Annotated in this window: 106 protein-coding genes, 2 pseudogenes and 1 riboswitch (2 of these 109 cut by a window edge); of the genes and pseudogenes, 43 read left to right on the forward strand and 65 right to left on the reverse strand. The window is 71.7% G+C overall.

Annotated features, from left to right (window positions below):
• The 3 genes from rsgA to ACYVLJ_RS01470 all read left to right on the forward strand — a co-directional run.
• Positions 1 to 727 carry the 3' portion of a ribosome small subunit-dependent GTPase A gene (gene rsgA / locus ACYVLJ_RS01460; RefSeq protein WP_460437495.1) on the forward strand. It extends 296 nt beyond the left edge of the window, so only the last 727 of its 1023 coding nucleotides appear in the window; its start codon lies off the left edge, out of view; the stop codon is at positions 725 to 727.
• 101 nt (positions 728 to 828) lie between these two features.
• Complete coding sequence (locus ACYVLJ_RS01465) at positions 829 to 1713, forward strand: LolA-like protein (RefSeq protein WP_460437496.1); 885 nt, start codon at positions 829 to 831, stop codon at positions 1711 to 1713.
• Between the two features lie 70 nt (positions 1714 to 1783).
• Positions 1784 to 2533 (forward strand): hypothetical protein, encoded by a 750-nt coding sequence (locus ACYVLJ_RS01470; RefSeq protein WP_451968028.1) that lies wholly within the window; start codon positions 1784 to 1786, stop codon positions 2531 to 2533.
• 218 nt (positions 2534 to 2751) lie between these two features.
• Here ACYVLJ_RS01470 and ACYVLJ_RS01475 read toward each other — a convergent pair whose 3' ends face one another.
• Entirely contained in the window at positions 2752 to 3243 is a 492-nt protein-coding gene (locus ACYVLJ_RS01475; protein WP_451968030.1) for a DUF6912 family protein, read from the reverse strand.
• Positions 3240 to 4646 carry a WS/DGAT/MGAT family O-acyltransferase gene (locus ACYVLJ_RS01480; RefSeq protein WP_460437497.1) on the reverse strand — a complete coding sequence of 469 codons (1407 nt, stop codon included), beginning with the start codon at positions 4644 to 4646 and terminating at the stop codon, positions 3240 to 3242. The genes ACYVLJ_RS01475 and ACYVLJ_RS01480 overlap by 4 nt, the downstream gene beginning before the upstream one ends.
• A gap of 34 nt (positions 4647 to 4680) precedes the next feature.
• Between ACYVLJ_RS01480 and ACYVLJ_RS01485 the strand changes: the two genes are divergently transcribed.
• The gene (locus tag ACYVLJ_RS01485; protein WP_451968034.1) at positions 4681 to 5442 is read left to right on the forward strand and encodes a TrmH family RNA methyltransferase; all 762 of its coding nucleotides are present in this window, start codon (positions 4681 to 4683) and stop codon (positions 5440 to 5442) included.
• Positions 5443 to 5445: 3 nt separating this feature from the next.
• Here the strand turns inward: ACYVLJ_RS01485 and ACYVLJ_RS01490 are convergent, their stop codons facing one another.
• Positions 5446 to 5820, reverse strand: coding sequence for an HAD-IA family hydrolase (locus ACYVLJ_RS01490; RefSeq protein ID WP_451969803.1), 375 nt, complete (start codon positions 5818 to 5820; stop codon positions 5446 to 5448).
• Positions 5821 to 6051: 231 nt separating this feature from the next.
• Between ACYVLJ_RS01490 and ACYVLJ_RS01495 the strand changes: the two genes are divergently transcribed.
• The gene (locus ACYVLJ_RS01495; protein WP_451968036.1) at positions 6052 to 6498 is read left to right on the forward strand and encodes an Rv3235 family protein; all 447 of its coding nucleotides are present in this window, start codon (positions 6052 to 6054) and stop codon (positions 6496 to 6498) included.
• Positions 6499 to 6995: 497 nt separating this feature from the next.
• On the opposite strand, the pseudogene secA reads toward ACYVLJ_RS01495, so the two are convergent.
• The 7 genes and pseudogenes from secA to ACYVLJ_RS01530 form a co-directional block, all read right to left on the reverse strand.
• A pseudogene (secA, locus tag ACYVLJ_RS01500) lies at positions 6996 to 9548 on the reverse strand (preprotein translocase subunit SecA); the annotation flags it as partial.
• A 205-nt stretch (positions 9549 to 9753) separates the two neighbouring features.
• A complete protein-coding gene (gene hpf, locus ACYVLJ_RS01505) occupies positions 9754 to 10440 on the reverse strand; it encodes a ribosome hibernation-promoting factor, HPF/YfiA family (RefSeq protein WP_451968040.1) in 687 nt (228 codons plus the stop codon).
• 767 nt (positions 10441 to 11207) lie between these two features.
• Complete coding sequence (locus ACYVLJ_RS01510) at positions 11208 to 11453, reverse strand: hypothetical protein (protein WP_460437498.1); 246 nt, start codon at positions 11451 to 11453, stop codon at positions 11208 to 11210.
• Positions 11454 to 12108: 655 nt separating this feature from the next.
• On the reverse strand, positions 12109 to 13830 hold the full coding sequence (locus ACYVLJ_RS01515) for an LpqB family beta-propeller domain-containing protein (protein ID WP_460437499.1): 1722 nt from the start codon (positions 13828 to 13830) through the stop codon (positions 12109 to 12111).
• Positions 13827 to 15551 carry an MtrAB system histidine kinase MtrB gene (gene mtrB / locus ACYVLJ_RS01520; RefSeq protein ID WP_451968047.1) on the reverse strand — a complete coding sequence of 575 codons (1725 nt, stop codon included), beginning with the start codon at positions 15549 to 15551 and terminating at the stop codon, positions 13827 to 13829. The genes ACYVLJ_RS01515 and mtrB overlap by 4 nt, the downstream gene beginning before the upstream one ends.
• A gap of 7 nt (positions 15552 to 15558) precedes the next feature.
• A complete protein-coding gene (gene mtrA, locus ACYVLJ_RS01525) occupies positions 15559 to 16236 on the reverse strand; it encodes an MtrAB system response regulator MtrA (protein ID WP_005150760.1) in 678 nt (225 codons plus the stop codon).
• Between the two features lie 157 nt (positions 16237 to 16393).
• Positions 16394 to 16708, reverse strand: coding sequence for a bifunctional 3-phenylpropionate/cinnamic acid dioxygenase ferredoxin subunit (locus ACYVLJ_RS01530; protein WP_460437500.1), 315 nt, complete (start codon positions 16706 to 16708; stop codon positions 16394 to 16396).
• A gap of 165 nt (positions 16709 to 16873) precedes the next feature.
• Here ACYVLJ_RS01530 and ACYVLJ_RS01535 point away from each other — a divergent pair, with 165 nt between their 5' ends.
• Positions 16874 to 17698 (forward strand): IclR family transcriptional regulator, encoded by an 825-nt coding sequence (locus ACYVLJ_RS01535; protein ID WP_460437501.1) that lies wholly within the window; start codon positions 16874 to 16876, stop codon positions 17696 to 17698.
• On the opposite strand, the gene ACYVLJ_RS01540 is transcribed toward ACYVLJ_RS01535, so the two are convergent.
• Entirely contained in the window at positions 17695 to 18663 is a 969-nt protein-coding gene (locus ACYVLJ_RS01540) for a helix-turn-helix transcriptional regulator (protein ID WP_460437994.1), read from the reverse strand. The genes ACYVLJ_RS01535 and ACYVLJ_RS01540 overlap by 4 nt on opposite strands.
• 64 nt (positions 18664 to 18727) lie before the next feature.
• Between ACYVLJ_RS01540 and ACYVLJ_RS01545 the strand changes: the two genes are divergently transcribed.
• The 3 genes from ACYVLJ_RS01545 to solA all read left to right on the forward strand — a co-directional run bounded on the left by ACYVLJ_RS01545 (position 18728) and on the right by solA (position 22432).
• A complete protein-coding gene (locus ACYVLJ_RS01545; protein ID WP_460437502.1) occupies positions 18728 to 19177 on the forward strand; it encodes a hypothetical protein in 450 nt (149 codons plus the stop codon).
• An 88-nt stretch (positions 19178 to 19265) separates the two neighbouring features.
• Entirely contained in the window at positions 19266 to 21302 is a 2037-nt protein-coding gene (locus tag ACYVLJ_RS01550; protein WP_460437503.1) for an FAD-dependent oxidoreductase, read from the forward strand.
• Positions 21299 to 22432: an N-methyl-L-tryptophan oxidase gene (gene solA, locus ACYVLJ_RS01555; protein ID WP_460437504.1), complete on the forward strand. Its 1134-nt coding sequence runs from the start codon at positions 21299 to 21301 to the stop codon at positions 22430 to 22432. The genes ACYVLJ_RS01550 and solA overlap by 4 nt, the downstream gene beginning before the upstream one ends.
• On the opposite strand, the gene ACYVLJ_RS01560 is transcribed toward solA, so the two are convergent.
• From ACYVLJ_RS01560 to ACYVLJ_RS01570, 3 genes are all read right to left on the reverse strand, one after another.
• The gene (locus tag ACYVLJ_RS01560) at positions 22418 to 23050 is read right to left on the reverse strand and encodes a dTMP kinase (protein WP_451969804.1); all 633 of its coding nucleotides are present in this window, start codon (positions 23048 to 23050) and stop codon (positions 22418 to 22420) included. The genes solA and ACYVLJ_RS01560 overlap by 15 nt on opposite strands.
• Before the next feature lie 79 nt (positions 23051 to 23129).
• On the reverse strand, positions 23130 to 23888 hold the full coding sequence (locus ACYVLJ_RS01565; protein WP_460437505.1) for a hypothetical protein: 759 nt from the start codon (positions 23886 to 23888) through the stop codon (positions 23130 to 23132).
• Complete coding sequence (locus ACYVLJ_RS01570) at positions 23885 to 24460, reverse strand: papain-like cysteine protease family protein (RefSeq protein WP_451968059.1); 576 nt, start codon at positions 24458 to 24460, stop codon at positions 23885 to 23887. Before ACYVLJ_RS01570 ends, ACYVLJ_RS01565 begins: the two co-directional genes overlap by 4 nt.
• Before the next feature lie 247 nt (positions 24461 to 24707).
• Here ACYVLJ_RS01570 and ACYVLJ_RS01575 point away from each other — a divergent pair, with 247 nt between their 5' ends.
• The gene (locus tag ACYVLJ_RS01575) at positions 24708 to 25706 is read left to right on the forward strand and encodes a hypothetical protein (RefSeq protein ID WP_003085563.1); all 999 of its coding nucleotides are present in this window, start codon (positions 24708 to 24710) and stop codon (positions 25704 to 25706) included.
• A gap of 132 nt (positions 25707 to 25838) precedes the next feature.
• Here ACYVLJ_RS01575 and ACYVLJ_RS01580 read toward each other — a convergent pair whose 3' ends face one another.
• The 4 genes from ACYVLJ_RS01580 to ahcY form a co-directional block, all read right to left on the reverse strand.
• On the reverse strand, positions 25839 to 26180 hold the full coding sequence (locus ACYVLJ_RS01580; RefSeq protein WP_460437506.1) for a VOC family protein: 342 nt from the start codon (positions 26178 to 26180) through the stop codon (positions 25839 to 25841).
• Positions 26177 to 26626, reverse strand: coding sequence for a type II toxin-antitoxin system VapC family toxin (locus ACYVLJ_RS01585; protein WP_451968063.1), 450 nt, complete (start codon positions 26624 to 26626; stop codon positions 26177 to 26179). Before ACYVLJ_RS01585 ends, ACYVLJ_RS01580 begins: the two co-directional genes overlap by 4 nt.
• Positions 26620 to 26907, reverse strand: coding sequence for a FitA-like ribbon-helix-helix domain-containing protein (locus ACYVLJ_RS01590; protein ID WP_451968065.1), 288 nt, complete (start codon positions 26905 to 26907; stop codon positions 26620 to 26622). Before ACYVLJ_RS01590 ends, ACYVLJ_RS01585 begins: the two co-directional genes overlap by 7 nt.
• Positions 26908 to 27016: 109 nt before the next feature.
• Positions 27017 to 28489, reverse strand: coding sequence for an adenosylhomocysteinase (gene ahcY / locus ACYVLJ_RS01595; protein ID WP_451968067.1), 1473 nt, complete (start codon positions 28487 to 28489; stop codon positions 27017 to 27019).
• Positions 28490 to 28581: 92 nt separating this feature from the next.
• Between ahcY and ACYVLJ_RS01600 the strand changes: the two genes are divergently transcribed.
• Entirely contained in the window at positions 28582 to 30840 is a 2259-nt protein-coding gene (locus ACYVLJ_RS01600; protein ID WP_460437995.1) for a hypothetical protein, read from the forward strand.
• Positions 30841 to 30890: 50 nt separating this feature from the next.
• On the opposite strand, the gene ACYVLJ_RS01605 is transcribed toward ACYVLJ_RS01600, so the two are convergent.
• The 3 genes from ACYVLJ_RS01605 to ACYVLJ_RS01615 all read right to left on the reverse strand — a co-directional run bounded on the left by ACYVLJ_RS01605 (position 30891) and on the right by ACYVLJ_RS01615 (position 34378).
• Complete coding sequence (locus ACYVLJ_RS01605) at positions 30891 to 31583, reverse strand: LPXTG cell wall anchor domain-containing protein (protein WP_460437507.1); 693 nt, start codon at positions 31581 to 31583, stop codon at positions 30891 to 30893.
• A 251-nt stretch (positions 31584 to 31834) separates the two neighbouring features.
• Positions 31835 to 33361: an amino acid permease gene (locus ACYVLJ_RS01610; RefSeq protein WP_460437508.1), complete on the reverse strand. Its 1527-nt coding sequence runs from the start codon at positions 33359 to 33361 to the stop codon at positions 31835 to 31837.
• Between the two features lie 99 nt (positions 33362 to 33460).
• A complete protein-coding gene (locus tag ACYVLJ_RS01615; protein WP_451968073.1) occupies positions 33461 to 34378 on the reverse strand; it encodes a cation diffusion facilitator family transporter in 918 nt (305 codons plus the stop codon).
• Between the two features lie 203 nt (positions 34379 to 34581).
• Here ACYVLJ_RS01615 and ACYVLJ_RS01620 point away from each other — a divergent pair, with 203 nt between their 5' ends.
• The gene (locus ACYVLJ_RS01620; protein WP_460437509.1) at positions 34582 to 37503 is read left to right on the forward strand and encodes an AfsR/SARP family transcriptional regulator; all 2922 of its coding nucleotides are present in this window, start codon (positions 34582 to 34584) and stop codon (positions 37501 to 37503) included.
• Between the two features lie 104 nt (positions 37504 to 37607).
• Here ACYVLJ_RS01620 and ACYVLJ_RS01625 read toward each other — a convergent pair whose 3' ends face one another.
• The 6 genes from ACYVLJ_RS01625 to ACYVLJ_RS01650 all read right to left on the reverse strand — a co-directional run bounded on the left by ACYVLJ_RS01625 (position 37608) and on the right by ACYVLJ_RS01650 (position 42725).
• Positions 37608 to 38162, reverse strand: a complete 555-nt coding sequence (locus ACYVLJ_RS01625) for a hypothetical protein (RefSeq protein WP_460437510.1) — start codon at positions 38160 to 38162, stop codon at positions 37608 to 37610.
• A 104-nt stretch (positions 38163 to 38266) separates the two neighbouring features.
• Positions 38267 to 39496 (reverse strand): mannose-6-phosphate isomerase, class I, encoded by a 1230-nt coding sequence (gene manA / locus ACYVLJ_RS01630; protein WP_451969807.1) that lies wholly within the window; start codon positions 39494 to 39496, stop codon positions 38267 to 38269.
• A 55-nt stretch (positions 39497 to 39551) separates the two neighbouring features.
• Positions 39552 to 40646, reverse strand: coding sequence for a hypothetical protein (locus ACYVLJ_RS01635; protein WP_451968079.1), 1095 nt, complete (start codon positions 40644 to 40646; stop codon positions 39552 to 39554).
• The gene (locus ACYVLJ_RS01640; protein ID WP_451968081.1) at positions 40630 to 40851 is read right to left on the reverse strand and encodes a Trm112 family protein; all 222 of its coding nucleotides are present in this window, start codon (positions 40849 to 40851) and stop codon (positions 40630 to 40632) included. Before ACYVLJ_RS01640 ends, ACYVLJ_RS01635 begins: the two co-directional genes overlap by 17 nt.
• A gap of 84 nt (positions 40852 to 40935) precedes the next feature.
• Positions 40936 to 42291: a phosphomannomutase/phosphoglucomutase gene (locus ACYVLJ_RS01645; RefSeq protein ID WP_451968083.1), complete on the reverse strand. Its 1356-nt coding sequence runs from the start codon at positions 42289 to 42291 to the stop codon at positions 40936 to 40938.
• Between the two features lie 80 nt (positions 42292 to 42371).
• Positions 42372 to 42725 carry a DUF3499 domain-containing protein gene (locus ACYVLJ_RS01650; RefSeq protein WP_072476464.1) on the reverse strand — a complete coding sequence of 118 codons (354 nt, stop codon included), beginning with the start codon at positions 42723 to 42725 and terminating at the stop codon, positions 42372 to 42374.
• A gap of 79 nt (positions 42726 to 42804) precedes the next feature.
• Between ACYVLJ_RS01650 and ACYVLJ_RS01655 the strand changes: the two genes are divergently transcribed.
• The gene (locus ACYVLJ_RS01655) at positions 42805 to 43269 is read left to right on the forward strand and encodes a metallopeptidase family protein (protein WP_257918203.1); all 465 of its coding nucleotides are present in this window, start codon (positions 42805 to 42807) and stop codon (positions 43267 to 43269) included.
• Here the strand turns inward: ACYVLJ_RS01655 and ACYVLJ_RS01660 are convergent.
• Positions 43230 to 46529 (reverse strand): glycosyltransferase, encoded by a 3300-nt coding sequence (locus ACYVLJ_RS01660; protein WP_460437511.1) that lies wholly within the window; start codon positions 46527 to 46529, stop codon positions 43230 to 43232. The genes ACYVLJ_RS01655 and ACYVLJ_RS01660 overlap by 40 nt on opposite strands.
• Positions 46530 to 46801: 272 nt before the next feature.
• Positions 46802 to 47089 (reverse strand): WhiB family transcriptional regulator, encoded by a 288-nt coding sequence (locus tag ACYVLJ_RS01665; RefSeq protein ID WP_257918562.1) that lies wholly within the window; start codon positions 47087 to 47089, stop codon positions 46802 to 46804.
• Between the two features lie 263 nt (positions 47090 to 47352).
• Between ACYVLJ_RS01665 and ACYVLJ_RS01670 the strand changes: the two genes are divergently transcribed.
• Positions 47353 to 48114 carry a site-2 protease family protein gene (locus ACYVLJ_RS01670; RefSeq protein WP_451969809.1) on the forward strand — a complete coding sequence of 254 codons (762 nt, stop codon included), beginning with the start codon at positions 47353 to 47355 and terminating at the stop codon, positions 48112 to 48114.
• A gap of 22 nt (positions 48115 to 48136) precedes the next feature.
• Here ACYVLJ_RS01670 and ACYVLJ_RS01675 read toward each other — a convergent pair whose 3' ends face one another.
• The 3 genes from ACYVLJ_RS01675 to mshB are packed head-to-tail and all read right to left on the reverse strand — an operon-like array spanning position 48137 to position 50140.
• Positions 48137 to 48916, reverse strand: a complete 780-nt coding sequence (locus ACYVLJ_RS01675) for a hypothetical protein (RefSeq protein ID WP_451968087.1) — start codon at positions 48914 to 48916, stop codon at positions 48137 to 48139.
• Positions 48909 to 49301 carry a hypothetical protein gene (locus ACYVLJ_RS01680; RefSeq protein WP_451968089.1) on the reverse strand — a complete coding sequence of 131 codons (393 nt, stop codon included), beginning with the start codon at positions 49299 to 49301 and terminating at the stop codon, positions 48909 to 48911. The genes ACYVLJ_RS01675 and ACYVLJ_RS01680 overlap by 8 nt, the downstream gene beginning before the upstream one ends.
• Positions 49298 to 50140 carry a PIG-L family deacetylase gene (mshB, locus tag ACYVLJ_RS01685; RefSeq protein ID WP_460437512.1) on the reverse strand — a complete coding sequence of 281 codons (843 nt, stop codon included), beginning with the start codon at positions 50138 to 50140 and terminating at the stop codon, positions 49298 to 49300. Before mshB ends, ACYVLJ_RS01680 begins: the two co-directional genes overlap by 4 nt.
• Positions 50141 to 50252: 112 nt before the next feature.
• Here mshB and ACYVLJ_RS01690 point away from each other — a divergent pair, with 112 nt between their 5' ends.
• Positions 50253 to 52034, forward strand: coding sequence for an ABC transporter ATP-binding protein (locus ACYVLJ_RS01690; protein ID WP_451968093.1), 1782 nt, complete (start codon positions 50253 to 50255; stop codon positions 52032 to 52034).
• Positions 52035 to 52099: 65 nt separating this feature from the next.
• Here the strand turns inward: ACYVLJ_RS01690 and ACYVLJ_RS01695 are convergent, their stop codons facing one another.
• The 6 genes from ACYVLJ_RS01695 to typA form a co-directional block, all read right to left on the reverse strand.
• On the reverse strand, positions 52100 to 53116 hold the full coding sequence (locus tag ACYVLJ_RS01695; protein ID WP_451968094.1) for an ABC transporter permease: 1017 nt from the start codon (positions 53114 to 53116) through the stop codon (positions 52100 to 52102).
• 79 nt (positions 53117 to 53195) lie between these two features.
• Entirely contained in the window at positions 53196 to 54125 is a 930-nt protein-coding gene (locus ACYVLJ_RS01700) for an ABC transporter permease (RefSeq protein WP_451968095.1), read from the reverse strand.
• Complete coding sequence (locus ACYVLJ_RS01705) at positions 54118 to 55134, reverse strand: ABC transporter permease (RefSeq protein ID WP_451968097.1); 1017 nt, start codon at positions 55132 to 55134, stop codon at positions 54118 to 54120. Before ACYVLJ_RS01705 ends, ACYVLJ_RS01700 begins: the two co-directional genes overlap by 8 nt.
• 186 nt (positions 55135 to 55320) lie before the next feature.
• A complete protein-coding gene (locus ACYVLJ_RS01710) occupies positions 55321 to 57132 on the reverse strand; it encodes an ABC transporter family substrate-binding protein (RefSeq protein WP_460437513.1) in 1812 nt (603 codons plus the stop codon).
• A gap of 285 nt (positions 57133 to 57417) precedes the next feature.
• Entirely contained in the window at positions 57418 to 59154 is a 1737-nt protein-coding gene (locus tag ACYVLJ_RS01715) for an ABC transporter family substrate-binding protein (RefSeq protein WP_451968102.1), read from the reverse strand.
• A 381-nt stretch (positions 59155 to 59535) separates the two neighbouring features.
• On the reverse strand, positions 59536 to 61461 hold the full coding sequence (typA, locus tag ACYVLJ_RS01720) for a translational GTPase TypA (protein WP_451968103.1): 1926 nt from the start codon (positions 61459 to 61461) through the stop codon (positions 59536 to 59538).
• A gap of 194 nt (positions 61462 to 61655) precedes the next feature.
• Here typA and ACYVLJ_RS01725 point away from each other — a divergent pair, with 194 nt between their 5' ends.
• Positions 61656 to 61805 (forward strand): hypothetical protein, encoded by a 150-nt coding sequence (locus ACYVLJ_RS01725; RefSeq protein WP_166641800.1) that lies wholly within the window; start codon positions 61656 to 61658, stop codon positions 61803 to 61805.
• Between the two features lies 1 nt (position 61806).
• Here the strand turns inward: ACYVLJ_RS01725 and ACYVLJ_RS01730 are convergent.
• Positions 61807 to 62105: pseudogene (locus ACYVLJ_RS01730) on the reverse strand (YciI family protein).
• A gap of 212 nt (positions 62106 to 62317) precedes the next feature.
• Here ACYVLJ_RS01730 and trpS point away from each other — a divergent pair.
• Positions 62318 to 63283 (forward strand): tryptophan--tRNA ligase, encoded by a 966-nt coding sequence (gene trpS, locus ACYVLJ_RS01735; protein ID WP_460437514.1) that lies wholly within the window; start codon positions 62318 to 62320, stop codon positions 63281 to 63283.
• Positions 63284 to 63321: 38 nt separating this feature from the next.
• Here the strand turns inward: trpS and ACYVLJ_RS01740 are convergent, their stop codons facing one another.
• The 3 genes from ACYVLJ_RS01740 to ACYVLJ_RS01750 all read right to left on the reverse strand — a co-directional run bounded on the left by ACYVLJ_RS01740 (position 63322) and on the right by ACYVLJ_RS01750 (position 65855).
• Positions 63322 to 63717: a (deoxy)nucleoside triphosphate pyrophosphohydrolase gene (locus ACYVLJ_RS01740; protein WP_451968109.1), complete on the reverse strand. Its 396-nt coding sequence runs from the start codon at positions 63715 to 63717 to the stop codon at positions 63322 to 63324.
• Positions 63718 to 63828: 111 nt separating this feature from the next.
• Positions 63829 to 65142, reverse strand: coding sequence for a sensor histidine kinase (locus ACYVLJ_RS01745; RefSeq protein ID WP_460437515.1), 1314 nt, complete (start codon positions 65140 to 65142; stop codon positions 63829 to 63831).
• Positions 65139 to 65855: a response regulator transcription factor gene (locus ACYVLJ_RS01750; RefSeq protein ID WP_460437516.1), complete on the reverse strand. Its 717-nt coding sequence runs from the start codon at positions 65853 to 65855 to the stop codon at positions 65139 to 65141. The genes ACYVLJ_RS01745 and ACYVLJ_RS01750 overlap by 4 nt, the downstream gene beginning before the upstream one ends.
• Positions 65856 to 66002: 147 nt before the next feature.
• Here ACYVLJ_RS01750 and ACYVLJ_RS01755 point away from each other — a divergent pair, with 147 nt between their 5' ends.
• Genes ACYVLJ_RS01755 through ACYVLJ_RS01765 form a run of 3 tightly spaced genes read left to right on the forward strand, consistent with a single transcriptional unit; the run spans position 66003 to position 68943 of the window.
• Positions 66003 to 67097, forward strand: coding sequence for a LolA family protein (locus tag ACYVLJ_RS01755; protein WP_451968115.1), 1095 nt, complete (start codon positions 66003 to 66005; stop codon positions 67095 to 67097).
• Positions 67094 to 68068 (forward strand): ABC transporter ATP-binding protein, encoded by a 975-nt coding sequence (locus ACYVLJ_RS01760; RefSeq protein ID WP_460437517.1) that lies wholly within the window; start codon positions 67094 to 67096, stop codon positions 68066 to 68068. Before ACYVLJ_RS01755 ends, ACYVLJ_RS01760 begins: the two co-directional genes overlap by 4 nt.
• Positions 68065 to 68943 carry an ABC transporter permease gene (locus ACYVLJ_RS01765; protein ID WP_460437518.1) on the forward strand — a complete coding sequence of 293 codons (879 nt, stop codon included), beginning with the start codon at positions 68065 to 68067 and terminating at the stop codon, positions 68941 to 68943. Before ACYVLJ_RS01760 ends, ACYVLJ_RS01765 begins: the two co-directional genes overlap by 4 nt.
• Here the strand turns inward: ACYVLJ_RS01765 and ACYVLJ_RS01770 are convergent.
• Positions 68913 to 69644, reverse strand: coding sequence for a dienelactone hydrolase family protein (locus tag ACYVLJ_RS01770; protein ID WP_460437519.1), 732 nt, complete (start codon positions 69642 to 69644; stop codon positions 68913 to 68915). The two genes, ACYVLJ_RS01765 and ACYVLJ_RS01770, sit on opposite strands and share 31 nt — an antisense overlap.
• A 135-nt stretch (positions 69645 to 69779) precedes the next feature.
• On the opposite strand from ACYVLJ_RS01770, the gene ACYVLJ_RS01775 reads away from it, so the two are divergent.
• A complete protein-coding gene (locus ACYVLJ_RS01775) occupies positions 69780 to 70589 on the forward strand; it encodes a helix-turn-helix transcriptional regulator (RefSeq protein ID WP_460437520.1) in 810 nt (269 codons plus the stop codon).
• A gap of 1 nt (position 70590) precedes the next feature.
• On the opposite strand, the gene ACYVLJ_RS01780 is transcribed toward ACYVLJ_RS01775, so the two are convergent.
• The 3 genes from ACYVLJ_RS01780 to ACYVLJ_RS01790 form a co-directional block, all read right to left on the reverse strand.
• Complete coding sequence (locus ACYVLJ_RS01780) at positions 70591 to 71598, reverse strand: ABC transporter ATP-binding protein (protein WP_460437521.1); 1008 nt, start codon at positions 71596 to 71598, stop codon at positions 70591 to 70593.
• A complete protein-coding gene (locus ACYVLJ_RS01785) occupies positions 71598 to 73154 on the reverse strand; it encodes an ABC transporter permease (RefSeq protein ID WP_460437996.1) in 1557 nt (518 codons plus the stop codon). The genes ACYVLJ_RS01780 and ACYVLJ_RS01785 overlap by 1 nt, the downstream gene beginning before the upstream one ends.
• Positions 73155 to 73264: 110 nt before the next feature.
• On the reverse strand, positions 73265 to 74314 hold the full coding sequence (locus tag ACYVLJ_RS01790; RefSeq protein ID WP_460437522.1) for a thiamine ABC transporter substrate-binding protein: 1050 nt from the start codon (positions 74312 to 74314) through the stop codon (positions 73265 to 73267).
• Between the two features lie 24 nt (positions 74315 to 74338).
• A riboswitch (TPP riboswitch) is annotated at positions 74339 to 74446 on the reverse strand.
• Positions 74447 to 74478: 32 nt separating this feature from the next.
• Between ACYVLJ_RS01790 and ACYVLJ_RS01795 the strand changes: the two genes are divergently transcribed.
• Positions 74479 to 74763, forward strand: a complete 285-nt coding sequence (locus ACYVLJ_RS01795; protein ID WP_460437523.1) for a 4a-hydroxytetrahydrobiopterin dehydratase — start codon at positions 74479 to 74481, stop codon at positions 74761 to 74763.
• 76 nt (positions 74764 to 74839) lie between these two features.
• Complete coding sequence (locus ACYVLJ_RS01800; protein WP_451968128.1) at positions 74840 to 74968, forward strand: hypothetical protein; 129 nt, start codon at positions 74840 to 74842, stop codon at positions 74966 to 74968.
• Between the two features lie 239 nt (positions 74969 to 75207).
• On the opposite strand, the gene ACYVLJ_RS01805 is transcribed toward ACYVLJ_RS01800, so the two are convergent.
• Together ACYVLJ_RS01805 and ychF are read right to left on the reverse strand one after the other, a co-directional pair.
• Positions 75208 to 75540, reverse strand: coding sequence for a hypothetical protein (locus ACYVLJ_RS01805; protein WP_460437524.1), 333 nt, complete (start codon positions 75538 to 75540; stop codon positions 75208 to 75210).
• Positions 75537 to 76619: a redox-regulated ATPase YchF gene (ychF, locus tag ACYVLJ_RS01810; RefSeq protein WP_451968132.1), complete on the reverse strand. Its 1083-nt coding sequence runs from the start codon at positions 76617 to 76619 to the stop codon at positions 75537 to 75539. Before ychF ends, ACYVLJ_RS01805 begins: the two co-directional genes overlap by 4 nt.
• Positions 76620 to 76722: 103 nt before the next feature.
• Between ychF and ACYVLJ_RS01815 the strand changes: the two genes are divergently transcribed.
• Positions 76723 to 78114 (forward strand): DNA-3-methyladenine glycosylase 2 family protein, encoded by a 1392-nt coding sequence (locus ACYVLJ_RS01815; protein ID WP_460437525.1) that lies wholly within the window; start codon positions 76723 to 76725, stop codon positions 78112 to 78114.
• Between the two features lie 87 nt (positions 78115 to 78201).
• On the opposite strand, the gene ACYVLJ_RS01820 is transcribed toward ACYVLJ_RS01815, so the two are convergent.
• The 4 genes from ACYVLJ_RS01820 to ACYVLJ_RS01835 all read right to left on the reverse strand — a co-directional run bounded on the left by ACYVLJ_RS01820 (position 78202) and on the right by ACYVLJ_RS01835 (position 83109).
• A complete protein-coding gene (locus ACYVLJ_RS01820) occupies positions 78202 to 78393 on the reverse strand; it encodes a DUF1737 domain-containing protein (RefSeq protein ID WP_451968136.1) in 192 nt (63 codons plus the stop codon).
• Positions 78394 to 78414: 21 nt separating this feature from the next.
• Positions 78415 to 81366, reverse strand: coding sequence for a sbcc family protein (locus tag ACYVLJ_RS01825; RefSeq protein WP_460437526.1), 2952 nt, complete (start codon positions 81364 to 81366; stop codon positions 78415 to 78417).
• Entirely contained in the window at positions 81363 to 82514 is a 1152-nt protein-coding gene (locus ACYVLJ_RS01830) for an exonuclease SbcCD subunit D (RefSeq protein ID WP_460437527.1), read from the reverse strand. The genes ACYVLJ_RS01825 and ACYVLJ_RS01830 overlap by 4 nt, the downstream gene beginning before the upstream one ends.
• Positions 82515 to 82584: 70 nt before the next feature.
• Positions 82585 to 83109, reverse strand: a complete 525-nt coding sequence (locus tag ACYVLJ_RS01835; RefSeq protein WP_460437528.1) for a hypothetical protein — start codon at positions 83107 to 83109, stop codon at positions 82585 to 82587.
• 179 nt (positions 83110 to 83288) lie between these two features.
• Here ACYVLJ_RS01835 and ACYVLJ_RS01840 point away from each other — a divergent pair, with 179 nt between their 5' ends.
• Complete coding sequence (locus tag ACYVLJ_RS01840) at positions 83289 to 84203, forward strand: DNA recombination protein RmuC (RefSeq protein WP_451968144.1); 915 nt, start codon at positions 83289 to 83291, stop codon at positions 84201 to 84203.
• A 311-nt stretch (positions 84204 to 84514) separates the two neighbouring features.
• Positions 84515 to 85438: a DUF6542 domain-containing protein gene (locus tag ACYVLJ_RS01845; RefSeq protein WP_460437529.1), complete on the forward strand. Its 924-nt coding sequence runs from the start codon at positions 84515 to 84517 to the stop codon at positions 85436 to 85438.
• A gap of 61 nt (positions 85439 to 85499) precedes the next feature.
• Here ACYVLJ_RS01845 and ACYVLJ_RS01850 read toward each other — a convergent pair whose 3' ends face one another.
• Complete coding sequence (locus ACYVLJ_RS01850) at positions 85500 to 86495, reverse strand: 4-hydroxy-3-methylbut-2-enyl diphosphate reductase (RefSeq protein WP_460437530.1); 996 nt, start codon at positions 86493 to 86495, stop codon at positions 85500 to 85502.
• A gap of 231 nt (positions 86496 to 86726) precedes the next feature.
• On the opposite strand from ACYVLJ_RS01850, the gene ACYVLJ_RS01855 reads away from it, so the two are divergent.
• From ACYVLJ_RS01855 to ACYVLJ_RS01880, 6 genes are all read left to right on the forward strand, one after another.
• Positions 86727 to 87386, forward strand: coding sequence for a lipid droplet-associated protein (locus tag ACYVLJ_RS01855; protein WP_451968150.1), 660 nt, complete (start codon positions 86727 to 86729; stop codon positions 87384 to 87386).
• On the forward strand, positions 87383 to 88618 hold the full coding sequence (xseA, locus tag ACYVLJ_RS01860; protein WP_460437531.1) for an exodeoxyribonuclease VII large subunit: 1236 nt from the start codon (positions 87383 to 87385) through the stop codon (positions 88616 to 88618). Before ACYVLJ_RS01855 ends, xseA begins: the two co-directional genes overlap by 4 nt.
• Positions 88615 to 89013: a hypothetical protein gene (locus tag ACYVLJ_RS01865; RefSeq protein ID WP_451968154.1), complete on the forward strand. Its 399-nt coding sequence runs from the start codon at positions 88615 to 88617 to the stop codon at positions 89011 to 89013. The genes xseA and ACYVLJ_RS01865 overlap by 4 nt, the downstream gene beginning before the upstream one ends.
• Entirely contained in the window at positions 89010 to 89231 is a 222-nt protein-coding gene (locus tag ACYVLJ_RS01870; protein WP_451968156.1) for an exodeoxyribonuclease VII small subunit, read from the forward strand. The genes ACYVLJ_RS01865 and ACYVLJ_RS01870 overlap by 4 nt, the downstream gene beginning before the upstream one ends.
• An 82-nt stretch (positions 89232 to 89313) precedes the next feature.
• Positions 89314 to 90366: a class II fructose-bisphosphatase gene (gene glpX, locus ACYVLJ_RS01875; RefSeq protein WP_451968158.1), complete on the forward strand. Its 1053-nt coding sequence runs from the start codon at positions 89314 to 89316 to the stop codon at positions 90364 to 90366.
• 9 nt (positions 90367 to 90375) lie between these two features.
• Positions 90376 to 91125, forward strand: a complete 750-nt coding sequence (locus ACYVLJ_RS01880) for a S1 family peptidase (protein WP_460437532.1) — start codon at positions 90376 to 90378, stop codon at positions 91123 to 91125.
• Position 91126: 1 nt separating this feature from the next.
• Here the strand turns inward: ACYVLJ_RS01880 and ACYVLJ_RS01885 are convergent, their stop codons facing one another.
• Positions 91127 to 92116 carry an NAD(P)/FAD-dependent oxidoreductase gene (locus tag ACYVLJ_RS01885; RefSeq protein WP_451968162.1) on the reverse strand — a complete coding sequence of 330 codons (990 nt, stop codon included), beginning with the start codon at positions 92114 to 92116 and terminating at the stop codon, positions 91127 to 91129.
• A 131-nt stretch (positions 92117 to 92247) separates the two neighbouring features.
• On the opposite strand from ACYVLJ_RS01885, the gene ACYVLJ_RS01890 reads away from it, so the two are divergent.
• Positions 92248 to 92817, forward strand: a complete 570-nt coding sequence (locus ACYVLJ_RS01890) for a hypothetical protein (protein ID WP_460437533.1) — start codon at positions 92248 to 92250, stop codon at positions 92815 to 92817.
• 27 nt (positions 92818 to 92844) lie between these two features.
• Positions 92845 to 94242, forward strand: coding sequence for a class II fumarate hydratase (locus ACYVLJ_RS01895; RefSeq protein WP_460437534.1), 1398 nt, complete (start codon positions 92845 to 92847; stop codon positions 94240 to 94242).
• Positions 94243 to 94246: 4 nt separating this feature from the next.
• Here the strand turns inward: ACYVLJ_RS01895 and ACYVLJ_RS01900 are convergent, their stop codons facing one another.
• Complete coding sequence (locus ACYVLJ_RS01900) at positions 94247 to 95272, reverse strand: aldo-keto reductase family protein (protein ID WP_460437535.1); 1026 nt, start codon at positions 95270 to 95272, stop codon at positions 94247 to 94249.
• Between the two features lie 100 nt (positions 95273 to 95372).
• Here ACYVLJ_RS01900 and ACYVLJ_RS01905 point away from each other — a divergent pair, with 100 nt between their 5' ends.
• The 4 genes from ACYVLJ_RS01905 (at position 95373) to ACYVLJ_RS01920 (ending at position 100970) form a co-directional block, all read left to right on the forward strand.
• The gene (locus tag ACYVLJ_RS01905) at positions 95373 to 96236 is read left to right on the forward strand and encodes a helix-turn-helix domain-containing protein (RefSeq protein ID WP_460437536.1); all 864 of its coding nucleotides are present in this window, start codon (positions 95373 to 95375) and stop codon (positions 96234 to 96236) included.
• Between the two features lie 51 nt (positions 96237 to 96287).
• Complete coding sequence (locus ACYVLJ_RS01910) at positions 96288 to 97967, forward strand: PstS family phosphate ABC transporter substrate-binding protein (RefSeq protein WP_460437537.1); 1680 nt, start codon at positions 96288 to 96290, stop codon at positions 97965 to 97967.
• Positions 97968 to 98007: 40 nt separating this feature from the next.
• Positions 98008 to 99540 (forward strand): ATP-dependent DNA ligase, encoded by a 1533-nt coding sequence (locus tag ACYVLJ_RS01915; RefSeq protein ID WP_460437538.1) that lies wholly within the window; start codon positions 98008 to 98010, stop codon positions 99538 to 99540.
• Positions 99541 to 99677: 137 nt separating this feature from the next.
• Positions 99678 to 100970, forward strand: coding sequence for a S53 family peptidase (locus ACYVLJ_RS01920; protein WP_451968175.1), 1293 nt, complete (start codon positions 99678 to 99680; stop codon positions 100968 to 100970).
• 67 nt (positions 100971 to 101037) lie between these two features.
• Here ACYVLJ_RS01920 and ACYVLJ_RS01925 read toward each other — a convergent pair whose 3' ends face one another.
• The 3 genes from ACYVLJ_RS01925 to ACYVLJ_RS01935 form a co-directional block, all read right to left on the reverse strand.
• On the reverse strand, positions 101038 to 101415 hold the full coding sequence (locus ACYVLJ_RS01925) for a hypothetical protein (RefSeq protein ID WP_451968177.1): 378 nt from the start codon (positions 101413 to 101415) through the stop codon (positions 101038 to 101040).
• Positions 101412 to 101759: a hypothetical protein gene (locus ACYVLJ_RS01930; protein ID WP_451968179.1), complete on the reverse strand. Its 348-nt coding sequence runs from the start codon at positions 101757 to 101759 to the stop codon at positions 101412 to 101414. The genes ACYVLJ_RS01925 and ACYVLJ_RS01930 overlap by 4 nt, the downstream gene beginning before the upstream one ends.
• Positions 101760 to 101930: 171 nt before the next feature.
• Positions 101931 to 102770, reverse strand: coding sequence for an NBR1-Ig-like domain-containing protein (locus ACYVLJ_RS01935; RefSeq protein ID WP_460437539.1), 840 nt, complete (start codon positions 102768 to 102770; stop codon positions 101931 to 101933).
• A gap of 88 nt (positions 102771 to 102858) precedes the next feature.
• Here ACYVLJ_RS01935 and ACYVLJ_RS01940 point away from each other — a divergent pair, with 88 nt between their 5' ends.
• Positions 102859 to 103500 carry a Pr6Pr family membrane protein gene (locus ACYVLJ_RS01940; protein ID WP_460437540.1) on the forward strand — a complete coding sequence of 214 codons (642 nt, stop codon included), beginning with the start codon at positions 102859 to 102861 and terminating at the stop codon, positions 103498 to 103500.
• Here ACYVLJ_RS01940 and ACYVLJ_RS01945 read toward each other — a convergent pair.
• The gene (locus tag ACYVLJ_RS01945) at positions 103472 to 104692 is read right to left on the reverse strand and encodes an NADH:flavin oxidoreductase/NADH oxidase family protein (protein WP_460437541.1); all 1221 of its coding nucleotides are present in this window, start codon (positions 104690 to 104692) and stop codon (positions 103472 to 103474) included. The two genes, ACYVLJ_RS01940 and ACYVLJ_RS01945, sit on opposite strands and share 29 nt — an antisense overlap.
• Before the next feature lie 97 nt (positions 104693 to 104789).
• Between ACYVLJ_RS01945 and ACYVLJ_RS01950 the strand changes: the two genes are divergently transcribed.
• The gene (locus tag ACYVLJ_RS01950) at positions 104790 to 105413 is read left to right on the forward strand and encodes an MBL fold metallo-hydrolase (RefSeq protein WP_451968187.1); all 624 of its coding nucleotides are present in this window, start codon (positions 104790 to 104792) and stop codon (positions 105411 to 105413) included.
• A 58-nt stretch (positions 105414 to 105471) separates the two neighbouring features.
• Here ACYVLJ_RS01950 and ACYVLJ_RS01955 read toward each other — a convergent pair whose 3' ends face one another.
• Entirely contained in the window at positions 105472 to 105939 is a 468-nt protein-coding gene (locus ACYVLJ_RS01955; protein WP_460437542.1) for a DUF309 domain-containing protein, read from the reverse strand.
• 67 nt (positions 105940 to 106006) lie between these two features.
• Here ACYVLJ_RS01955 and guaB1 point away from each other — a divergent pair, with 67 nt between their 5' ends.
• Positions 106007 to 107446 (forward strand): GuaB1 family IMP dehydrogenase-related protein, encoded by a 1440-nt coding sequence (gene guaB1, locus ACYVLJ_RS01960; protein ID WP_460437543.1) that lies wholly within the window; start codon positions 106007 to 106009, stop codon positions 107444 to 107446.
• A 37-nt stretch (positions 107447 to 107483) separates the two neighbouring features.
• Here the strand turns inward: guaB1 and ACYVLJ_RS01965 are convergent, their stop codons facing one another.
• On the reverse strand, positions 107484 to 108776 hold the full coding sequence (locus tag ACYVLJ_RS01965) for a PhoH family protein (protein ID WP_451968193.1): 1293 nt from the start codon (positions 108774 to 108776) through the stop codon (positions 107484 to 107486).
• Between the two features lie 724 nt (positions 108777 to 109500).
• Between ACYVLJ_RS01965 and ACYVLJ_RS01970 the strand changes: the two genes are divergently transcribed.
• Positions 109501 to 109746 carry a hypothetical protein gene (locus ACYVLJ_RS01970; RefSeq protein WP_451968195.1) on the forward strand — a complete coding sequence of 82 codons (246 nt, stop codon included), beginning with the start codon at positions 109501 to 109503 and terminating at the stop codon, positions 109744 to 109746.
• A gap of 53 nt (positions 109747 to 109799) precedes the next feature.
• Here ACYVLJ_RS01970 and ACYVLJ_RS01975 read toward each other — a convergent pair whose 3' ends face one another.
• A complete protein-coding gene (locus ACYVLJ_RS01975; RefSeq protein WP_451968197.1) occupies positions 109800 to 110576 on the reverse strand; it encodes an isoprenyl transferase in 777 nt (258 codons plus the stop codon).
• 113 nt (positions 110577 to 110689) lie between these two features.
• Between ACYVLJ_RS01975 and trhA the strand changes: the two genes are divergently transcribed.
• The gene (gene trhA, locus ACYVLJ_RS01980; RefSeq protein WP_451969813.1) at positions 110690 to 111331 is read left to right on the forward strand and encodes a PAQR family membrane homeostasis protein TrhA; all 642 of its coding nucleotides are present in this window, start codon (positions 110690 to 110692) and stop codon (positions 111329 to 111331) included.
• Here the strand turns inward: trhA and ACYVLJ_RS01985 are convergent.
• The 3 genes from ACYVLJ_RS01985 to ACYVLJ_RS01995 form a co-directional block, all read right to left on the reverse strand.
• Positions 111328 to 111744: a DUF6069 family protein gene (locus ACYVLJ_RS01985; RefSeq protein ID WP_460437544.1), complete on the reverse strand. Its 417-nt coding sequence runs from the start codon at positions 111742 to 111744 to the stop codon at positions 111328 to 111330. The genes trhA and ACYVLJ_RS01985 overlap by 4 nt on opposite strands.
• A 103-nt stretch (positions 111745 to 111847) precedes the next feature.
• Entirely contained in the window at positions 111848 to 113188 is a 1341-nt protein-coding gene (locus tag ACYVLJ_RS01990; protein ID WP_460437545.1) for a M20/M25/M40 family metallo-hydrolase, read from the reverse strand.
• On the reverse strand, positions 113185 to 113505 hold the 3' portion of the coding sequence (locus ACYVLJ_RS01995) for a hypothetical protein (RefSeq protein ID WP_460437546.1). It continues 105 nt past the right edge of the window; the window shows 321 of its 426 coding nt (coding positions 106-426); the start codon falls outside the window, past its right edge; it ends in the stop codon at positions 113185 to 113187. The genes ACYVLJ_RS01990 and ACYVLJ_RS01995 overlap by 4 nt, the downstream gene beginning before the upstream one ends.

Raw genomic sequence — 113505 nt, forward strand, 5'->3', positions numbered from 1 at the left:
CGAACGCACCAGCTCCCTGCTGCGCACGGCCGACGACACCGACCCGTACGAACGGCTGGTCGTCGCCAACGCCGAGCGCCTGCTGATCGTCACCGCGCTCGCCGACCCGCCGCCGCGCACCGGCTTCATCGACCGCTGCCTGGTCGCCTGCTACGCGGGCGGCGTCGAGCCCGTGCTCTGCCTGACGAAAGCCGACTTGGCCAGCCCGGACGAGCTCCTGGCGGGCTACGCGGGCCTCGACATCCCGGCCATCGTGACGCGGTACGACGAGGAGCCCGAAGGCCTCGCCGAGATGCTGAAAGACCGCGTGACGGCCTTGGTCGGCCACTCCGGTGTCGGCAAGTCGACTTTGGTGAACCGCCTGGTTCCGGACGCCGACCTGGCCGTCGGCGTGGTGAGCGGGGTCGGGAAGGGGCGCCACACGTCCGTCGCCGCGGTCGCGCTGCCGCTGCCGGACGGCGGCTGGGTGATCGACACCCCGGGCGTCCGGTCGTTCGGGCTGGCCCACGTCACCGCGGACGACATCGTCGACGCCTTCGAGGAGTTCGCCGAAGCCGCCGAGGAGTGCCCGTCGGGTTGCGGGCACCTCGGGCCGCCCGAGGATCCGGACTGCGCGCTCGACGACGTCGTCACCGAGGGCCGCGCGAGTGCCGAGCGGCTCGCGTCGCTGCGGCGGCTGCTGGCGTCTCGCGGCGGCCACGATGTGACTCGCACCACAGAGCCTTGAGACAACCGGGAACCGACACCGGACCGTCACCGTCTCAGTGGTAACTATTCGCCCGTTCGGGCGATATGCCGAACGGAAGATCCGAATCTGAGGGGAACTACATGCGCAAGACCACCTTGGTCGCCGCGGGCGCCGTGCTGGTGCTGACGCTGACGGCGTGCAGCAACTCCGGCACCGCCCAGCCGGCCGCCGCGGGCAACCAGCAGCAGGCGAACGGCGGCAGCGGCCTCGCCTCGCCGTTCACGGACGCGATCCAGCTGGCATCGGCGTCCAAGCAGGGCACCGAGAAGTCCAAGTCGGCGAAGTTCACCATGGAGGGCTCGGCCGGCGGCCAGACCCTCAGCGCCAACGGCGCGATGGCCTTCGACGGCGCGAACACCAAGTTCTCGATGACCATGACCGCGGCCGGCGAGACGACCGAGATGCGCATGGTCGACAAGGTCATGTACATCAAGCTGCCCGCCGACCAGGCGAAGCAGATGGGCACGGACAAGTCGTGGGCCAAGATCTCGGCCGACGGCACCGACCCGATCTCGCAGGCGATGGGCGCCGCGATGTCGCAGTCGGCGGAGCAGAGCGACCCGAGCAAGATCCTCGACCAGGTGTCGAAGGCGGGCCGGATCATCTCGTCCGACCAGACCGAGCTGAACGGCCAGCAGGTCAACCACTACAAGGTCGAGCTGGACGTCGCCAAGGCCATCGACCAGTTCACCGGCCAGGTCCCGGCCGCGCAGCGCGACAAGCTCACCGAGATGCTCAAGGGCAAGGACCTCAAGATCCCGGCCGAGCTGTGGCTGGACAAGGACAACCTGCCGGTGCAGGTCACCATGGACCAGGGCCCGATGATGCAGGCGATGGGCGCGCCGGCCGGCGACGCGAAGTTCACCATGAAGTACAGCGACTGGGGCACCCAGGTCGACGTGACGGCCCCGCCGGCCGAGCAGGTCGTCGACCTCGGCGAGCTGATGAAGAAGGCCGGTCGCTGACCGGACGACGCTGAGTAGCAGCGGCTCCCCCGAACGGGTTCGGGGGAGCCGCTGTGTTTTTGTTGCGCCCATGCGCAGAACCGTCGTCGTGCTGCTGGCCCTGCTCGTCGGCGCGTGCTCCAGCCCGCCGCCACCGCCGTCGTTCACCGACGCGCGGACGCTGGCCGACGCCGCGACGGCGGCCACCACGAGCGGCGGCTCGGCGAAGTTCGCCACGGACGTCGCCGTCGGTTCGGTCCGGTCGAAGAGCCAGGGCCAGGCGAAGTTCGGCGCGGGCGGGACGGCGCAGGTGATGACGACGGACTTCGTCGGCGAGCCGATGGAACTGCGGCAGGTCGCCGGGAAGCTGTACGCGAAGGTCCCGGAGGGCTCGCGCGACGAAGTCGGCGCCGGCAAGCCGTGGGTGACGGTCGCGGCGGACGGCAGCGACCCGTTCTCGCAGGTGCTGGGCGGCAGCCTGGCGCAGCTGGCGGCGCAGAACGACCCGGCCCACACGCTGGGCGAGGTCCGGACGGCGGGCTCGATCGTCTCGGCCGAGCGCACCGACCTCGACGGGGTGGCCGCGGAGCACTACCGCGTCGACCTGGACCTGGCCCGGCTGGGCACCGACCTGCCGGCGGGCCTGTCGGCCGACTCGGCCGGTCAGCTCGGCGGCAAGTTCCCGCTGCAGCTGTGGCTCGACGGCACGCACCGGCCGTTGCAGATCGTCCTGGACCTTTCGCCGATCCTGCAGGGCTCCGAAGCGCGGATCACGACGCGCTACAGCGACTGGGGTGTCCCGGCGGACATCCAGCCGCCGCCCCCGGGCGAGGTGGGCTAGTCACGATTCGGCGGGACGCCTCGTCCGGCTCGGATGGTCGGGCGGCCGGTTCCGAGACCGGACTGGTTCACGGAGGACTGAGCCGGGTGGCCGCCGCCACCACCAAGACACCCCCGCCACTCCCAGGGGGGCGTGCCCTGGTCCAGTCTATCGGCCACCCCTGACGGAAAGCCTCGCTGTCCCCAGGTTGTCCACAGGCCTCTCCCCCTGTGGACAACTCAGAGCAGCTCCAGCAGGAACGGCAGTTCCTGCGGCGCGTACCAAGCCAGTTCGTGGTCCTCGGCATCGCCCAGGGTGAACTCCGCGTCCGGGTCGCCGAGGTCTGCCGCGTCGATCACCGCCGCTGCCGCCGCTACCGCGTCCGCTGCCTCGGCCGCGTCCACGTGGATCGCCGCCACCGCCTTCAGGGGGATCGGGCCGCCGATGCGGACCACCGGGGCGTCCAGGTCCGGGCGCAGCGTCACGCCCTCGACGTCCGCCGAGACCACCACCCGGCGCGGCTCGCCCTTCTCCTCCGCCGCGATCAAGCGCAGCGATGCGCGGGCCGCGTCCAGCAGGGCCGCGTACTCCAGCTCCTCGTCCGTGCCGCTCACGTACGCCTCGCGCAAGGCGGGCGTCAGCGCGAACGCCGTTCCGCTGCGGGCGCGGAACTCCCCCGACGATTCGAGGTCGCGAAGCATCGCGATGGTCGCAGGCAGATAGACCCTCACCAGTGCGCACCCTTCAGCTCTTCCAGGGACTCTTCGATCATCCCGGCCACGAGGTCGACGTCGAACGCGGCCTTGCGGTCGCCGTTGAGTCCGAAGTAGACGCCGCCGTGGTAGGACGTCACCCCGATCGCCAGCGCCTGGGTGCGCATCAGCGGCATGACCGGGAACATCTCGACCAGTCTGGCCTCTCCCGCGTACATCGGCACCTGCGGGCCCGGTGAGTTGGTCACCATGACGTTGAAGATGCGCCCGGACAGCGACCCCGCCGCTCGCGCGCCGAGCGAATGGAGCGTAGCCGGGGCGAACCCGCCGACCTTGAGCAGCCCGCGCGCCGCCACCGGGCGGCCGGAGTCCAGGTGCTCGGCCATCGCGTGCCCGACGTGCTGCAGCCGCAGCACCGGGTTGGGCTCGCCCACCGGCAGGTCCACCAGGTACGCGGCGACCTGGTTGCCGACCAGCGCCGGCGTCGAGTACTCGGCCGTCTCCGCGTCGCGGACCGCCAGCGGCACCAGCGCGCGGACCGTCGCGTTCGGGGTCAGGGGTTCCTCGCGCGAAAGCAGCCACTCGCGCAGCGCGCCGGTGATCGCGGCGAGGACGACGTCGTTGACCGTGCCGCCGTGCGCCGCGCGGATCTTGCGGAAGTCCTCCAGCCGGGTGCGCACCACCGAGAACACGCGGCCGCCGGACACCCGGACGTTCAGCGGCCCGGTCGGCGCCGGGTGCACCAGCGTGCGCAGCGTCGACGCCACCCCGCCGACGGTCTCGGCGAACTTGCCCGCCGCCGCGAACGCGTCATTCGCCGCCGAGCGGACGTTCTCCACCACCTCGCCCGGGCGCTGGACGCCTTCGCTGACCGCGTCCAGCACCAGCTGGGTCCGGCTGGGCTCGCGCCGCGGCGTCCAGATGTCCTCGAACGGCTCCGGCTCGGCCGGCGTCGGGTCGAGGATGAGCTGGCCGAGCTCGATCGTGCCGACACCGTCCACAACGGACTGGTGGGTCTTGGTCACCAGCGCGACGCGGTCGCCTGCCAGCCCTTCGATGAAGTACGCCTCCCAGAGCGGCCGCTCCGGCGCCAGCCGCCGCGACATCAGCCGCGCGACCAGGTCGAACAGCTGCTCGTCGCTGCCCGGCTGCGGCAGCGCCGAGCGCCGGACGTGGTAGTTCAGGTCGAAGTCGACGTCGTCCACCCACACCGGCCGCGCCAGGTGCCCCGGCACCTCGAGCACGCGCTGGCGGTAGCGCGGCAGGTACGCCAGCCGCGCCCCGACGAGGTCGAGCAGCTGCGCGTAGCTGAACCCGGACCGCGGCCGTTCGAAGATCGCCACCCCGCCGACGTGCATCGGGGTCGCGTGGTCCTCGACGTAGAGGAACGAGGCGTCCAGCGCGGAAAGGCGGTCGGGCATGAGCCGATCGTTGCACAGTGCGAGACTGCCCGGTGTGGGTGATGAGTCGACGATCTCGCCGAAAGACCGTTTTTTGACCGTCTACGGCCGGAAGCCGGTGCTGGAGGCGCTGGCCGACGACGGCCTGCGGGTGGACAAGGTCATCCTGGCCGACACCGCCCGCGGCCCCGGCGCGGCCGAGATCCAGCGCGCGGCGAAGGCCGCCGGCGTGCCGGTGCAGCGCGCCAGCGCCCACCGCGTCAAGGTCCTCGCCGGCAACGGCAAGCAGGACCAGGGCGTGCTCGCCGACGTCGTCGCGCCGCGGATGCGCGCGCTCGCCTCGGCGCTGGACGACCGGCGGCCGCCGTCCCGGGTGCTGCTGCTCGACGGCATCACCACGCCCGCGAACGTCGGCATGATCCTGCGCACGGCGACGGCCGCCGGGCTCGACGGCGTGATCGTGCCGCGCCGCGGCGTCGCGGCGCTGGACCCGCTCGTCGTCAAGGCGTCGGCCGGGGTCGCGTTCCGCGCGCCGGTGCTGCGCTGCGGCTCGGCCCGCGAGGCCGCCGAAATGCTCACCGAAGCGGGCTACGGCCTGTTCGCGCTGGGGGCCTCGGCGAAGGCGACGGTGTTCGACGTCGACCTGCCGCAGCGCGCCGCGTTCGTGCTCGGCGGTGAGACGGGCGGGGTCGGCGCGGACGTCGGCGAGCTCGTCACGGAATGGGTGTCGATTCCGATGCCGGGTGACGTCGAGTCGCTGAACGTCTCGGCAGCGGCGGCGGTCTTGTCGTTCGAATTGGTCCGCCGGGGCCGCTGACGTTCACGGTTCCGGGAACAGGGCGCCGAGCTCGGTGAGCGTTTCGTCGACCGACCGGTGGTGCACGCCGACCATGCCCGCCTCGACGGCGCCGCGGATGTTCGCGGCGGAGTCGTCGACGAACGCGCAGCGCGTGGCGGGCAGCCCGAGCCGCTCGGCCGCGATCAGGTAGACCGCCGGATCCGGTTTGGCGACCCCGACCTCCCCGGAAAACACGAGGGCGTCGAAATAGTCGAGCATCGTGTTCTTGACCTCGGCCGACGCCCCGGGGGCGTTCGACAGGAGGGCGGTGCGGACGCCTCGCTCGCGCGCGGTCAGCAGGTAGTCGTAGAAGCGGCCGGCGTCGGGATCCGTGAGAACTCCGGCGAAATCGACCAATAACCCCTTCAGCACCCGGCACACCATAGCCGGGGCGCCGACGCGTTGTCTCGCATGACGCAACAAAGAGCCGGGTGATTACCGCACGTGCGCACGCGAATCCACGGGTTCGGTGACTCTTTCCCGAATCGGGCGATTCCCGTGGCCTTTTGACCCGGTTCGGCCCTCTAAGCGGTGGAGGCGGCGAAATGCCGCGGCCGGGGAGGGGAGGAAATGATCGAGGAACACCGCGTGAGAACGCTGACGCAGTGCGAAGCGGCGCGTCGTGCCGAACGGCCGTCGACGGTGGTCCCGCAGGGCCACCGCCGGGGCGACGCCCGCTGGCCGGTGCCGAGGAAGCTCGAGGCGAGCGAGGTGAACCACCTGCTGAACATGCTGCTGGAGGCCTACGACGGCCGCCGCCCGCTGCCGCAGATCCGCGGGCTGGTGGGGCCGGAGGTCTACGCCGGGCTGGCCGGGCCACGCCCGATCCGGCGGCGGCACCGGCTGTGCCCGGTCCACACGTGCACGCCGGTGCCGGGGGTGGTGGAAGCGTGCGCCCGCGTGGAGGCGGACGGCCGGTCGTTCGCGCTGGCGGCCCGCTTCACCCGAACGCCGTCGGGCTGGCAGTGCGTGCGCTTCGCGCTGTTGAAGCCGCGGCGGACGGCCCAGCCACAGCGTCGGCGGGCGGCGGCGTGAGAAAGGCAGGCTCGACGCGCTCCCCGCCTCCTGAGCCGGGCGGCCCGACTGTGGCGTTAGGACACACCTGACGCCACAGTGGACGCGTCCGTCTCGTCGCCCGCGACCACAAAAGGAGGGGCGCGCACGGAAGCCCGTGCGCGCCCCTCCTCCGGGTCACGTCAGCGACGCGGGCCCTTCTTGCCCTTCTTCGACGCGTCGCGCTGGGCGGCACGGCGCTCACGCCGCGTGCCGCCGGCACCACCCGCGGACTGGTCGGCGCCGTCGCTGTGGGACTCGACCTCGCCGTCCTCACCCGGGCCGGACAGCGTCATGCCGGACTGCTGACCACCGCCGCCGAGGCCCTTGCCGCGCAGCGCGGCCGGGACGGACTCGGCGTCGGTCGTCGGCGGCTGCGGCGGTGCCGGACGCGCGTGGCGCCCTTCCGAAGCCTGGCCGTTGCCGTTGCCCGAAGCGACGCCCGTGGGCAGCGCGGCGGCCTCCTCGGCCGGCGGCGCCTCGGCCCGCTCGACCTGCAGGTTGAACAGGAAGCCGACGGCCTCCTCCTTCAGCGAGTCGAGCATCGCGCGGAACATGTCGAAGCCCTCGCGCTGGTACTCGATCAGCGGGTCGCGCTGCGCGAGCGCCCGCATGCCGATGCCCTGCTTGAGGTAGTCCATCTCGTAGAGGTGCTCGCGCCACTTGCGGTCGAGGACCGTCAGCATCACCTGGTGCTCCAGGGTCCGCATGCCCTCCGGGCCGACGAGCGCGTTGATCTCCTCTTCGCGCTTGTCGTAGGCGTTGCGCGCGTCCTGCAGCAGCGCCTCACGCAGGCCGTCCGCGTCGAGGTCGCCGTCCTCCACCAGGTCGTCCCAGTCGAGGCTGACCGGGTAGAGCTGCTTCAGCGCCGTCCAGAGCTTCTCGTGGTCCCAGTCCTCGGAGTAGCCGCTGGAGGTCGCACCGTCCACATAGGCGTTGACGACGTCCTCGAGCATGCCCTCGATCTGGTCGCGCAGGTTCTCGCCGGCGAGGACGCGGTGGCGCTCGGCGTAGATCACCTTGCGCTGCTCGTTCATGACCTCGTCGTACTTGAGGACGTCCTTGCGCTGCTCCATGTTGATCTGCTCGACCTGGGTCTGCGCGCTCTTGATGGCCTTGGAGACCATCTTGTGCTCGATCGGCACGTCGTCGGGCAGCCGCATGGTCGTCATGACGCGCTCGACCATGGTCGCGTTGAAGCGGCGCATGAGCTCGTCACCGAGCGAGAGGTAGAAGCGGGACTCACCCGGGTCGCCCTGGCGGCCGGACCGGCCGCGGAGCTGGTTGTCGATGCGGCGCGACTCGTGCCGCTCGGTGCCCAGCACGTAGAGGCCGCCGGCCTCGCGGACCTCCTCGGCCTCGGCCTTCGACTCGGCCTTGACCTGCTCCAGGACCTCGGGCCACGCGGCCTCGTACTCCTCGGAGTGCTCGACCGGGTCCAGGCCGCGCTCGCGCAGCACCTGGTCGGCGATGAGGTCCGGGTTGCCGCCGAGCACGATGTCGGTACCGCGGCCCGCCATGTTCGTGGCGACCGTGACGGCGCCCTTCTGGCCCGCGCGGGCGACGATCAGCGCCTCGCGGTCGTGGTGCTTCGCGTTCAGCACCTCGTGCGGCACGCTCAGCTTCACCAGCAGCTTCGACAGGTGCTCGGACTTCTCGACGCTCGTCGTGCCGACCAGGACCGGCTGGCCCTTCTCGTGCCGCTCGGCGATGTCCTCGGCGACGGCCTCGAACTTGGCCTGCTCGGTCTTGTAGATCAGGTCGGCCTGGTCGACGCGGATCATCGGCCGGTTCGTCGGGATCGGCACCACACCCAGCTTGTAGGTCTGGTGGAACTCGGCGGCCTCGGTCTCGGCCGTACCGGTCATGCCGGACAGCTTGTCGTACAGGCGGAAGTAGTTCTGCAGCGTGATCGTGGCGAGCGTCTGGTTCTCGGCCTTGATCTCGACCTTTTCCTTGGCCTCGATCGCCTGGTGCATGCCCTCGTTGTAGCGGCGGCCGACCAGGATGCGCCCGGTGAACTCGTCGACGATCATGACTTCGCCGTTGCGGACGATGTAGTCCTTGTCCTTGTGGAAGAGCTCCTGGACCTTCAGCGCGTTGTTCAGGTACCCGACCAGCGGGGTGTTCGCGGCCTCGTACAGGTTCTCGATGCCCAGCTGGTCCTCGACGAACCGGACGCCCTTCTCCGTGACGGCGACGGTGCGCTTCCGCTGGTCGACCTCGTAGTGGTACTTCGAATTGATCAGGTTCGTCTTCTCGGTGCGCTCGCGCGACCCCATCGTGGTGGTGTCGATGCCCTGCATCAGCGGGGCGAGGCGGGCGAACTCGACGTACCAGCGCGAGGACTGGTCGGCCGGGCCGGAGATGATCAGCGGCGTCCGGGCCTCGTCGATGAGGATCGAGTCCACCTCGTCGACGACGGCGAAGTTGTGCCCGCGCTGCACGCAGTCGTCGAGGCTCCACGCCATGTTGTCGCGCAGGTAGTCGAAGCCGAACTCGTTGTTCGTGCCGTAGGTGATGTCGGCGTTGTACTGGGCGCGCCGGACGTCCGGCTGCTGCTCCGACAGGATCACGCCGACCTCGAGGCCGAGGAAGCGGTGGATGCGGCCCATCCACTCCGAGTCGCGCTTGGCGAGGTAGTCGTTCGTCGTGACGACGTGCACGCCCTTGCCGGGGATGGCGTTCAGGTAGGCCGGCAGGACGCAGGTCAGCGTCTTGCCCTCACCGGTCTTCATCTCGGCGACCTGGCCGAGGTGCAGCGCGGCGCCGCCCATCAGCTGCACGTCGAAGTGGCGCTGGCCGAGCACCCGCTTGGCCGCCTCCCGGACGACCGCGAAGGCCTCCGGCAGCAGTTCGTCGAGGGACTCGCCCTCGCCGTTGCGCTTGCGGAACTCGTCGGTCTTGGCCCGCAGCTCGGCGTCGGTCAGGTCCTTGACGTCGTCTTCGAGGGTGTTGATGTGATCGGCGATGTTGCGCAGCCGCTTCACCATCTTGCCCTCACCCGCGCGGAGCAGGCGGTTCAGCACCATCCGGTCGACCTCACTAGCTGATCATGAGTGCGCCCAGGCCGGTCCCGGGCAGGTTTTCCCGTGGCGGCGGCCGTGGTCGGCGCCACCTTCCCACCCCATCGTAGGGAACGGTGGGCGTCGTGTGCACACGCCGTACGTCCTGACATGCGGAAGGCCCGCACGCGAGCCGCGTGCGGGCCTTCCGGCAGGCCTCCTTAAGACCGGCTCAGCCGAGCCGGATCACGCCGTAGTCGAAGCCTTTCCGCCGGTAGACCACGCTGGGCCGGCCCGCGTCGGAGTCGTTGAAGAGGTAGAAATCGTGGCCGACCAGCTCCATCTCGTAGAGAGCCTGGTCCACCGTCATGGGCTCCGCGGTGTGCTGCTTCTCGCGAACGACGCGACCGGGCTGGTGACCGAGGTCGTCGTCGGCCCAGCTCTGCTGCTGGGGCAGGTGTATCTCTTCGGCACTCGCGAAGCCGTTCGTCTGCGGTTCGGCTTCGGGTGCGTCCAACACCGCGGTCCGCGCGGCGGGACTGGCTGCGGCCGGGGATCCGCCACCCGGCAGCGCAGAGGTCGCTTCGGCGACCGATTCCGGGCGGCTGCGCCCGTAGTGCACGCGCCTCCGGTCGTGCGTCCTCCGCAGCCGGTTCTCCAGCTTGGTGACTGCGGAATCGAGCGCTGCGTAGAAGTCGGCGGCACACGCTTCTGCGCGTACGGCCGGGCCCCGCCCCTTTCCGGTGATTTCGACGCGCTGGCAGCTCTTGGCCTGGCGCCGGTTGGGTTCGTGGAACAGCTCCACGTCGTACCGGATGACTTTCCTGTCGTAGCGCTCGAGGCGGGCCAGCTTTTCGCTGACAAGCGCCCGGTAGTGGTCGGGCACCTCCACGTTGCGGCCCTTTACGACGATGTCCATACACGACCTCCCTCGCTTCGAAGACTGCGAGCTGTTGAGTTCACACACGGCGCCGGTATTGCGGGGACGGAAGCCCGGATCGCGGGCTGAGAAGGAACTCGGGGCGGACCACGACGTCTCGTGCCGGTGCCCGAACGCGGACTCAGCGCACCTCCGGCGCCAGGGACATGGGCTCGTCACCTCCCTGCCTGCGGGGATTGCTGATTGCGGAGCACGTTAGCTTCCTCACGCCCGTTACAACAGCCCCCGAGCCGGGGGATGTCGAGGAATGAGACTCCGTCACCCCGCGCAGTGAGCGGAGGGTGAACACCAGAAAACACCCGCTGGTCGGACGCGGCGCGAAGACCGCGCTTTCACACGGACGGCGCATCGCCGCCCCACGCTGGACGCCGAGGGTGACGGCCCCGCCCACCGCAGCCGCCACCCCGGTGGAGTGGCGCGGCGGCCGAGTGGTCTTGATCGACACCCTCATGCCCGGACAACGGGCGCGGGCGTTCTCGCGTTCCCGGCAGATGTCACTCGTGTAGGTGACGGGCGGGTCACCCGGGCGTTGGTGGAGTCAGGGGTTCGGGGGTGGCCGGGGTTCGTGTGGTGACGGAGTTGCGGTTGTGGCGTGTGGGTTTCGCGGGATTCGCGATGCGAGCCGTTGCGAGAAGCCCCTTCAAAGCCACATTGCATCGAGCGCAACGGAAGCCCCGACGGCGCGCAAGTGGTTGCCGCGAACCGGGTGCGGAGTCGGACGAGCGCGGTGGGGCGGTGGCCGTGGATCACCCCGCCGAGAGCAGGGTCAGGACCGCCGCCACCGTGATGCCCTCCGCCGCCAGCGCTCGGACGCAGGCAGCCGCCGTTGCTCCCGTGGTGATCACGTCGTCCAGGACCACCACCGTGCTTCCCGGTGGTGGGCGGCCTGCCTCGCGGAACCGGAGGCGGCCGGCGAGGTTCGCCGCTCGTTGGGCGCGGTCCAGGCCCACCGCGTCGCGGACTCCGCCGGCCAGTTCCAGCGCTGGGGCCACCGTCACCTCGAAGCCGCGCGCTGCCAAGGTTTTGGCCGCCGACTTGGCCAGGCGCTCCACGTGGGGGCCGCCGCGGGTGCGGGATGCCGGGCGGCGGCTCGGGGCCGGGACCAGGCACAGTGCGGGAACGGTTCCGGTACCGGTTTCCGCTCGCCACGACCGAGAGCCGCTTGACCCCGAGGGCCGACCAGCAGGAGCAGGGACATCCGGCGTAGTCCGCGCAACCGGCGCGGCCGACACAACAGACGCGGCCGGCGCAACTCGCGCAGCCGACGCGGCCGCCACAGCAGGCGCAACCCCCGCAGCCGACGCCGCGACCTGAGCCCTCAGCGGCAGAACGGCCAGCGCCTCCGCCAACGCCCACCCCAGCGAGGGCGCCAGATCCCGCCGCCCGCGTTCCTTGTACGCGATCAGCAACCTCCGGGCCACGCCTCGGTACCGGGCCAGCGAGAACACCCTCACCAGCCCCGCCGTCGGCACCCGGACGACCTCGGACACCGCGCCCCAAACTCCCGCGCACCGGGCGCAGCACGGGGACCCTCGGGCTCCGCAGGCCGCGCACCGGGCCGGGATCAGCATGTCGAGCAGCATGCGGACAGTGTCGCGGCCACCACCGACAGTTTCGAACGTCCGGACGTCACCCGATCAAGTGATCTCAGCCCGGGTAGAACGGATCCGCGTCCTTCATCGAATGGTCCTGCGGCCGCCACACCTCGCCCAGCACCGACGCCGTCCACAGGCCGCTTGCGTCCGCCACCACGATCGGGCGGCCCGCCGCCGCCGTCACGCCGTGGACCGTCGGGGTGAGGTTGGAGCTGTTGAACGCGTCCAGCCGCTGGCCGTCGACCGTCACGCGGACCACCGGCTGCGAGGGCGACTTCGTCACCGCCACCAGGGTGTCCTGGGCCAGCCAGTCGACGTCGAGCACTTCCTGCAGGTCGTGGGGCTGGAGGACCCGCGGCTCGCGCAGGGACACCGAATCGCCGGTGCCGACCACCGAGGCCACCCACAGCCGGCCGCCGACCACCGCTGCCACCCGGGCGCCGTCGCGGGAGAAGCGCAGCTCGGAAATGGCGCCCTGCTGGAGCAGGTCCGCCGCGTTGACCGTCAGCGCCGTCCACTGGCCGTTCGGGTTCAGCACCATCCGGCCCACCGTCAGCTGGTCCGCGACCGTCCACACTTCGCCGCCGCCCGGGCGCCACGTCGGGCGGCTCAGCGTGGTGCCGCCCAGGCTGACCGGCGGCAGGTCGTGCCCGACGTCGCCGATCCGCAGGCGGACCTTGTCGCCGTCGCGCTCCACCACCGCCAGGCGCTTGCCGTCGAGGGACTGGGCCGCGCTCACGATGTCGTAGCCGCCGTTGCCCGCCGGGCCCGGGACCGGCGCGCCGTCGCCCAGCGACCGCAGCCGGCCGCCGACCGTCATCATCCCCAGCTGCGTCAGGATCGGCGACAGCGAAGCGTTGTACGCGGGCAGATCGGTCGGCCGCCAGTCCGGGTGGTTCGCGACCAGCGGGGCGCCGTCGGCGAGGATCCGGATCCGCGCCGACGTGACGTACTGCAGCGTCAGGACGATCTGGGCGGCGATCAGGTTCCGGGTGTCGTCGGCGACGCCGGAGAGCCCGCTCAGCGATACCACCAGCGTCCCGTCGTCGAGGCTCTTGACGTTCGTGTCGATCTCGACCGGCTCGACGAGCAGGTTCTTCACCGACCCCGCCAGGCTCGTCGACGGCCCGCTGACCAGCAGGTTCAGCACCTTGCTCGGCAGCCCGGACTGCGGCTTCGCGACGACGTACCGCCGGTCGGGGACGAACGTGGCCGACTGCTCCGAGTAGAAGCTCACCGGCACCGGGGTGTAGTTCTCGCTGAAGTCGGACTCGGTCGCGTACAGGTCGGGCGGCGGGTCGACGATCCGCCACTGGCCGTTCGCCTGCTTGCGCACCTTCACCTGCAGCGCCGCCCCGGTGTAGTCCGACACGAACGCGCTGTTCTGGTCGAGCGTGCCGACGTCGATGCCGCGCACGTTCACGAGCACCGTGTTCGGGTCCGGCTGCGGGGCGGGGTCGAAGACCGTGCCGAAGGTGTTCTGGATGATCGTGAGGCTGCGGCTCGGGTGCCAGTTCGCCCGGCTCTGTTCGTCCAGGTAGGCGCGGGCGGCCGCGTTGTTCTGGCCCGGCTTGAGCGTCGCGCCGACGTAGTCGCGGACCAGCGTCAGCGCGTCGATGTTCGGCTTGGGCTCGGGCACCACGTCGCCCGAACCTTGTCCCTGGCGCTCCCCGGAGACGACGACCGGCTGCGACTCCAGCGGGACGTTCGCGCACCCGGCGACCAGCACCAGGCACAGCACCGCGAGTCCGAGCTCTTTCCACCGACGTGTCACTGACCGATTTCCTCACGTTCGGCGAAGATCGCCTCCGGCGCCGGCGTCACCTCGATGATCCCGAGCGGCACTTCGGCGGCGACGCGGTCGGGCGGCGGCAGGACCAGCGGCGGCCGGCCGGCGGGCACGTCCTGGCGGCGCGGCAGCAGCAGCCGGAAGCAGGCGCCGTCGCCGGGTTCGCCCCACGCGTCGAGCTCGCCGCCGTGCAGGCGCGCGTCCTCCTGGCTGATCGCCAGGCCGAGGCCGGTGCCGCCGGTGCGCCGGTTGCGCGACGGGTCGGCGCGCCAGAACCGGTTGAACACCAGGTCGGCCTCGCCGGGCCGCAGGCCGACGCCGTGGTCCCGGACCGTGACGGCGACCGCGGTCTCGTTGGCCCCGACCGTGAGCACCACCGGCTTGCCTTCGCTGTGGTCGACGGCGTTGCCGAGCAGGTTGCGCAGGATCCGCTCGACGCGCCGGGCGTCGACCTCGGCGATGACCTCTTCGTCGGGCAGCACCAGTTCCACCGAGCTGCCCGCGTTGCCGGCGATCACCCGCACCTGCTCGACCGCGCGGGTGGCGATCGGGCGGACATCGATGAACTCCGCGGAGAGCTCCTCGACGCCGGCGTCGAGGCGGCTGATCTCCAGCAGGTCGCCGAGCAGGGACTCGAACCGGTCGAGCTCGTCGACCAGCAGCTCGGTCGAGCGCGCGAGGCCGGCCGGGAACTGCTCGCGGGACGCGTGCAGCACGTCCGCGGCCATCCGGACGGTGGTCAGCGGCGTGCGCAGCTCGTGCGAGACGTCGGAGGTGAACCGCCGCTGCAGCCCGCCGAACTCCTCGAGCTGGCGGATCTGGCGCTGGATGCTGGCGGCCATCCCGTTGTAGGACACCGCGAGCTTGGCCAGGTCGTCTTCGCCGAGCACGGCGAGCCGCTGGTCGAGGTCGCCGCCGGCGAACTGCTCGGCCGCCGCGGCGGCCTGCCGGACCGGGCGCACCACCTGCCGCGTCACCAGGTTCGTGATGCCCGCCAGCAGGAGCAGCAGCACGAGCCCGCCGACGAGCAGGGTGTTCTGGACGGTGGCGACGGTGTTCTGCTCGGTCGTCAGGGGGAACAGCAAGTAGAGCTGCAGCGGGCTGGCGACGGTGTTGAGCGGCGTGCCGACGATCAGGTACGTCGTGCGGCCGCCGTCGGTGTCGGTGACCGTGTGCTCGAGCCAGCTCATCTCGTTGGCTTCGACGAACTGCCGCAGCCGGGGCGGCACGCTGTCGAACGGGCCGGCGGACGAGGGCGGGTCACCGGACTGGTCGCGGCCGCCGCTGGCGAGCACCGGGACGAACGTGCCCGCCGCCGAGCCGGCCGCGTCCTGGCTGGTCGGGGTGATCGCGATCTTCTTCAGCGCGTTCTGGAGGCGGTTGGTCATCGCCTCGTCCGTCTCGCCGCCGAGGCCGACCAGCTCACCCGCGGCGGTGTCCGCGGCCGCGCGGGTCTGCGCGATCGCGGCGTCGCGCTTGGTGTCCAGCAGCCGCTCGGTGATCTGGTTCTGCAGCACCATGCCCAGCACGAACACCACGGCCGAAGACAGCGCGAGCGTCGACACGGTGACGCGGAACTGCAGCGAGTGCTTCCACAGCTCGTTGAACGCGATCGCGCGGCGGCGCGCGAAAACGACGACACGCCGCACCAGGCGTGCCGTCGAACGCGCGAACGCGGGGAGCCGTCTGCCGGTCTCCGTCGTCATGGAGCGATCACGGCGGGCCGGCCTTGTACCCGACGCCGCGAACGGTCAACACCACCTCGGGGTGCTCCGGGTCCTTCTCCACCTTGGAACGCAGGCGCTGGACGTGCACGTTCACCAGCCGGGTGTCGGCCGCGTGCCGGTAACCCCACACCTGCTCGAGCAGCACCTCGCGGGTGAACACCTGGCGCGGCTTGCGGGCCAGCGCCACCAGCAGGTCGAACTCCAGCGGGGTCAGCGGGATGGCCTTGCCCTCGCGGGTGACCTCGTGCCCCGGCACGTCGATCGCCAGGTCGCCGATCGTGAGCGACTCCGCCGGTTCGGCCTCGGTGCGGCGCATGCGGGCCCGCACCCGCGCGACCAGCTCCTTCGGCTTGAACGGCTTCACCACGTAGTCGTCCGCGCCGGACTCCAGGCCGAGCACGATGTCGACCGTGTCGCTCTTGGCGGTGAGCATGACGATCGGCACCCCGGACTCGGCGCGGATCGCCTTGCAGACGTCGATCCCGTTCATCCCGGGCAGCATCAGGTCGAGCAGGACGAGGTCGGGCTTCAGCTCGCGCAGCGCGGGCAGCGCGCGGGAACCGTCGGCGACCACGGCCGTGTCGAACCCCTCCCCACGGAGCACGATGGTGAGCATCTCCGCGAGGGCGGGGTCGTCGTCGACCACGAGAACACGTGCCTTCATGTCCACATATTCGCACTAGTTGCGACGCCCGTACGCGCGACCCGCGTGTTTGACCACCAGAAAGATCAAGATCGCGACGGGTTCCTGCTCCATACGGGTGCCGCTGGACGGTCCGTGAAGGCCGGCACCCGGCCTTCACGGACCTGCGGAAAGGGGCTCAGGGAACGGCCGGGACGGGCGCGTCCACGAGGACGGCGTCACCGTCGACGACCACGCGGTACGTGCGTACCGGGTGCTTCGCGGGCAGGCACGTGGGCAGGCCGGTGCGCAGGTCGAACTGCGCGGCGTGCAGCGGGCACTCGACGAAGCAGCCCTCGAGCCAGCCGTCGGCGAGCGAGGCGTCCTGGTGGGTGCAGGTGTCGTCGACGGCGAAGAAGCCGTCTTCGGTGTGGAACACGGCGATGGGTACCGGGCCGTCGAGGCGCAGGGCCTCCCCCACGGGCAGGTCGGCGACGGCGCACGCTCGGATCATCGAGGCCTCCGGAGAACGTCTGACGGGATGCCGGGACGGTTCGTGAAAGTTGCGCATTGCGCGACGCTGCGCTTCCTGCGCAACAATCAGGCTCCGACGGCACCCACGTCAAGAGATTCGCCCACTCAGCCGATAGGAACGGCGCCGAGCGGATAGTGTTGCGCTATGCGGAACCAGGACTCTGCTGACGCAACCTCGGCGGGAAAGCACGCCTCGGGCGGCGGCAACGCAACTCAGAGCCAGGTGCAGTCGGTCGACCGGGCGATCAGCGTGCTGGAACTGCTCGCCCGCAACGGGGAAACCGGCATCACCGAGATCGCGGGCGAGCTGGGCGTCCACAAGTCGACGGCGTCGCGGCTGCTCAGCGTCCTGGAGTCCAGAGGCCTCGTCGAGCAGCTCGGCGAACGCGGGAAGTACGCGATCGGGTTCGGCATCGTGCGGCTGGCCGGGGCCGCCACCGGCCGGATGGACCTGGCGAAGCTCGGCCGCACCAGCTGCCTGTCGCTCGCCGAGGAGCTGGGCGAGACCGTGAACATCGCGATCGCCGACGACGGCGTCGCCATCAACATCAGCCAGGCCCGCGGCTCGGCGGCGATCACGACGCAGAACTGGACCGGCCAGCGGACGCCGCTGCACGCGACCTCCAGCGGCAAGATCCTCTTGGCGTACATGGGGGATTCCGAACGCAAGCGGGTGCTGAAGCGGAAGCTGGAGCAGTACACGCCGCGCACGACGGTCGAGCCGGAAGAGCTGATGACCGAGCTGGAGCGGGTGCTCGAAGACGGCTACGCGGCCTGCTACGAGGAGCTCGAACTCGGCATGCACGCGGTCGCCGTGCCGATCCACGGCCCGGGCGGCGACGTCGTCGCCGCGATGAGCGCTTCCGGGCCGTCGTACCGGCTTTCGAAGCAGCGCGTGAAGCAGATCGTGCGCCCGATGACCGAAGCCGCGGACGACCTTTCCGCGCAGCTGGGCTACTTCCGGGACTAGGGGTACAGCCGCGCCATCGCGCGGATCGTGTTTCCCAGGTACGCCACCAGTTCCGGGGGCGCGAGCGCCTGCGCGTCCACGCCGAGCCGCAGCAGTCCCGCGGCCGCGTGGGGCACGCTCTCCAGCGGCACGCGAGCGCGTTGCCACCCTTCGGCGTCCGGCGGTTCGAGGGTGCGCCGGGCGAGCCGGGCGGCACGCGGGCCGAGGATGTCCCGCAGGGCCGCGATTCCCGCCGCCGTCAGCCGCACGACGGCCGTCTCGCCGTCCGCGCCCTCCTCGTACTTTTCGACGTGCGTGCGCCAGAAACCAGCCAAGTCGAAGCCGTCGGGCCGGGTGAAGTGCTCGTCGAGCGCCACGAGCTCCTCGATGCCGCTCACCCGGTACGTGCGCGGGTCCGGTCCGGCGACGAGGTACCAGACGCCCGCCTTGAGGACGAGCCCGAGCGGGTGCAGCCGCCGTGTGACGACGCCCGGGGCCGGTGACCAGCGGCGGTACCGGACCTCGACGACCTGGTCCCGCCACAGCGCTTCGGCGGCCGCGAGCAGCTGCGGCACCGCGTCCGCCTCGCGGTACCAGCCGGGCGCGTCGAGGTGGAACCGCTGGCGGATCCGCACGGACGCGTCGCGGTACGGCGTCGGCAGCGCCGCCATCAGCTTCAGTTCGGCCGCGGCCACCTGCGCGCCCAGGCCGAGCTCGGCGGCCGGCTGCGGCAGGCCGGTGAGGAAGAGCGACCCGGCCTCACCGGCGGTGAGCCCGGTCAGCCGGGTCCGGTAGCCGTCCATCAGCTGGTAGCCGCCGTCCGGCCCGGTCTCGGCGTAGATCGGGACGCCCGCGGCCGCGAGCGCCTCGACGTCGCGGTACACGGTCCGCGGGGTGACGCCGAGCTCCGCCGCCAGCCGCGCGGCGCTCAGCCGCCCGCGGTTCTGCAGCAACAGCAGGAGGGAGACGAGCCGGCTCGCGCGCACCTCGCGGAGTCTGCCAGCCACCACTGACAGAAGATGTCAGTGGTGACGGCCCAAGATCGCCGTCATGAACGACTTCGACTTCTTCCACGGCTCCTGGACCGTCGTCAGCAAGCGGCTTCGCACCCTGTTTTCGGGCAGCGACGACTGGGACGTCTTCCCCGGCACCACCACCTGCACGCCGCTCTTCGACGGCGGCGGCAACACCGAGGAGATCCACTTCCCCGCCCGTGGCTTCCGCGGCTTCACGCTGCGCCTGTTCGACGTCGAGCGGAAGGAGTGGTCGATCTACTGGGCCAACGACCGCACGGGGGTGCTCCAGCCGCCGGTCGCCGGCACCTTCGACGGCGGCCGCGGCGACTTCTACGGCGACGACACCCACGACGGGAAGCCGATCCGGGCGCACTACATCTGGTCGGACATCACGGGCACCTCCGCGCGCTGGGAGCAGGAGTTCTCCCCCGACGGCGGCCGGACCTGGGAATCCAACTGGGTCATGGAGTTCACGCGCGCCTGAGCCGGCACCTTTTCGGGCGCTTGACAGCGCGTCTCGCATGACGCACTTTGTTGCCGAAGACGCAACCTCGTCGCCCGGAGGAAACGCGATGGCAGCACGGCCCCGGGTGGTCGTCGTCGGCGCCGGCCTGCTCGGCTGCGCGCTCGCCGACGAGCTGACCGAGCGCGGCTGGACCGACGTCACCGTGCTGGGCGACGGCGAGGCCGGCGACCACCCGGGCCTGGTGTTCCGGACCCACGCGGACCGCACGCTGACCGAGTTCGCGAAGTACACCGCCGAGAAGTGCGGCGGCCTCGACGGCCAGTGGTGCTTCAACCCGGTCGGCAGCCTCGAGGTCGCGACGACGCCGGAGCGTCTCGACGACCTGAAGCGGCGGCACGGCTGGGCGACGTCGTGGGGCGTGCGCGGTTACCTGCGCACGCCCGGCGAGTGCGCCGACCTGCACCCGCTCCTCGACGCGGACCGGGTGCTGGGCGGGTTCCACGTCCCCGGCGACGGCCTGCTGCACCCGCGGCGCGCGGCCGAAGCCCAGGCCCGGCGGGCGAAGGCCCGCGGTGCCCGGTTCACCGCCGGGGAGGTCGTGGCCGTCGACCGCGCGGGCGGGCGCGTGACCGGCGTCGTCACGTCGGTCGGGCGCCTGCGCGCCGACGTCGTCATCGCCTGCGACGGCTTCGGCGAGCCCGAGCCGCCACGGCTGCCCCACCGGTACGCGCGGACGTCGCCGCTGCCGGAGCTGGCCGGGCACAACGACGAACACGTCCAGGCCGGGTTGCCGGTGCTGCGCCACCTCGACAGCGGGATGTACGTCCGCGAGCACGTCGACCGGCTCGGCGTCGGCGCGGCGGAGGCGGACACGGCCGCCGCGCTGCTGCCCGCCCTGCGCGACGCCGGGTTCGAGGCCACCACGACGGTCCTGCGGCCCGGCACCCCGGACGGGATGCCGCTGCTGGGCGAGCACCCGGACCTCGACGGCTTCTGGCTGGCGAAAGCCGTCCTGGCCGAACACTCCGCCGGGGTCGCGCGCGAGCTGGCGCGCTGGCTCGTCGACGGGCAGCCCGCACTCGCCCTGCACGGCTGCGACCTCGCCCGGCGCACCGCCGGGCCGCCGCGGACGAGTCCCTTCCACGAACGGCAGATCGCCCTCGGCGCGTACTTCGACGAGACGTCGGGCTGGGCGCGACCGGCGCGGTACTCGGCCGAGGTCGCTGCCGAGGCGCTCGTCGCCCGCGAGCGCGTCGCGATGTTCGACCTGACGTCCGTACCGCGCCTGGCGGTCACCGGTCCCGGCGCGCTGCCGTTCCTGCAGGCGATGACGACCGCCGACCTGGCGAAACCGCCGGGCACAGTGACGGAAACGCTCCTGCTCGGCGAAGACGGTGGGGTGCGCGGCGTGCTGACCGTCGCCCGCCTCGGCGACGACCGGTTCCACGTCGGCGCCGGCGGACGGCTGGACTTCGCCTGGCTGAGGCGGCACCTGCCCGGCGACGGCACGGTGCAGGTGCACGACACCACACCCGGCACCTGCTGCGTCGGCGTGTGGGGGCCGCTCGCCGGCACCGTCCTCCCGGAACTGTCCACAACGGACTTCTCGGCCGAGGAGACCTTCGTCGGCGACGTCCCGGTCGTCGCGTTGCGACTGTCCACTGTGGGCGAACCGGGCTGGGAGCTGCACACGACGGCGGACCTGGGCCGCCCGTTGTGGGACGCGCTGCGGGAGCGCGGCATCGCCGTCGCCGGGCACCGGGCGTTCCTCGGCCTGCGACGGGAGGCCGGGGTGCGCACGCCCGGCGTCGACTTCACCGCCGAGCACGACCCGTACGAGGCCGGGCTCGGGCCCGCCGTCCGGATGGACAAGGGCTACTTCCTCGGGCGCGACGCCCTGGTGGGCCGCTCGGCGGCGACCGCGAGCCGGCGGCTCGTCCGCCTCACGACCGAAAACGTCCTCGAAGGCAAGGAACCGGTGTACGTCGACGGCCGCCCCGCCGGGTACGTCACGAGCGCCGGGTCCGGCCCCACCACCGGCAAGGCCGGCGCGTACGCCTGGCTACCCGCGGAGTACGGCCGGCTCGGGACGCCGGTGGAGATCGGGTACCTCGGCGGGCGCGTGCCGGGGAGGGTCGCGTGACGCACTACGACGTGATCGTGCTCGGGCTCGGCGGGATGGGCAGCGCCGCGGCGTACCGGCTGGCGCAGCGCGGGCAGCGCGTGCTCGGCATCGACCAGTTCGCGCCGGTGCACAACCGCGGGTCGAGCCACGGCGGTTCGCGGATCACGCGCCAGGCCTACCTCGAAGGCCCCGAGTACGTCCCGCTCCTGCTGCGCGCGCACGAACTGTGGGACGGCCTCGAGCGGGACAGCGGACGGCGGCTGTTCACCCGCTGCGGCGGGCTCATGGTCGGCACGGCGGGCTCGCGCACGATCACCGGCAGCGTCGCGTCGGCCCGCGCGTTCGGCATCCCGCACGAGCTGCTGGACGCCGGCGAGATCCGCCGCCGGTTCGCGACCATGGCACCGTCGGCGGACGAGGTCGCGCTGTACGAGCCGGGCGCCGGGCTGGTGTCGCCCGAAGGCAGCGTCTCCGCGCACCTGCAGCTCGCCGCGCGCTGCGGCGCCGAGCTGCACCACGAGGAGAAGGTGTTCACCTGGAGCACGATGTCCGGCGGGGTGCGCGTCGGGACGTCGCACAACTACTACACGGCCGACCGGCTGGTGCTGTGCCCCGGCGCGTGGGCCGGCGAGCTGCTGCGCGACCTCGGCGTCGCGTTCGGCGTGCGGCGGCAGGTGCAGTACTGGTTCGCGCCGTCCGGCGGGATTTCGCCGTTCGAGCGGCATCCCGTGTACATCTGGGAAGGCGACGGCTACACGTTCTACGGGTTCCCGGCGCACAACGCGGCCGCGGACGGCGTCAAGGTCGCGTTCCACAGCGGGGGCCGCGAGTGCACGCCCGACGGCATCGACCGGACGGTGTCGGCTGACGAGATCCACGAGATCGCCTCGGTCGTCAAACGGCACCTGCCGACGTTGCCGGGTGCGTTCCTCCGCGCGGCGACGTGCCTGTACACCGACACGGCCGACGAGAGCTTCGTCATCGCCCCGCACCCGGCCGAAGACCGGGTGGTGCTGGCGTGCGGGTTCTCCGGCCACGGCTTCAAGTTCGCGCCCGTGGTCGGGGAGATCATTGCGGACCTGGTGGTCGACGGCGCGACGGCGCACCCGATCGGCTGCTTCGACCCGGCTCGGCTACTCGGCCAGTAGCTCCGTGGCGAGGGCTTCGAGGTCGACGCCCGCGACGCCGTCCAGCACGTGCCACGGCGCCAGCCAGCCCGCCGCGGCCAGCTCGTCGTACACGGCCGCGCAGCGCTGCTGCAGGGCGTCGTCGGTTTCGAAGGCGTCGCGCTCCCGGTCGGTTTCGGCTTGTGCACGGCGTTCGGCGCGCTCGGCCGCGACGGCGGGCGCGACCCGCAGCAGCAGGTGCGCGTCCGGGCGGGGCAGGCCGAACCGGTCGACTTCCAGCTCCCACACCCACTTCACGACGTCGCCCGTCGCGTCCTGCTCCAGGCGCGCGGCCGCGTACGCGGCGTTGGACGCGACATAGCGGTCGAGGAGCACGACGTCGTGCGTGTCCCGCAGCGCGCGGATGTCGTCGGCCGCGCCGCTGCGGTCGAGCGCGTACAGCACGGCCATGCCGTACACCGAGTCGGCGAGGTCGCCGTGCCCGCGGTGCAGGGCCTCCTTGACGAGGTCGGCGTGCACGCTCTTGCCGTAGCGCGGGAACGCCAGCGACGCGATGCTCGCGCCCTTCGCCCGCAGTTGCGCTGTCAGCCCGTCGGCCAGCGTCCGCTTGCCCGCGCCGTCGAGCCCTTCGATGACCACCAGTCGACCCACGGCTCAATTATGTGGTGGACCGGCGGGCCCGGTGGAAGCGGATCGACACCGGGCCCGCCGGTACGGCTCACGCGGCGTGCCGCCGCAGGTGGAGGAGGTAGCCGGCGCCGCTGACGGCCAGCACCCCGACGAGGATCAGCAGCGGCACCCAGCCGGTGTCGTGGCCGGACGGCGCCGGGCCGCCGTCGCCGCGGGGCATCACCTGGGACGTCGCGTCGTAGCCGCCGGCCTCGCCCTTGCGGGCGTAGTCCGAACCGGGGAGCTTGTCCCCGTAGCGCGCCGCGACGGTGCGCTGGTAGTCGGCGACGGTGACCACCGCTGCGCCGTCCGAAAGCGGCGTCACGCGGCCGCCCTGGACCGCGTACCAGGCGTCGACCTGCGGCTCGTGGAGCAGCTGGGCGCCCGCGGGCAGCTTGCGCGCGTAACCGCTCTCGATGTCGCCCGAGGCGATGTTGCCGACCTGCCAGGCGCCGTCGGCCCCGCGGACCGACCAGAGCGTCGCCGTCCGGCCGTCCGAGGCCCGGGCGGGCACGGCGAAGTAGGCGAAGTCACCGGGCGACGCGCCCGGCTTGCCGACGACGAAGTCCGGCGAGAGCTCGTAGACGGGGTACGCGTCCGCGTCGACCTGCACCGAGACCGGCCCCCGCGCGTCCGGGGCCTGCGCGAAGAACCGGACCAGGACGTCCTGGAGCCCCGCGGCCGCGGTGTGCGCGGCCACGGCGTCGGCGCTGCTGATGCCGGCGGCCTGGGCCGCGCCTGACACCGGGGCCGTCATCAGCAGCGCCGCGCCGGTCAGCACGGCGAGCACCAGCGCCCGCCTGCTCATCGGGCGATCCCGGTGAGCGTGTGCGTCCAGGTGAAAGACGAGTTCTGCGCGTAGTACCCGTAGGTCGACCAGTTGTAGCGCTTGGCCGGCCCCGGATCACCCCAGTACACCCAGTCGCCGCTGGTGTCGTAGCCGTAGAGGACGTGCGTGTGACCGCCGCCCGAGCGGTACCCGACCCGCGTCTCGACCGGCCGGTTCGCCGAGGTCTGCTTCCGGACGTCGGCGAAGGAGATCTGCCGGTCGAGGTAGCGGCCGGGCGAGGCGAAGCCCAGCTTCGCGAACGCGCGCTGCGGGTCGGCGAGCGTGCCGGGCAGGTTCGCGCAGTCCGGACCGGACTCGCCGTGGGCGAGCTGGCAGAACCGCGTCTGGCCGACGGCGGCGCCGTGGTAGGCCGCGATGGTCGCGCCCGAACCGGCCCAGCACCACTGGTTCTTCTCCTGGGCCTGCAGCGTGATCCGGTTCCGGAAGGTCGACGGCACTCCGGGCGCGGCTCCGGCGGTGACCGGCGCGACCAGGCACAACAGCAGGCTCACGGCCACTGCGACGTGAACCCGGCTCGACTTCACCAGCACGGACGGCCTCCTGCTCGAACGTGGGCGAACCAGCGGTGGTCACAACGGTGAACAACGTGGTCACCCGGAGCAAGAACGCCATCCGGAGGAACGGACCGTTCCGGGGCACAGCCGGAACGCGGAACAGTCACCATTACGTGGCCAACCACCCTGAACGGGGGTCGGCCGGGGCACTCTACGCTGCTAACGTGAACGTTCCGCGGTGTTCACGCCCAGCGCACACACTGGTCGGGTGAAGGGACGAGCGGTGGCACAAGACGGGAACCTCCCACTGATCATCGATGGCGCCCGCACGACCCGGGCATCGGTCGCCGAGTTGCCGAAAGAGCTGACCGAGGCGCTCCGCACCGGCGAGTTCCACCACGCCCTGAGACTGGCGATCGCCTACCGCGGCCTCTCGTTGGCGCGCCTGCGCGCGCACCTCGCGCTGCGCGGGGTCCAAATCGGACAGTCCACGCTGAGCTACTGGCAGCGCGGCCTGCGGCAGCCCGAGGTACCCAAGGCGCTCCCGGCGGTCCGGGCCCTGGAATCGGTCCTCCAGCTGCCCGCGGACGCGCTGGTGGTGCTGATCGGGCCGCGCCTGGTCCGCCGCGGCCACCAGCCGGCGGCGTCGTTCCACGACCTGCGGTCCGGCGACATGGGGTCGATCGTCGAGGACCTGCTGGCCGAGCTCGGCGCGTACCCGTCGTCGAACCACTACAACGCCGACCTCGAGCTGCTGTCGGTCCACGACACGATCACGTTCGACGCCGAACACCGCCAAGTGAGCCTGCGCACGCGGCTGGTGACGCGGGCCCGGCGCCACGGCCCGGACCGGTACTTGACCGTCTACAACGGCGACCCGGGCTGCCGCATCGACGACGTCGAGCTGATCACCGACGAGGGCTGCCGCGTCGGGCGGATGCGGCGCAACCCGGACGCGGACACGATGGCGACGGAGCTGCTGTTCGACCGCAAGCTCGCCGAGGGCGACATCCACGTGTTCTGCTTCGAGGTCCGCGACGACTCGGGTTCGGCGTCGCCGGGGTACTACCGGATGCTGCGCGACCGCTGCGCGAGCTACCTGGTCCAGCTGCGCTTCGACCGCAACGCGCTGCCCGCGCGCTGCACGCGTCAGGTCCGGGCCCGCGACGACGCCCTGCCGGTGGTGGCGGAGGAGCTGGCGTGCGACATGGGCGGCGTGAGCAGCGCGTTCTTCAGCGACGCCGGCCCGGGTCTGGCCGGCGTCGCCGTCGAGTGGAACTAGCGCCCGCGACGCTTGGCCCGGGACTTCGCCTTCGCCAGGGCTCGCCACACGGCCCGGTGGGTAGTCCGGGCGGTCCGCAAGGGCTCGTTGTCCCGCACAGGGAAACCGGTGAAGCCAAGAACGGGCTCGAGGTTACGCAGGTCCGCCGCCGATGCCGAGCTCGTTTCCCTCGGGGTCGCGGTAGATGATCTTGCGCACGCCGTTGCCGTAGGTTTCCCGCTCGGCGGGCTCGATGCCGCGGGCGGAGATCCCGGCGACGCGCTCGTCGAGGTCGTCGACGAAGAGGGTGTGAAAGGCCTGCCCCGCCCGCTCGGGCCGCAGCTCGACGACGACCGACCCGTGCGAGGCGACTTGCCAGAGGGCTTCGGTATCGCTGACGACGTAGGTCGGCGGGGAGCCGAAGAGGCGTTCGTACCAGGCGAGGGCCGCGGGGTAGTCGCGGACGGCGATGCCGGCGAAGAGGTCGGCGGTCACAGGACCTCGAACCCGTTGGCCTTCGCGGCATCGGCCTGACGCTCGTCGCGGGTGACGAAGGTGACCGGCTCGCCGCCGGTGAGCTCGGCGGTGTCGTGCATCGCCACCGCGATGTGGATCGCGTCCAGGGTGCGCACCGGGTAGTTCTCCACGACCAGTCGCCGGGCGGCCATGATGACCCGGTTCGGGTTGAACGGGATCAGCATCAAGCCGCCGGCAGGCGACGCGAACTCATCAAGGTGCGCGAGCAGGATCGAGGCATCCGGGATCCGCCCGGTCCGCTTGGCGGCGGTCACCGCACCGGCGAACTCGATCCGGGTGAAGTCACTGCTCAGGATGAAGTCATCGCCGTCGAGCAGCAGCTCGCGGAACCTCGCGTGCTCCGGCTCGTCCGGGAGGTAGGCCGTGACCAGCGCGCTGGTGTCGGCGTAGAGCACGGTCACCATTCACCTCGCGTCCAGTCGAGAGCTTCGCTGACGGCGGTGCCCCAGCCCCGGGCGTGTTCCTCGATCTCATCGAGGGTCGGCACCCGAGCGGGCGGCTCGACGTGCACCACCTTGCCTTCCGCGATCATGCGTTGTTTCCACTCCGCGCGGGTTTCGGTCTTCGCGACCACGCCCCGCAGGGCCTCGGTGACCAGGTCGTTCATGCTGCGCCCCTCGGCTTCGGCTCTCGCCTTCAACCGAGCGTGCAGCTCGTCGTCGATCCGGGCGATCAATTGTTTCACCGGTTCATGATAACACTAACCCATTAGTGTTATCACTGTTCAATACGCACAACAAAGGGCCGCCCCGAACACTTTCGGGGCGGCCCTGACCTGCGGAAACGCTAAAACCTCAGTACCGGTAATGCTCCGGCTTGAACGGCCCTTCGACGTCGACGTCGATGTACTCGGCCTGTTCCTTGGTCAGCTTCGTCAGCTCGCCGCCCAGGGCGTCGAGGTGGATCTTCGCGACCTTCTCGTCCAGCTTCTTGGGGAGGCGGAAGACCTCCTTGTCGTACTCCTCGTGCTTGGTGAACAGCTCGATCTGCGCGATCACCTGGTTGGAGAAGCTGTTCGACATCACGAACGACGGGTGCCCGGTCGCGTTGCCCAGGTTCAGCAGGCGGCCCTCGGACAGCACGATGATCGTGTTGCCGTTCGGGAAGATCCACTCGTCGACCTGGGGCTTGATGTTGATGCGGCGGATGCCCGGGTAGCGGGCGAGCCCCGCCATGTCGAGCTCGTTGTCGAAGTGGCCGATGTTGCCCAGGATCGCCTGGTGCTTCATCTTCGCCATGTGCTCGACCAGCACGACGTCCTTGTTGCCGGTCGTCGTGATGACGATGTCGGCTTCCGGCAGCGCGTTCTCCAGGGTGCGGACCTGGTAGCCGTCCATCGCCGCCTGCAGCGCGCAGATCGGGTCGATCTCCGTGACGATCACGCGCGCGCCCTGGCCGCGCAGGGACTCCGCCGCGCCCTTGCCGACGTCGCCGTAGCCGCAGACCACCGCGACCTTGCCGCCGATCAGGACGTCGGTGCCGCGGTTGATGCCGTCGATCAGGGAGTGGCGGATGCCGTAGCGGTTGTCGAACTTCGACTTCGTCACCGCGTCGTTGACGTTGATCGCCGGGAACAGCAGCTCACCGGCCGCGGCCAGCTGGTACAGCCGCAGGACGCCGGTCGTGGTCTCTTCGGTGACGCCGCGGATGCCCTCGCCGATCTTCGTCCACTTGCCGGTGTCGGCCGCCACCGAGTCGCGCAGCAGTTCGAGGAACACCTTGAACTCGTCCGAGGTGTTCTCGTCCGGGGTCGGCACGACGCCGGACTTCTCGAACTCGGTGCCCTTGTGCACCAGCATCGTGGCGTCGCCGCCGTCGTCGAGGATCATGTTGGGACCCTCGCCGTCCCAGGTGAGCATCCGCTCGGTGCACCACCAGTACTCCTCGAGCGACTCGCCCTTCCAGGCGAAGACCGGGACGCCCTTGGGCTCCTCGGCCGTGCCGTGCGGGCCGACGACGACCGCGGCCGCCGCGTGGTCCTGCGTCGAGAAGATGTTGCAGGAGGCCCAGCGCACCTCCGCGCCCAGCGCGACCAGCGTCTCGATCAGGACGGCCGTCTGCACGGTCATGTGCAGCGAGCCGGAGACGCGCGCCCCGCGCAGCGGGTAGACCTCCGCGTACTCGCGCCGGAGGGCCATCAGGCCCGGCATCTCGTGCTCGGCGAGGCGGATCTCCTTGCGGCCGAACTCCGCGGCATCGAGGTCGGCGACGGCGAACTCGACGCCGTTGCGGGTCTCGTGCCGCTTCGCAACGCTTTCGGGGGGCATAGTGGCGATTCCTCCAAGACTCGATGACACCGGAACACTACCGTTGTCCGCTCGACCTTCCCTAGAACGGTTAGGAGACCCTTACCGTGCCCATGCCCGGCCCGGACACCCGCGTCGTCGAAATCCGCGTCGCCGGGCTCGTGGGCACCAGCGGCGAGACCCTGCTCGACGCGGTCTCGACCGTCGACGTCGCCGGCGACGGGCTGGGTCGCGTGATCCGCCCGGCGGACCGGCTGCGGCGGCCGGCGCCCGGACCCGTGCTGCCGGCGCTGGGCCGGTCGATCCCGCGGACCCTCGAAGGCTACCTGTGGCACGGGATGACCTCCGGTGGCGCCGCGAAGGCCACCTGGGCCCTGCTGTTCCCGTTCTCGCTCGCCAACGTCGCCTTCTGGATGCTGCCGCCGGCGGCGCCGGGCCGCCGTCTTCCGCGCGTGCTCGGCGGGATCTGCCGCGGCCTGCTGCGCGTCGGCGCGCTGCTGCTGACCATGCTGCTGATGGGCCAGCTCGCGACGATCGCGCTCGACCTGTTCGCCGCGCAGTGCCTCGCGCCCGCTTCGGGCTGCCTGCCGGTGGTCCCGGACGTCCTGCGCTCGGTCCCCGCGCGGATCGCGGTCGGCGTGCTGCCCCTGCTGGCCGTGATCTTCGTCCTGCACCGGATCTCGAGCGCGACCTGGGCGGTGCACGCCGACGGCGACCTGTCCGAGGGGCCGCTGCGGATGCGCGCCGACCCGGAGACGCCGGCGCTGCGCTGCCTCCACACCGTCGCGGCGCTGGACTCGATCGCCCTGCTGATGCTCGGCGGGCCGTTCCGCGTGCCGGGGAACGTCTTCGACCTGGTCGTCTGGATCGTGACGCTGGCCTTGGTGCTCGCGACGATCGCGGCCGCGGCGGTCGGCGCCGACACCGGGCGCTGGGCCCGCCCGGGCGTGATCGGACTGGCGGGCCTGCTGGTCGTCGTGGCCGCGGTCCGGATGCGGCCGGGGACCGGCCCGCTGCCGGGGACCAACGGCGTCGTCGAGGGGCTCGGCGCCGCCCTGGTCGCGGTCACCGTGCTGTTCGCGCTGTTCCTGCTCCCGGCCGCGCTGCTGGCCCGGCCCGGCTGGCAGCACAAGCCGCGGCGGCTGCGGCCGTGGCTGGGCGGCTGGGCCGCCGCTCCGGTGCTCGCGCTCGCCGGCCTGCTCGGCGGCGGGTTCGGCGCCGGCCTGGCCGAGGCCGTCCGGCGGCTCTCCGGTGCGGGCCTGTTGCGGGTGCCCGACACGTACCTGCTGGTCACGGTCCTGTGGGGGGCCGGGCTCGCGCTGGCCGCCGTGCTCGCGGTGCTGGGCTTCGCGGTCGCCGTCCCGATCCGGCGGCTGCGGCGGGGCATCCCCGAGATCGTCGAGCTGATGGAACACGACGAGCGGCAGGAAGCCCAGGCCGCGGCGGCGTGGGCGCGTTCGGCGTGGGAGCGGCGGCACCTGCACCACCTCGCGCTGGCGGTCGCGTCCGCGATGTCCGTGGGCGGCGCGGCGCTGCTGGTGCTGCGCTTCGGGTTCCGGGCGGTGCCCGGCTGGTTCGGTCCCCTGTCGGCGATCGGCGTGGTCGCGCTCGGCGCGCTGGCCGCGGGCCTGCTGCGCGTCGTCTACACGGCCGCGCGGACGCCGCAGCGCAGCCGTCACCTCGGGGCATTGGCCGACCTGGTCTGCTTCTGGCCGCGGGCCGCGCACCCGACCGTGCCGCCGTGTTACGCGCTGAAGGTCGTCCCGGAACTGGCCGCGCGGGCGCGCGAGCACCTCGCCGAGCCGGGGACGCGGGTGGTGCTCTCCGGCTACAACCTCGGCAGCCTGCTCACGGTCATGGCCGCGGCCCGGCTGGCGGCCGAGCTGCCGGAGGAGGACCTGGAACGCGTCGGCGTGCTCACCGCCGGGTCACCGCTGCAGTGGGGCTACCAGCGCGCCTTCCCGGCGTTGCTGCCGCAGGAAGCGCTCGAAACGCTCTTCGCCGACCTCGGCGGCCGGTGGCGTGCCTTGTGCCGCGGCACCGACATCTTCGGCGGCGGCGTGACGACCTGGCGGCACGAGGTCTCCGACCGCTGCCTGTACGGCGTCGGCTACCAGCCCGAAGGCGGCTCGGGGCCGCTGAAGGCGAAGGCGGACCGGAACGGCGTCCTCATCCTGGGCGGCGACCACTGGCTGCCGGACCCGCTGCGCGGCCCGACGGGCCGGCACCGCTGGGCGCCGGGAGTGCTCAAGCACCAGGACTACGTGGTGGACGCGGAGTGGGACCACGCCGTCGCGATGGCCGCCGGCCTCGGCAAGCCGGCCGGCGGTGAGCAGGGCCTGCTCTTCGGGGACTTCCTCGGAAAGCCGTGAGGGCCACATCGAGTCCTTCGATGCGGCCCTCACGGCACTTCAGGTCCGGCTTACTCGGAAGCCTTGCGACGGAACTTCAGCAGCGCCAGCAGCCCGCCACCGGCCACGAGCAGCAGGCCCGCGACCCAGATCAGCCAGCTGTTGTCGAAGCCGGTGTTGGCCAGGCCGCCACCGGTACCGGACTCGTTGCCGGCCGGAACGACCGCGGCACCCGTGGTGCTGGTCGGCGCGACCGAGGTGTCCGAGGTGGCCGGAGCACTGGGCTTCGTGGTCTCGGTCGGCTTCGTCGGCTTGGTGGGAACGGTGCTCTCCGGCGGGGTGTCCTTCTTGACACCGCAGGCGAACCAGTGGCTGATGGTCGGGACGTTCCTGAAGTCCTTGCCGACCATGGGAGCGTGCAGCTTCTCCCACGGCACGGTGGCGGACAGGCCCTTCTTGCCCGGCACGTAGGTGTTGTACTCGTTGCCGCCCTTGACCACGATCGCGGCCACGGTGACACCCTTGGCCACACCGGTGACGGTGAGGAACTGGTCCTTCGTCGTGCCGCCGGTGACCGTGAGGAAGTCGGACACGTCGATGGCCTTGCCGAGGCCGATGTCCTCGCACTTGGTGGCGTTGCCGACGGTGCCTTCGGCACGGTCGTCACCGGGCACGCAGGCCAGCGCGGAACCGGCGGTTCCCATCAGGGCGGCGGTGGTCAGCGCGACGATTGCGATCGCGCCGCGGAAGCTACGACTACGCATACAGAACTCCTGTACCGGCGGGGGAAGAGCACTGGTGAAATCTGTGATCGCGAGGCCACCGAGAGTGTGAATCACGCTGCTGTAATTCACCCGTCAGTGCCACACGAAGGATCGAAAGGTATCGCACGTCACGTCACCCGCTACACGGGGTCCCCTTTTAGGCACCAAAAGCAAGATCGTCCGATGTGAAGGCCACCAAAAAAGCCCCGCCGACCAGGGAAAACCTGGTCGGCGGGGCCTACACGATCGAGTTACGCGTCGGGTGCCTTGACCGGCTCCTCGACCCTGTCCGCCTGGCGTTTGCCGAGCAGTGAATGCCGGCGGCTGTAGCCGAAGTAGATCAGCACGCCCAGCACCATCCAGGCGATGAACCGCAGCCAGGTCAGCACGGTCAGGTTCAGCATCAGCCACAGGCACGCGAGGATCGCCAGGATCGGGATCAGCGGCACCAGCGGCACCTTGAACGCGCGGGGCAGGTCGGGGCGCGTCCGGCGCAGGATCAGCACGCCCGCGGAGACCAGCACGAACGCGAACAGCGTGCCGACGTTGACCATCTCCTCCAGCTTGTCCGCCGGGAAGAAGCCGGCCGCCAGCGCGACCAGGCCGCCGACGATGAGCGTCGCGCGCTTCGGCGTGCCGTGCTCGCCCGTCTTGGCGAGCCCGCGCGGCATCAGGCCGTCGCGCGACATCGCGTAGATGATCCGGACCTGGCCCAGCATCAGCACCATCACCACGGTGGTCAGGCCGGCCAGCGCGCCGAAGGAGATGATGTTGGCCGCCCAGTCGACGCCGTTCGCGGAGAACGCCGTGGCGAGGGTCTTGTGGCTGCCGTCGCCCGCCTTCGTCGCGAGGTCCTTGTACGACGTCATGCCGACGACCACCAGCGACACCGCGACGTACAGCACGGTGACGATGGCCAGCGAGCCCATGATGCCGCGCGGCACGGCCTTCTGCGGGTTCTTCGTCTCCTCGGCGGTGGTCGCCACGATGTCGAACCCGATGAACGCGAAGAACACCAGCGAAGCACCGGCCAGCAGGCCGAAGACGCCGAACGAGCTGCTCGCGCCGCCCGCGATGAGCGAGAACAGCGACTGGTCGACGCCGGTTTCGCCCGAGCCGCCGGTCGAGCCCGGCGGGATGTACGGCGAGTAGTTCGCGCCCTTGATGTAGAAGAGGCCCAGGATGATCACGAACAGCACGACGGCGACCTTGATGCCGGTGATCACCATCGAAACCCGCGACGAGAGCTTCGTGCCGACGGCCAGCAGCGTCGTCAGGATCGCCACGACGAGCAGGGCACCCCAGTCGACGGTGACGCTCCCGATGTCGAACGTCGTCTTGGCGCCCTTGCCGAAGAGGTAGCCGAGCACCGTCTCGAGGTAGACCGACCAGCCCTTGGACACCGCGGCCGCGCCGACGGCGAGCTCCAGGATCAGGTCCCAGCCGATGATCCACGCCATGAACTCGCCGAACGTGGCGTAGGAGAACGTGTACGCGCTGCCCGCGACCGGGACGGTCGACGCGAACTCGGCGTAGCACAACGCGGCCAGCGCGCACGCGATCGCGGCGAACACGAAGGCCAGCGAGACCGACGGGCCGGCGTAGTCACCGGCGGTGCGCGCCGTGAGCGTGAAGATACCGGCGCCGATGACGACCGCGACCCCGAAGACCGTGAGGTCCCACGCGCTCAGGTTCCGTCTGAGCTTGGTGTCCGGCTCGTCCGTGTCCTTAATGGACTGTTCGATCGATTTAGTGCGCCACAATCCCGTTCCGGGCACCGTTGACCTCCTGCCGCTGGCCTGCATGTATCGCGGTAGGTCACCCTATCGGGTCAAGTCCGTGACGGCTCGCCGAACGCCCGGAAGTGGATCTTGGACCTACTTCGCGAGGCTGCGGTCCAGGTCGGGCTCGAGGTAGATCAGCTTCGCGACCGGCACCTTGGCGCGCACGCGCGCCTCGGCGTCGTCGATCGCGGTGGCCACCTCGGCCGTGTCGAGCCCCGGCACCATCGCCAGCTTCGCGGCGACGAGCAGCTCGTCCGGGCCCAGGTACTGGGTGCGGATGTGGATGACGCGCTCGACCTTGCCCGCGGCGAGCTCGTCGACGATCGTCGCGAGCACCGGCTCGGTCGCGCCCTCGCCGATGAGCAGGCTCTTCATCTCGATGATCAGGATGACCGCGATGACGCCGAGCAGCAGGCCGATCGCGAGCGTGCCGACGCCGTCCCAGACCGGGTCGCCGGTGAGAACCGAAAGGCCGACGCCCAGCAGCGCGAAGACGAGGCCGAGCAGCGCACCCGCGTCCTCCAGGAGGACGACCGGGAGCTCGGGTTCCTTGGCCTGGCGGATGAAACCCCACCAGGTCGCGTCGCCCTTGATCTTCCGCGACTCGCCGATGGCGGTGTAGAAGCTGTAGCCCTCCAAGCCGACCGCCACGAGCAGGATGATCACCGCGACGATCGGCGAATCCAGCGGCTCGGGGTGGCCGATCTTGTGGATGCCTTCGTAGATCGCGAAGGCGGCGCCGAGGGTGAAGAGCATCAGCGCGACGATGAAGGAGTAGAAGTACCGGTCGCGGCCGTAGCCGAAGGGGTGCTCCTTGTCCGCCTCGCGCTTCGACGTCTTCTGGCCGAGCAGGAGCAGCCCCTGGTTCGTGGTGTCGGCGAGCGAGTGCACGGACTCGGCCAACATCGACGACGACCCGGTGACGAGGAAGCCGACGAACTTCGCGGCCGCGATCCCGGCGTTCGCCCCGAGCGCCGCGATGATCGCCTTGGTTCCGCCTCCAGCTGACACGACCGCTCCCCTGGTTGGTCCTGTATGTCCGGGTGGAGCCTAATGGGGACGGCCGGGCCGGGGCGCCACCGCCCGGGGATACCGCGGGGACGATCAGCTCACACCCGAGGTGGCCGCGTCGGGTCGTCACGAACCGCCGGATTCTGTCGTACCCCTCCGCTAACGTGACTCTCCCTGCTCACCAGCCTGGGGAAGGTGACTCGGTGGCGTCCTTCGCCGTCCTCGGTCCGCTTGCGATCGAAAGCCCGCCGGGGCAGTGGCCGGTCCTGCGCGGCGACCGGCAGCGCACCCTGCTGGCCGTGCTGCTGCTCAACGCCAACCAGCACGTCCACGTCGACGTGCTGGTCGAGGCGCTGTGGCCGGAGCGGCCGCCGAAGTCCTACGCCTCGAACCTGCACACCTACCTCTCGCGGCTGCGCGACCGGATCGACGGCCTGCGCGTCGAGCACGGGCCGCTCGGCTACCGGCTCCGCGTCGAGACCGACGAGCTCGACCTGCTCGTCTTCCGGTCGGCCGTCGCCGAGGGGCAGCGCGCCGGGGACGCGCTCGCCGCGGCGGGGCACTACCGGCGGGCGCTCGCGCAGTGGCGGGGTCCCGTGCTGGCCGGGCTGCACGTGCCGCGGCTCGACGCCGACGTCGCGCGCCTGGAGTCCGAGCGGCTCGCCGTGTTCGAGGACTGCGTCGACGCCGAGCTCACGGCCGGGCGGCACGGGGAGCTGACCGGCGAGCTGCAGGCCATGATCACCGAGCACCCGCTGCGGGAACGCCTCGCCGCCCAGCTGATGATCGCGTTGCACCGCGCCGGGCGGCAGGGCGACGCGCTGGAGGTCTACCGGCGGCTGCGCACCACGCTGGTCGACGAGCTCGGCGTCGAGCCCGGCGCGGAGGCCCGGCGGGTGCACGCGGCCGTCCTGCGCGGCGAAGACCCGGTGCCGCGGCTGCCGCCACCGGTGTGGCCGGTCTGCCAGCTGCCCCCGGACGTCGCGGACTTCACCGGCCGCGAAGCCGAGCTGGCCGAGCTGACCGGCGTGCTCGGCCGCGGCGACGGCGTCCCGGTCGTGGTGCTCAGCGGCGAACCGGGGGCGGGCAAGAGCACCCTGGCCGTGCGGGCCGCGCACCGGCTGCGGGCGCGCTTCCCGGACGGCCAGCTGTACGTGCCGCTGGCGGGCCGCGACATCGGCGACGTCCTGGCCGACCTGCTGCGCGCACTGGGCGTGCCCGGCCCCGCGGTGCCGGACGACGGCCGGGCCCGCGCGGCCGTGTTCCGCGGCCGGCTCACCGACCGCCGGGTCCTGGTGGTGCTCGACGACGCCGTCGACCCGGAGCACGTGCGCACGCTGCTGCCGGGCACGCCGGGCTGCGCGGTGCTCGTGACGAGCCGGCGGCGGCTGAGCGGCCTGGCCGGCGCGCACCGGCTGCCCCTCGGGCCGCTGTCGGAAGGCGAAGCCGCCGAGCTGCTGAACCGGCTCGCCGGCGCGCGCGTCGAGCGTGAGCGCGCCGACGCCGGCCGGATCATCGCCGCGTGCGCGCGGCTGCCGCTCGCCCTGCGGATCGCGGGCAGCCGGCTGGCCATCCGGCCGCACCTGCGGCTCGGCGAACTGGCCGACCGCCTCGAGGACGAGGTCCGCCGTCTCGACGAGCTGACCGTCAGCGACCTCGCCGTCCGCAGCAGCATCGCGCTGAGCTACGAGGGCCTGCGGCCGCCGGCGCGGCGGGCGTTCGGGCTGCTCGGGCGGTGTCACCTCGCCGACCTGCCCGCGTGGGCCGTCACGACGCTCATCGGCACGCCGGACGCTGACGAGGCGGTCGAGGAGCTCGTCGAGGCGAGCCTGCTGGAGGCGCGCGGGCCCGACCCGACCGGCGAAGGCCGCTACCGGATGCACGACCTCGTCCGGCTGTACGCCGCGGAAGGCCCGCTGGAGACGGGCGGTGCTTCGACGGTCCTGGCCGCGACGCTCGCCCTCGCCGACGCCGCCGCGGCGCGCCTGCCGCGCACGGTGCCGATGCCGGCCGTGGCGCACGAGCCGTTCGCGCAGCCGTTGCCGGACGGGCTGGTGGCGCGGCTGCTCGAGCGTCCGGAGGCGTGGTTCGCCGCCGAACGCGCGAACCTCGTGCTGCTCATCGGGTCGCTGGGCGCGCGGGAAGCGTTGCTGCTGCTGGACAAGCTGAGCGTGTACCTGTACTTGCACGGCCACTACGCCGACATGCGCGCGGCCTACGAGACGGTGCTGGCCGCGACGGACGACCGGCACTCGGCGGTGCTCGCCGAGGCGAACCTGGCGCTGCTGCGGCACGCGCGCGGGCACTACGAGGAGGCGGCGTCGGCGTACCGCGAATGTGCGAAGGAGCTCGAGGCCCACGGTGACCGTCGCACGCACGCGTGGGTTTCGGCGAACCTGGCGCACTGCCTGATCGGGCTGGGCCGCGCCGAGGAGGCCCTGTCGACCGCCCGCGGACTGTGCACTGTGGACGGTCAGGAGGAGGCGCTCCTGGTCCGGGCGGCGGAATCGGCCGCGCTGCTGCGCCTCGGCCGGGTGGGCGAGGCTCGTGAGGTCGACCGGCTGGCCCTGGCGTCGGCCCGGGAAACCGGCGACGCGCGGCAGATCGGCTCGGCACTGCACGGGTTCGCTTGGTCGTCGCTGCTGACGGGCGAAGACGCGGCGGCGGCGACGGCGATCGAGGAGTCGGTGGATCTCCTGCGCACGACGGTGGCCCGTTCGGCGCTGGCGAAGTCGTTGCGCACGCTGGGCGCGATCTCGGCGGCGACCGGTGCCCGCCACCGCGCGACGGCGGCGTTCGAGGAGGCCCGCGACCTCGCCCGCGACCTGGACGAGCGTCCCCGGGAGCTGTCGTGCACGCGCGCGATCGCGGCGAGCTGGATCGGCGAAGGCCGTGCGGCGCAGGCGATCCCGGTGCTGCGCGCGTGCCTGGACGAGTTCCGCGTCATGGGCGGCAAGCCCGCGACGGGCCTCACCTGGCTGGTCTTGGCACGGGCCTGCGAAGCCACGGGAGACGAGGACGCGGCGGCGGAGGCGGCGGCCGAGGCGGCGAACCTGGCGGAGCCCCGCGACGCGAGCGCGGCCGCTCTGCGGCGCGCCTTGCTGGCCCTGACCGAGCCGACCTGACCCCACGGCCGGTCCCGGCACCGGAAACGGGGTGGTGCCGCCCCCTCGCGGCACCACCCCAGCCCACGGACGCCGGACGCACGCCCGGCGTCACCCCCAGGGGGCTAGTGGCCCTTGCGGGCCTTGGCGTACCGGTTGATCGCCGGCAGCCACGCCAGTACGACGGCCACCAGGCCGGTCGTCAGCGCGAGCCAGGCCGTCCCGCGGACCGCCGCCGTCCCGCCCTCGACGTCGGTGGCCAGGCGCAGGGCGACGCCCGCGTTGGCCAGCGCCGCCAACGTCAGCAGCACGCGCACCCACACCGCTCCCCGCAGTGCGAGCAGGCCCCACACCAGGAGCACCACGCCGAAGAACACCGCGACGCCCCCGCGCACCTGCAGCATGCTCCGCACCTCGTCCAGGGCCGCCTCGAACAACGCGCCGCCGTCGGCCTTCACCGAGTCCGCGGACGCGCCGGTGATCGACGCGATCGTCCGCGCCGCGACGTCCAGGGCCATGTCCCGCCCGCCGGCGATGAGCAGCACCCCGTCGACGATCGCGGCCAGCGCCGACACCACGGCCACCGCCACCAGCGCCGGCAGCGCGCCGGGCCGAGACGGGGCCGCCGCGACCGGGGCGGGCTGGGGCAGCCCGGTCGCGGCATGGGGATGGGAAGTCACCGGCTCGTTCTCCTCGGAAATCGACGCGAAGGGGCGTAACAACCACCCCTGCGAGCGATAGTGGAGAAGAGCACCACACGGAACGCACACAGAACGCGCGGAAGTCAGTCCTCGCAGGTTCCCGCGGTGGCGCGGAACAGCTGCGACCGCGCGCCGTCCAACGGGCGCACGCGCACCGGCGGGTCCGCCGCCGGCAGCCACACCGACTGGCCCCGCCGCAGCTCGACCTTCTCGCCGTCGTCGGCCGTCACCAGCAGGTCGCCGGCCGTGCACAGCAGGATCTGCGGGCCGACGCTGTCGACCGCGATCTCGTCGTCCTCCCCGGCGGCCCACTCCACGCGCGACAGCTCGAACTCCGGCGCGTCCGTGCGGTACACCGCCATCCGGTCGCCCGCGTCCCCGCACTGGACCGGCATCTCGCCGCACGCGAAGTCGACCACGCGCAGCAGCTCCGGGACGTCCACGTGCTTCGGCGTCAGGCCGCAGCGCAGGATGTTGTCCGAGTTCGCCAGGATCTCCACGGCCGTGCCGTGCAGGTACAGGTGCAGGTTGCCGGCCGGCAGGTAGATCGCCTCGCCCGCGCGCAGCGTCAGCCGGTTCAGCAGCAACGCCGCCAGCACGCCCGCGTCACGCGGGTGCCCCTCGCCCAGCTCCAGGATCGTCCGGCACTCGACGGCGAACTCGCCGTGCTCCTTCACGTGCCGGACGCACGCGTCGAGCACCTCCGGCAGCAGCGAGTCCAGCGCCGACTGCGGCAGCGTGATCCACGTCGTGAACAGCGCCCGCAGCCCGGACGGGTCCGGCTGGGCCTCGAGCAGGCCGGTGTACTTCGCCAGCCCCGGCGTCTCGATCGCCTTCAGCAGCTTCACCGTGCGGTCCGGCGCGCGGAACCCGGCCAGCGCGTGGAACTCCGTCAGCGCGCAGACCAGCTCCGGCTTCGCCGTCGGGTCCGGGTAGTTGCGGTTCGGCGCGTCGCGCGGGATGCCCAGCTGCTCCTCGCGGGCGTGCCCTTCCGCGGCCTGCGCCGCCGACGGGTGCGCCTGCATCGACAGCGGCTCTTCCGCGGCGAGGATCTTCAGCAGGAACGGCAGCCGCCCGCCCCAGCGCGTCGCGCACCGCTCGCCCAGCTGCCTCACCGGGTCGGCGTCGACCAGCTCCAGCAGGCTCCGTTCGGTCCCGTCGGGGCCGATGACGTGCGACGGGTCACCCGGGTGGGCGCCCATCCACAGCTCGGCCTCGGGGTGCGGCGCGGGTACCGGACGGCCCAGCAGCTCCGGGATCGCCGTCCGCGATCCCCAGGCGTAGGGCCGCACCGCGTTGCGCAGCAGCTCCACTGTCACCTCAACTCCACTCCTTCGGGCGCCGGCCGTGGCCGGCGCTCGGCAGCTCTCAAGCCGTCGCGGGCGCGAACCGGCCCGCGCCGCCGATGCTGCCCGCGGCGAGCCCGAGGTAGACCGCCGCCAGTTCGAACCGCAGTGCCAGCACGGCGGCCCGCACGATCTCGTCGGCCTCGATCTCCTCGGCCGGTGCGATGACGTCCGCACCGGGGAGCAGGTCCTCGGCCTGGTAGCGCGCCGCGTCCGTGGCCGGACCGGTCCGAACCGAGAGCAACAGCACCCGGGTCGGGATGTCACCTGATGGATCGTCCGGATCAGCGAAGATGTCACGCTCCGCGCCACTCGACTGCGCTGCCCGCCGCAATGCGGGACGCGCCAGCGCCTGACGATAGTCCTCGACGTCGCACACCGTGGCCGCGTGGGCCGCGAACGCGTGCGCAGCGTGTTCGCCCACGGCGACCGCGACCGGGTCCAGCCCCCACAGCAGCGGGACGCGGTCGGCGACGCGCAGCGCGAGCGCCTTGGCCGGGTTCGCGAACGACTCCCGGGCCAGGTAGTCCTTTTCGGCTTCCAGGTCGAGCTGGTCGGCCAGCACCTGGACGTCGGAGATCAGCAGGCCCAGCGCGTTCGCGGTGAGCAGCCCGGCGGCCAGGCCGCGCGGGAACGCCAGCTCCGGCGGCACCGGGATCCGCGGGGCCAGCAGCACGCCCTTGCCCGCCACGGCGGCCGCCACCGGGCCTTCCGCCGGCGCGGAGAGCACCACCGACGCGCCGTAGCGCGCGGCGCGTTCCAGCGACGCGGCGAGCTCGCGGTCGCCCGGGTCGTCGGTGTGCGCGAACACGACGTCGAGCGCGCCGATCCAGCTCGGCACGACCTCGGCGATCACGACCGGCACCGGGCACGACGGCGTCAGCAGGGCGGCGAGCAGCCGCGTCAGCGTCCGGCTCACGCCCGGCCGGTCGATCAGCACGACGGCGCGCGGCCGGCCCATGTCGAGCCGTTCGGCCAGGTCCAGCTCGGCGGCGGTCTCGGCGGTCGCGCGCACCTGGGCCCCGGCCATCGCGGCGGCCCGGAGCAGCCCCGCGCTGTCGGCCTCGGCCAGCCGCGCGGGGTCGTCGAGCAGCGAGTCGTCAAGCACTGTCGGCATCGGAGTTTCCGGTGTCGCCGGGAAGGGTCGCCTCGTCGAGGAGCAGCACCGGGATCCCGTCACGGACCGGGTACACGCGGCCGCATTCGGTGCACGTCAGTGCGTCGGCCTCCGGGTCGTCCGGCGCCCCGGGACGCAGGGGGGCGTGATCGGGCGACGGGCACGCCAGGATCTCGAGGAGCTGGGCGTCGAGCGTGATGGCCATGGTTCCTCCATACCACGCGATGAGGTGTGATGAAGGGCACCTTCGGGACACAGTTCGGCCCGGTCGCCCTCCATCGGCGGACGGTCAGTTGCGGATGATCGCGAGTACTTCGTCCACCAGCCCCTGCACCGCCTCGGCGTTCGCGGCCTCGACGTTCAGCCGGAGCAGCGGTTCGGTGTTCGACGGGCGGAGGTTGAACCAGGCGCCGCCCGGCAGCTGCACGGTCAGGCCGTCCATCTCGTCGATCTCGACGCCCGGGCGGGTGCCGAAGGTGTCCTTGACGGCCATCATCTTCGCGACCTGGTCGTCGACCGTGGAGTTGATCTCCCCCGAGGCCGCGTAGCGCGAGTACGCGCTGGTCAGCTCGGACAGCGGGCCGCTCTGCTCGCCGAGCGCGGCGAGGACGTGCATGGCCGCCAGCATGCCGGTGTCGGCGCGCCAGAAGTCGCGGAAGTAGTAGTGCGCCGAGTGCTCGCCGCCGAAGATGGCGCCGGTCTTGGCCATCTCGGCCTTGATGAACGAGTGCCCGACGCGGGTGCGGACCGGCTTGCCGCCGTGCTCGGCGACGATCTCCGGGACGCCCTTGGACGTGATCAGGTTGTGGATGATCGTGCCGCCCGGGTCCTTGGCCAGCTCGCGCACGGCGACCAGCGCGGTGATCGCGCTCGGCGAAACCGGCTCGCCGCGCTCGTCGACGATGAAGCAGCGGTCGGCGTCGCCGTCGAACGCGATCCCGGCGTCGGCGCCGACCTCGCGCACCTTCGCCTGCAGGTCGACGATGTTCTTCGGGTCCAGCGGGTTGGCCTCGTGGTTCGGGAAGGTGCCGTCGAGCTCGAAGTACATCGGGACGACCTCGATCGGCAGCCCGGCGAAGACCGTCGGGACGGTGTGCCCGCCCATGCCGTTGCCGGCGTCGACGACGACCTTCAGCGGCCGGCTGCCGGACAGGTCGACGAGGTTGCGCAGGTAGGCGGCGTAGTCGGCGAGGACGTCCCGCTCGGACACGGTGCCGCGCTGGCCCTCGAAGCCGGGCACGCCCTGCTCGACGGTGTCACGGATCTCGGCGAGCCCGGTGTCCTGGCCGACCGGGGACGCGCCCGCGCGGCACAGCTTGATGCCGTTGTACTTGGCCGGGTTGTGGCTCGCGGTGAACATCGCGCCCGGCAGGTTCAGCGAGCCCGAGGCGAAGTACAGCTGGTCGGTGCTGGCCAGCCCGATGCTCACGACGTCGAGGCCCTGCGAGGTCACGCCCTCGGCGAACGCGGCCGACAGCTGCGGCGACGAGTCGCGCATGTCGTGGCCGATCACCACCGACGGCGCCTCCGGCTTGATGAGCAGGGCGAACGCGGCACCGAAGTCACGGACGAGCGCCGCGTCGAGCTGTTCGCCGACCACGCCGCGAATGTCGTAGGCCTTCACGATGCCCGAAAGGTCTGGCACGCCGTCTCCCCGCGAATAGTCGTCCCGGCGCCCGCTGCGCCGCGCGGAAAGCCTACCGGCGCCGGAGGTGGGTTACGCGCTCAGGCGCGGCCCGGCAGGACCCGCAGGTGGCCGCGGCGCCCGGAAGGGCCGTCCGGCTCGGGCGCGGGGGCCGGTTTGTCGGAGCGGCCGGCCTCGCGCACGGCCTCGGCCAGCGCCGTCAGCTCGTCGGCCGACGGGTCCGGCGCGGCGAAGGCGCCTTCGTGCCGGACGACTTCCCAGCCCTTGGGGACGGTCAGCCGCAGCGCGTGGGCTTCGCAGAGGTCGTACGAGTGCGGCTCGGAGGCGGTGGCCAGCGGGCCGACGACGGCGGTGGAGTCGCTGTAGGCATACGTCAGCGTGGCCACAGCCGGCTCGAGACAGCCGGTACGCGAACACTTCCGTACGCTCCGCACGATCCGAAACGATAGCGCGTCGCCGCAAGCTCGTACCGGCGACACGCGCTGCGACCCGCCGACCGCATAGACTTCGGGGGTGGCGACGGCTCGTGACTACCGACAGCGGCGGCGCCTGCGAAGGGACCGGCACGGCCGGGGCCTGCGCGGGACGCTGTACCCGGCGACACTGCCCGCCGCCGCGAGCCGCGCGGAACGCTTCGACGCGCTGGTGCTGGACGCGCTGGAGCCGATCGAAGCCCGCTGGCGCCACGAGCTGACGAAGCTGGACGTCGCGGTCGACGACGTGCCGGAGGTCCGCGAGAACGGCCGCGCCCCGGCGGACGGCGTCCTGCACGACGGCGCGGTCCCGCTGTCGCGGCTGGTCCCGGCGGGCGTCGACCGGACGGGCATGCCGACGCGCGCCCGGATCGTGCTGTACCGGCGGCCGCTGGAGGCCCGGGCGAAGGACCCGTCGGAGCTGGCGGACCTGGTGCACGACGTGCTGGTGGAGCAGGTCGCCGGCTACCTGGGCGTGGAACCGGACGTCATCGAAGGCGAGTAGGGCCGGCGCCGGGCCGGGACCGCCGTCAGCAGCGTGAACAGCACCGCCGCCAGCTGGGCGAGCAGCAGCAGGTTCCGTTCCGTGCCCGGGAACTCCACCGTCACCTCGGACGACGCCGGCGGCACCGAAACCGCGACCTGGTGCCCCCACGCCGGGACGATCGGCACCGGCTTGCCGCCCACCGAAGCCTTCCAGCCCGCTTCCTGCTCGGCCGCCAGCACCAGCAGCCGCCCGGTCGGGCCGTCCGAGACCCGGACGCGCACGTCCGGCAGGCCCGCCTGCACCGGCGCCACACCCGGCGCGTTCCCGGGCGCGCTGCCGCCCGTCACGGCCGCCTTGGCCTGCTCCGGCGAAATCAAGATCACTTGCCCCGCCGGGGAAAGCAGCTTCAGGACGCCGCGGCCGTCGGACGTCGGCGCGGCCACCGAGACCATGTCCTTGGCCAGCGGGAGGTACAGCTGCGGGTCGACGCCCGCCGGCAGCACCACGAACTGCACGCCGGCCGCGGCCGCGGCGGCGAACGTGCGCTGGACCGCCGCCGCGTCACCCTGGCCGAGGTCGCGGCGCCAGCCGGCCAGCCGGGTCGTGGTGCCCGGCGTCGGGGCCAGTTCGTCGTCGCCGTAGTGGGGCAGGCGGCCGCCGGTCTGGCGGGTCGCGTCCGGGGCGAGGTCCAGCACGGACCGGCCGGACGCGGCGACCTCGGCCGCCACCTCCGGCGCCAGCGAAGGCCGGGCCCCGGCCCGCAGCGGGCCGGCCGAGCCGACCACCACCGCGCCGGCGGCCAGGGCGAGGAACACCACGACCCCGGCGACCGCGAACACCTTCGGCAGCCACGTCGCCGGCACGCCGGCCGAGCCGCCGCGCTGCCACGAGCCGAGCACGACCCACAGCAGCCCGGCGCCGACGATCAGCAGCGGCACGCCCGCGTGGCCGTGGGCCGCCGGGCCGCCCTGCATCGGCGTCGCGGTCACCAGCCGCACCAGGACCAGCCCGCCGGCGCCCAGCGCGGCCAGGGCGAGTCCGCCGGCGGCGAGCTTCGTCGGCCGGACGACGATCGCGATCAGGGCCGCCGCGATCACCGCGACGCCGATCGGCCACGCGCCCGGCCCGCCGGGGTCGAGCCCGGCCAGGTCGGTCCCGGACACCGCCGAGGCGGCGCCGCCGAGTCCTTGCACGAGCAGTTCCGGGTGCCGGAGCAGGACCGTCGGCCACGGCAGCAGCAACGCCAGCGGCAGCAGCACCACGATGCCGACCGACGCGATCCGCCGCGCCAGGCCCGTCGGCGCGGGCAGCACGACGAAGCCGACCAGCAGCCCGGCGAGCGCGAGCCCGTGCGCCAGCGGCGAGAAGGCGCCGAGCAGCGCCACGCCGAACGCCGACAGCGCGGACACGTGCAGCCAGCGCGTGTCCGCCCGGGTCAGCAGCCCGGCGATGCCCGCGGCGACCGGCGGCAGCACCAGGTGCACCACGACGACGTCGAGCCGGCCCTGCGCCACCGCGGCGGTGGCGGCGGGCAGCAGCGCGTACGTCGCGGCGACGACCGCGCGGACCCACCGGCGCACGCGAAGCCGTCGCGTGGCCACGTACGCGCTCAGCGCGGCCAAGGGGATGTCACCGAGGACGAGGATCGCCACCAGCGCGGCCGGGCCGCCGATCGGCGCGAACACCGCGCCCAGCGTGCCGAGCACCGGCAGGGCCGCCGACGTCGGCGCGCCGGTGCCGCCCGCGACCGCGTGCCACGGCTCGAGGTACGACGACCAGATCTCCCCCAGGCCGCCGACCGGCAGCAGCTTGCCGCCGAAGAGGTCCAGGCCGAGGCGGGCACGGTTGACGACCAGCCCCAGCGCGGTCAGCACGACGAGCAGCACCACCGGCGGCGCGAAGATCGTCGCCGCCAGCACGCGCCGGCGGTTCACCTCGACGAAGACGAGCTCCGGCTCTTCCGCCGGTTCCTCGGTTTCGGAGACCGGTTCGGGGGCCGCGGTTTCCGGCAGCGCGACGGCGACGAGCGTGCCCGGCCGGCGCAGCCCCGACCCCCGCGAGCTGAGCCCGCGCAGCGCGCCCGCGGGCAGCGCGTCCGGCCCGACCGGGCGGGTTTCGCGCGCGTCCAGCGCTTCCGGCGTCACCCACGCCGATTCGGTTTCGACGGTCTCGGGCACCCGGCCGAGCGCGACGTCCTCCTCGACGCCGCGGCGCACGAGCCCGACGACGCCCGCGCGGACGGCGTTGCGCAGCCGCGTCACGCGTCCGGTGAAGAGCCCGCGAACGCTGCCCGGCCGCGGATTCCGCCGCCGGTGAGCCCGCGCGGCGCGCAATCCGCCGCGTCCACTGAGGAGGTACACCGCGGCGCCGAACTCGGCCCGTGCTTCGCCGGTGCGGCGCAGCACGAAGAACGCCAGCGCGCGCAGCAGCGAAAGCAGCGGGAGCCGGAGCATCCCCAGCCAGAAGGAAAACGCCGAGCAGTTGACCAGGAAGACGCGCAGCCCGTGGGCGCGGTTCGCGGCGGCGAGCGGGGTGGCGACGGCGTCGGCCGGGCGCTGCCCGGTCGTGACGGCGCGTGCGTGCCGCACCCGCGCGGTGGGCACGGAGAGAACGAGGCCGCCGGCGGCGTTCGCGCGCCAGCCGAAGTCGAGATCCTCGCGCAGCAACGGGAATTCCGGGTCGAAGCCGCCGAGTTCGTCCCAGGCGTCGCGGCGCACCAGCGAGCCCGCGCTGGGGACGGCGAGCACCTCGGCGGGTTCTTCGCCGAGGGCGGCGATCTGCTGGCGGTGCCCGGAGGCGTCGGTGGAGAGGCCGGCTTCGACGATCAGGCGGGGGTCGGTCCAGTCGAGGCCGAGCGAGCCGAGCACGGTCGCCGACGGTGTTTTGGTGGCGACGCGCAGGAGTTCGTCGAGGCAGTCGGGTTCGGGTGCGCAGTCGTCGTGCAGCAGCCACAGCCAGGATCCGGGGTCGCCCCACCGCTCGGTGGCGTGCGCGACGGCTTCGGCGATCGCGGCGGCGAAGCCGGTATCACTCGAAAGTGTGATCACCCCGGACAGGACGGGGGACGAACCGGGGCCGGGGTCTTCGGCCGCTTCGGCGAGCAGCCGCGCGGTGGCGTCGGTCGATCCGGTGTCGACGGCGAGCACGTGCCGGGGCCGGACGGTGCTGCGGCGCAACGAGGAAAGCGCCAGCGGTAGCCAGTTTTCGCCGTTGTGACAGACCACAATGGCCAGAACGGGCGCGGTGCGCAGGGCGGGCGGCGCGGCGGTGCGGGGCAACGAGGACTCCGGATCAGGCGGCGGATCGGTGCGGCCACCCTACGGCCCCGGTCCGTCACCCGGCGGTGAACCCACGCCGTGCGCCCACGCAGTGGAACCACGTGGGCGCACGGACGGAGACACGATTTCCGCCGAAGCCGCGCGATCCACGCCCAACGCGAGCCACGGCGGGGGTCCGGGGGCCTGCCCCCGGGCGGGGTCTGGGGGTTGCACCCCCAGAAGACGCTGAAACGAGCGATCGCGGTTCGCGCGTTCCGCGAACACACCTCGCCCTAGATCGCTCGTTTCTTCAGCTTCCGGCGCTCCCGCTCGGACAGACCGCCCCAGATGCCGAAGCGTTCGTCGTGGGCCAGCGCGTACTCAAGGCACTCGTCCTTGACCTCGCAGCCCAGGCAGATCCGCTTGGCTTCGCGGGTGGAGCCGCCCTTCTCGGGGAAGAACGCCTCCGGGTCCGTCTGCGCGCACAGGGCGCGTTCTTGCCAGTCCTGCTCTTCCTCGGTGGCATCGATGAGCTCGGTGAGATCGCCCAGAGCCTGCTCCGGGATCTCGCCCCAACCCATGACGTGCCCCCATTCCTTACCATCGGCTTCCAACCGCACGTCCGCCTCCTCGCTCCCTAGCACTCCCCAGGCTGGCGGTGGTGAAACGACACTCGCCGTCCCCTCTCGGCGGCGAATGACATCACTGTGATTACACCCGTGTAGTGCGGTCAGGTCAAGCGGAGTAGCGAGTTCGGGGGACGTTCGGGCCCGTTCGCGCAAGGGGACACGCCGGTAACTTCACACCGGGCATACGGAAGACTGGAACCGTGCAGAAGTCAGCAGTGCGCCCCAGCCCGGTCTTCCTCGGCATCCTCGCGCTCACCGTCGCGGGCGGCGTGATGGCCGCGTTCGGGGACATCAACACGGTTTTCGTCCGCGACCGCGATCCGCTCCTCATCGCCGGTGTGGTGATCTTCGTCGCGGCCGGCTGGGTGGCGTCGCTTTCGCTGCACGAGTTCGGCCACGCGATGGTCGCCTACCGCGGCGGCGACTTCAGCGTCGCCCACAAGGGTTACCTCACCCTGGACGTGCGGAAGTACACCGATCCGGTCCTCTCGATCGTGCTGCCGCTGATCTTCCTGATCATCGGCGGCATCCCGCTGCCGGGTGGCGCGGTGTGGATCAACCGGGGTGCGCTGCGCAGCCGCGGGACGTCGACGTGGGTGTCGCTGGCCGGCCCGCTGAGCAACCTCGCGGTCGGCGCCGCGCTGGCGCTGGTCGTCTCCCTGGTCCCGATGGCGGGCGGCCTGGTGATCGCGATGTCCTACCTGGCGCTGCTGCAGGTCGTGACGTTCATCCTGAACATCCTGCCGATCCCGGGCCTCGACGGCTGGGGCGCGATCGAGCCGTACCTGCCGCCGCAGGCCCGCGCGTTCGGCGCGCAGGTGCGTCCGTGGGCGCCGATCCTGCTGTTCGCGCTGCTGTTCTTCTTCAAGCCGGCCAACGCCGCCCTGTGGGACGGTGCGTACGCGCTCTTCAACGCGTTCGGGGGCTATGTGGACGGTGCGCAGATCGGGGTCAGCGTCTTCCAGTTCTGGCGGTGAGGCCGAGCGCCGCGCGGGGAGGTCACGTGCGGCGCTCGGTCAGCCAGACGTGCGCCCGCTTCCACACCACGCGCAGGCCCGACCGCTCACCGAGGTAGTCCCCCGCCGCGCCGACGACCGGCAACATGCCGATCGCACGGTGCAGGAAGTTGCCGCGCGGCCGCTTCTCCAGCTCTCCGGTGATGCCCAGCAACCCGCGGCCCAGGCGCCACAGCGTGCCCGCCGCCGCCTTGATCGTCGCCTTGCCGTGTTTCTTCTCCGACGCCGTCAGCTCTTCGGTCAGCTTCGCCGCTTCGTCCGCCTCCGCGGCTTCGTCGTGGTCCGGGTGCTTGCCCGCCGCGAGGTCCACGTCGATTTCGCGCTCGAAGAGCACCCACGCGATGAGCCGGACCCGGGTGCCGACGTCGGTCACGCCGTACTCGCCCGCGATCGCGCACAGCAGCAGGCCCTGCGACGCCGCCCCCAGCGCGTCCTGCACCGGCAGCCGGTCGGCCAGCGCGCCGCCCAGGCCCGGGATCGACGTCAGCAGCGCCGTGAAGCGGCCGACGCGGTTCATCCACCAGCTCGACCGGTCGTAGCCCGTCATCCGCGCCCACGCCGCCGTGCCGGGCACCTTCACCGACGTCACGCCGTTGATCAGCTTCGCCTTGAGCCCCGGCTCGACCTCGGCGAGGTCCTCGCGCGCCCGCGCCTGCAGGCCGAACGGGTCGGACTCGCGCAGTGCGTCGAGCACCGGCCCGCACGCCCGGACGAACGGCCGCAGCACCGCCACGACCTGCTTGTCGGAAATCGCCTCAGCCACGTCCCGGTTTCCTTCCCGCCGCCCGGCCCAGCCCGCCGCCGAGCACCAGCGCCGCCGGCAGCGCGCTCGCGCCGAGCAGCACCAGCGCGCGCCAGTCCTGGATCAGCACCAGGTCGCCGCCCGGGCCCAGCATGCCGAACCCGAACACGACGACCACCCACACGGCCAGGGGTACCCACGAAAGGCCGGGCCGCACCAGCTTGCCCGCCGTCGAGACCAGCCACGGCGTGGTGACCGCGCCGACGAGGACCGTCACCGGCAGTGGCACGACGCCGATCCGCAGCGGCAGGAAGAACAGCTCCAGCACGGCCAGCAGCACCGCGTCGAGGGCGAGCAGCACCAGGAACAGGACCTGCTCGGTCGTCAGCCGGTCCGGCACGGTCACAGCCCGCCGAACAGGTCGTGCGCCGCGCCCTCGGCCGGGCCGTGGGCGAGGACGAAGGCGTCGCGGGCCGGGATCGGCTGGGCGAGCTCGTTCGTCAGCGCGAAGTACGGGACGTCGCCGTCGACCACGGCCAGCTGCGTCGCGTGCGCGCGCAGGGCCGCCAGCTTCGCCGGGACGTGCGCGGCGACGTCGAGCACCGTCGTGATCTCCTCGTCGGCCGTCGTGGGCAGCTCGTCGTCCGGCGGGACGCGGTATTCGGTGCCCCGCGCCCGCAGCGCGGCCAGCCCGGTGCGCACCGCGGTCCGGGACGCCACCGTGTGGAACACGCGGGCCACGGACTCCGCCCGCGGCGCGGCCGCCATGGTGATCTCGTGGGCCCGGATGTGGTCGGGGTGGCCGTAGCCGCCGAAGGCGTCGTAGGTGACGACGACCTGGGGCCGCACCTCCTCGAGGATCTCCGCGAGCTGCCCGGCCTGCTCTTCGGCACTGCCGCCGGTGAACGCCCGCGGGTGCGACGCCGACGGGGTGCCCGCCATGCCCGAATCGCGCCACCGGCCGATCCCGCCCAGATAACGATGTCGTGACACCCCCAGCGCGGCGCACGCGGCCTTCAGCTCGGCGACGCGGTAGCCGCCGAGCTGGTCGGCGGCCCACGAGCCGAGCCCGGCCAGCTCGGGCAGGCCGGCCATGATCTCGCCCTCCTCGCCCAAAGTGCAGGTCACCACGGTCACCTCGGCGCCTTCGGCGGCGTATCGTGCGATCGTGGCGCCGGTGGTGATGCTTTCGTCGTCGGGATGGGCGTGGACGAGCAGCAGCCTGCGCGGTACCGGGGAGATCACGGGTTGAGCGTAATTCCCGTGCTCCGACCTAAGTCGGGGACACCCTCGGTTATCCTCGCGCGAGTCGCGACCGCCGCGTCGCGCCTCGTTGTACCCCCACGAAGGGCATCTGGTGAGCACTGAAGCAACTTCGGCGGACGTCGCCGGCGTGTCAGGATCGGTTCTGTCGATCTCCGACCTGAGCGTGTCGTTCCGGACCGAGGACGGCATCGTCGAAGCCGTCAAGGGCATCGGGTTCGATGTCAAGCCCGGCGAGATCGTCGCGGTGGTCGGGGAGTCCGGGTCCGGCAAGTCCGTCACGTCGATGTCGGTGCTGGGCCTGCTGCCCAAGACCAGCAAGATCGCCGGCGAGCTGCGCCTCGGCGAGCGGAACCTGGCCAGCCTCTCCGAGAAGGAGAAGCAGAAGATCCGCGGCAACCAGGTCGCGATGATCTTCCAGGAGCCGATGACCGCGCTGAACCCGGTCTACACGGTCGGCTGGCAGCTGCGCGAGGCCCTGCGCGCGCACCAGGACATCTCGAAGGCGGCCGCCGACAAGCGCGCGGTCGAGCTGCTCGACATGGTCGGCATCCCGAACCCGCCGCTGCGGTTCAAGCAGTACCCGCACCAGCTCTCGGGCGGGCTGCGCCAGCGCGTCGTCATCGCCATGGCGATCGCCTGCGACCCGCAGGTCATCATCGCCGACGAGCCGACCACGGCGCTCGACGTCACCGTCCAGGCCGAGATCCTGGGCCTGCTGCGCAAGCTGCGGGACACCCTCGACACCGCGATCGTGCTGATCACGCACGACATGGGCGTCGTCGCCGACATGGCCGACCGCGTCATCGTCATGTACCAGGGCGAGATCGTCGAAGAGGCGCCGGTGCGCGAGCTGTTCGCTTCGCCGAAGGAGGACTACACCCGGCGGCTGCTCGCCGCGGTGCCGGTGCTCGGCCAGCGTCCCGAGGGACGCCGCCTGCTCGACGACGCCGGCGTCACCACCGACAGCTCCGAGGCGGCCAAGATCGCCGAAGAGATCCGGCTGGCGGACGAAGAGCTCGAGGCCGTGATCGAGGAGGCCGCGCCGGCCCTGGAGATCAAGAACCTGGTGCTCGAGTACCCGGGCCGCCGCGGTCAGGGCAAGAACCGCGCGGTCGACGACGTCTCGCTGACCATCGCCAAGGGCGAGATCGTCGGCCTGGTCGGCGAGTCCGGCTCGGGCAAGACGACGGTCGGCCGCTGCGCGATCCGCCTGCTCGACCCGACGTCGGGCACGGTCTCGATCGCGGGCAAGGACATCACGAAGATGTCGGCGAAGGAGCTTCGCCCGCTTCGCCGGTACTTCTCGATCGTGTTCCAGGACCCGGCGTCGACGCTGGACCCGAAGATGACGATCGGCGAGTCGATCGCCGAGCCGATGGTGCTGCACAAGGTGCTCTCCGGCAAGGAGCTCGCGGCTCGCGTGCGCTCGCTGCTCGACAAGGTCGAGCTGGGCGGGCACTACATGAACCGCTACCCGCACGAGCTCTCCGGCGGCCAGCGCCAGCGCGTGGCGATCGCCCGCGCGCTCTCGCTCGACCCGGCCCTGCTCATCGCGGACGAGCCGACGTCGGCGCTGGACGTCTCGGTGCAGGCCCGCGTGCTGGACCTGTTCCTCGACCTGCAGCAGTCGCTGCAGTTCGCGTGCCTGTTCATCAGCCACGACCTGGCGGTGGTCGACCTGCTGGCCGACCGCGTCGCGGTGATGCAGCACGGCAAGCTCGTCGAGGTCGGCACGCGCGACCAGGTGCTGCACTCGCCGCAGCAGGACTACACGCGCCGCCTGCTGTCCGCGGCGCCGGTCGCGGACCCGGTGCTGCAGGCCGAGCGCCGCGCGGCCTGGGAGGCGGGCAGGCTGGCCCCCGTGGCCGACTGAGGCACTCCGGAACGCCGGAAGGCCGCCACCCGGCTCGGGTGGCGGCCTTCCGGCGTTCCGGGACCTCAGCCGACGCGGATGCGGGGGTCGAGGATGCCGTACATCAGGTCCGCGATCAGGTTCGCCACCACGACGCTCGCCGCGATCACCACCAGCCAGCCCATCAGCACCTGCGGGTCGTTCTTGTTGACCGCCTCCACCAGCAGCGTGCCCATGCCGTGCCAGGTGAAGACCGTCTCCGTGATGATCGCGCCCGTGACCGTGGCGCCGAAGTTGACCGAGAACAGCGTCATCACCGGGATCAGCGCGTTGCGGAACGCGTGGCGCCAGATCACGCGCGTGTTCGAGACGCCCTTGGCGCGGGCCGTGCGGACGAAGTCGGCGTTCAGGACCTCCAGCATCGACGCCCGCTGGAAACGGCTGTACGCGGCGAACGTGATCGCCATGATGGACAGCGTCGGCAGCAGGAACGCGCCGACGTACTTCGCGAGCGCGTCGCCGACGCCGGTCGCCGAGAGGCTCTCCGGGCTCGTCGTGCGCAGCCACGGGTCGCCCAGGACGTCGGCGAGGCCCAGGTCGCGCACCCAGCTGTTGAGGCGGATCGCGTAGCCCTTGAGGACGATGGCGACGCAGAAGATCGGCATCGAGAACATCAGGAACGCCAGCGTCGTCGCGAGGTAGTCCCAGATCGAGTACTGCTTGACCGCGGCGAGGACGCCGACCAGCACGCCGAAGACCAGCGCCAGGACCGACGCGGCGACCACCAGCTCGAGCGTGACCCGGAACGCCGCCATCACCTTCGGCTGGACCGCCTGGAGCGCGTTGCCCTGGGCGATGGAGATGCCCCAGTCGCCGGTCAGGAAGTGGCCGAGCCAGGTGAAGTACCGCGCGACGACGCTCTGGTCGAGGCCGAGCCGGTGTTCGGTGTCGGCGATCGCCTGGGCGCTGATCCCGGGCTTGCTCCGCAGCTCACCGAGCGGGTCGCCGGTGTTGGCCACCATGACGAAGCAGAGGAAGGTGCCGACCAGCAGGACCGGGATCGAGACGGCCAGCCGGCGGAGCACGTAGAGCACGAGATTCATCCGAAACCCCCAGGTCCGGCGATCCCCGCTGGAAACGGACGCGGGGGCGACCGGAACCGGTCACCCCCGCGTCGCGCGTTCAGGCCTTCATTCTCCGCTGCCGCGGGTCGAAGGCGTCGCGAAGACCGTCACCGATGAAGTTGATCGTCAGTGAAATCAGCACGAGCACGATGAACGGGCCGAAGAACAGCGCCGGCCGCGTCTGCAGCTGGGCGTAGTTCTCCAGGATGACGCGGCCGAGCGAGGTGTCCGGCAGCTGGACACCGAGGCCGATGAACGACAGCGCGGCCTCCGCCAGCACGGCCTGCGCGACCGCGAGGGTCGCGTTGACCGTGATGCTGCCGACCATGTTCGGCACCAGGTGCTTGAAGATGATCCGGAACGTGCCGGCACCCGAGGCGCGAGCCGCGTCGACGAACTCGCGCTGGGCGAGCGACATCGCCTCGGCCCGGGTGATCCGGGCGATCTGCATCCAGCCGAACGCCGCCAGCACCAGCGCGACGATGTACCAGGAACCGCCGCCGAACACCTTCGCCAGGATGGCCGCCGCGGCGATCTGCGGGATGATCAGGAACAGGTCCGTCACCCGGGAGATCGCCGAGTCGGTGAACCGGCGCAGGTAGCCCGCCAGGGCCCCGAGGACGACGCCGACCACGGTCGACAGGATCGACACGGTCAGCGCGATCAGCAGCGAGAACTGGGTGCCGCGCAGGATCTGCGACACCATGTCCTTGCCGACCTGGGTGGTGCCCAGCGGGAAGTCGGCGCTCGGCTTGGCGAACGACGGGAACGAGCTGTCCTCGTAGTTGTGCTTCCAGAAGATCGGCAAGATGATGCTGAGCAGCACGATCAGGATCAGCACCGCCGTCGACGCCATCGCCAGCTTGTGGTGCAGGAACTTCCGGAGCACCAGCTTGCCCTGGCTCCGGGGTTCGGGCAGGGACTCCGCCGGCAGGGTGCCGTCGGCGGCCGCGGTCTCGCTCGCGAGAAGAGAGTTCAAGTCAGCCAACGCGAATCCTCGGGTCCAGGATGCCGTACATCAGGTCGGCGATCAGGTTGGCGACGATCACGCTGGTGGCGATCACCACGAGCCAGCCCATCATCACCTGAGTGTCGTTCTTCCCCACGGCTTCCACCAGCAATGTGCCCATACCGTGCCAGTTGAACACCGTTTCGGTGATGATGGCGCCGGCGAGGACCGAGCCGAAGTTCACCGAGAACAGCGTCGTGACGGGGATGAGGGCGTTGCGGAACGCGTGCCGGAAGATGACCCGGCCGTTCGCGAGGCCCTTGGCCCGCGCGGTGCGCACGTAGTCCGAGCCCAGGACCTCGAGCATCGAGGCGCGCTGGAACCGGCTGTAGGCGGCGAAGCTGATCGCCATGATCGAGAGCACCGGGAGCAGGTAGGCGCCGATGGTGCTGGCTATGAAGTCGCCGACGCCGTCGGTTTTCAGCTGCTCCGGGCTGGTCGTGCGCAGCCACGGGTTGCCGAGGATGTCGGTCAGGCCGAGGTCGCGCACCCAGCCGTTGATCTCGATCGCGTAGTTCTTGAGCACGATCGCCACGCAGAAGATCGGCATCGAGAACAGCAGGAAGGCCAGCGTCGTGGCGATGTAGTCGATGATCGAGTACTGCTTCACCGCGGCGAGCACGCCGACGATGATCCCGATGATCAGCGCCAGGATCTCGGCTCCGACGACCAGCTTGAAGGTGACGCCGAAGGCGGCCATCACCTTGGGGGCGACCGGCGCGAGGGCGTTGCCCTGTGCGATGGACGTGCCCCAGTCACCCGTGAGGAAGTGCCCGAGCCACTGGAAGTACCGCGGCACGATGCCCTGGTCCAGCCCCATCTTGTGGGAGAGGGCGTCGATGGCTTCCTTGCTCATCTGCGGGTTGTGGCGGAGCTCGCCCAGCGGGTCACCGGTGGCGGCGACCATCACGAACGACAAAAAGGTCCCGACCAGGAGGACGGGAATCGATATCGCCAGACGGCGAAGGATGTAGATCACCAGGTTCAACGAACTGCTCCTCATCCGGGCCTGGTCGTCAGAAGTGCGCTGGACCGCTACCCGGTTGTCTACCGTAGTGGGGGTAACCCTACGGTCAACAGCTACTTCCGGTGGGTACCGGGGCCCGGCTCGTGGCCGGACCCCGGTACCTCCCAGGTCATCTGGAACGAGGGGAACGAAGAGGCAGGGCGGACCCTACTTCTTCTGCTCCCACTCGCCGGCGTTCCACAGCACACCGTTGTAGGACTGCATGTACACGCGGTCGATGCCCTTGAACGCCCACATGCTCGGCGTCTGGAACAGCGGCACGGTCGCGTACTTGTCCGCGATGGCCTTGTCGGCGGCCTGGTAGCTCTGCGTCTTGACCGTCTCGTCGGTCGCCTTCACCGCGGCGTTGAACGACTCGTCGATCTTCTGGTCGCAGAGGTTCTGGTAGTTCTGGTCACCGCCGTCGTTCGGGCAGACGTAGATCGAGCGCGACTGCGACTTGAACGGCGCCGAGGACCAGCCGAACAGCGCGACGTCGTAGTCACCGGTCGAGACGCGGCCACCCTTGAGGAAGTTGGCGTCGGTCTCGTCCTTGACCTCGATGCCGGCCGCCTTGGCCTGCGAGATGATGATCTCGACGGTCTGGCTGCGGCGGGCGTTCTGGTTGTGCGTGATCTTGAACGAAGCACGCTGGCCGCCCTTGGCGAAGATGCCGTCGGCACCCTTGACCCAGCCGGCGTCGCTCAGGGTCTTGGCCGCCGCCTCGGCGCCCAGCCCGGCCTTGCTGCTGTAGAGGTCGGTGTAGCCCTCTTCACCCTGGAAGAACACGACCGAGTTCAGCGGAGCGGCGTCGGCCTGGACTTCCTTGAGCAGCTTGTCGGTGATCGCCTTGCGGTCGATCGACTCGAAGAACGCCTTGCGCAGCGCGTCGTCCTTGAACATGCGGTTGAACTGCAGGTCAAGGTGCTCGTAGGTGAGCTGCGGGGCCGAGCCGTAGGTCACACCCTGCGGCGCGAGGCCCTTCATCGTGTTGGCCGCGGTGGCGTCCGGCTGGGTCGACGCCGCGACGTCGATCTCACCGTTCTGCAGCGCGGTCGCCATGGCCTTGGTGTCTTCCATGGCGCGCACGACGATCTTCGCCGGGCCGCCCTTGCCGCCCGCCCAGTTCGGGTTCTTCACGAGCGTGACGGACTTCTGGTTCGCGTCGAACGCGTCGATCATGTACGGGCCCGAGGCCGGCATGATCGACTTGTCGAAGCCCTTCCACTTGTTCGTCCAGAAGTCACCGGCCTTGGAGAGCTGGGCCGGGTCACCGGTCGGCGCGAGCTTGGTGATGTCCGCGATGCCGGTCTTCTGCTCGAGGATGTGCGCCGGCAGGATCGAGACGCCGCTGAACAGGCCCTTGTAGTCGAGGTACGGCTCGCTGAAGTCCGTCTCGAAGGTCAGGTTGTCCTTGCAGGTCGCGGTCTTGATCTTGTCGTAACCGGTGGTCGAGGCCGAGTTGAACGGGTTCTTGCCGTCCGTGCCCTTGGCCTGGCCGCTCTGCGAGAGCCAGTTCAGGTAGAAGTCCTTGCAGTCGAACGGCTGGTTGTCCGACCACTTGAGGTTCGGCTTGATCTTGTACGTGACGACCTGCGGGTCCTTGGAGGTCACGTCGACCGAGTCGAGGATGTCCTTGTTGAGCAGCACCTTGTTGTTGCCGTCGAGGACGAACGAGTCTTCGAGGACGGCGGTCAAGATGTAGGTGTTGTACGAGCTGTTGGTGTCCGGGGTCTGGTTGTTGTACCCCGAGTACCCGTCGTCGATCCCGACCGTGACCGTGCCGTCCCAGCCCTTGACGTCCGCGAGCTTGAACGAGTCACCCTGCTCGGCCTTGCCCACCGCCATCGCCTTGACGTCGGTCGACGATCCGTTCTGGTCGGTGCTGCCCGAGCCCGAGTCGCCACCGCTGCAGGCGCTCAGCAGCAGCGAAGCGCCTGCGACGAGCGACAAGGCGGAGACTGCTTTGGTTCTCCTCATGAAGTGTGCCCTCCTAGCACTGAGCCCCTGAATTGTGACAAGGACCCACACCGCTCCGGTTTGGTGCCGGAGCCTACGACACGCCAAGCGACACTCAACTGGCGCACTGCGGGAGCACGCTAGAAAGGAAAAGCACCGACAGTCACCAGTTCAGGGTCGATCGTGACCAAAGGGTGACTTCCAGCCGACATCCAGAAATACGACGGTTACCTCACGGATTCACTGCGTCCCACTCGAAGGCGTGTGTCAAGATCACCCGGTAGTACTGAATGCGTAGCCGAGCGATTACTTCGGGCCGCGAGTCCAGTTCACGGCGGACCCGAACGGGCCCACCATGGGGGGACCGGGTGTGACACCCGAGATACCCGAACCGATCGCCAGGGTGTCAGCCAATTGGAACAACGGGATCACCACGTTCTGACGCCAAAGTTCAGGCTCAAGGGTGGTCAGGGCCTCCCCGGCGGGGGTCGCCCCGGACAGCGCCGCGTCGATCGAGGGCTGCAGCGCCGGGTCGCAGAACCCCGCCGAATTGCCCGGTACGACGGGTTTCGTCTTGTCCGCGCCCGCGGCCGTCTGCTCGGGGCGGCAGCCGAAGGTCGACGCGAGCACGGAAGCCGAGTCGCCGCCGGCGGCCTGCGGCACGACCGCGATGTCGACGCCGACGTTGCCCGCCGAGTCGCCGGTCGGCTGCTGGACCCCGTTCACGACCGGCATCGCGAGCAGGCCGCTGAACAGGTCGCGCGGCTGCGGCGTGATCGCGTTGACCTCGATGCCCTGCGCGGCGAGCTGGCTGGTGAGCTCCTTGGCGATCGTCGCGTACGGCTCCTGCGTGCCCGGCGAGGCGATCACCAGCGAGAGGGCCTTGCCGTTCTTGCGCCAGGTGCCCGCGGTCTTCGCGTAGCCGGCCGCCTTCAGCGACTCTTCGGCCTTCGCGACGTCGGGCGCGGTCGGCGGGCCGGGCGGGATGGTCGCCGCGTAGCCCTTCACCGACGGCGCTGTCACCTGCGCGTCCGCGTGCAGCTGTGACGACGGGCCGCCGTTGACGCCCTCGGTGACGAGCTTGGGCCGGTCGACCAGGGCGGCGATGCCCGCCCGCACCTGGGCGTCCTGCAGGGTGGCGCTGACCGGGCGCAGCAGCACGTCGGCCACCAGGGGCCGGGCGACGGTGTGCAGTTGCACGGCCGGGCCGAGCTCGCCCAGGAGCTTGAGCTCGTCGCCGGTGGTCCTGGCCAGCGCGAACTGGTCGTTGCCGCTGCGCAGCGCGGCCAGCAGCGTGTTCTGGTCCGAGCGGCGCAGCACGATCCGGTCGATCGCCGCGGGCTTCTCCCAGTAGCGCTCGTTGCGCTCGAGGATCACTTCGCCGCGGGCGGTGTCGAGGCTCTTGATCGAGAACGGGCCGGCGACGGCCGGGAAGTTCGAGGCCAGCGCCCCGCGCCAGCCGTCGGGCGCGTCCTTGAGCAGGTGGGCGGGCAGCAGGTCCGAGAACAGCGTCTGCCAGCCGGGGTACGGCTTGGCGAAGGTGACCTCGACGCGCTTGCCGCCCTCGCGGGACTGCAGGTCGGTGATCTGCCGGTAGCCCGCCGGCTCGATCACGCCGGGCTGGTCGCGCATCTGCGTGCGCAGGTAGTCGAAGTCCTCGGCGGCGATGGGCGCGCCGTCGGACCAGGACGCGTCCGGCCGGATCTCGTAGGCGACCACGAACGGCTGCTGCGAGACCACCTCGGCGGACTTCATGAGGCTCTTGTCGAGCAGGGTGGCGCCGTCGTCCTTCTGCCGGAACACCGAGGGCAGCAGCAGCTGCGACAGCGCCGAGGTGACCTGCGAGGAGTCGGCGAGGTTGTGCGGGTTGTACCCGCCGAGCACGTCGTCGACCCCGACGACGATCTGCGACGGCGTCTTCCCGGTGGTCGAGGCGGGCGGGACCGACGAGGACACCACCGGTGGCGGCGGGGTGTTCGAGCAGGCGGTGACCAGCACGGCCGCGAGCGCCAGCACCGGCACCGCCTTGCGTTTCACCCGCACGCCCCGTTCCTCCCCAGAAGTCCGCCGATCGGGTCAGCCATGCTCCCACGACCGCGTCCGCGGCCGGAACCGAGATTCCCATACCCGGATCGGCCGGTCCCGGCGCCCCATGGTGCCGGTACGGGGAAAGACGCGCGAAGGACCGTCCGGGTTCCCGGACCGTTCCGGAACGGCGGAACGAACACGCGCCGGACACGGGACGGTATTCACCGGGTGGTGAACACCAGGCGCCGAGTCCGCCGGCGCCCCTATAAAGATATAAGGAGAAGAACGGCGGAATTCGTGACTTCGTGTCGGTCGATTATCCACCCAGGGTGACAAATGGGCAACGAAAAAACCTCCCGGCGGGATATGCCGGGAGGTCTTTTCGGGTTTTTCGGCTCAGCCGTTGTCGCGGCTCTTGGCGCGAGAACGCTCCTTCGCGCGGGTATTGACGTCCAGGGTGACCTTGCGGACCCGGACGACCTCCGGCGCGACCTCGACGCATTCGTCGACCGAGCAGAACTCGAGCGCCTCTTCCAGGCCCATCTTGCGCGGGCGGGCCAGCGTCTCCATCACGTCGGCGGAGGACTGACGCATGTTGGTCAGCTTCTTCTCCTTGGTGATGTTGATGTCGAGGTCCTCGAAGCGCGGGTTCTCGCCCACGACCATGCCCTCGTACACCTCGGCGCCCGGCTCGACGAAGAAGGTGCCGCGGTCGGCCAGCTGGATCATCGCGTACGCGGTGACCGGGCCGGTGCGGTCGGCGACCAGCGAGCCGCTGTGGCGGGTGCGGATCTCGCCCGCCCACGGGAAGTAGCCCTCGAACACGTGGTTCGCGATGCCGGTGCCGCGGGTCTCGGTGAGGAAGTCGGTGCGGAAGCTGATCAGGCCGCGCGACGGGAGCACGTACTCCAGCTTGATCCGGCCGGTGCCGTTGCCGCTCATGTCCTCCATGCGGCCCTTGCGCGCGGCCAGGAGCTGGGTGATCGCGCCGAGGTGCTCCTCCGGCGAGTCGATGTAGAGGCGCTCGAACGGCTCGTGCAGCTTGCCGTCGATCGTGCGCAGGACCACCTGCGGCTTGCCGACGGTCAGCTCGAAGCCCTCACGCCGCATCTGCTCGACCAGGATGGCCAGCGCCAGCTCGCCACGGCCCTGGACCTCCCAGGTGTCGGGGCGCTCGGTCGGCAGGACGCGGATCGAGACGTTACCGATCAGCTCCTGGTCGAGGCGGGCCTTGACCAGCCGCGCGGTGACCTTGTCGCCGCCGTTGCGCCCGGCCAGCGGCGAGGTGTTGACGCCGATGGTCATCGAGATCGCGGGCTCGTCGACGGTGATCCGCGGCAGCGCGACCGGGTTGTCGACGTCGGCGAGGGTGTCGCCGATCGTGATGTCCGGGATGCCGGCGATGGCGACGAGCTCGCCCGCGCTGGCCTCGGTCGCCGGGACGCGGGTGAGCGCCTCGGTGACCAGCAGCTCGGAGATGCGGACGTTCTGCGTCGTGCCGTCCTCGCGCATCCAGGCCACGGTCTGGCCCTTGCGGAGCTTGCCGGCGTGGATGCGGATCAGCGCGATGCGGCCGAGGAAGTTGGACGCGTCGAGGTTGGTGACCAGCGCCTGCAGCGGCGCGTCGAGGTCGGCGGCGGGCGGCGGCACGTGCCGGAGCAGCGTGTCGAACAGCGGGTCGAGGTTCTCGCTCTCGGGGATCTCGCCGTCGGCGGGCTGCTCCAGGCTCGCCTTGCCGGCGCGCGCGGAGGCGTAGACGACCGGGAGGTCGAGGATCGCGTCGTGGTCGGCGTCCTCGATGTCGCTGGCCAGCTCGAGCAGCAGGTCGTGGGTCTCCTCGACGACCTCGGCGATCCGGGCGTCCGGCCGGTCGGTCTTGTTGACCAGCAGGATCACCGGCAGGCCGGCTTCGAGGGTCTTGCGCAGCACGAACCGGGTCTGCGGGAGCGGGCCCTCGGACGCGTCGACCAGCAGGACGACGCCGTCGACCATGGCCAGGCCGCGCTCGACCTCGCCGCCGAAGTCGGCGTGGCCGGGGGTGTCGATGACGTTGATCGTCACCTGGCCCTCGGGCGTCTGGCGGTGGATCGAGGTGTTCTTCGCGAGGATCGTGATGCCCTTTTCGCGCTCGAGCTCCCCCGAGTCCATCACGCGGTCCACGACCTCGGCGCGCTCGGCGAAGGCGCCGGACTGGCGCAGCATCGCGTCGACGAGGGTCGTCTTGCCGTGGTCGACGTGGGCTACGATCGCGACATTGCGCAGGTCGGGCCGGGTCTTACCGGTCGGCCGGCCGGTTTCGACGGTAGCGCTGGCTGCGGGCACGCGAGAACTCCTGAGCTTCAAGGGTTGGATGGCCGCGCAAGCCGTTCAGGCATCCCGTGACCGGCTCTGGTCACACGCGGACCTCACCCAGGATACCTGCCGCCCCGGTGTGAGCGGCCCCACGCCCCCCTGTCGATTAGGCTGGCCTAACGTGGAAACCCGGTGACGGTCGCCGATCCGGAAGGTGCGTGCGCGTGGGCAAGAAGCACGACGACCCGCGGAAGGTCGTGCGCAAGCTGATGAAGGCCGGCAAGGTCAAGAAGAAGTGCTGCCGGTCGAAGCCGCGCTGCAAGAAGTGCCCCGTGCTCGCCCTCAAGAAGGCCAAGCTGGACCTCGCCGCCTAGCTCAGTGGGTCACCGCTTCGTTGACCAGCCTCAGCTCGGGCGCGGTCTTCGTCGGCGAGAACTCGATCACCTCGTACTGCGCCAGGTGCTTCACCGAGAACGGGTCCGACGCCAGGATGGCGTCGAGCTTCCCGCGGGCCATCGGCCGGGTGATGATGACGCCGCCGGTGCGGGGTTCCGCCGCCCGGACGCCAGGAAGTGGCCGCTCTCGTACTGCTTGTTCAGCCACTCGGCGTGGTCCGGGAGCGCGTAGTCGATTTCCTCGATCGGGGCCGTGTAGTTCAGCAGGACGACATACATGGTTAAGAAGGTAGACCCGCTCGCGGGTTCCCGCGCCCGGACGATGCGAAGTGGTGACAGCCCCGGCTATAGTCGCGGCATGCACGCGCAGACCAGCAGCTGGTGGCCGCCCACGGCGGCCGTCTAGTCCTGCGCTGAACCCAGCGGCCGCCCCGGACGGGCGGCCTTTTTCGTGCCTTCTCCGGGGTGGTCCCCCGCGGAAGGAAGACACGATGAGCAAGCTCTCCGGCATCACGCCCTCCGGCCACGTCCACCTCGGCAACCACCTCGGCGCCGTGCGCCGCTGGGCGCGTGAGGGCGACGTGGACGACCTGTACTTCGTCGCCGACCTGCACGGCATGACGACCCCGCACAACCCGGCGAAACTCCGATCCTTGGCGAGCGAGCAGCTCGCCGTCCTCATCGCCGCCGGGATCGACCCCGAGCGCGTGTTCGTCCAGTCCGACCTCGCGCGCGAGCTGGGCGCGCTGACCTGGGTCCTCGAGTGCACCTGCAACTACGGCGAGGCTGCCCGGATGATCCAGTTCAAGGAGAAGTCGAAGGGCCAGGCCGGGGTGCGGCTGTCGCTGCTGACGTACCCGGCGCTGATGGCGGCGGACATCCTGCTGCAGGGCGCGGACGAGGTCCCGGTCGGCGAGGACCAGCGCCAGCACGTCGAGCTGACGCGGACGCTGGCCAAGCGGTTCAACGGCACCTACGGCGACGTGTTCACCGTCCCGCGCGCGGTGCTGCCGCCGGCCGGCGCGCGCGTCCGGGACCTCGCGGACCCGGCCCGCAAGATGTCGAAGTCGACGCGGGACGCGGTGGGCGTGGTGTTCGTGCTGGACGAGCCGGACCAGATCCGCCGCAAGATCCGCCGCGCGGTCACCGACGGCGGCTCGGTGCCGGTGCACGACCCGGACAACCGTCCGGGGATGGCGAACCTGCTGGAGATCCTCGCGGCCTGCCGCGGCGGCTCCCCGGCCGAGCTGGCGGAGGAGTTCTCGTCGTACGGCGCGATGAAGGACGCCGTCGCCGACGCCGTGATCGAGGAGGTCGGCCCGCTGCGTGAACGAGCGTTAACGCTGCTCGACGACGTCGCGGAGCTGGACCGCGTGCGCAAGGCGGGTGCGGACCGCGCCCGTGAGCGCGGCTCCCACCGGCTCGACGCGGCGTTGCGGATGATCGGCGCCTGTTGAAGAGCCGTGAAGGCCACATCGAGGTCTCGATGTGGCCTTCACGGACTCGCGAGCAGTTCGCGGAAGGCCGGGAGCAGGATGCGGTCGGCCGGCAGCCAGTCGACGTCGTCGAGGTCGTCGGGCCCGAGCCAGCGGACGGCCAGGTGCTCGACGGCCCGCGGCTCCTCACCGGGCGAAACGAGCTTCGCGGCATAGATGCGGAGGACCTTTTCGCCGGGCAGCGGGACGTCTTCACCGACGCGCCGCCCGACCTCGATGACGACGTCGAGCTCCTCACTGCACTCGCGGGCCAGCGCGAAGGCTTCGGACTCGCCCGCCTCGACCCGGCCACCGGGCAGTTCCCACTGCCCCGCGTGCCCCGGCGGCCAGGCCCGCTGCTGGGCCAGCAGCTTGCCGTCGCGCACCAGGGCGGCACCCACGATCACACCGTTCACAGCCCCGGAATCTACCCGGAAGCCCCCACGGCCGACCGTGTCGTCCCGCCAATCACACGTGATGCCCCTCCCATCACGCGAGATGCCTCCCCAATCACGCGAGATGCCCCTTCAGTCACCCGAGGCGAGCCGCCAGGTGACGACGAACCGGGCCCCACCGTCCGGCGACTCGCCCACCTGGACCCGGCCACCCCGCCGCCGGACGGTCTCCGCGACCATCGCCAGCCCGAGTCCCGTTCCCCCCGACGAGCGGGCCCGGTCGTCCGCGATGCGGTAGAACCGGTCGAAGACCTTCTCGCGGTGCTCCGGCGCGATGCCCGGGCCGTCGTCGTCGACCACCACGCGCACCGACGATCGCGACGCCAGCACCGAGACCACGATCTCGCCGCGCGCGTAGCGGCAGGCGTTGCGCAGCAGGTTGTCGAGCACCAGCTCCACCTCCGCGTGCGCCGCCGACGCCCAGGCCTGCTGGACCGCGTTGCTCACCCGCGCTTCCGGCGCCCCGGCCGGCAGCCGCGCGACGGCCGCGCGCACCTCGCTGACCAGCTCGACCGGCTCCGACGCGGGCACCTCCCCCGCGTCCGAACGCGCCAGCGACAAGAGCCCGTCCAGCAGCGACGACAGCCGCTCGGCCTCGGTGAGGATGTCCGAAAGGGTCTCCTGGGCCAGCTCCGGATCGGGGTTGGTGACCGCGACCTCGGCCTGCACCCGGATGGACGCGACCGGCGACCGCAGCTCGTGGGCCGCGTCGCCGGTGAACCGGCGCAACCGTTCGGCCGCCTGCTCCTGCCGCGCCAAAAGGGCGTTGAACTCCTCGGCGAGCGCGCGCAGCTCGTCGTGCGAGCCCGGCAGCGCCAGCCGCGACCCCGGCGGCAACGACCGCACCGAGCCCCGCATGCGCGCGACCGGACGCAGCGAAAGCCGCACCACCAGCCACGTCGCCAGCCCCGCGACCAGCGCCCCGACCGAGGCGACCACCACCAGCCACACCCCGCCGTAGTGCACCGCGGCGGAGAACCCGACCAGGCCCGCGCCCGCGACGACCAGCCGTTGCGACCCGTCCGGTGTGCTGACGACCGTGCCGAGGTACCGGGCGCCGTCGCGCTGCACCGGCTGGCCCGCCTTGAGCGTCGAGACGTCCGAGAGGGCGAGCCCGGTCGGCGTGCCGCCGTCCGCCGGCGCGCCCGAGATGTCCAGCACCCGCAGCGTCACCGGGGCCGTGCCGGCCAGCGGACGCCCGGCGCCCACCTCGGCGCCGGCCGGGCCGAGCGCACCCGTCAGCTCGCGGTCGACCGAGTCGATGAGCAGCGGCGAGAGGTTCGACGCGGCCAGCGCGGCCAGGCCGAGCAGGCAGCCGAGGGTGATCGTCGCGGCCAGCAGGGTGATCCGGACCTGCAGGGACCGGCCCCGCCACCAGGAGCTCACGGGGTGATGACCTCGTCGAGCTGCGCGTCGGAGGCCAGGTAGCCGTGCCCGCGGACGGTCCGCAGCAGCGCACCGGCGCCGACCGCGTCGAGCTTGCGCCGCACGTACCCGACGTACACCTCGACGAGGTTGCGCGTGACGGCCTGCTCCTCGCCCCAGACCGCGCGCAGCAGCTCGTCCTTCGTGACGACCGTGCCGGCCCGGCCGACGAGCACCTCGAGCAGGGCGAACTCGCGCGGGCTCAGCCCGACCTCCTCGCCGTTCCAGTGCACCTGACGCAGCCCGCGGTCGACCTCCAGCGCGCCGAGCCGCAGCGTGCCGCGGCCGGCCTCGGGCCCGGCACGGCGCAGCGTCGCGCGGACCTGCGCGACCAGCACCACGAAGGAGAACGGCTTGACGAGGTAGCCGTCGGCGCCGAGGTCGAGGCCGTCGGCCTGGTCGATCTCGCCGTCCTTGGCCGAGACGAGCAGCACCGGCGTGGTGACGCCGTCCTTGCGCAGCCGCTCCAGCACGCGGTAACCGGACAGCCCGGGCAGCATGATGTCGAGCAGGATGACGTCGAACGAGCCGGTGCTCGCCAGCTGCAGCCCGGTGGGCCCGTCCGCGGCCGTGACCACGTCCATGTCCTCCGCACGCAGCCCGCGCTGCAGCGCCTTCCGCACGCCCGGTTCGTCGTCGACCACCAGCACCCGAGGTTTCACGAGGTTCATCATGGCCGGTTTGCGCAGGTCGCGCGTCAGCTCTCAGCACGATCTCAGTGTTGGAGGGAGAACCTTCAGGGGTATCTCAGCCTCGAGAGGGAAGCGTCGTGGCCAGGGAGCCGGGCACACTCGAGCCCGGGACACCACAGGGAGAGACGCATGAAACCGAAGACGAAGGGCATCACGGCCGCGGTCGTCGGCACCGCGCTCGGCGCGGGCGGGCTCGCGTTCGTCGCGATGCCGGCCAGTGCCGACGACAAGCCGGCGCTGCCGCAGGTGAGCGCCGAGGACCTGGTCCAGTCGGTGGTCAAGGCGAAGCCGGGCGCGTTCGACGGCACGGTGAAGGTCAGCAACGACCTGGGCCTGCCCGCGGTGGGGAACGCGGTGCCCGGCGCGCAGGCGCTGAACATGGACTCGGCGCACATCTTCAGCGACGGCGCGGGCAAGAGCCGCCTGGCCGTGACGCAGGGGGCCAGCCAGGAGACCGTGGTCCACGACGGCACGACCGTCTGGGACTACAGCTCCAAGAACAACACCGCGACCAAGGTGACCATCCCCGCCGACGTCGCGAAGCAGAAGGGCGCCGGCAGCGAAAAGACGGCCGACCCGGTCGCGGCTTCGACGGAACTGCTGGCGAAGGTCCGCGAGAGCAGCACGGTGTCCGTCGACGGCACCGCGACCGTCGCGGACCGGCCGGCCTACGAGCTGGTCCTGACGCCGAAGCCGACCGAGCGGACGCTGCTGCGCGAGATCCGCGTGGCGGTCGACTCGCAGACGCGCATGCCGCTGCGGGTGTCGGTGCTGAGCAACGGCACGTCGACGCCGGCGCTCGAGGTCGCGTTCAGCCAGATCGAGTTCACCCAGCAGCCGGCCGACCTCTTCACCTTCACCCCGCCGAAGGGCGCGAAGGTGCAGGAGAAGACGCCGACGGTCGACCAGGCGGACAAGGACCGGGCCGAGCAGGCCAAGCAGGACGTCAAGGTCGTCGGCGACGGCTGGGACACCGTCGTCACCGGCAAGGTCCCGGCGGACGCGCTGAACGCGGCGCCGAAGCAGCAGCAGTCCGGTCGTGAGGGCCGCAACGCCGACCCGAAGGCGCTGCTCGAGCGCTTCGCCAAGAAGGTCAGCGGCCCGTGGGGCAGCGGCTACCTCGTCACCACGAAGGTCGGCACCGCGGTGCTGACCGACGACGGCCGGTTCGCGGCCGGCGCGGTGCCGGAGCAGGTCCTGTACGAAGCGCTGGGCCAGAAGTGACCAGCACAGCGGTCGAGTCCGGGGCGGACGTCTCTTCGGAGGCGTCCGCCCCGGCGGTCCCGCTGGCCGCGCGGACCCGGGGCCTGCGCAAGGTCTACCGCGGCACGGTCGCGGTGGACCACGTCGACCTCGACATCCCCGAAGGCGCGGTCGTCGGGATGCTCGGCCCGAACGGCTCGGGCAAGACGACCACCATCCGGATGCTGCTGGGCCTGGTGCGCCCGACCGAAGGCGAGGTCGAGCTGCTCGGCCGGCCGATGCCGGACGCCGCCGCGCACGCGCTGCCGGACGTCGGCGCGCTGGTCGAAGGGCCGGGCTTCCACCCGTTCCTGTCCGGGCGCGACAACCTGCTGCGCTTCGCCGCGGCCGAACCGCGGCTGGCGTCGGCCGGGATCCCCCGGGCCGTCGATTCGGCGTTGGAGCGCGTCGGGCTGACGGACGCCGCGCGCCGGCGGTACAAGGGGTACTCCCTCGGCATGAAGCAGCGGCTGGGGCTCGCTTCGGCGTTGCTCGTGCCGCGCAAGATGGTCGTGCTCGACGAGCCGACCAACGGCCTCGATCCTGCGGGTACCAGGGAGATCCGCAGGATCGTGGCCGAGCTGCACGCCGACGGCGTCACCGTGCTGGTGTCGTCGCACCTGCTGGCCGAGGTGGAGGCGACGTGCACGCACGTGGCCGTGCTGCAGGCCGGCAACGTCGTCGCGCAGGGCGAGCTGGCGGAGCTGCTGGAGTCCGGGAACGCGGCGCTGCTGGTCCGCACGCCGGACGCCGAGCAGGCCGTGGAAGTGCTGCGGGAGCACCGGATCGGCGCGCGGCTCACGCCGGACGGCGTCCGCGCCGACCTCACCGCGGCCGAGGCCCCGCGGGTGCTGCAGGTTCTCGTGGGCGCGGGGGTCGCGGTCCACGAGGCGACGCGGGCCCGCACCGGGCTGGAAGACCTGTTCGCGCGGCTGACGGAGGGGGCGGAATGACGGCCGTACTGGAGGCACCGGCGGCCCGCACGGGCCACGACACGGTGCCCTTGCCGCGGCTGCTGGCCGCGGAGCTGCGCTGGATCTTCCGCCGGCCGCGCACGGTGGCGGTGCTCGGGCTGCTGGCCCTGATCCCGATCGTCATCGGCATCGGCCTGACGCTGGTGAGCGAGAACGCGCAGACCGGCGGCGGCCCGGACGGCGGCGGTGGCGCGCTGCTGGCTTCCGCGGTCAACAACGCCTTCGTCCTGCCGATCGCGGCGATCGTGATGACGCTGACCCTGCTGCTCCCGCTGGCCTCGGCCATGGCGGGCGCGGACGCGATCGCGGGCGAGACGGCGCACGGCACGCTCCGCGGCTGGCTGATCGCCCCGGTGAGCCGCGGCCGGCTGCTGGCGGTCAAGGCGTTCGGCGTCGCGACGGTGTCGGTGGTCGCCGTGCTGGCGATGTGCTTCACCGGCGTCGTGACCGGGCTGATCATCAACGGCACGGACTCGCTGTTCACGCTCTCGGGCACGACGTTGTCGCTGGGTGGCGCGCTGGCCCGGATCCTGCTGGTGGCGGGCTGGGTGGTGCTCCAGCTGTGGGCGGTCGGCGCGGTGGCGCTGGCGATCTCCAGCTGGACCGAGCACCCGATGCTGGTGGTGGCTTCGGTGCTGGCGGCCGACATCGTGTTCACCATCCTCGGGTTCCTGAGCTCCCTGAACTGGCTGCACCCGTTCCTGCTGACGCAGAACTGGTCGTTGGCCCCCGCCGAGGTGCTGCAGGACCCGATGGGGACGCAGATGCTCGGCGAGGGCGCGCTGCGGGCGGCGTGCTACATCGTGATCGGGCTGTCGCTGGCCTACGCGCGACTGTCCACACGGGACGGCTGAGTGAAGGCGAGGACGCGGCGCCAGGCGTCGTCGCAGGCCTCGCCCCACTCCGCGTACGAGCGGTCGAAGAACGAATGCGGCGCGCCCGCGTACACGTGCCGCTCGTACCGCACGCCGGACTGCTCCAGCCGCGCGGTGAAGGCGTCGAACTCGGCTTGGCCGGTCGCGACGTCTTCACCGGCCAGGAGCAGGAGCATCGGTGCTTCCAGGTCGTCGATCACGTCGGTGACCAGCTTCGGCAGGCCGTAGAAGCCGATCACGCCGGCCAGGCCGAGGCCGGCCGCCGAGAGGCGCCACGACTGGCCCGCGCCGAAGCAGAAGCCCACCGTGTAGACGTCACCCTCGCCGAGGAAGTCCTTCGCCGCGGCGACGTCCGCGGCCACCTCTGCCGGTTTCACCTCCGGGAGATGCCGCTCCCAGTCGAAGCCGTCGCCGCGCTCGCCGAGGCCGGCGGTGCGGCCGTAGTAGTCGATCGCCACCGTCTCGAACCCCGCTTCGGCGAAGCGCCGGGTCAGGTCGCGGTAGAACGCGTGCACTCCGCGGACGTCCGGCAGCAGCACGACTTTGCGGCCGTTCGGTGCGGCCGGAACGGCGTGGTGGGCGAGGAAGTCGACGTCCGAAGTCAGCGTCACGGGTTCGTCCGCCGCCACCTCGCCCCGGATCGGCGGCGCGGGCGGGCGGCTGTCGGTGCGGTGGCACATGGGGAAGTCCTTTCGTCCCGGCCGAGCCTGCCGCGCGCCGGGCCGCGGACCCAGCCCCTGTCCGGGGGTCGGTCCGCCGGTCCTGGTACCGGCAGGGCCAGGCTCGCGACGGCCCGAAGCCGCACACTGGCCCGCATGGACCGGGAACTGGGCAGCTTCCTGAAGTCGCGCCGGGAAGCCGCGACGCCGGCCGACAGCGGCATCCTCACCGGCCCCCGGCGGCGGGTGAGCGGCCTGCGGCGCGAGGAGGTCGCGCAGCTCGCCGGGATCAGCGTCGAGTACTACGTCCGGCTGGAGCAGGGCCGGGCGCGCGGCCCGTCCCCCGAGGTCCTCGACGCGCTGGCCCGGACCCTGCGGCTGGACGACGTCGAACGCGCGCACCTGCACGACCTCGCCGCGGCCCGGCCCACCCGGCCGCCGTCGGTCCGCCGGGTGCGGCCCGAGCTCGCGGACCTGCTGGCGAAGCTGGACCGCGTCCCCGCGCTCGTCGTCGACCACCGGCTCGACGTCCTGGCGTGGAACCCGTTGTCCGCACAGCTGTTCTTCGACTTCGCGGCGACGCCGGCCCGCAACCTCGCCCGGTTCTGCCTGCTCGACCCGGCGAGCCGCGAGGTGTTCCCGGACTGGCCCGACGTCGCCCGCGCGACCGTCGGCCAGCTGCGGCTCGTCGCCGCGAAGTACGCGACGGACAAGGCACTCGCGACGCTCGTCGGCGAGCTGACCCTGCGGAGCGAGACGTTCCGGACGTTGTGGTCGGGCCGGGTGGTGCAGCAGCGCACGCACGGGCGCAAGCGGTTCCGCCACCCGGTCGCGGGCGAGCTGACGCTGCGGTTCGAGAACTTCGAGCTGCCGGACTTCTCGGGGCAGCGGCTGATCACGTTCACCGCGGACCCCGGCAGCCCGTCGGAGTCCGCGCTGGACCTCCTCGCGCACTGGGCCGGCTGAGTCAGCCCACCAGCGCGACGCCGTCCGGATCGAGTTCCAGCTCGACCGCGTCCCCGGCGCGCAGGTCGGACGCCGCCGGGGCGACGGCGTCCACAGTGGACTCTTCGAGCCGCACGACGAGCCGCACGTGCTCGCGCCGGTGCACCGCCGCGACGACCTCGCCGGGCACGCCGTCGGCCGCCACCCGCAGCGCGTGCGGGCGCAGGCCGAGCCGCACCGGGCCGTCGTCGGCGTCCGGGAGCGGGACGTCACCCAGTGGCGTGTGCGCCACCCCGCCCGCCACGACGCCGTCCACGAACGTCGTCACGCCGAGGAAGCGCGCGACGTCGTCGTCCGCCGGGTTGCGCCAGACGCGCCGGACCGCGCCCTCCTGGCGGACCTGGCCGTCGTCGAGGACGGCGACGCGGTCGGCCAGCGTGAACGCCTCCTCCTGGTCGTGCGTCACGAGCAGGGCCGTGATCTTGCTGCGCCGCAACAGGTCCGCGAGGTCGATGGCCAGCTGCTCGCGCAGGCCGGCGTCCAACCCGGACAGTGGCTCGTCGAGCAGCAGCAGCCGCGGCTTCGGCGCCAGCGCCCTGGCCAGCGCCACCCGCTGCGCTTGGCCGCCGGACAGTTCCGTCACCCGGCGCTTTTCGAAGCCCGTCAGGCCGACCAGGGCCAGCAGCTCGGCGACCCGTGCCGCCCACTGCGCGCGTGGCACGCCGTGCATCCGCAGGCCGAACGCGATGTTCGCGGCGACGTCGCGGTGGCCGAACAGCTGGCCGTCCTGGAAGACGAGGCCGAACCCGCGGCGGTGCACCGGCACCGCGCCGAGGTCTTCGCCGTCCCAGCTCACCGCGCCCCGCGCCGACGGCTCCAGCCCGGTGATCGCGCGCAGCAGCGTCGACTTGCCCGAGCCGGACGGCCCCAGCAGCGCCAGCACCTCACCGTCGGCGATGTCCAGCCGGACGTCGCGGACCGCCGCGAACGATCCGTAGTGGACGGTCAGGTCCCGCACCGACAGCGCCATCAGAACTCTCCCACCCGGCCGCGTCCGAGCCGGTCGATCAGCGCGACGGCCAGCACCGTCACGAGCATCAGCACCGCGCACGCGGCGTACGCCATCTGGTTGTTCAGCTCGCCGGGGCGTCCCATCAGCGACGCGATCGCGACCGGCAGCGTCGGCGCGGCCGGCCGGGCGAGGAAGCTGGTGGCGCCGAACTCGCCGAGTGCCACGACGAACCCGAACCCGGCCGCCGCGACCAGTGGGCGCAGCGTCAGCGGCAGGTCGATCTCGCGCCAGACCCGCAGCGGGCTCGCGCCGAGCGTCGACGCGGCCTGCCGCAACCGGACGTCGACCGAGCGCAGCACCGGCAGCACCATCCGCACGATCAGCGGGATGATCACCAGCGCCTGGGCCAGCGGCACGAGGTAGGGCGACGTCCGGAGGTCGCCGGGCAGCGCGTCGAGCGTCACCAGGTAGCCGAACCCGACGGTCACCGCGGACACCCCGAGCGGCAGCATCAGCACGGCGTCCATCGTCTCGCCGAGCCCGCGCGCGGCCTTCGCCGGCGAGCGCCGCAGCGCCACCAGCACGACGGACGCGAGCACGCCGACGACCATCGCGAGCAGCGTCGCGTCGATCGCCACCTTGAGCGAGTTGACCGCGGCGTCCCAGCCGGAAACCTGCAGCGCGCCCTTCTCTCCGGTGGTGGTCAACGCTCGATAACCGGCCAGGCTCCAGCCGTTCCCGGCGGACACCGATTCGGCGAGCAGCGCGACGATCGGCGTCAGCAGCAGTGCGAGCACCACGCCCGCGGCGACGACGACCCACCACTCCCCGCGGCGGGGTCGTCGCACCCGGCCGGACCCGGTCCGGGCGCCGTCCTTGCGCCGTCGCGCCAGGCCGCCGAGCACGAGCGCGGCGACCACGGCCGCGAACTGGATCAGCGAAAGCGCGGCCGCGCCCGAGAGGTCCAGGAGGTCGACGGTCCGCAGGTAGATCTCGGTCTCGAGGGTCCGGTACTTCGCGCCACCGAGGATGAGCACGACGCCGAAACTGGTGGCGCAGAACAGGAACACGACGGCCGCGGCGGACGCGATCGCGGGGGCCAGCGCGGGCAGCGTCACCGACCGGAAGGCCCGCCACGGCGACGCGCCGAGCGCGCGGGCGGCGTCGGTCGTCCGCGGGTCCAGCCGGGCCCACAGCCCGGCCACGGTCCGCGCGACGACGGCGACGTTGAAGAAGGCGTTGGCCAGCACGATCGGCAGCACGCCGCCGTCCGGCCAGAGCGCCCGGAACGCCAGGCCGACGACCACGGTCGGCAGCACGAACGGAACGAGCACCAGCGTCCGCGCAAGACCGACGCCGGGCAGCTTCACCCGGGCCAGCAGGAAGGCCACGGGCAGCCCGGCGACCACGGCGACGACCGTCGAGGCGGCCGCCGTCGCCACGGTGAAGCCGGCCAGCTGCCAGGTGCGCACGTCGCCGAGGACGGTGTCGAGACCGCCCGCGGCGAACCCGCGGCCGATGATCGCGAGCACCGGCCAGGCGAAGAACACCACCAGGAACCCGATCGGGGCCAGGCCGAGCAGCGCCAGGCCGAACCCTCGAGCGGTCCTCGGCGGGGCCAGGACCGGTGGTTTTCGGTGGTTCCGGGCGGCGGAACCCCCGGCCCGAGGCGACGCCTCGGATGTCACTGCACGAGCGTGCGCCATTCGCCGATCCACTTCTCGCGCCCGGCTTGGACCTGGTCCGCGGGCAGCGTCTGCGGCTTCTGCGGCAGCGGCGCGACCTGCGCCCAGCCCGCGGGCAGCTCGACGTCCTGCCGCGCCGGGTAGACGTACATGTTCGCCGCGACGGTCGTCTGGAACTGCTGCGAGAGCAGGAAGTCCACGACCTTGCGCGCGCTGTCGGTCTGTTTGCCGTTCGCCAGCACGCCGGCGTACTCGACCTGCCGGTAACAGGTGTCGAGCAGCGCCTTGGTGCGCGGCTTGCCGTCGTCACCGACCTCGGCGGCGGGCGAAGACGCGTACGAGACGACGATCGGGCGCGGCCCCTTGCCCGCCGAGCCGGAGAAGTCCTTGGTGTAGGCCTCTTCCCAGCCGCTGACGACCTTGACCCCGTTGGCCTTCAGCTTGCTCCAGTAGTCCTTCCAGCCGGCCTCGCCGTACTTCGCGATCGTGCCGAGCAGGAACGCGAGCCCCGGGGACGCCGTCGCCGGGTCCTCCGCGACCAGCAGGTCCTTGTACTTCGGGTCGGCGAGGTCGTCGTAGGTCCCGGGCGCCGGGATGCCCTTGCTCGTGAAGTAGTTCGTGTCGACGTTGACGCAGACGTCGCCGACGTCGACCGCGGAGAGCCGGTGCTCGGGGTCGACGGCGTAGCGCTGCGGCCCGCGGTCGGCCTCGGGGCTGGTGTAGGCGTCGAAGACGCCCTCCTTGAGCGCGCGCGAGGCGAAGGTCGAGTCGACGCCGTACGCGACGTCCCCGATCGGGTTGGCCTTGGTCAGCACGAGCTTGTTGGTCAGCGAACCGGCGTCGCCCTGCTTGAGCACGGAGATCTTGATGCCCGACTGCTTCTGGAAGGCGTCGAGCACCTCCTGCGGCGCCAGGAAGGAATCGTGCGTCACGAGGGTGACGGTGGGCGTCTGCTGGGTGCCGCCGTCGCCGCTCGACAGCGAGCACCCCGCGGTGACGGCCCCCGCGACGACAACGGCCGTCGCGGCGCGCGCAGCCCTGCGTTTCATCTACCCCTCCTGCACTTCACCGGACGAAGAGGGGTGAAGCCCTCCCTTCGCCGGCATGATCCGGTCAGGTGCGAACGGTCGCGGATACCCGCCTCTCAGCCCGGCACCGGCCGGACTCCCGTGGCAACCGTGCAGCGTAGTCCAGGACGTAAGACCATGGAGACATGACGGAAATCTTGAGCGACTCCGAGGCCGACGAACGCTTGGGCACGGGCTGGACCAGGTCGGGAGCGGTGATCTCCCGCGAGGTGGAGCTCGCCTCGTTCCCGCAGGCGATCGAGGTGGTGGACCGCGTGGCGGTGCTGGCCGAGCAGGCCGACCACCACCCGGACATCGACATCCGCTGGCGCACGCTGACGTTCCGGCTCTCGACGCATTCGGCGGGCGGCCTGACGGCGAAGGACTTCTCACTGGCGGCCCAGATCGACTCGGTGCTCGACTCGGTGTGACTTCGGTAACTCTGGGTGCACTTTTTCGCGGTTTCGACGTCTCTCGGTAAACGACCTTTGCTAGGAGAGACGGATCATGACGCAGGCGATCGTGGTGGGCACGGCGGCATTCGCGGCGATGGTGGCAGCGGCCGGCGGCGTGCTCTGGTTCACCGCCCGCGGCCGTCGTCACCCGGATGCCGGTGAGTTCGATCACAGCCGCTAACGAAGGGCATGATCAGCGCGCTGAGCAGGGCGGAAGCATCGGTTTTCGGCCCAAGGAAACGCCATGAACAGCACCGCCGCCCTCACCCCCGCCCAGCGCGCCTGGATCAACGCCCTCGCCCCCGCGGTGGTGCTGATCACGATCGCCCTGATGGGCATCATCGGCTGAGCCGGACCCGCCGATCGAGCGCCGTCGCCCTGACTCCCAGTGCGGCGGCGTACTCGTCGGAGTGGCTGTCGCTACCCGGCTAGCTGGATCTGCTCCGGCGGCGGGAACTCCGCTGGGACGTCGTCACTCACGGACCAGTACTCGAGTCCCGACAGCCGCCCTTCCTCGGCGAACACGATGATGCCGCCGTCGGGTGCGTCGGCCTCCACCACCAACCGGCCGTCGAGGTCGGCCGCGAGCAGGGCCGGGTCCACCACGAGGTCGATCGTCGGGCACCCACAGGCGCAGGTTCCGGTGACCCGCGCCGTGGGCAGCTGGGCACGCAGCCGCGGCGCGCCGGGGAAGTCACCGGCGAGCAAGTGGTCCAGCACGGCTCGCTCGGCCGGCGACAACGGCCGCGTCATACGTTGAAGCGGAACTCCACCACGTCGCCGTCGGCCATGACGTAGTCCTTGCCCTCCATGCGGACCTTGCCCGCCGCTCGGGCCGCTGCCATCGAGCCGGCCTCCATCAGGTCGTCGTACGAGACGATTTCCGCCTTGATGAAGCCGCGCTCGAAGTCCGTGTGGATGACGCCCGCCGCCTGCGGGGCCGTTGCGCCCTGGGGGATCGTCCAGGCGCGGGACTCCTTCGGGCCCGCCGTCAGGTACGTCTGCAGCCCGAGCGTGTGGAAGCCCGCGCGGGCCAGCGCGTACAGGCCCGGCTCCGGCTGGCCGACGGACTCGAGCAGCTCGCGCACCGACTCCTCGTCGTCCAGCTCCAGCAGCTCCGCCTCGACCTTCGCGTCGAGGAACACCGCGTCCGCCGGGGCGACCAGCTTGGTCAGCTCCTCGCGGCGGGCTTCGTCGGTGAGCACCGACTCGTCCGCGTTGAAGACGTAGAGGAACGGCTTCGTCGTCAGCAGGCTCAGCTCGCGCAGCGCGTCGAAGTCGACTTCCTTCTGCGCCTGGAAGAGCGTGCGCCCGGCGTCGAGGATCTCCTTCGCCTTCTGGGCGTTGTCCAGCGCGGGCTTGTTCTCCTTCTTCGTCCGCGCTTCCTTCTCCAGCCGCGGCAGCGCCTTGTCCAGCGTCTGCAGGTCGGCGAGGATCAGCTCGGTGTTGATCGTCTCGATGTCGCTCGACGGGTCGATCCGGCCGTCGACGTGCACCACGTCGGGGTCGTCGAACACCCGGATGACCTGGCAGATCGCGTTGGCCTCACGGATGTTGGCGAGGAACTTGTTGCCCAGCCCGGCACCCTCGGACGCGCCCTTCACGATGCCCGCGATGTCCACAAAGGACACCACGGCCGGGACGATCTTCTCCGACTTGTGCAGCTCCGCCAGCTTGTCCAGCCGCGGGTCCGGCAGCGGCACCACGCCGACGTTCGGCTCGATCGTCGCGAACGGGTAGTTCGCGGCGAGCACGTCGTTGCGGGTCAGCGCGTTGAACAGGGTGGACTTGCCGACGTTGGGCAGGCCGACGATACCGAGGGTGAGGCTCACGACCCCGCAGTCTACGTGGCTCGCCCCCGCCGCCCGGCGTGCACCCAACGCGGCGTCGGATTTCCGCCAGCAACGGCCCTGACCTGCTGGCATGCTCGGATTCATGGTCACCGACACGCTCGCCCTGTGGCGGGACGCCGAACGCTGCTACCGCGTGGTCACCGCCCGCGACTCGCGTTTCGACGGCCAGTTCATCATGGCGGTCCGCACCACCGGCATCTACTGCCGCCCGTCGTGCCCGGCCTCGACGCCGAAGGAGCAGAACGTCCGCTTCTTCCCGACGTCGGCGGCCGCGCAGGCCAACGGCTTCCGCGCCTGCCGCCGCTGTCTGCCCGACGCCGTCCCGGGCTCGCCGGACTGGAACGTGCGCGCCGACCTCGCGGCGCGCGCGATGCGCCTGATCTCCGACGGCACGGTGGAGCGTGAAGGTGTCCCCGGCCTCGCCCGGCGCCTCGGCTACTCGGAACGCCAGCTCGGCCGGGTGCTCACTGCCGAGCTCGGCGCGGGCCCGCTCGCCCTGGCCCGGGCCCACCGCGCGCACTCGGCGCGGCTGCTCATCGAGGTGTCCGGGCTGCCGCTCACCGACGTCGCGTTCGCGGCCGGCTTCTCCAGCGTCCGGCAGTTCAACGAGACGATCCGCGAAGTGTTCGCCACGACGCCTTCGCAGCTTCGCGCCTTCGCCGCGTCACGACGACGCCAAGGCGAGGTGAGCGGAACCCGCTTGAGCCTGCGGTTGCCGTTCCGGCCGCCGTTCGACGCGGCCGGGTTGCTTCGCTACTTCGCCGCGCACGCGATCCCGGACGTCGAAGAGGTGACTTCGACCGCCTACGCGCGGACGCTCCGGCTCGCCCACGGCACCGGCCTCGTCCGGCTGACCCCGGAGCCGAACCACGTCCGCTGCGAGCTGCTGCTCACCGACCTGCGCGACCTCGGCAGCGCGGTGAGCCGGGTCCGCCGGCTGCTCGACCTCGACGCGGACCCCGCGGCGGTCACCCGCGTCCTCGGCGCGGACCCGGCGCTGGCACCGGTCGTCGCGGCGGTGCCGGGGATCCGGGTCCCGGGGGCCGTCGACGGGGACGAGCTGGTGCTCCGCGCCCTGCTCGAAGGTCCGCCTCCGCCGGGCGACGAGGTGCCGGGCGAGTGGGGCGTGACCGGGCTCTTCCCGACGGCGGCCCAGATCGCGACAGCCGGCTGCGGCGCGACCGTGACCGGCGTCGCCGCCGCACTGGCCGAGGGCCGACTGGACATCCACGTCGGCCGCGACGCGGCGGAGCTGCGTGCCGACCTGCTCGCGTGCCCGGGAATCGATGCCGCCATCGCCGATCACGTGCTCATGCGCGTGCTCGGCGCTCCGGACGTGCTGCCGGCCGGCGACGCCGAGGTCCGCCTCGGCGCCGAGGCACTGGGTATCCCGCCCGCCTCGCTGCCGGAGCGGGCCCGCGCGTGGACGCCGTGGTGCTCCTACGCCGGGATGTACCTCCGGCACGCGGCCTGACCCTGCACGCCCTGCCACAGCGCGCCCGCACGTGAACACCGTGGTGCTACGCCGGAACGTACCTCCGCCACGCGGCCTGACCCGGCCTCAGCCCTGCTCGCCCTGCCACAGCAACGCCTGCGCGACGATCACCTGGTCACCGTCGAACGTCGCGGACGGCGAGCCGTACAGGCGGTACCCGAGCTCGAGCGCCTCGCTGACCCGGTGGCAGAACTTCGCGTCGTCCGGGCCGGTGAGCAGACGGTAGCGGGGCAGGTCGTTCGGCGGCTGGTCGGTCATGCCTTCATCTTGTCCGAGAATTCAGCCGGCCCGCACCTCCAGCGTCGAGCCCGTGCGGGCCTTCCGGACCCGCAGCCGCGTCGGGATGCGCTGCCGCAGTTCCTCGACGTGCGAGACCAGGCCGACCACCCGGCCGCCCGCGCGGAGCTCGTCGAGGATGTTCATGACGACGTCGAGGGTTTCGGCGTCCAGGGTGCCGAACCCCTCGTCGACGAACAGGGTGTCCAGCAGCGCGCCACCGGTCTCCCCCGCGACGACGTCGGCCAAGCCCAGAGCCAGGGCCAGGGACGCGAGGAACGACTCGCCGCCGGACAGTGTCTTCGCCGGGCGGATGGTGCCCGAATAGTCGTCCAGCACGTCGATGCCAAGCCCGCCCCGGGTGCCGCGTGCCCCGGCCGCATCGGAGTGCACGAACGAATACCGGCCCTGGCTCATCGTGCGCAGCCGGTGCGTGGCGGCGACCGCCACCTCTTCCAGCCGCGCCGCCAGCACGTACGAGCGCAGCGACATCTTCCGGCTGTTCTGCCCGCGCCCGTTGACGACCTCCGCCAAGGCTTTCAGCTCGGCGTACGCCGCCTCGGCCGGCGCGAGCCCGGTGAGGGCCTTGCGCAGCAGACCGGCCAGCCGTGTCAGTTCTTCGTGCTGGGCCGTCGCGACTCGCAGCGCCGCATACGCGGAGTCGGAGCGGGCCCGGGCCAGCTCCGCCGCGTCGGCCGCACGGCCGACGTCCGCGACGTCCTCCGGCGAGATCCCGAAGAGGTCCGGTTCGGACAGCAGGGCCCGCGCGCCCGCCGCGGACGCCTCGGCCTCGGCGATGCCCTGCTCCAGCTTCTCGATCTGCTCGTCCGGCAGCATCGCGGCCCGCGCCTTCTTCAGCGACGTGAACCCCTTCGCCTTGACCGCCGCCTCGACCAGGGCACGCTGTTGCGCGACACGTTCCCGGGCGCCCGCGACGGCGGTCCGGGCCTCGGCGACCGCTTCCAGAGCCTCGGCCAGCCCGATGAGGTGCACGCGCCGGGCACCGACGTCCGCGAACTCGCCGCGGCCGGCGACCAGCCGGCGTTCGCGCTCGGCCAGCCGTTCGTCCAGGGCCCGGACGTCGGTCGCCGCCTCGGTCATTTCCTGTTCGGCCTTGCGACGGCGGTCCGTCCGGACCTCGAGGTCGCGCTCCAGCAGCACGACCTGCTGACCGAGCTTGGCCTTGCCGGCCGCCTGCTCGGTCAGGGCGGCGACGGCGGAGCGTGCTTCGGCCAGCTCCGCCGTGATCGACTCGGCGGTGCGCCCACCCAGCCGGTCCAGCAGACCCGCCAGCCGCGCTTTGGCCTCTTCCAGCGCGACGACGACCCGCTGCCGCACCGCGTCGGCCGCCTGCTCGGCCTCTTCGGCGGCACGCTCCTCGGCCGGGTCGACGAGGGCGATGTCCCGGTTCGCCGGCGCCGGGTGCTCGGCCGACCCGCAGACCGGGCAGGGCGCCCCGTCAGGCAGCGCGGCGGCCAGCTCGGCCGCCATCCCGTCGAGCCGCCGCTCGCGCAGGTCGAGCCGACGCTGGCGAGCCGCCTGGTGGGTGTCGACGACCTCGCGCAGCTTCGCCTCACCGCGTCCGACTTTCGCCTGGGCTTCGGGCAGCTCACTTGCGTCGCGCGCGAAGGCCCGCAGCTCCTCGACCTTGGCCTTGGCGCCCTCGAGCTTGGCCTCGGCTTCGGCCGCTTCGAGGGCGTCCGCCCGCAGTTCGGCGAGCCGGCCGGGGATCTCGGCCAGCTCGGCCGTCAGCGCTTCGACCTGCCGCTGGGCGGTGACCGCGGCCAGCTTGCGGTCGTCGCGCCGCATGATGTCGAGCCGCTGCAGCTCGGCCTCGGCGACCAGTTCCGCGACCGCGCCGGCCTCTTCGCGCGCGGTGGCCGCCCGCGCCTTCAAGTCCCCGGTCGCGCGGGTGCCGAACTCGCGCAACTGGGCGCCACAAGCCTTTTCCGCCTGCTCGGCCTCGGTCAGCTCGGCGGCACGCCGGTCGAGCAGGTCAGCCTCCACCGCGACCCCGGCCGCGCGCCGCGCGGCCGCGACCTCCTGCGCCCATTCGGCGCGCTGCGGCGCCTGCTCGGTGATCTCGACGAGCCGCAGGTGCGCGGTCCGGACCCGCCGGATCTTCTCGGCGCCGGCGCGTTCTTCCTGCAGGTAGACGTCCGCGCGCTGGGCCGCCGCCCGCGTGCGCTCCTCTTCGGCCGTGACCTGTCGGACGCGCTCGGCGGATGCCTCCAGCACCGCACCGACCCACTCCGCGATATCCGCCTCTGGCGGGTCCTGCTGTGCTTCCTGCGCGTACCTCGCCAGCAGTTCGCGCACTTTTCCCTGCTGGTGCTCCAGTTCCCGGCCGCGCTCGGCACGCAGGTCGGCGAACCAGCGCTCGACGTCGGCGAAGCGTTCGGTGCCGAAGAGCCGTTCGAGGAGCTTCTCGCGTTCGGCGGTGTCCGACCGCAGGAACCGGGCGAACTCGCCCTGCGGTAGCAGGACCACCTGGAAGAACTGCGCCGCCGTCATCCCGAGCAGCCGCTCGACGGTGCGCGCGACCTCCTCGATCCGGATCAGGCCCTCCGGCGGCAGCCCAGCGGGCGCGGTGCCGATCCAGCTCAGCGACACCCGCGCCTGCTGGGTGGTCGTGCCTTCGCCGCGCCGCTTCGGCCGCTGGTACTCGGGGTTGCGCACGATCTTCAGCCGGTGCCCCTGCACGGTGAGCTCCAGCGCGACCTCGGTGACCTGGTCGGTCTCGGCCAGGTCGCAGCGCAACCGCTTGGCTTCGTTGCGGGCACCGGGAACCACGCCGAACAACGCGAACGCGATCGCGTCGAGCAACGTCGTCTTGCCCGCGCCCGTCTCGCCGTGCAGGAGGAAGAGACCGTCGGCGCCCAGCACGTCGAAGTCGACCACCTCGCGTGCGCAGTACGGCCCGAAGGCTTCGACCTCCAGCCTGTGCAGCCTCATTTCGCGAGCGCCCCCCGGTCGGCCGCTTCGAGGGCCTTGAACAAGAGCTGCTCTTCGCTCTCGGTCGGCGGGGCACCGCGGCAGTCGTCGAGGAAGCCGCGCGAGATCTCGATGTCCGACCGGCCGCGCACGGCGTCGGAGTACCGGAGCGGGGCGCCGGCATACCCGCCCTCGGGTTCCCACTCCAGGTGGACCGCGTACCGGAACCGCTCGCGCAGCCGCCGCATCGCGTCGACCGGGCGCACCCGGTCGGTGACCGTGACCGACAGGAAGTGCTCGAGGTACGCGTCGTGCGCCGGGTCGGCGAGCAGGTCGTCGAGCTCGCCGCGGAGAGTCGCCAGCGCCCGCGGCACGGGCAGCTCGTGCCGCCGGACTTCGGCGAGGCCGTGCGCGTCCAGGTCGACCAGCCAGACCGATTTGCGTTGCCGCGCTTCGGAAAACGAATACGCGAGCGGGCTGCCGGAGTACCGGAGGTGCTCGGCGAGCGTCTGCGGCCCGTGGAGGTGGCCGAGCGCGACGTAGTCGACGCCGTCGAAGACCGAGCCGGGCACCTGCTCGACGCCGCCGACCGCGATCGTGCGCTCGGATTCGGTCGGCTCGCCGCCGGTGACGAACGCGTGCGCCAGCACGACCGAGCGCACGCCCGGCCGGGTTTCGAGGTCCGCCCGGATCCGCCGCATGGCCTCGGTGAGCACGCCGGTGTGGCCGCGCGCCTCCGGCACGCCCAGCGCGTGCCGCGCCGGTTCCGGCTCCAGGTAAGGGATTCCGTAGACGGCGACCGGGCCGTGTGCGTCGTCCAGCAGCACCGGCTCGGCCAGCCCGCCGACCGTGGTGCGCAGGTGCAGCCCGCCCGCCGCCGCGAACTCCGCGAAGGCGCCGAGCCGCGGCGCCGAGTCGTGGTTCCCCGGCGTGACGACGAGCTGCGCACCCGCCGCGCGGATCCGCGCGACCGCCGCGGTGGCCACCCGGACGGCCTCGGCCGACGGGACCGCGCGGTCGTAGATGTCGCCCGCCACCAGGACGGCGTCGATCGCCTCGCCGGCCACGAGGTCGGCGAGGTGCCCGAGCACCGCTTCCTGTTCCGCGAGCAGGTCGGCGCCGTGGAACGTGCGCCCGACGTGCCAGTCGGAGGTGTGCAGGAATCTCACGGGGCCCAAGGTACGACCCGGCTCCGACGAAATCGCGAAGGCTCGCCGCCGGCTCACTCGAACGTGTGTACTAACTCGGCAGGTACCTGGGGTCGTCCCCCGCGACCTGCCGTCGCCGGGTGACGGCATCGAGCTGCTCGGCCAGCCGCGGGAGCGTGGTCGAGGCCAGATAGGTCTCGGCACCGGCGTCGAGCATGCGGTGGATCGGGCCGCGGTAACTGATCCCGAGCTCTTCGTCCTCGATCTCGGTGACCACGACGCGGGCCCGCGGGAACATCGACCGGACGTGCGCGACCAGCTGCGGGCTCGCCGGCGGGACGAGCACGACGTCGGCCGTCGGCGGCGCCGCGTGCAGGTCCAGCACCACGTAGTCCGTGCCGAGCTCGGCGGCCAGGGACGTCCGTGCCGAAGCCGGAAGCTTCATCGCGGTGGCCACCACCGTCACGCCGCCGCGGCCCGGTGGCTTGCCGGCGCCGCGGATCACCGCGACCGGCTCGCCTTCCCGCGTGAGCACCAGGTTTTCGCCGGGCCCGAGGGCGTCGATCAGCGCCACGACGTCCTCGGGCAGGTGCGTCACGTCGATCCGCCGTGTCATCGCCCACCCCCGTCTTCAGGACGCGCGGGATCGTCTTCGGTGGCCAACACGCCCACGCGAATTCCAGTTGTTCGCAGGTCAGCTACCCAGAGCGACGGTTCGGCTGCGGTTTTTGTCGGTGCCGTCCGCCATGATGTCCCCGCGGTCCGAACCAGGCGGCCCGGAGGGAGGAGGCGGAAGTGGCGACGGTGCTGACCACCGCGGCGATCGTGCTCGCGGTCCTGCTGCTGTTCGCCGTCGCGGTGCTGTGGCGGCTGTACAACGACGGGATGCGCCGGGCGGACGCGGCGGCCCGGCAGGTGGCGGCCGAGCGGGCCAAGGCGGACCAGCAGCAGCTGGCCCTGCGCCGCTACGAGGTCGCCTTCGCCTCGATCAGCGGGCGCGGCGAACTGGGCGAACAGGTCCTGGTGGAGACGGCCCGCGCGCTCGGGCTGCGCGAGAACCTGCACTTCACCCTGCAAACCGACGTGGCGGGCGGCGGCTCGGCGAAGCCGGACATGGTGCTGCGGGTGGGCGGCGACCGCGCGGTCCCGGTCGACGCGAAGGCGAGCATGGCGATCTGGGCGGAGGCGGTGGAGACCGACGACCCGGAGGAGCGGATCGACGCGTTGCGCGCGCACGTCCGTCAGGTCCGCTCCCGGGCGGCCGAGCTCGCCGGCAAGAACTACCAGCGCTGGGCGGACGCGATCTACGGCACGATCATGTTCGTCCCGTCCGACGCCGCCGTGGTCGCGGCGCTCGACACCGACCCGGAGCTGCTGCGCTGGCTCATCGACCGCCGGGTGTTCCTCTGCGGGCCGACCGGCTTCGGCGTGCTGGCGTCGGCGGCCCTGTTCGCGGCGAGCGACCGCACGCTGGAGGCGGACGTCGAGCAGGTGCGTGCGGGTGCGGCGGCCGCGCACCGGGCGGCGGGCGGCGCGGTGGACGCGCTGAACCTGTCGAGCACGCACCTCCAGCGGTTCCTGTCGGCGCGACGGCGGGAGCTGGAGGCCCTCGAGTCGTTCCGGGCGGCGGTGGCCCCGCTGACCGACGCGGCGGGCAGCCCGGCGGCGGTCCCGCAGGTGCGGAAGGGGGACGAACTGGCGGCCAGCTGACCGGACGGGCCCGGACTGTCGACTTCCGCGCTCCAGGGCCGATCGCGGGCTCAGGAACACATCCGGCGATTCGGTCAGCGCCCCGCCCGGCGGTGTCCGGCCTGGCGGGCTGACCGGCGGGTCCGCGCAGGCCTCCCACCTGCGACGACCGGCGCGCAGCGGAGTCCGCGGACGAGCCGAGCCCGAAGGACTGGACCACATCACACCACCACCCCGCGGGTCCACCGGAGTCACGCCGCCGGGTGGCTGTACCCCCACGTCGGCGGCGGTGCTGGCAAGATCTTCACAACCACGAGATACGGTGTTGTGTTGTGACCGCGATTCGCGATCGCCAGAGCGATCCAGAAGCCGACGACGTCCCCGTACCGTGGGACGAGCGTCCCGTCGTCGGTTCCGGGCGTGGATTGCCCTGGTGGGCAGCGGTCCTGATCGGCCTCGGCCTGGCGGTTCTGGGCGCTTTCGTCGCCAAGCCCAGCCAAACGAGCATTCCGGTGTTCTTCGTCGTCTGCTACATCGCCGGGGCCGTCATCGCGGTCTGCGCGGTGCGGCGCCGGGGGCTGTTCGGGCCGATGGTGATGCCGCCGCTCGTGCTGGCCGTCGCCGTGCCCAGCGTCATCCTGCTGACCTCCGGGTCCGCCGGCGACGACACGCTGTCCAAGATCCTGAGCATCGGCACCCCGCTGATCAACGGGTTCCCGGTGATGGCGATCACCACCGGCATCACGCTGCTGATCGGGTTCGCCCGGATCTTCCGCGAACGCGACCCGGACGCCCCGAAGAAGGCGAAGGCCGGCAAGCCGGACCGCCGTCGAGCGGACGAGGACGACGAGCGGCCGGCGGCACGTGCCGCGGCGACGTCGGCCGGCGGGCGGCCGCGTCCGCCGGGGTCGGGCCGCAGTGGCCAGACCCCGCTTCCGCAGGGTGCCCGGCGCGGCCGCGAAGGCGAGCCGCCCCGGCGACCGCGCCCGCCGGCCGACGGCGACCGCCGGACCCCGCGCGGAGGTGCCCCCGCCGAACGCGACCGCGGCGGCGCGCGCAAGCCACCGCCGGCCGGCCGCCGCACGCCCTGGCCGGAGGAAGGCGACCCTCGCCGTCGGGGCGGTGACGCGGCTCCGCGCCGTCGTCCGCGCCCTCCGGCGGAAGACGGCCGCGACACACCTCCGCCCCGCCGCCCCTCCGGCGGCCGGGGTGCCCCACCGCGGCGAAACCGTCCCTGGGACGACGAAGAACGCTGACAGCCAACGAAAAGGGCGGTCACCTCCGGCTGGAGGTGACCGCCCTTTTCGTGTCGGTAACTCAGACCTTCCGAAGCTCCTTCGGCGGCGCGAAGGTGATCTTCTCGTTCGCCGTGGTCACCTCGTCGACGTCGCCGTAGCCCCGCTCGGCCAGCCAGGCCAGCAGGTCCATGACCAGCTCGTCCGGCACCGAAGCGCCGGAGGTGACACCCACCGTCGTCACGCCGGAAAGCCAGGTTTCGTCGACCTCGTGCGCGAAGTCGACCAGGTACGACGCCCGCGCCCCGGCCTTCAGGGCCACCTCGACGAGACGCTTCGAGTTGGACGAGTTCGTCGACCCGACCACCAGCACCAGGTCGCACTCGGCGGCCATCGCCTTGACCGCGACCTGGCGGTTCGTGGTGGCGTAGCAGATGTCGTCGCTCGGCGGGTCCGCCAAGCCCGGGAAGCGTTCACGGAGCTGGTCGACGCGCTCCATCGTCTCGTCGACCGACAGCGTCGTCTGGGACAGCCAGATCACCTTCGACGGGTCGCGGACCTCGACCTTGTCGACGTCCTCGGCCTTGTCGACCAGCTGGACCTTGTCCGGCGCCTCGCCGGCCGTGCCCTCGACCTCCTCGTGGCCTTCGTGGCCGATGAGCAGGATGTCGTAGTCGTCCTTGGCGAACCGGTTGACCTCCTTGTGCACCTTCGTGACGAGGGGACAGGTCGCGTCGATCGTGCGCAGGTTCCGTTCCTCGGCCTCCGCGTGCACCATCGGCGAGACGCCGTGGGCGGAAAACACCACCAGCGCGCCTTCGGGCACCTCGGACGTCTCGTCGACGAAGATCGCGCCGCGCTCCCGCAGCGTCTCGACCACGTGCTTGTTGTGCACGATCTCCTTGCGGACGTACACCGGGGCGCCGTAGACCTCGAGGGCCTTCTCGACGGCGATCACCGCGCGGTCGACCCCCGCGCAGTACCCACGGGGCTTGGCGAGCAGCACCCGCTTGCCGGAAGCGGTTCCGGTGATCGTCGGGGTACCCGCGGGCTCGATTCCGGGACTCGCTGAACTCATGGCACCCAGGGTACGGGCAGCCCGGAGCCGAACTCGAAGTCCCTTTCGGGTGAGCTTCGTCCCCCTTCCGCGCTGTGCGCGGGGTCACGCAACGCGCCCGTGTCCGATGCGCTCGTCCGCCGCCTGACATCCAGGTCGACCACCGGTTTGCGGCGGGCCGCGGCGGCCTGCCCGGCACAAGCCTCACCCGTTCGGTTGGGCAGGATGGCGTAAATGCGGCAGGCTGGACGCATGAAGCCATTCCCGCTCCCCCTCCGGGTCGCCGCGGGCCTCGCCGTCAGCACCGCCGAGCGGGTTCGTGAGCTTCCCCGGCAGCTCGCCGGGCTCCCGGTGACCGTGGTCAGCCAGGTGCTGCAGGCCTCCATGCGGGTCCAGCAGCACGTCACCGAGCTGGCGATCAAGGGCGACAACGCCCTCTCGAGCCTGCGCCCCGTCGAGGACACGCCGAGCTGGGCGACCTTCGACGAGGACCTCGAGCCCGTCCCGTCCGTGCGGCCGAACCTCGCCGCCGTCGCCGACGTGCCCGAGCCGCGCTCGGAGATCAACGGTCACGTTCCGTCAGCAGCCGAGCTCGAAGCGGAACTGGGTGACCCGTGGGCCGATGAGGAGCGCGCGCTCGCCGAGGACCACGAAGACGGCGAGTTCGACGCGAGCCCGGCCGCCGGCGGCAACGGCCAGGTGACCGGCCCGGCGGGCCTCGCCAACTACGACGAGCTGACCCTGCCCCAGTTGCGCGCGCGGTTGCGCCGGCTCACGATCCCGCAGCTCGAGGAGATCCTCGAGTACGAGCGCGGGCACGAGAACCGGTCGTCGTTCACCGGGATGCTGGCCCGCCGCATCGGCAACGCCCGCAAGGCCGAAGAAACCGGCGACGACGCGGAAGGCCAGTGACCGAAACCGAAGCGAGCACCGCCGAGAAGCCCTGGCCGGTCCGCACGGTCGCGCGCAAGATCGGCGACTGGGTGCACCGGCTCGGCACCGTCTGGGTCGAAGGCCAGGTCACGCAGGTCAACTCCCGGCCGAACACGCAGACCGCGTTCCTGACGCTGCGCGACCCGTCGGCGGACGTCTCGATGTCCGTGACCTGCCCGAACTGGCTGATCCGCGAGATGGAACCGCCGCTGCGCGAGGGCGCGAGCGTGGTCGTGCACGCGAAGCCGTCGTTCTTCTTCGGCCGCGGCACGCTCAGCCTGCGCGCCGACCAGATCCGCGCGGTCGGCATCGGTGAGCTGCTGGCCCGGATCGAGCGCCTCAAGAAGCTCCTGACCGCCGAAGGCCTCTTCTCGGCCCAGCGCAAGCGGCCGATCCCGTTCCTGCCGAAGGGCGTCGGGCTGATCACCGGCCGCGCGTCGGCGGCCGAGCGGGACGTCCTGGCCAACGCGCAGGGGCGGTGGCCGCACGTCCGGATCAAGGTGCTCAACACGGCCGTGCAGGGCTCGCAGGCGGTACCGCAGGTCATGCGTGCGCTGCGGATCTTCGACGCCGACCCCGAGATCGACGTCATCGTCATCGCCCGCGGCGGCGGCAGCGTCGAGGACCTGCTGCCGTTCTCCGACGAGGCGCTCTGCCGCGCGGTGTCGGCCGCGGGCACGCCGGTGGTCAGCGCGATCGGGCACGAGCCGGACACCCCGCTGCTGGACTACGTCGCCGACCTGCGCTGTTCGACGCCGACCGACGCCGGCAAGCGGATCGTGCCCGACCTGCGCGAGGAGACCGAGCGCGTCCGCCAGATGCGCGACCGCGGGCGCCGCGCGCTGCACGGGTGGGTCGACACGCAGGCGCGCCTGCTCACACAGCTGCGCAGCCGTCCGTCGCTGGCCGACCCGCTCGGGCCGGTCCAGCGGCGCCAAGACGACGTCGACGTGCACCGCGAACGCGCGCGGCGCGCCATGCTGACGCTGCTCGCCAAGGACCAGGCCGAACTCGCGAGCTCCCGGGCCCGGCTGACCGCCCTCGGCCCGGCCGCGACGCTGGCCCGCGGGTACGCGGTCGTGCAGTTCGTCGACGCCGAAGGCAACCTCCAGGTACTCCGCTCCGTCTCCGAAGTCGAGGCCGGTGCCCAGCTGCGCGTGCGGGTGGGTGATGGCGCGATCGGCGCGGTGGCGGAAGGAGAGCAGGGGTGAGAGCGACGTTCCTCCCGCTCACCGTGGACGCGGCCCGGCGCGTGGGGGCGCGCCCGCTGCTGGACCAGGCGGTGCGCACCGACCGGGCGGCCGCCGAGTGCTGGACGGCGCTGCTCGCGGGCTGCGGCACCGCCGCCCGCCGCGACCTGGGCCCGCAGCTGCGGCGGCTGTCCGAAGCGACGTCGACGCAGGTCGGCTCGCGCTGGTGGTTCGCCGAGGGGGCCGGGCACCGCAGGCGCGTCGCCCGCGCGCAGGAGAACCTCGAAGAGGCGATCGCGGACGGTGACGGGCAGGAGTTCGCCCTGGCGTTCGTCGGGTACGACCACGCCATGGCGAGCGCGGTAGTGTGCGCGAACAGCGTGCCAGCCCAGAAGGTCGGAGAACACCGAGCGTGAGTGAAGCAGCCAGCGAGGAACTCGGCTACGAGCAGGCCCGCGACCGTCTCGTCGAGGTCGTCCGGGAGCTGGAAGCCGGGGGGTTGTCCCTCGAGCAGTCGCTCGCGCTGTGGGAGAAGGGCGAGAAGCTCGCGAAGGTCTGTGAGCGCCATCTCGAAGGCGCCCGCGAGCGGATCGAAGCCGCCCTCGCGTCGGTGGAGGACGACTCCGGGCAGTGACGTTTGCCATGTCTTCGGCATCGGGAAACCGGACAGGGATCTGACAGACTGTTGACCCGCCAGGTCCACGATCCGGGAGGCAATGATGTCCGCCGCAGAGAGTCGTCGTGAAGCGCCCGACCGCAACCTCGCGATGGAGCTGGTCCGGGTCACCGAGGCCGCCGCGATGGCGGCCGGCCGCTGGGTCGGCCGCGGCGACAAGATCGGCGGGGACGGCGCGGCCGTCGACGCGATGCGCCAGCTCGTCTCGACGGTGTCGATGCGCGGGGTGGTGGTGATCGGCGAGGGCGAGAAGGACGAAGCGCCCATGCTGTTCAACGGCGAAGAGGTCGGCAACGGCGACGGGCCGGACTGCGACGTCGCGGTCGACCCGGTCGACGGCACGACCCTGATGGCCAAGGGCATGCCGAACGCCCTCGCGGTGCTCGCGGTGGCCGAGCGCGGCGCGATGTTCGACCCGTCCGCGGTGTTCTACATGGAGAAGCTGGCCGTCGGGCCCGAGGCCGCGGGCAAGGTCGAGCTCGGCGCGCCGATCGCGGAGAACATCCGCCGGGTCGCCAAGGCGAAGAACAGCAGCGTCGGCGACGTCACGGTGTGCATCCTGGACCGCCCGCGCCACGAGCAGCTCATCAAGGAGGTCCGCGACGCCGGCGCGCGGATCCGCTTCATCTCCGACGGCGACGTCGCGGGCGCGATCGCCGCGGCCCGCCCGACCACCGGCGTCGACATGCTCGTCGGCATCGGCGGCACGCCGGAGGGCATCATCGCGGCCTGCGCGATGAAGTGCCTGGGCGGCGAGCTGCAGGGCCGGCTGTGGCCGAAGGACGACGCCGAGCGCGAAAAGGCCATCGCCGCCGGGCACGACCTCGACCGCGTCCTGCTGAACGACGACCTCGTGCGCGGCGACAACGTCTTCTTCTGCGCCACCGGCGTCACCGACGGTGACCTGCTGCGCGGCGTCCACTACCGCGAGGGCGGCGCGACGACGCAGTCCATCGTGATGCGGTCCAAGTCCGGGACCGTCAGAATGATCGACGGCTACCACCGGCTCACTAAGCTGCGGGCGTACTCCTCGGTCAACTTCGACGGCCACCTGGACACGCCCGACGACGACGTTGTGCCCCCGCTGCCGTAAAGGAGCTCCGTGACCAGGCGCCTGCTCGCCCTGCTGGTTCTCGCACTCGTCCTGGTCCCCGGCACCGCCGCGGCCGGCCCCGGCATCGTCGGGGGCGGCGACGCGGACCAGCCGTACCCGTTCGCGGTGTCCCTGCACTCGTCGACGGGCAAGCTGTTCTGCGCCGGCGCGCTGATCGCGCCCACCTGGGTGGTGACGGCCGCGCACTGCGCGTTCGACAAGACGCCGTCCGCGGTCTCGGTGCGGGCCGGGACGAACGACTCCGGCCAGGGCGGCGAGGTCGCCAAGGTCGCCGACATCATCGTGAACCCGGCCTTCAACACGCAGAGCCCGGCCGGCGACATCGCCCTGCTGCGCCTGGCGGCACCGGCCAAGGCTGCGCCGATCGCGCTCGGGACGACCGCGTCGCCGGGCACCGCGACGCGGATCCTCGGCTGGGGCCAGACGTGCCCGAAGGTCGGCTGCGGCCAGATCCCGACGACGCTGCAGCAGCTCGACACGCACATCGTCGAGGGCACGAAGTGCACGTCCACGTTCGACGGCACGGCCGAGCTGTGCACGGACAACCCCGGCGGCAACGCCGGGGCGTGCTTCGGTGACTCCGGCGGCCCCGAGGTCGTCCGCGACGGCGACCACTGGCTGCTCGTCGGCGTCACCAGCCGCCCGGGCAACAACGACCCGCAGTGCGCGACGGCGCCGTCGATCTACACGTCGGTGGTCGCGTACGCGCCGTGGATCGCCGAGAAGACGAAGGCCTGACCTACTCGGCGTTGCTCGAGTGGCCCGGGAACAGGTGGGCGTCCGGGTCGAGCGCGACGGCGATGTTGTTGACGGCCGTCGCGGCCTCGCCGAAGCCGGTCGCGATCAGCTTCACCTTCCCCGGGTACGCGGCGACGTCGCCGGCGGCGTAGACGCGTTCGCGGGCGGTGGCCATCGTCGAGTCGACGGCGATCGCGCGGTGGTCGATCTCCAGGCCCCAGCTCTCGATCGGGCCGAGGTCGGCGGTGAACCCGAGCGCCGCGACGACAGCGTTGGCCGGGAGCCGCTCGTCTTCGGCGCCCTTGACCGAAATCTCGACGGCCTCGAGCGCGCCGCTCTCGTTCTCGACGAACCTCGTGACCTCGGCGTCGGTGATGATGCGCGTGCCGAGTTCGCGGGCCTGCCGGACGATCGACTCGGCCGCGCGGAACTTCGCGCGGCGGTGCACGAGCGTCACGCTCTCGGCGACCGGGTGCAGCGCCAGGATCCAGTCGAACGCCGAGTCCCCGCCGCCGACGACCACGACGTGCTGCCCGGCGTGCGCGGCCAGCGACGGGACGAAGTGGACCATGCCGCGGCCGAGCCAGCCGTCGCCGGCGGGCAGCGGGCGCGGGGTGAACTCGCCGATGCCCGCGGTGATCAGCACCGCGCCCGCGCGCAGGGTTTCGCCGCCGTCGAGGGTCAGCTCGACACCTTCTCCGGTGCTTTCGAGCTTCTCGGCCTTGCGCCCCAGCAGGTACGTCGGCGCGAACGGCGCGGCCTGCTTCACCAGGCCGTCGATCAGGTCGCGCCCGCGGACCTCGGCGAACCCGCCGACGTCGTAGATCATCTTCTCGGGGTACATCGCGGTGACCTGGCCGCCGGGCTCGGGCAGCGAATCGACCACCGCCATCGAGAGGCCGCGGAACCCGGCGTAGTACGCGGCGAACAAGCCGGTCGGGCCCGCGCCGATGATCACGAGGTCGTAGGAGTCCCCAGGAACTTCAGTCATGCTCGCTCCAGCCAGTGGTGGATGGCGGTGATCGAGAACACACCCGATCCTAGCCGGATCGGAGTTCACTCGACGGGGTGCGACACCGGCGGCCGGACGACCGGCGCCCACCGTGGGGTGCGCGGCGGACAGTGCTCAGCGCCACCGCGGCGATCTTGGTGATCTTCGGCTGGTTCGCCCTGGTCATCCGGCTCGGGCTCCCCTACGCCGAATCCGAAGGCCTGGTGTTCTTCGTCGCCGTCTCCTTCGTGGTCTTGGTCCTGCTCGGCCGCTGGCTGGCCCGCACGGGCGCGCTGCTCGTCCTGCTCGGCCTGCTCCCGGTGTACGCGGTGTTCTTCGGTGGCTGGGCGGGGATCGGCGACGAAATCCTGCTTTCGCGCGGGAAGGCGGTGGAGGCGGTGCTGACCGCGGAAACGGTGCAGCGGCTGAAGGGCGGCCTCTCGTACACGTACGACCTGCGGAACCCGGACGGGAGCACGGGATCGCTCGATCCGGGCATCGGCACGCGGCTGGCGGTCGGCAGCCGGGTCGAGGTCGTCGAAGACCCGGACGGGCTGGTCGCGACGCAGCTCGCCGGACGGCAGGACCCGACAGTGCCACTCGTCTTCGCCTGCCTCGGGGTCGCGGGGTTCGTCGCCGCCGTGGCCGTGACCGCGTGGGCCGGTGAGCGGCGCAGGGTGCGCAACGCCACCACGCGGTGACTCGCGAACAGGTCCAGAATCGGGGTCATGGCTGATCAGGAATACCGGATCGAACACGACACGATGGGCGAGGTCCGCGTGCCGGCCGACGCGCTCTACCGCGCGCAGACCCAGCGGGCCGTCGAGAACTTCCCCATCTCCGGCCGGGGCCTGGAGCGCGCCCAGATCCGCGCGCTCGGCCTGCTCAAGGCCGCCGCCGCGCGCGTGAACCTGAAGCTGGGCGTGCTCGACGCCGACGTCGCGAACGCCATCGCGGCCGCCGCCGACGAGGTCGCCGAGGGCGTCCACGACGCGCACTTCCCCATCGACGTCTTCCAGACCGGGTCCGGGACGTCGTCGAACATGAACGCCAACGAGGTCATCGCGACGCTCGCGAGCCGCGCCCTCGGCCGCGACGTGCACCCGAACGACCACGTCAACGCGTCGCAGTCGTCGAACGACACCTTCCCGACGACCATCCACGTCGCCGCGACCGAAGCCGTTACCAAGGACGTCATCCCCGCGCTGGAGTACCTCGCCGGCGCCATCGAGGTGCGGGCCGCGGAGTGGGCCGACGTCGTGAAGTCCGGCCGCACGCACCTGATGGACGCCGTGCCGATCACGCTCGGCCAGGAGGCCGGCGCGTGGGCGTCGCAGATCCGCTTCGGCGTCGAGCGGCTGAAGTCGGGCCTGCCGCGCCTCGGTGAGCTGCCGATCGGCGGCACCGCCGTCGGCTCGGGCCTCAACGCGCCGGACGGCTTCGGCGCGTCCGTCGCCGCCGAACTCGCGACGGTGACCGGGCTGCCGCTGACCGAGGCCCGCGACCACTTCGAGGCGCAGGCGACGCAGGACAGCGTGGTCGAGACGTCCGGGCACCTGCGCACGATCGCCGTGTCGCTCAACAAGATCGCGAACGACCTGCGCTGGCTGGGGTCCGGCCCGCGGACCGGCCTGGCCGAATTGGCGCTGCCGGACCTGCAGCCCGGCTCGTCGATCATGCCGGGCAAGGTGAACCCGGTGATCCCGGAGGCGACGCTGCAGGTCGTCGCGCAGGTGATCGGCAACGACGCGGCCGTCGCGTTCGCCGGCGCCGCCGGCAACTTCCAGCTGAACGTCAACCTGCCGGTGATCGCCCGCAACGTCCTCGAGTCGGCGCGCCTGCTCGCCGCGGTGTCGCGCCTGCTGGCCGACAAGGTCTTCGCGGGCATCACGGTGAACACCGAGCGCACGCGCACCTACGCCGAAGGCTCGCCGTCGATCGTGACGCCGTTGAACAAGTACATCGGCTACGAAGAGGCCGCGGCGGTCGCGAAGCAGGCTCTCAAGGAGCTGAAGACGATCCGCGAGGTCGTCCTCGAACGCGGCTACGTGAAGGACGGCAAGCTCACCGAAGAGCAGCTCGACGAAGCGCTCGACGTCCTCCGCATGGCCCGCGGCGGCAAGTGACCCGCTACCGCCGGCGCAGGCGCGCGTCCGCCAGCGCCGGCGGGGTGTAGTCCTTCTCGGCCGGGTTCAGGTCCGTGCCCGGCGGGACGATCTCGTCGATCCGGTCCAGCACCTCGTCGTCGAGGACCAGGTCGGCGCCGGCCAGCAGGTCGGCGAGCTGCGCCGGGGTCCGCGGGCCGATGATCGCCGACGTCACGCCCGGGTGCGCCCGGACGAACGCCGTCGCCAGGTGGGTGAGCGGCCGGCCCAGGTCGTCGGCGATCTTCTTCAGCTGCGCGATCGCCTCGAACTTGACCGCGTTCTCCGGCAGTGCCGGGTCGAACTTGTGCGCCTGCAACGTCCGGCGGCCGTCGGAAAGGTCCACATCGGACGGCTTCAGGTACTTGCCGGAGAGCCAGCCGCTGGCCAGCGGACTCCAGGTCAGCACGCCCATGCCGTACTTCCGCGCGGTCGGCAGCACGGCGGCCTCGATCGCCCGGTTGAAGATCGAGTACGGCGGCTGCTCGGCGCGGAACCGGGCCAGGCCGCGCTTTTCGGCCACCCACTGGGCTTCCACGATCTGCTCGGCCGGGAAGTCCGACGACCCGATCGCGCGGACCTTGCCCTGGCGCACGAAGTCCGTGAGCACCGAAAGGGTTTCCTCGATGTCGGTCGCCGGATCGGGCCGGTGGACCTGGTAGAGGTCGACGTAGTCGGTGTCGAGGCGCCGCAGGCTGTCGTCGAGCGCCCGGGTGAGCCAGCGCCGCGAAAGGCCGCCTTGGTTGGGGTCGGAGCCCATGGGGAAGAACCCCTTGGTGGCCAGCACGACGTCGTCGCGACGGCCCTTCAGCGCCTTGCCGACGATCCGCTCGTTCTCGCCGTCGGAATACATGTCCGCGGTGTCCCAGAAGTTCACCCCGGCATCGAGCGCCGTGTGGAGCATCCGGACGCTCTCTTCGTGGTCCGGGTTGCCCCACTTGCCCAGCATCATCGCGCCGAACGCGTACTCACTGACCGAAATCCCCGTGCCGCCCAGAATTCGTCGTTCCATGTCACCCACTCTGGAAGCGGCGGGCACACCGGGCCAGGTCACGCTCAACCTGGGTCTGCCAGTACCAGGCGGGCCGCGGGGAGCCGGGGATACTGGAGGCATGAGTGACGCAGCCGGGCTGGGAGCCTTCCTGAAGGCGCGCCGCGCCGCCCTCGACCCCGCCGACCTGGGCCTGCCGCAAGGGATCACGCAGCGGCGGGTCAAGGGCCTGCGCCGCGAGGAGCTGGCGCAGCTGTCCGGCATCAGCGTCGACTACTACACGCGGCTGGAGCAGGGGCGCGCGAAGAACGTCTCGGACGCGGTCCTCGACGCGCTGGCCCGCGCACTGCGCCTCACCGCCGGCGAGGAGTCGTACCTGCGCAACCTCGCCGCGCCGAAGCGCCGGGACGAGCGCGCGCCGCAGCCGGTCCGGCCCGAGCTGCAGCAGCTGCTCGACGCCATCCAGGCGCCGGCGTTCGTCTTCGGGCGGTACCTGGACGTGCTCGCGTGGAACGCGCTCGGCGGCGCGGTCGCGTTCGCCTTCGCCGACCTCGAAGAGCGCAACATGCCGAAGCTCATCTTCACCGACGAACGCGCGAAGCAGCTGCACCCGGAGTACGACGCCGTGTGCCGCGAGCTGGTGGCGAACCTGCGCGCGGAGAGCGGACGGCACCCCGGTGACCCGCGGTTCGCCCAGCTCGTCGGCGAGCTGTCGCTGGCCAGTGAGCAGTTCCGGAAGCTGTGGGCCGAGCACGCGGTCCGGGAGAAGGCGCAGGGGTGGAAGGTCCTGATGAACCCCGTCGTCGGCGAGCTGCGGCTGCGCTACGAGACGCTGCGGCTGCCGCAGGACCCCGACCAGGGCATGGTCGTCTACCACGCCGAACCGGGGTCGGAGACCGAACGCGCGCTCGGCCTGCTGGCCAGCTGGATCGCCGCCGATGAACGCCCGGTGAACACTCGGTCGTCGCAACCCCACGCCCGGTGACGCCTGCCTAGGCTCCTTGACCTGGGGAGTCGGGGGCAGAGGAGCGGCACGGTGGGCGTCGGCGCGACGATGCAGTCCCTCGCCGAGATCCTGAGCTCGGACTCGGGCAGCCTGGTCCTCGGGATCGCCGCGCTGGTCGCGATCGCCGCGCCGTTCGTCGACCGCTACTTCATCCGGCGCCGCCGCCTGACGTTCCGCGTCCTCTACAACTCCAAGATCGGGCTGTCCCCGATCGACCTGCACGACGGCGAGAACGGCTCGGCGCAGGCGGCTCCGCAGCTGGAGCAGGTCGCGCGGCTGCTCGACCGGATGAGCATCGTGGTGATCCGGATCCACAACACCGGCAGCTTCGACATCGCGCCGGGCGACTTCGAAATCCCGCTGTCGTTCACCTTCGGCAGCCGGATCGTCTGGGACGCACGGGTGTCCGACGCCACCGACGACGGCCTGCGCCAGCACGTCCGCGACGGCCTCGAGTTCTTCACGCGCGAGAGCCCGCAGAAGCCGGTCGAGGGCGTGAAGCTGGCTCGCGTGCGCGCGCTGCTGCCGAAGCGCTTCGCCGGGCTCGCGACGGCCGAAGCACCGCCCGAGGCACCGGAGTGGCACGGCGTCCGGTTCGCGCGGCTGTCGTTGAAGCGCAAGGAAAAGTTCAAGCTGGTCGTCGTGCTGCGCGAGTCCGGCGGCGACGACGGCGAGATCAGCAAGCAGATCGACCACCACGCGCGGCTCGCCGCCGGCCGGATCAAGGACGACCGCAAGCAGCGCCGGTTCGGCTGGCCGGTCATCACCACGGCCGTCGGGGTGCTGCTGACCGGCGCCTTGCTGGCCACGCTGGTCGTGTCGTGGTCGCGGCCGGAGACCACCGCGCAGTGCGCCACCGGGAAGCTCTCGGTCGAGGGGTCGAGCGCGTTCGTCCCGATCATCGACAGCATCGCCGCCGAGTACCACGGCCAGTGCGACGGCGCGGCCATCTCGACCCACGCGACCGGCAGCGTCACCGGCGTGCGCGCGCTCGCGCCCGTCGACGCGGCGGGCAAGGACGAGCTGGCGGTCCTCTCGGACGGCAAGTCCGGCGAAGCAGGCCCCGATCTGGAGGCGAAGGCCGTCGCGGTGGTCGTGTACAGCCTGGTCGTCAACCGCGCCGCCGGCGTCGACCGGCTGACGACCCAGCAGGTCAAGGACATCTTCAGCGGCCGGGTGCGGAACTGGGACCAGCTGCGGCCGGGGCCGTCGGTGCCGATCGGGATCGTCGGGCGCGGGCAGGAGTCGGGCACTCGCAAGACGTTCGAGCAGAAGGTGCTCGGCGGCGCGGAGGACCGGCTGTCGTCGGACTCGTGCCGCAAGCCGGAACGCGACCCCGCCGCGGCGACCACGCGCTGCGAACGCGGCACGACCGCCGAGGTGCTCACCGAGGTCGCCGCCGTGCCGGGCGCGATCGGGTACGCCGACGTCCCGGCGGCCAAAACGGCGGCCGCCCGCGACCAGCAGGTGACGATCGTGCAGCTCGACGGCCACTACCCCGACGTCACGACCGTCGACGCCGGGTACCGGTTCTGGACCGTCGAGTACCTGTACACGAAGGGCGTGCCGTCGAACGACAGCGTGCTCAAGCGGTTCCTGGACTACCTCGCGAGCCCGGCCGCGCGGGCCGAGCTGCAGGACGCCGGGTACACCCCGTGCGTGGCCAAGGACGGCCTGCTCGACCCCCTCTGCACCAGGCCGGACATCTGACCGACGAGAAATTGTCGGTGGTCCGGGTCATGATGTCCGGGTGTTGCTGAGCGAGTTGGTCCGCGCGTCCGCCGAGCTGGCGGCGACCAGGTCCAGGAAGGCGAAGATCGCCCTCCTGGCCTCGGTGCTGCGCGCCGCCGAGGTGGTCGAGCTGCCCGTGGTGATCGCGTACCTGACCGGGCAGACGGCGCAGGACCGGCTGGGTGCGGGCTGGCGCACCCTGGCCGGGCTGGGCGCCGGCTCGGTTCCCTCGCCGGAGGCCACGGTCGCCGAGGTCGACGCGGCGCTCACCGCGGCGGCCGGCGTCGCGGCGGGCACCGGCTCCACCGGGCGGCGCCAGGAGATCCTGCGCGCGTTGTTCGAGCGGCTGACGAAGGACGAGCAGGAGTTCCTGTTCCGGCTGGTCACCGGCGAGCTGCGGCAGGGCGCGCTGGAAGGCGTGATGGTGGACGCCGTCGCGGCGGCGGCCGAGGTCCCGGCCGTCGACGTGCGGCGGGCGTTCATGCTGTCCGGGAAGCTGGGCGTCACCGGGGTCGCGGCGATGACCGGCGGACAGGCGGCGCTGGCGGAGTTCCGGCTGACGCTGGGCACGCCCGTCAAGCCCATGCTGGCGTCGCCGGCGGAGTCGCTCGAAGAGGCCGTCGCCGAGCACGCCGAGGCGATCGTCGAGTACAAGATGGACGGTGCGCGGATCCAGGTGCACCGCCAGGGCGACGAGGTGCACGTGTGGACCCGCACGCTGCGCGAAATCACGTCGAGCGTGCAGGAGCTGGTCAAGCTCGTGCGGGCGCTGCCGTGCGAGTCGGTGGTGCTGGACGGCGAGACCCTGGCGCTGACCGACGCCGGGCGGCCACGGCCGTTCCAGGACACGATGAGCCGGTTCGGCAGCACCCGCGAGGAGCAGGTGAAGGCGCTGCTGCTGCGGCCGTACTTCTTCGACTGCCTGCACCTCGACGGCGTCGACCTGCTGGACGCGCCGCTGTCCGAGCGCAACGCGGCCCTGCGCAAGGTCGCCGGGGCGCACGTGATCCCCGGCGAGGTGGGCGTTTCCCGCGCGGCCGAGGTGCTGGAGGCGGCGATGGTAGCCGGGCACGAAGGGGTGATGGTCAAGGACCTCTCGTCGCCGTACGCGGCCGGGCGGCGCGGGCGGGCCTGGCTGAAGGTCAAGCCGGTGCACACGATCGACCTGGTCGTGCTCGCGGCCGAGTGGGGCCACGGGCGGCGCACGGGCACGCTGTCCAACCTGCACCTGGGCGCCCGCGACCCGGACGGCGGCCCGCCGATCATGGTGGGCAAGACGTTCAAGGGCATGACCGACGAGCTGCTGGCGTGGCAGACGAGGACGTTCCAGGAGATCGAAACCCACCGCGACGACTGGACGGTGTACGTCCGCCCGGAGATCGTCGTGGAGATCGAGCTGGACAGCGCCCAGGTTTCGACCCGCTATCCCGGTGGCCTGGCGCTGCGGTTCGCGCGGGTGCTCCGCTACCGCCCGGACAAGGACCCGGCGGAGGCGGACACGATCGACACGGTCCGCGGCCTGCTCCACGGCGACCGCTCGGAAGGGGGCTGACGACGAAGGTCTCGATCACGACATCTCGTGCGTCGGCGGCCCTTTCCTCGTAAAAGGACAGACGAAAGTCGATGTTGCCCCCTCCCGCTCCTGAGCAGAGTGGCTGACGGAGTTTCCTTCGGCCAGGGAGAAAAAGCATGAGATTGCGCGCTGTGTCCGGCTTGCTCGCGAGCACGACCCTGCTCGTCGCGGCCTTCGCGGCACCGGCTTCGGCCACGCCGGTGCCGAGCACGCCGGACGCCGGGCACCAGCCGTCGAAGCACCACTTCTCGGCGGCCGCGCAGTCGTTCGTCGGCGCCGACACCGTGCAGAAGCGCGTCGCCAAACTGGAAGCGGCGATGGCGTCGCTGCCGAAGGAGAGCACCGCGTACAACGCGACGAAGCTGTGGAACGCCGGCATCACCGGCGCGGGCAGCACGGTCGCGACGCTGGTGTCCTTCGGCGACGACCAGGTCAAGCAGGTGCTCGACACCTACTCGAAGAACCACGGCCTGCCGCCGGCGAACGTGGAGGTCATCCAGCCGTCCGGCCCGGTGCCGGCGTGCACCGACCCCGGCGTCGACACCGCGACCTGCCGGAGCTGGGGCGGCGAGACCGACCTCGACGTCACGATGATGCACGCCATGGCGCCGAACGCGAAGATCATCGTCGCGGCGACGCCGGTCGCCGAGACCCAGGGCTTCACCGGCCTGCCCGAGATGATGCACGCGGTCGACTACATGACCGAGCACAAGCTGGTCGACGTGATCTCGATGAGTTTCGGCACGACGGAGGAGAACTTCCCGTCGTTCGACTCGATCAAGACGCTCGACCCGGCGCTGGACCGCGCGAGCAAGGCCGGCATCACGATGGTCGCCTCCTCCGGTGACGACGGCCCGACCGGCGGGTACCTCTCCGGCCCGGGCAACTACCCGTACCGCGTCGCGAGCTGGCCGGCGTCCGACCCGCGCGTCACGACGCTCGGCGGCACGCAGCTGCACCTCGACGCGAACGGCACCCGCACCAAGGCGGACGACCTGGTGAACGTCGCCGACGACGGGTTCGCCGAGGGCGCCGGGCTGTCGAAGACGTACGCGCGGCCGAACTGGCAGGACGGCGTCAAGAAGATCACCGGCAGCAAGATGCGCTCGTTCCCGGACATCAGCATGGAAGGCGTGCACGGCACGTCGCAGTCCGCGCCGCTGTTCGCCGGCGTGCTCGCGCTCGCGGTGCAGGCCAAGCACGGCAAGCTCGGTCAGATCAACCCGGCGCTGTACACGAAGCTGGGCCCGGCGGGCCCGAAGGCGGGCATCGTCGACGTTACCGAAGGCGACAACAGCCAGGACGGCGTCGTCGGCTTCACCGCGGCGAAGGGTTTCGACATCGCGAGTGGCTGGGGCACGGTCGACGCGTCGGTCTTCGTCCCGGCTCTGGTCAAGGCGCTTCGCTGACCCTTGCACCGAAAGCGGAGTTGCCCGGTGTGATCGGCACCGGGCAACTCCGCTTCCGCGTCGCCCGTCAGTAGCAGCGATCCGACTTGATCGCGTAGGTGTAGTTGTTGGACAGGTTGGACGTCACCTCGAACCGGATCTTGTGGTAGACGGGCGGGTCGCCGAGCACGCCGTGCGACACCGTGTGTTCCTTGCCCGGCGCGATCCCGCCGCTCCACAGGCCCTTGTCGAAGACGTCGTCGATGATCTGGACGAGCAGGCCGCGGTAGTCGTGGTTGTGCACGGTGATGTCGATGTTCTGCCCCGCGCTGACCTCGACGACCTTCGTGGCCCCGCCCATCAGCGGCCCGCCTTCGCACACCTTCGTCGCGGCGGCCGACGCCGAGGGCGCCACCACGAGCGTCGCGGCCAGCGCCGCCATCGGAACGGCCAGCTTGCGCATCATCGGTTCCCCACCTTCGTCTTGACCACATCGGACGTTTCGGCGATGTCGAGGCCGATCGTCATCGAGCCGCCGCAGTAGACGTGCCTGCCGTTCTTGAAATAGAGCGTCAGGTCGCCGGCGCACTCGAAGACGCGGACGTCCCAGGTGCGCTCGCCCGGCCACAGGCAGATGGCGTCCTTGCCTGCCCGGCGCATCCAGCCGTGGTACCCGGATTCGCACGTGATGATCGGATCACTCGCGACGGTCGCCGTCGCGGGGGCCGATGCCGAAGCCGTGCCGGCCGGCAGCAGGCCCGCGACGAGCGCGGTCCCGATGACGGCCGAAGCCTTCAGGTACGGACGCATGGGTTTCCTTCCCCTGCAGAATGGATTCGCCCGGGGAGATCCGGGCACCGACGACGTTAGGGACGATCGCCCAGGCCCGGGAAGCCCTTCGCCGTCCACACCGGAGCGAAAGCCAAACGAAGATCGTTTTTGCAGGTCAGCGCAATGGCCAGCGGGCGCCGAAAGCCAAATTCAGGGGGTGATCCGGACCGAGAAGAACACCGCGCGGGCGTCCGGCAGCAGCAGGTGTCCCTCGGAGTCGGCCATCTTCCAGTACACCTGGCAGTGCCCGGGCGAAGACGGCGCCTGTACCTCGACGGAGACCCGCACGTGCTCGCCGGGCGCGGTGTAGGGCACCGGCACGCGGGCGGGAGTCCGGCATTCGTCGGGACTGCCGAAGGAGCCGGACCGGACGAGATACCGCCCGATCCATCCGACGGATCCGGCGTTGCGCAGCTCCCAGGTCTTGACGAACCGGCTCCCGGCGGCGACGGCCGTCCCATCGGGAACGGTCACATCGGCGACGAACTCGGACACATCACCGGCGGCGGGTTCCTCAGCGGAGAACGCCCCACCGAAGACGAAGCCGACGGCAACGACAAGCACAACGGCGACGGCCGCGGCCAGCCCGTAGGCCGCCCACCGCCTTCGTGGCGACGGCACACCTCCCAGCCGCGGCCCGAGCGCCCGCACCCACCCGCGTCGCGGCTCGGGCTCGCGCGCCTTCTCCCAGCACCCTCGCCATTCGAGCCGCACCGAAGCCTCGTCCTGGCCCAGCACCCCGACCGCCAGCACGCGGACGAACTCCCACGTCGTCTCCCAGCTGGGCAGCTGCCGGCCGCGGGCCGCCGCCGACAGGGCCGACTTCGAGGCCAGGGCGCCCAGCTCGTCGCGCATCCGGTCGTAGGACGGGTCGCCCGCCTCGCGCTTCAGCGCCCACAGCCGGCGCGCGAACGCGGCGACCGGGCCGGTGGTCTCCGCCGGGCCGTGTGCGACCCGGCCGCGCCGTCCCGGCGTGCGTTCGACGTCCATCGAGGCCGACAATAGAACCCGCACCGGGTGACCGGCTCGACTCGATCGAGTGGTCCACTGTGGAGTTACCGCCCGGTATTCTCCGGTGATGCGCAGCGAGAAGCTCACCCGCGGCTGGTTCGCGGTCACCGCGCTGGTCGCCTTGACCGGCCTCGTCACCCAGGTGATCGCGACGGCCGGCGACACCACCGGCCGCTTCACGACGGCCGCCGGACGGATCGCGAACCTGTTCTGCTTCTTCACGATCGACTCGAACCTGCTCGTCGCCGTGACCTCGGCGCTCGTCGCGCTGGGCCTGGCCCGCGGCAGGTTGTTCACCGTGCTCTGGCTCGACGCGCTGGTCGGCATCATCGTGACCGGCATCGTCTACCAGGTCGCGCTCGCCGGCCTGTACGACCTGCACGGCCTGTCGTTCTTCGCCGACACCATGCTGCACAAGGTGACGCCGATCCTGTTCGTGCTCGGCTGGCTGCTCGCCGCCCCGCGCGGCGCGCTGACCTGGACGACGGTCTGGTGGTCGCTGGTCTACCCGCTGGCCTGGCTGGCGTTCACGCTCCCGCGCGGCGCGTTCACCGGCTTCTACCCGTACCCGTTCGTCGACGCCGGCGCGCTCGGCTACGGCCAGGTGACCCTGAACTGCGTCTTCATCGGGCTGTTCTTCACCGCGCTCGCGACCGGGGCGTTCCTGTACGACCGCCGGCTCACGCCCGCACCCGGCGGAACGCGTTGAGCCCGTCGGTCAGCCCGGCCTGAACCAGCGTCGGCAGCGCGCCGCGCCGGTCGACCGGCTTGCCCGCCGCGATCCGGTGCATCTGCCGGGTGTGCCACTGGATCTCCAGCAGGCTGTCGGCCAGCCGGACGCCGGTCTTCGGGCAAAGCCGCTCCGCGCGGACGTCTTCGCCGCCGAGCAGCCGCGCGGGCAACCCGGGATCGACGATCACCGGCCGGCCGAGCCCGATGACGTCCACTTCGCCCGAGCTCAGCGCGTCGGCCATCCCCCGCGGGGTCGTGAAGCCGCCGGTGACCATCAACGCGACGTCGGACACTGAACGCGCCTTCGCCGCGTAGTCCTGGAAGTACGCTTCGCGCGCCTGCGTGCTCGCGCGGCCGGAGCCCATCATCGCGGCCTTCTCGTAGGTGCCGCCCGAAACCTCCAGCAGGTCCAGCCCGGTTTCGCCGAGTTCGCGCACGACCTCCAGGGACTCGTCCTCGGTGAACCCGCCGCGCTGGAAGTCCGCACTGTTCAGCTTCACCGCCACCGGGACGTCGTCCCCTACCGCCTCGCGCACCCGCCGGACCACCTCGAGCAGGAACCGGCGCCGGCGCACCGCGTCGCCGCCCCAGGCGTCCGTGCGCACGTTCGTCAACGGCGAAAGGAACTGCGAGACGAGGTAGCCGTGCGCGCCGTGGATCTGGACGCCGTGGAAGCCCGCGTCGACGAAGGTGCGTGCTGCCACCGCGAAGCGCTCTATGATCGCTTCGATCTCTTCGCCGGACAGCGCGCGCGGAGCGGCGAAGGCGGTGCGGATGCCGCGGTTGCCGAAAGGCACGGCGGACGGCGCGACGGGCTCCCGCGACAGGTACCGCGGGCTCTGCCGGCCGGGGTGGTTGAGCTGTACCCACAGGCGCGTGTCCGTGCCCTCGACCGCGCGCGCCCAGGCGCGGAAGCCGGCCGGGTCCGCGGTCGCCGCCACGTTGCGCGGCTCGCCGAGCGCGGCCGGGTCGACCATGACGTTCCCGGTGATCAGCGCCCCGGCGCCGCCGCGCGCCCAGGTGCGGTAGAGCTCGTGCAGCTCCCGCGTCGGCGCGTTCCGCCGGTCGCCGAGCTGCTCGCTCAGGGCCGACTTGACCAGGCGGTTCGGCAGCACCGCGCCGCAACGCAGTTTCAGCGGCTCCGCCAGGAGGTCCCGGGTCGCGGTCATCGCGTCACTCCTCGAACTTACTCACAGTAAGGTGACGCGAGAGTAGCATACCGCCGGTATGTCATCTACCCGCCGAATGACCGTTAGGGTCGGGCGCATGACGGCGATCGTGCAGAACCTGGTGACCTCCGGCGTCTTCCAGCTCGACGGAGGCAGCTGGGACGTCGACAACAACGTGTGGATCGTGGGCGACGACGCGGAAGTGATCGTGATCGACGCGGCGCACGACGCGAAGGCCATCGAAAACGTCGTGGGCGAACGGAAACTGGCCGCGATCGTCTGCACCCACGCGCACAACGACCACGTCAACGCGGCGCCCGCGCTCGCCGAAGCGACCGGCGCGCCGATCCTGCTGCACCCGGACGACCGCGTCCTCTGGGACCAGACCCACCCGGACCGCGCCCCCGACGGCGAGCTGAAGGACGGCGCCACGATCACGATCGCGGGCACGGACCTGCGCGTCATCCACACACCCGGCCACGCACCGGGCGCGGTCTGTCTGTACGCGGAGGACCTCGGCGTGCTGTTCACGGGCGACACGCTGTTCCACGGCGGCCCGGGCGCCACGGGACGGTCCTATTCGGACTACCCGACGATCGTGAAGTCCATCCGCGAGAAGCTGTTCACGCTGCCGGAAAGCACCAAGGTGCACACGGGCCACGGCGAGGGCACGACGCTCGGCGCGGAGAAGGCGGCATCGAGCGGCTGGGACCAGCCCTAGGACGTGTGTTTCCGGGCGACGGCGGCCCGCTCAAAGCCGACCGCCGCTCCCACAGCCGTCAGCACGTCAGCCGCGGCGGGGTCGGGGCTACCCGGACCCGCTGCTTTGCCTCGCCCGCCAGGGTGAGGGCCCACTCCTGCAGGCCCGCGACGTCGATGCCGTGCGGTGGCTCACCCCGGTACGGCTCGATGTTCGCCGCTCCGCGCTCCAGCAGGGACACCGCGCCCGTCGTGTTGCCGCGTGCCGCGTGCGTCAGGCCGACCGCCAGCTGGGCCAGGCCGCGCCACAGCTCGCGATCCGGTCCGTCGGTCGTCTTCCACGCGTCCTCGAAGACTTCGTGCGCGTGGAACGGCTTGCCGTCGTCGAGCAGCCGCTGGGCCTCCGCAAGCGTTTGCGCCGGGGTCCGCTCGATGCCCTCCGGCTGGCGTTCGACGCCCTCCGCGCCGTACGGGAGCGGCCGGCCGAGGCCGTCGCGCGGCCGTGCGTTGCGTGCGCGTCCCTTGGCGTCCCGGTCGCGGCGGCTCATGTCCCGATCCTGCCACGGGCCCGGCCGCGTTCGCCGTCTCCTCGAGTGCCCCGTAGTCTGGGGACTCGTGCGTTTCCTCGACGGCCACCGGCCCGCTCACGACCTGACCTACGACGACGTCTTCCTCCTGCCGAACCGCTCGGACGTGGAGTCCCGCTTCGACGTCGACCTCTCCACCGCGGACGGCACGGGCGCGACCATCCCGATCGTCGTCGCCAACATGACCGCGGTCGCCGGGCGCCGGATGGCCGAGACCGTCGCCCGCCGCGGCGGGCTGGTGGTGCTGCCGCAGGACGTGGACACCGCCGCCGTCACCGAGATCGTCGGCTGGGTGAAGAGCCGCCACACCGTGTGGGACACCCCGCTCGTGCTCACCGGCGGCGACGCGGTGGCCGACGCGCTCAACCTGGTCCACAAGCGCGCTCACGGCGCTGTCGTGGTCGTAGACGGCGAAGGCCGTCCAGTCGGCGTCGTCGACGAAGCGGCTTGCGCAGGCGTAGACCGCTTCGCGCGTCTCGCCGACGTCGCGCAGCCTGCGGCCGTTGCAGTCCCCCTGACGACTCCGGCGCGCGAAGTCTTCGAGCAGCTGCACAGCCACGGCGCGCAGCTGGCGCTCGGCCTGGACGCCGAAGGCCGTCTCGCGGGCGTCCTGACCGCCGTCGGCGCGCTTCGCGCGGACATCTACACCCCGGCCGTCGACGGAGACGGCAACCTGCGCGTCGCGGCCGCGATCGGCGTGAACGGCGACGTCGCGGCGAAGGCCGAAGCGGTCCTGGCCGCGGGCGTCGACGTGCTGGTCGTCGACACCGCGCACGGGCACCAGGAGAAGATGATCGCCGCGCTGAAGGCCGTCCGGTCGGTGTCGCCGCAGGTCCCGGTGGTCGCCGGGAACGTGGTGACCGCCGAGGGCACGCGCGACCTGATCGAGGCCGGCGCGGACGTCGTCAAGGTCGGTGTCGGGCCGGGCGCGATGTGCACCACGCGGATGATGACCGGCGTGGGCCGCCCGCAGTTCTCGGCCGTCGCGGACTGCGCGGCAGCCGCGCGCGAGCTGGGCAAGCACGTCTGGGCCGACGGCGGCGTCCGCCACCCCCGCGACGTCGCGCTGGCGCTGGCCGCGGGCGCGTCCGCGGCGATGGTCGGCTCGTGGTTCGCCGGCACCTACGAATCGCCCGGTGACCTGCGGTTCGACGAGCAGGGCCGGCCGTACAAGGAGTCGTTCGGCATGGCGTCGAAGCGCGCGGTGGGCGCCCGGACGCGCACGGACAACGTCTTCGACCGTGCCCGGAAGGCGCTGTTCGAAGAGGGCATCTCCTCGTCGCGGATGTCGCTCGACCCGGCCCGCCCGGGTGTCGAGGACCTGCTGGACTCGATCGGCTCGGGCGTGCGGTCTTCCTGCACCTACGCGGGCGCGCGCACGCTCGAGGAGTTCCACGAGCGCGCGCTGCTGGGCGTCCAGTCGGCGGCCGGGTTCGCCGAAGGCCGCCCGCTCCCCTCGGGCTGGTGACGAGCCGGGGCGGCGCGGGCGCGCCGCCCCGGGTCCGTCAGCCGTGGTCCTCCAGCATCTCGGTGACCAGGGCGGCGATCGGCGAGCGCTCCGAGCGCGTCAGCGTGACGTGCGCGAACAGCGGGTGGCCCTTCAGCTTCTCGATCACCGCCGAGACGCCGTCGTGCCGGCCGACGCGCAGGTTGTCGCGCTGGGCGACGTCGTGCGTGAGCACCACCCGGGACGCCGTGCCGAGCCGCGAGAGCACGGTCAGGAGCACGTTGCGCTCCAACGACTGCGCCTCGTCGACGATGACGAACGTGTCGTGCAGCGACCGGCCGCGGATGTGGGTCAGCGGGAGCACCTCGAGCATGCCGCGGTCGAAGACCTCGTCGAGGACGTCCTGGCTGACCAGCGCGCCGAGCGTGTCGAACACCGCCTGCGCCCACGGCTGCATCTTCTCGCTCTCGGACCCGGGCAGGTAGCCGAGGTCCTGGCCGCCGACCGCGTAGACCGGCCGGAACACCACGACCTTGCGGTGCTGGCGGCGTTCCATCACCGCCTCGAGCCCGGCGCACAGGGCGAGCGCCGACTTGCCGGTGCCGGCCCGGCCGCCGAGCGACACGATGCCGACGTCGGAGTCGAGCAGCAGGTCGAGCGCGACGCGCTGCTCGGCGCTGCGGCCGTGCAGGCCGAACGCCTCGCGGTCGCCCCGGACCAGCCGGATGCGCTTGTCCGCCGTGATCCGCCCCAGCGCGCTGGAGGTGCCCGCGAGCAGCCGCAGCCCGGTGTGGCAGGGCAGCTCGGCGAGCTCGTCCATGCCCCACTCGACGGGGTCGACGGTGCTGCCGCCGAACAGCGCGTCCAGCACTTCCTGCTGGACGTCGACGTCCGCCATGCCCGTCCAGCCGGACGGCGTCACTTCCTGCGCGCGGTACTCGTCCGCCTCGAGACCGACGGCCCCGGCCTTGACCCGCAGCGGGATGTCCTTCGTCACCAGCGTGACCGCCTGGTTCTCCGCCGCGAGGTTGAGCGCGCAGGCGAGGATGCGGTGGTCGTTGGAGTCGGTGCGGAACCCGGACGGGAGCACCGACGGGTCCGAGTGGTTCAGCTCCACCTGCAGCGTGCCGCCGTGGTCCCCGATCGGGAGCGGCGCGTCGAGCCTGCCGTACTGCCGGCGCAGGTCGTCGAGCATGCGCAGGGACTCCCGGGCGAACCAGCCGAGCTCCGGGTGGTGGCGCTTCGCCTCCAGTTCACTGATGACGACCAGCGGAAGCACGACGGCATGCTCGGCGAAGCGGGTGACCGCCCACGGGTCCGAAAGGAGGACCGACGTGTCGAGCACGTACATGTGCTGCTGGGATTCGGGCGAGGTCGAGGCTTTCTCCGGGCCAGGAACGGCACCGGTCGAAGAACGGCCAGAGGCCTTGCGGGGCAAACGCTGCGCAGTCACGACGGCATCTCCCTCGTGGGCGTGTGCACCTCACGCCCGCACTCGCTGGGCCGGGCACCTCCCTGGCTGGACCGTTCCTCCTGACGAGCTGTCAGGTGGCGCGGCCACGAGGGCCGGGTGCCGGCCCCCTCGTGCGACTCGTGGGCGGCTTCGCCGCCCCCTCGATCACCGTCACGACCAGGGCCTCCCGCGAGGACCCGCACGGAACGCGTGCCCTCACCTCCGGAAGGTACCTACGAATCGGAGATCGCGCAGGGAGCCAACACGGTGATTCGCCAGATCGTCACCTCACTGTCGGTCGTCCGACATCAACGCCTCGTGACGGTGACCGCGAGTGACCGACCTCTCGATCGATGCACACACGTCGGAATGATCTTGGGAAAATCGCTGACCCGTTGTATTCGCAAGATCGATTGAAGAGCTTCTACCACGTTCGGTTGCGCGCCGCATTTTGCGCCGCCAAGAGAGAACCGGTCCGAGTGAAAGCGCCTGCTGCAGGCTCACACAATGGGCGTACGAGCCGTACGAGATGCCCCTTTGACGGGTAATTTTCTCACTGCGGGACACACCACCGGACCCCCGGTGCCCCGGATCCCAACAGTTCTACCTAGGAGTGTGCGAAGTGCTGAAGAAGGCTGGTTTCGTCGCCGCCACCGCTGCGGGTCTCATGATGATCGGCAGCACCGCGTTCGCCGCGACGGGCGACACGACGGGCACCCCGGACCCGACGTTCGGCGACGCCTACGCCACGTTCATCGAGGGCGGCGGCGCCCTGGGCTACGGCGCGGCCTCCCTGGTCGCCGGTGCCTACACGGGCATCGCCACCACCCCGGCGCTGGTCCTCCACTCGCTGGAGCACCACCACTGAGTCGAGGCTTGCGAAAGGGCCCTGGAGTTCGCTCCGGGGCCCTTTCCCTTTTGTCAGGACCCGAACCGCCGGTGGCGCCACGCGTAGTCGCGCATGGCGCGCAGGAAGTCGACCCGCCGGAATGCCGGCCAATACGCTTCGGTGAACCAGAATTCCGAATGCGCGGACTGCCAGAGCAGGAATCCGGAAAGCCGTTGTTCGCCTGAAGTGCGGATGATGAGATCCGGATCCGGCTGCCCCGACGTGTAGAGGTGCTCGGAGATGTGGTCGACGTCGAGGATTTTCGCGAGCTCGTGAATCGTCGTGCCCTCGTCGGCGTGGTGGCGCAGCAGCTTGCGCACGGCGTCCGCGATTTCCTGGCGCCCGCCGTAACCGACCGCGACGTTGACCTCCATCCCGGTCCGCCCTTCGGTGCGCGCGGCGGCTTCGCTGAGTCGCTTTGCGACTTCGGCGGGTAGCAGATCGAGGGCCCCGACGATCCGCAAGCGCCACGGCGTACCGGGCGCGGCGAGCTCGTCGGTGACGTCGGTGATGATCTTCAGCAGCGGTGTGAGCTCGTCCGGGTCGCGGTTGAGGTTGTCGGTCGAGAGCAGCCACATCGTGACGACCTCGACCTCGGCCTCCTGGCACCAGCTCAGGAAGTCCGCGATCTTCTTCGCCCCGGCCCGGTGCCCGTCCGCGACGTCGGAAAAGCCGGCTTCCCGGGCCCAGCGGCGGTTGCCGTCGAGCATGATCGCGATGTGCCGGGGATGCCGCCCGGCGGCCTGCTGGATGAGGCGTCGGCCGTAGACGCTGTACACGACGTCGGACAAGAAGGAGCGCACACTCACGTCGAGGCAGCCTACGCACTCGGTGTGAGGCGCGTGACTCGACCGCTGCCGGGCAACCTACGGTCCCGTAACCTGGACGGGTGAGCGTGACGACGGAACCACCCGAGCCCGTAGTGGACCTCCGCCCCCGGCTGCGCGGGCACATCCACTTCTGGACGTTCTTCGGCGCCGTGGCAGCGGCGGCGACGCTGATCAGCCTGGCGGCTTCCACAGTGTCCCCGGTCGCGGCGCTGTCGACATCGGTCTACGGCCTCACGATCCTCGGCCTCTTCGGCGTGAGCGCGCTGTACCACCGCCGCCTGTGGAGCCCGGCGGCGTACAAGTGGATGAAGCGCGCCGACCACTCGATGATCTTCCTGTTCATCGCGGGCACGTACACCCCGTTCACCCTGCTGGCGATGTCCAAGCCGACGGGCTACGTGATCCTGTCGATCGTCTGGGGCGGCGCGGTCCTGGGCGTCGCGTTGAAGATGCTGTGGCCGCACGCGCCGCGCTGGGTCGGAGTACCGATCTACATAGCGCTGGGCTGGGTAGCGGTGTTCGTGTTCCCGGAGTTGCTGTCGCACGCCGGCGTGGCGGCATTGGTGCTGCTGTGCGTGGGCGGGCTGTTCTACACGCTCGGGGCGGTTTTCTACGCCGTGAAGTGGCCGAATCACTGGCCGGAGACGTTCGGGTACCACGAGTACTTCCACGCCTGCACTGTCCTGGCGGCGGTTTCGCACTACATCGCGATCTGGCTGGCGATGTACGCCTAGCTGCGCACGACAGCGCTCCGAGCCACCCCGTTCAAAGTCGACACGATCACCACGCCGATCACGAAGTTGATGATCGCGGTCGCCAGCGCGCTGGAACCGCCCAGGCCCAGCGGTAAAGCCGTGGCGATGGCCGTCAACAGGGTGCCGATCCACGTGAAGAACCGGGCGAAACGTGGCGTCGTCGCGGCCAGCAGGTGCAGCAGTGCCGTCGCCACGAGGGCCGTCCCTGCCGCGCACAGGGCGTACGTCGTCGTGTTCGCGGCGCCCCACGAGCCGTCTCCTTGCGGGGCCAGGACCGTTGCGTCGGACAGGGCACGGGTGATGACGATGCCCGTCACCGCCGTCAGCGCGGCCACCACCGCCGTTGCCGCTCCGCCGGCCCACAGGCGTCCTGCCTGCAGGCGGGGCGTCACTCGTCCTCCTTGGACGCCGGCAGGACTCGGCGCTCCAGCCGCTCCAGGAGCAAGGGGCCCACCAAGAGGAGCACCAGCACCACGGGCACCGTGTACACAGACATCACCTGCCCGCGTATCGGCGCAGGAAGACAGCCTCGGCGAGGGCCATCGCCGCCAGCTCGTGCGGGTCCACGCTCTCGTTTGGTGCGTGGATCCTCGCCTGCGGCTCCTCGACGCCCAGCAGGATCAGCTCGGCCGCCGGGAACGTCTCGGCCAGCACCGTGCACAGCGGGATCGAGCCGCCCTGGCCGAGGGTCGTCATCGGGGTGCCGTACGCCTCGCGCATCGCTTCGGACATCGCGCGGTAGGCCGGACCGTCGGTCGTGGCGCGGAACGGTGCTCCCGATGCTTCGGTTTCCACCTGGACGCGGACGCCCCACGGCGCCGCAGAGTGGAGGTGGTCCTTCAGGGCCGCTTCGGCGTCCTCGACCGCCGTGCCCGGGGGGACGCGCAGGTTGAGGCGGGCCGACGCCCGAGGGGTGACCGCTGCCGCCGAACCCAGGATCGGCGGGCAGTCGATGCCCAGGATCGTCAGCGCCGGACGCGCCCACACCATGTCCGCGACGCTGCCGTCGCCCAGCAGGGCCACGTCGTCGAGGACGCCGGCGTCCGCGCGGAAGCGGTCGGCGGGGTACTGCTCCCCCAGCCAGATTTCGTCGTGGTCCAAGCCCAGCACGACGGTGTTGCCGCGGGCGTCGCGCAGCGTCGCCAGGATCGCGACCAGCGCCGCCAGCGCGTCCGGGGCCGCGCCGCCGAACATGCCCGAATGCACCGCGCCGGCCAACGCCTCCACCGTCACGACGACGTTCACCATGCCGCGCAGGCTCACCGTCACCGCCGGGCGGCCCACCGCCGCGTTCCCGGTGTCCGCCACGAGGATCGCGTCGGCGCGGAACAGCTCCGGGTGCCGGGGCACGAACCGCTCGAGCCCGCCCGTGCCCTGCTCTTCCGAACCCTCGACCACCACCTTGAGGTGCACGGGGACGTCCGCGCCGAGCGCGCGCAACGCCGTGAGGTGCATCAGGACGTTCCCCTTGCAGTCGGCCGTTCCGCGGCCGTGCCAGCGTCCGTCCACTTCGGTCAGTGCGAACGGTTCCGTGCGCCACGCGGATTCGCCGAGCGCGGGCTGCACGTCGTAGTGGGCGTACAGCAGGACTGTGGGCGCCCCCGGATCCGCGCAGGCCCGCGACCCCACGACGGCCTTGCTGCCGTCGGGGGTCTCCTCCGGGCGGACGTCGAACCCCAGCTCGGCGAACTTCTCGACGATCCAGCCGGCGGCGCGGTCGCATTCCGCCGCCGGGGCCTGCCGCGGGTCGGCGACGGACCGGAACGCGACCAGCTCGGCCAGCTCCGCTTTCGCGCGGGGCATCAGGCCGGCGATCCGGGTGCGCAGCTGCATCATCCACCTCCGAGGTCGCCGGCTTCGAGGCCGGCGACGAAGCGCTGGAACCCGGGCAGTTCGGCCGGGCAGTAGATCGAGATGACCAGCAGTTCGCCGTTCAGCAGCCGGCCGTCGGCGACGCCCGGCCGGGCGCCCGGGCCGCCGCTGCCGTTCGCCGACCCCGCGAGCGCCGCCGCCTTGACCAGGGCCTCGTTCGGCGCGGCGCACACCGGCCCGCCGTCGTTCCCGAGGACGCGGGCCACGTCCGCGGGGTCCCGCATCCGGGCGCCGGCCACGGACAACGCGGACACGAGCTGCTCCGCCTTCCGCTGCGCGTC

The organism is Amycolatopsis stemonae (assembly GCF_054781455.1).

Coding starts and splice junctions, on each gene's coding strand:
- ACYVLJ_RS01930 (WP_451968179.1), bottom strand. CDS start 101,759: ATGCGTCCGTACCTGAAGGCTTCGGCCGTCATCGGGACCGCGCTCGTC.
- ACYVLJ_RS01640 (WP_451968081.1), bottom strand. CDS start 40,851: ATGGCCATCACGCTCGACGCCCAGCTCCTCGAGATCCTGGCGTGCCCG.
- ACYVLJ_RS01755 (WP_451968115.1), top strand. CDS start 66,003: ATGAAACCGAAGACGAAGGGCATCACGGCCGCGGTCGTCGGCACCGCG.
- ACYVLJ_RS01480 (WP_460437497.1), bottom strand. CDS start 4,646: ATGCCCGACCGCCTTTCCGCGCTGGACGCCTCGTTCCTCTACGTCGAG.
- ACYVLJ_RS01900 (WP_460437535.1), bottom strand. CDS start 95,272: ATGGAACGACGAATTCTGGGCGGCACGGGGATTTCGGTCAGTGAGTAC.
- ACYVLJ_RS01920 (WP_451968175.1), top strand. CDS start 99,678: ATGAGATTGCGCGCTGTGTCCGGCTTGCTCGCGAGCACGACCCTGCTC.
- mtrB (WP_451968047.1), bottom strand. CDS start 15,551: ATGACGACGGAGACCGGCAGACGGCTCCCCGCGTTCGCGCGTTCGACG.
- ahcY (WP_451968067.1), bottom strand. CDS start 28,489: ATGCCCCCCGAAAGCGTTGCGAAGCGGCACGAGACCCGCAACGGCGTC.
- ACYVLJ_RS01820 (WP_451968136.1), bottom strand. CDS start 78,393: ATGACCGACCAGCCGCCGAACGACCTGCCCCGCTACCGTCTGCTCACC.
- ACYVLJ_RS01545 (WP_460437502.1), top strand. CDS start 18,728: ATGAACGACTTCGACTTCTTCCACGGCTCCTGGACCGTCGTCAGCAAG.
- mtrA (WP_005150760.1), bottom strand. CDS start 16,236: ATGAAGGCACGTGTTCTCGTGGTCGACGACGACCCCGCCCTCGCGGAG.
- ACYVLJ_RS01795 (WP_460437523.1), top strand. CDS start 74,479: ATGACGGAAATCTTGAGCGACTCCGAGGCCGACGAACGCTTGGGCACG.
- ACYVLJ_RS01585 (WP_451968063.1), bottom strand. CDS start 26,626: ATGGTGACCGTGCTCTACGCCGACACCAGCGCGCTGGTCACGGCCTAC.
- ACYVLJ_RS01940 (WP_460437540.1), top strand. CDS start 102,859: ATGCGCAGCGAGAAGCTCACCCGCGGCTGGTTCGCGGTCACCGCGCTG.
- ACYVLJ_RS01710 (WP_460437513.1), bottom strand. CDS start 57,132: ATGAGGAGAACCAAAGCAGTCTCCGCCTTGTCGCTCGTCGCAGGCGCT.
- ACYVLJ_RS01465 (WP_460437496.1), top strand. CDS start 829: ATGCGCAAGACCACCTTGGTCGCCGCGGGCGCCGTGCTGGTGCTGACG.
- ACYVLJ_RS01965 (WP_451968193.1), bottom strand. CDS start 108,776: ATGTACGTGCTCGACACGTCGGTCCTCCTTTCGGACCCGTGGGCGGTC.
- ACYVLJ_RS01935 (WP_460437539.1), bottom strand. CDS start 102,770: ATGGACGTCGAACGCACGCCGGGACGGCGCGGCCGGGTCGCACACGGC.
- ACYVLJ_RS01885 (WP_451968162.1), bottom strand. CDS start 92,116: ATGACTGAAGTTCCTGGGGACTCCTACGACCTCGTGATCATCGGCGCG.
- hpf (WP_451968040.1), bottom strand. CDS start 10,440: ATGGACATCGTCGTAAAGGGCCGCAACGTGGAGGTGCCCGACCACTAC.
- ACYVLJ_RS01895 (WP_460437534.1), top strand. CDS start 92,845: ATGGCTGATCAGGAATACCGGATCGAACACGACACGATGGGCGAGGTC.
- ACYVLJ_RS01905 (WP_460437536.1), top strand. CDS start 95,373: ATGAGTGACGCAGCCGGGCTGGGAGCCTTCCTGAAGGCGCGCCGCGCC.
- ACYVLJ_RS01945 (WP_460437541.1), bottom strand. CDS start 104,692: ATGACCGCGACCCGGGACCTCCTGGCGGAGCCGCTGAAACTGCGTTGC.
- trpS (WP_460437514.1), top strand. CDS start 62,318: ATGAGCAAGCTCTCCGGCATCACGCCCTCCGGCCACGTCCACCTCGGC.
- ACYVLJ_RS01925 (WP_451968177.1), bottom strand. CDS start 101,415: ATGATGCGCAAGCTGGCCGTTCCGATGGCGGCGCTGGCCGCGACGCTC.
- ACYVLJ_RS01750 (WP_460437516.1), bottom strand. CDS start 65,855: ATGATGAACCTCGTGAAACCTCGGGTGCTGGTGGTCGACGACGAACCG.
- ACYVLJ_RS01800 (WP_451968128.1), top strand. CDS start 74,840: ATGACGCAGGCGATCGTGGTGGGCACGGCGGCATTCGCGGCGATGGTG.
- ACYVLJ_RS01780 (WP_460437521.1), bottom strand. CDS start 71,598: ATGGCGCTGTCGGTGCGGGACCTGACCGTCCACTACGGATCGTTCGCG.
- glpX (WP_451968158.1), top strand. CDS start 89,314: ATGATGTCCGCCGCAGAGAGTCGTCGTGAAGCGCCCGACCGCAACCTC.
- ACYVLJ_RS01955 (WP_460437542.1), bottom strand. CDS start 105,939: ATGAGCCGCCGCGACCGGGACGCCAAGGGACGCGCACGCAACGCACGG.
- ACYVLJ_RS01635 (WP_451968079.1), bottom strand. CDS start 40,646: ATGCCGACAGTGCTTGACGACTCGCTGCTCGACGACCCCGCGCGGCTG.
- ACYVLJ_RS01665 (WP_257918562.1), bottom strand. CDS start 47,089: ATGGGTTGGGGCGAGATCCCGGAGCAGGCTCTGGGCGATCTCACCGAG.
- ACYVLJ_RS01805 (WP_460437524.1), bottom strand. CDS start 75,540: ATGACGCGGCCGTTGTCGCCGGCCGAGCGAGCCGTGCTGGACCACTTG.
- ACYVLJ_RS01530 (WP_460437500.1), bottom strand. CDS start 16,708: ATGATCCGAGCGTGCGCCGTCGCCGACCTGCCCGTGGGGGAGGCCCTG.
- ACYVLJ_RS01775 (WP_460437520.1), top strand. CDS start 69,780: ATGGACCGGGAACTGGGCAGCTTCCTGAAGTCGCGCCGGGAAGCCGCG.
- ACYVLJ_RS01550 (WP_460437503.1), top strand. CDS start 19,266: ATGGCAGCACGGCCCCGGGTGGTCGTCGTCGGCGCCGGCCTGCTCGGC.
- ACYVLJ_RS01695 (WP_451968094.1), bottom strand. CDS start 53,116: ATGAATCTCGTGCTCTACGTGCTCCGCCGGCTGGCCGTCTCGATCCCG.
- ACYVLJ_RS01770 (WP_460437519.1), bottom strand. CDS start 69,644: ATGTGCCACCGCACCGACAGCCGCCCGCCCGCGCCGCCGATCCGGGGC.
- ACYVLJ_RS01600 (WP_460437995.1), top strand. CDS start 28,582: ATGCCCGGCCCGGACACCCGCGTCGTCGAAATCCGCGTCGCCGGGCTC.
- ACYVLJ_RS01470 (WP_451968028.1), top strand. CDS start 1,784: ATGCGCAGAACCGTCGTCGTGCTGCTGGCCCTGCTCGTCGGCGCGTGC.
- ACYVLJ_RS01835 (WP_460437528.1), bottom strand. CDS start 83,109: ATGACACGGCGGATCGACGTGACGCACCTGCCCGAGGACGTCGTGGCG.
- ACYVLJ_RS01855 (WP_451968150.1), top strand. CDS start 86,727: ATGAAGCCATTCCCGCTCCCCCTCCGGGTCGCCGCGGGCCTCGCCGTC.
- ACYVLJ_RS01565 (WP_460437505.1), bottom strand. CDS start 23,888: ATGAGCAGGCGGGCGCTGGTGCTCGCCGTGCTGACCGGCGCGGCGCTG.
- ACYVLJ_RS01535 (WP_460437501.1), top strand. CDS start 16,874: ATGCGGAACCAGGACTCTGCTGACGCAACCTCGGCGGGAAAGCACGCC.
- ACYVLJ_RS01990 (WP_460437545.1), bottom strand. CDS start 113,188: ATGATGCAGCTGCGCACCCGGATCGCCGGCCTGATGCCCCGCGCGAAA.
- ACYVLJ_RS01825 (WP_460437526.1), bottom strand. CDS start 81,366: ATGAGGCTGCACAGGCTGGAGGTCGAAGCCTTCGGGCCGTACTGCGCA.
- ACYVLJ_RS01605 (WP_460437507.1), bottom strand. CDS start 31,583: ATGCGTAGTCGTAGCTTCCGCGGCGCGATCGCAATCGTCGCGCTGACC.
- ACYVLJ_RS01790 (WP_460437522.1), bottom strand. CDS start 74,314: ATGAAACGCAGGGCTGCGCGCGCCGCGACGGCCGTTGTCGTCGCGGGG.
- ACYVLJ_RS01765 (WP_460437518.1), top strand. CDS start 68,065: ATGACGGCCGTACTGGAGGCACCGGCGGCCCGCACGGGCCACGACACG.
- ACYVLJ_RS01850 (WP_460437530.1), bottom strand. CDS start 86,495: ATGAGTTCAGCGAGTCCCGGAATCGAGCCCGCGGGTACCCCGACGATC.
- ACYVLJ_RS01815 (WP_460437525.1), top strand. CDS start 76,723: ATGGTCACCGACACGCTCGCCCTGTGGCGGGACGCCGAACGCTGCTAC.
- ACYVLJ_RS01950 (WP_451968187.1), top strand. CDS start 104,790: ATGACGGCGATCGTGCAGAACCTGGTGACCTCCGGCGTCTTCCAGCTC.